This is a genomic window from Nocardia sp. Tas62D01 (genome assembly GCF_055232035.1).
The window spans coordinates 743539-858881 of sequence record NZ_JBUYUZ010000001.1 but is presented as its reverse complement, the minus strand read 5'-3'; the positions used below and the strand labels follow the sequence as shown (position 1 = coordinate 858881).

101 protein-coding genes and 4 pseudogenes (2 of these 105 only partly in view) are annotated in these 115343 nt (G+C 66.1%); 63 read left to right on the top strand and 42 right to left on the bottom strand.

All coding sequences use genetic code 11. From position 1 onward, the window contains the following. Together ACV7NQ_RS04240 and ACV7NQ_RS04235 are read left to right on the top strand one after the other, a co-directional pair. Positions 1-959 carry the 3' portion of a hypothetical protein gene (locus ACV7NQ_RS04240; protein ID WP_463358411.1) on the top strand. Its footprint begins 55 nt before the window's first position, so the window shows 959 of its 1014 coding nt (coding positions 56-1014); its start codon lies off the left edge, out of view; the stop codon is at positions 957-959. 46 nt (positions 960-1005) lie between these two features. Continuing rightward, positions 1006-1206 (top strand): DUF397 domain-containing protein, encoded by a 201-nt coding sequence (locus tag ACV7NQ_RS04235; protein ID WP_463358410.1) that lies wholly within the window; start codon positions 1006-1008, stop codon positions 1204-1206. A 227-nt stretch (positions 1207-1433) separates the two neighbouring features. Here the strand turns inward: ACV7NQ_RS04235 and ACV7NQ_RS04230 are convergent, their stop codons facing one another. Together ACV7NQ_RS04230 and ACV7NQ_RS04225 are read right to left on the bottom strand one after the other, a co-directional pair. Continuing rightward, a complete protein-coding gene (locus ACV7NQ_RS04230) occupies positions 1434-1802 on the bottom strand; it encodes a hypothetical protein (RefSeq protein WP_463358409.1) in 369 nt (122 codons plus the stop codon). A 5-nt stretch (positions 1803-1807) separates the two neighbouring features. Next, positions 1808-2155: a nuclear transport factor 2 family protein gene (locus tag ACV7NQ_RS04225; protein WP_463358408.1), complete on the bottom strand. Its 348-nt coding sequence runs from the start codon at positions 2153-2155 to the stop codon at positions 1808-1810. Between the two features lie 186 nt (positions 2156-2341). Between ACV7NQ_RS04225 and ACV7NQ_RS04220 the strand changes: the two genes are divergently transcribed. After that, positions 2342-3022 carry a winged helix-turn-helix transcriptional regulator gene (locus ACV7NQ_RS04220; RefSeq protein WP_463358407.1) on the top strand — a complete coding sequence of 227 codons (681 nt, stop codon included), beginning with the start codon at positions 2342-2344 and terminating at the stop codon, positions 3020-3022. Positions 3023-3366: 344 nt separating this feature from the next. On the opposite strand, the gene ACV7NQ_RS04215 is transcribed toward ACV7NQ_RS04220, so the two are convergent. Together ACV7NQ_RS04215 and ACV7NQ_RS04210 are read right to left on the bottom strand one after the other, a co-directional pair. After that, on the bottom strand, positions 3367-3483 hold the full coding sequence (locus ACV7NQ_RS04215; protein WP_463358406.1) for an acetolactate decarboxylase: 117 nt from the start codon (positions 3481-3483) through the stop codon (positions 3367-3369). 247 nt (positions 3484-3730) lie between these two features. Beyond that, positions 3731-4846 (bottom strand): hypothetical protein, encoded by a 1116-nt coding sequence (locus tag ACV7NQ_RS04210; RefSeq protein WP_463358405.1) that lies wholly within the window; start codon positions 4844-4846, stop codon positions 3731-3733. Positions 4847-5592: 746 nt separating this feature from the next. On the opposite strand from ACV7NQ_RS04210, the gene ACV7NQ_RS04205 reads away from it, so the two are divergent. Beyond that, a complete protein-coding gene (locus tag ACV7NQ_RS04205) occupies positions 5593-7602 on the top strand; it encodes a polyprenyl synthetase family protein (RefSeq protein ID WP_463358404.1) in 2010 nt (669 codons plus the stop codon). Positions 7603-7671: 69 nt separating this feature from the next. Here ACV7NQ_RS04205 and ACV7NQ_RS04200 read toward each other — a convergent pair whose 3' ends face one another. Beyond that, positions 7672-8535 (bottom strand): hypothetical protein, encoded by an 864-nt coding sequence (locus ACV7NQ_RS04200; RefSeq protein ID WP_463358403.1) that lies wholly within the window; start codon positions 8533-8535, stop codon positions 7672-7674. Then, positions 8532-9161, bottom strand: a complete 630-nt coding sequence (locus ACV7NQ_RS04195) for an ATP-binding cassette domain-containing protein (protein WP_463358402.1) — start codon at positions 9159-9161, stop codon at positions 8532-8534. Before ACV7NQ_RS04195 ends, ACV7NQ_RS04200 begins: the two co-directional genes overlap by 4 nt. A 135-nt stretch (positions 9162-9296) precedes the next feature. On the opposite strand from ACV7NQ_RS04195, the pseudogene ACV7NQ_RS04190 reads away from it, so the two are divergent. Then, positions 9297-9407, top strand: a pseudogene (locus ACV7NQ_RS04190) (DUF6444 domain-containing protein); the annotation flags it as partial. A 102-nt stretch (positions 9408-9509) separates the two neighbouring features. On the opposite strand, the gene ACV7NQ_RS04185 reads toward ACV7NQ_RS04190, so the two are convergent. Both ACV7NQ_RS04185 and ACV7NQ_RS04180 read right to left on the bottom strand, forming a co-directional pair. Further along, the gene (locus tag ACV7NQ_RS04185; RefSeq protein WP_463358401.1) at positions 9510-10016 is read right to left on the bottom strand and encodes a hypothetical protein; all 507 of its coding nucleotides are present in this window, start codon (positions 10014-10016) and stop codon (positions 9510-9512) included. 29 nt (positions 10017-10045) lie between these two features. Next, positions 10046-10372, bottom strand: coding sequence for a hypothetical protein (locus tag ACV7NQ_RS04180; RefSeq protein WP_463358400.1), 327 nt, complete (start codon positions 10370-10372; stop codon positions 10046-10048). 146 nt (positions 10373-10518) lie between these two features. On the opposite strand from ACV7NQ_RS04180, the gene sigI reads away from it, so the two are divergent. After that, the gene (gene sigI, locus ACV7NQ_RS04175) at positions 10519-11382 is read left to right on the top strand and encodes an RNA polymerase sigma factor SigI (protein ID WP_463358399.1); all 864 of its coding nucleotides are present in this window, start codon (positions 10519-10521) and stop codon (positions 11380-11382) included. A 96-nt stretch (positions 11383-11478) separates the two neighbouring features. Here sigI and ACV7NQ_RS04170 read toward each other — a convergent pair whose 3' ends face one another. Both ACV7NQ_RS04170 and ACV7NQ_RS04165 read right to left on the bottom strand, forming a co-directional pair. Further along, positions 11479-11955, bottom strand: a complete 477-nt coding sequence (locus ACV7NQ_RS04170; RefSeq protein ID WP_463358398.1) for a transposase — start codon at positions 11953-11955, stop codon at positions 11479-11481. A 26-nt stretch (positions 11956-11981) separates the two neighbouring features. Further along, on the bottom strand, positions 11982-13265 hold the full coding sequence (locus ACV7NQ_RS04165; RefSeq protein ID WP_463365532.1) for a cytochrome P450: 1284 nt from the start codon (positions 13263-13265) through the stop codon (positions 11982-11984). A gap of 128 nt (positions 13266-13393) precedes the next feature. Here ACV7NQ_RS04165 and ACV7NQ_RS04160 point away from each other — a divergent pair, with 128 nt between their 5' ends. From ACV7NQ_RS04160 to ACV7NQ_RS04150, 3 genes are all read left to right on the top strand, one after another. Further along, positions 13394-13834 (top strand): twin-arginine translocation signal domain-containing protein, encoded by a 441-nt coding sequence (locus ACV7NQ_RS04160; RefSeq protein ID WP_463358397.1) that lies wholly within the window; start codon positions 13394-13396, stop codon positions 13832-13834. A 632-nt stretch (positions 13835-14466) separates the two neighbouring features. Next, on the top strand, positions 14467-31611 hold the full coding sequence (locus ACV7NQ_RS04155; protein WP_463358396.1) for an amino acid adenylation domain-containing protein: 17145 nt from the start codon (positions 14467-14469) through the stop codon (positions 31609-31611). Next, positions 31608-32285: a DUF6875 domain-containing protein gene (locus ACV7NQ_RS04150; protein ID WP_463358395.1), complete on the top strand. Its 678-nt coding sequence runs from the start codon at positions 31608-31610 to the stop codon at positions 32283-32285. The genes ACV7NQ_RS04155 and ACV7NQ_RS04150 overlap by 4 nt, the downstream gene beginning before the upstream one ends. Before the next feature lie 487 nt (positions 32286-32772). Here ACV7NQ_RS04150 and ACV7NQ_RS04145 read toward each other — a convergent pair whose 3' ends face one another. Beyond that, on the bottom strand, positions 32773-34140 hold the full coding sequence (locus ACV7NQ_RS04145; RefSeq protein ID WP_463365531.1) for a flavin monoamine oxidase family protein: 1368 nt from the start codon (positions 34138-34140) through the stop codon (positions 32773-32775). 364 nt (positions 34141-34504) lie between these two features. Here ACV7NQ_RS04145 and ACV7NQ_RS04140 point away from each other — a divergent pair, with 364 nt between their 5' ends. The 3 genes from ACV7NQ_RS04140 (at position 34505) to ACV7NQ_RS04130 (ending at position 39569) form a co-directional block, all read left to right on the top strand. Beyond that, entirely contained in the window at positions 34505-37006 is a 2502-nt protein-coding gene (locus tag ACV7NQ_RS04140) for a GAF domain-containing sensor histidine kinase (protein WP_463358394.1), read from the top strand. Positions 37007-37242: 236 nt separating this feature from the next. Further along, entirely contained in the window at positions 37243-37893 is a 651-nt protein-coding gene (locus ACV7NQ_RS04135; RefSeq protein WP_463365530.1) for a formylglycine-generating enzyme family protein, read from the top strand. Between the two features lie 233 nt (positions 37894-38126). Beyond that, entirely contained in the window at positions 38127-39569 is a 1443-nt protein-coding gene (locus ACV7NQ_RS04130) for a hypothetical protein (protein WP_463358393.1), read from the top strand. A 106-nt stretch (positions 39570-39675) separates the two neighbouring features. Here ACV7NQ_RS04130 and ACV7NQ_RS04125 read toward each other — a convergent pair whose 3' ends face one another. Continuing rightward, positions 39676-39909: a hypothetical protein gene (locus tag ACV7NQ_RS04125; RefSeq protein WP_463358392.1), complete on the bottom strand. Its 234-nt coding sequence runs from the start codon at positions 39907-39909 to the stop codon at positions 39676-39678. 393 nt (positions 39910-40302) lie between these two features. Here ACV7NQ_RS04125 and ACV7NQ_RS04120 point away from each other — a divergent pair, with 393 nt between their 5' ends. The 7 genes from ACV7NQ_RS04120 to ACV7NQ_RS04090 all read left to right on the top strand — a co-directional run bounded on the left by ACV7NQ_RS04120 (position 40303) and on the right by ACV7NQ_RS04090 (position 47093). Then, positions 40303-41088, top strand: coding sequence for a COG4705 family protein (locus ACV7NQ_RS04120; RefSeq protein WP_463358391.1), 786 nt, complete (start codon positions 40303-40305; stop codon positions 41086-41088). A gap of 111 nt (positions 41089-41199) precedes the next feature. Continuing rightward, a complete protein-coding gene (locus ACV7NQ_RS04115) occupies positions 41200-41706 on the top strand; it encodes a hypothetical protein (protein WP_463358390.1) in 507 nt (168 codons plus the stop codon). An 813-nt stretch (positions 41707-42519) separates the two neighbouring features. Continuing rightward, positions 42520-43884: a glutamine synthetase family protein gene (locus ACV7NQ_RS04110; RefSeq protein ID WP_463358389.1), complete on the top strand. Its 1365-nt coding sequence runs from the start codon at positions 42520-42522 to the stop codon at positions 43882-43884. After that, entirely contained in the window at positions 43865-44620 is a 756-nt protein-coding gene (locus ACV7NQ_RS04105; protein WP_463358388.1) for a gamma-glutamyl-gamma-aminobutyrate hydrolase family protein, read from the top strand. The genes ACV7NQ_RS04110 and ACV7NQ_RS04105 overlap by 20 nt, the downstream gene beginning before the upstream one ends. A gap of 57 nt (positions 44621-44677) precedes the next feature. After that, a complete protein-coding gene (locus ACV7NQ_RS04100) occupies positions 44678-46039 on the top strand; it encodes an aldehyde dehydrogenase family protein (protein ID WP_463358387.1) in 1362 nt (453 codons plus the stop codon). A gap of 12 nt (positions 46040-46051) precedes the next feature. Next, positions 46052-46816 carry a 3-oxoacyl-ACP reductase gene (locus ACV7NQ_RS04095; RefSeq protein WP_463358386.1) on the top strand — a complete coding sequence of 255 codons (765 nt, stop codon included), beginning with the start codon at positions 46052-46054 and terminating at the stop codon, positions 46814-46816. A gap of 112 nt (positions 46817-46928) precedes the next feature. Then, complete coding sequence (locus ACV7NQ_RS04090; RefSeq protein WP_463358385.1) at positions 46929-47093, top strand: hypothetical protein; 165 nt, start codon at positions 46929-46931, stop codon at positions 47091-47093. Positions 47094-47117: 24 nt separating this feature from the next. Here ACV7NQ_RS04090 and ACV7NQ_RS04085 read toward each other — a convergent pair whose 3' ends face one another. Both ACV7NQ_RS04085 and ACV7NQ_RS04080 read right to left on the bottom strand, forming a co-directional pair. Then, positions 47118-47516, bottom strand: coding sequence for an ankyrin repeat domain-containing protein (locus ACV7NQ_RS04085; RefSeq protein WP_463358384.1), 399 nt, complete (start codon positions 47514-47516; stop codon positions 47118-47120). Between the two features lie 70 nt (positions 47517-47586). Further along, on the bottom strand, positions 47587-48306 hold the full coding sequence (locus tag ACV7NQ_RS04080) for an SDR family oxidoreductase (RefSeq protein ID WP_463358383.1): 720 nt from the start codon (positions 48304-48306) through the stop codon (positions 47587-47589). A gap of 90 nt (positions 48307-48396) precedes the next feature. Here ACV7NQ_RS04080 and ACV7NQ_RS04075 point away from each other — a divergent pair, with 90 nt between their 5' ends. Both ACV7NQ_RS04075 and ACV7NQ_RS04070 read left to right on the top strand, forming a co-directional pair. After that, complete coding sequence (locus ACV7NQ_RS04075) at positions 48397-48984, top strand: TetR/AcrR family transcriptional regulator (RefSeq protein ID WP_463358382.1); 588 nt, start codon at positions 48397-48399, stop codon at positions 48982-48984. A gap of 469 nt (positions 48985-49453) precedes the next feature. Beyond that, positions 49454-50728, top strand: a complete 1275-nt coding sequence (locus ACV7NQ_RS04070; RefSeq protein WP_463365529.1) for an MFS transporter — start codon at positions 49454-49456, stop codon at positions 50726-50728. 271 nt (positions 50729-50999) lie between these two features. Here ACV7NQ_RS04070 and ACV7NQ_RS04065 read toward each other — a convergent pair whose 3' ends face one another. Continuing rightward, positions 51000-51410: a hypothetical protein gene (locus tag ACV7NQ_RS04065; RefSeq protein ID WP_463358381.1), complete on the bottom strand. Its 411-nt coding sequence runs from the start codon at positions 51408-51410 to the stop codon at positions 51000-51002. A 273-nt stretch (positions 51411-51683) separates the two neighbouring features. Here ACV7NQ_RS04065 and ACV7NQ_RS04060 point away from each other — a divergent pair, with 273 nt between their 5' ends. Beyond that, positions 51684-52448, top strand: a complete 765-nt coding sequence (locus tag ACV7NQ_RS04060) for a dienelactone hydrolase family protein (protein WP_463358380.1) — start codon at positions 51684-51686, stop codon at positions 52446-52448. Between the two features lie 114 nt (positions 52449-52562). Here ACV7NQ_RS04060 and ACV7NQ_RS04055 read toward each other — a convergent pair. Continuing rightward, positions 52563-53705: pseudogene (locus ACV7NQ_RS04055) on the bottom strand (transcription termination factor Rho, short form); the annotation flags it as partial. A 407-nt stretch (positions 53706-54112) separates the two neighbouring features. Between ACV7NQ_RS04055 and ACV7NQ_RS04050 the strand changes: the two are divergent. After that, positions 54113-54970 (top strand): cyclopropane mycolic acid synthase family methyltransferase, encoded by an 858-nt coding sequence (locus tag ACV7NQ_RS04050; protein WP_463358379.1) that lies wholly within the window; start codon positions 54113-54115, stop codon positions 54968-54970. 87 nt (positions 54971-55057) lie between these two features. Here ACV7NQ_RS04050 and ACV7NQ_RS04045 read toward each other — a convergent pair whose 3' ends face one another. The 4 genes from ACV7NQ_RS04045 to ACV7NQ_RS04030 form a co-directional block, all read right to left on the bottom strand. Beyond that, positions 55058-55618, bottom strand: a complete 561-nt coding sequence (locus tag ACV7NQ_RS04045) for a PaaI family thioesterase (protein ID WP_463358378.1) — start codon at positions 55616-55618, stop codon at positions 55058-55060. A 218-nt stretch (positions 55619-55836) separates the two neighbouring features. Then, on the bottom strand, positions 55837-56529 hold the full coding sequence (locus ACV7NQ_RS04040; protein WP_463358377.1) for a hypothetical protein: 693 nt from the start codon (positions 56527-56529) through the stop codon (positions 55837-55839). A gap of 291 nt (positions 56530-56820) precedes the next feature. Further along, complete coding sequence (locus tag ACV7NQ_RS04035; protein ID WP_463358376.1) at positions 56821-57570, bottom strand: SDR family oxidoreductase; 750 nt, start codon at positions 57568-57570, stop codon at positions 56821-56823. A gap of 61 nt (positions 57571-57631) precedes the next feature. Continuing rightward, positions 57632-58003, bottom strand: coding sequence for a hypothetical protein (locus tag ACV7NQ_RS04030; RefSeq protein WP_463358375.1), 372 nt, complete (start codon positions 58001-58003; stop codon positions 57632-57634). 215 nt (positions 58004-58218) lie between these two features. Here ACV7NQ_RS04030 and ACV7NQ_RS04025 point away from each other — a divergent pair, with 215 nt between their 5' ends. The 6 genes from ACV7NQ_RS04025 to ACV7NQ_RS04000 all read left to right on the top strand — a co-directional run bounded on the left by ACV7NQ_RS04025 (position 58219) and on the right by ACV7NQ_RS04000 (position 63458). Continuing rightward, positions 58219-58794 carry a sigma-70 family RNA polymerase sigma factor gene (locus ACV7NQ_RS04025; protein WP_463358374.1) on the top strand — a complete coding sequence of 192 codons (576 nt, stop codon included), beginning with the start codon at positions 58219-58221 and terminating at the stop codon, positions 58792-58794. 129 nt (positions 58795-58923) lie between these two features. Then, positions 58924-59127, top strand: coding sequence for an SH3 domain-containing protein (locus tag ACV7NQ_RS04020; protein ID WP_463358373.1), 204 nt, complete (start codon positions 58924-58926; stop codon positions 59125-59127). 411 nt (positions 59128-59538) lie between these two features. Then, positions 59539-60441: a D-alanyl-D-alanine carboxypeptidase family protein gene (locus tag ACV7NQ_RS04015; RefSeq protein ID WP_463358372.1), complete on the top strand. Its 903-nt coding sequence runs from the start codon at positions 59539-59541 to the stop codon at positions 60439-60441. Positions 60442-60571: 130 nt separating this feature from the next. Then, entirely contained in the window at positions 60572-60931 is a 360-nt protein-coding gene (locus ACV7NQ_RS04010) for a tyrosine-type recombinase/integrase (RefSeq protein WP_463358371.1), read from the top strand. Positions 60932-60982: 51 nt separating this feature from the next. Continuing rightward, positions 60983-62272: an N-acetylmuramoyl-L-alanine amidase gene (locus ACV7NQ_RS04005; RefSeq protein ID WP_463358370.1), complete on the top strand. Its 1290-nt coding sequence runs from the start codon at positions 60983-60985 to the stop codon at positions 62270-62272. Positions 62273-62420: 148 nt separating this feature from the next. Next, positions 62421-63458 carry a CobW family GTP-binding protein gene (locus ACV7NQ_RS04000; protein ID WP_463358369.1) on the top strand — a complete coding sequence of 346 codons (1038 nt, stop codon included), beginning with the start codon at positions 62421-62423 and terminating at the stop codon, positions 63456-63458. Positions 63459-63785: 327 nt separating this feature from the next. Here the strand turns inward: ACV7NQ_RS04000 and ACV7NQ_RS03995 are convergent, their stop codons facing one another. The 3 genes from ACV7NQ_RS03995 to ACV7NQ_RS03985 are packed head-to-tail and all read right to left on the bottom strand — an operon-like array spanning position 63786 to position 66568. After that, positions 63786-64223, bottom strand: coding sequence for a molybdenum cofactor biosynthesis protein MoaE (locus tag ACV7NQ_RS03995; RefSeq protein WP_463358368.1), 438 nt, complete (start codon positions 64221-64223; stop codon positions 63786-63788). Continuing rightward, a complete protein-coding gene (moaCB, locus tag ACV7NQ_RS03990) occupies positions 64210-65319 on the bottom strand; it encodes a bifunctional molybdenum cofactor biosynthesis protein MoaC/MoaB (protein ID WP_463358367.1) in 1110 nt (369 codons plus the stop codon). The genes ACV7NQ_RS03995 and moaCB overlap by 14 nt, the downstream gene beginning before the upstream one ends. A 43-nt stretch (positions 65320-65362) precedes the next feature. Then, positions 65363-66568, bottom strand: coding sequence for a molybdopterin molybdotransferase MoeA (locus ACV7NQ_RS03985; protein WP_463358366.1), 1206 nt, complete (start codon positions 66566-66568; stop codon positions 65363-65365). Between the two features lie 143 nt (positions 66569-66711). Between ACV7NQ_RS03985 and moaA the strand changes: the two genes are divergently transcribed. Further along, on the top strand, positions 66712-67770 hold the full coding sequence (gene moaA / locus ACV7NQ_RS03980; RefSeq protein WP_463358365.1) for a GTP 3',8-cyclase MoaA: 1059 nt from the start codon (positions 66712-66714) through the stop codon (positions 67768-67770). Continuing rightward, positions 67763-68005, top strand: a complete 243-nt coding sequence (locus ACV7NQ_RS03975; protein WP_463358364.1) for a MoaD/ThiS family protein — start codon at positions 67763-67765, stop codon at positions 68003-68005. The genes moaA and ACV7NQ_RS03975 overlap by 8 nt, the downstream gene beginning before the upstream one ends. Before the next feature lie 34 nt (positions 68006-68039). Here ACV7NQ_RS03975 and nadE read toward each other — a convergent pair whose 3' ends face one another. Continuing rightward, positions 68040-68864, bottom strand: coding sequence for an ammonia-dependent NAD(+) synthetase (nadE, locus tag ACV7NQ_RS03970; protein WP_463358363.1), 825 nt, complete (start codon positions 68862-68864; stop codon positions 68040-68042). A 6-nt stretch (positions 68865-68870) separates the two neighbouring features. Beyond that, a complete protein-coding gene (locus ACV7NQ_RS03965; protein WP_463365528.1) occupies positions 68871-69482 on the bottom strand; it encodes a TetR/AcrR family transcriptional regulator in 612 nt (203 codons plus the stop codon). A gap of 144 nt (positions 69483-69626) precedes the next feature. Between ACV7NQ_RS03965 and ACV7NQ_RS03960 the strand changes: the two genes are divergently transcribed. The 7 genes and pseudogenes from ACV7NQ_RS03960 to ACV7NQ_RS03930 all read left to right on the top strand — a co-directional run bounded on the left by ACV7NQ_RS03960 (position 69627) and on the right by ACV7NQ_RS03930 (position 75484). Continuing rightward, positions 69627-70196 (top strand): NAD(P)H-dependent oxidoreductase, encoded by a 570-nt coding sequence (locus ACV7NQ_RS03960; protein ID WP_463358362.1) that lies wholly within the window; start codon positions 69627-69629, stop codon positions 70194-70196. A 434-nt stretch (positions 70197-70630) separates the two neighbouring features. Next, positions 70631-70864: a redoxin NrdH gene (locus ACV7NQ_RS03955; RefSeq protein ID WP_463358361.1), complete on the top strand. Its 234-nt coding sequence runs from the start codon at positions 70631-70633 to the stop codon at positions 70862-70864. Between the two features lie 52 nt (positions 70865-70916). After that, entirely contained in the window at positions 70917-71378 is a 462-nt protein-coding gene (gene nrdI, locus ACV7NQ_RS03950) for a class Ib ribonucleoside-diphosphate reductase assembly flavoprotein NrdI (protein WP_463358360.1), read from the top strand. A gap of 38 nt (positions 71379-71416) precedes the next feature. Beyond that, positions 71417-73522, top strand: coding sequence for a class 1b ribonucleoside-diphosphate reductase subunit alpha (gene nrdE, locus ACV7NQ_RS03945; protein WP_463365527.1), 2106 nt, complete (start codon positions 71417-71419; stop codon positions 73520-73522). 59 nt (positions 73523-73581) lie between these two features. Continuing rightward, positions 73582-74103, top strand: a pseudogene (locus ACV7NQ_RS03940) (transposase); the annotation flags it as partial. A gap of 68 nt (positions 74104-74171) precedes the next feature. Next, positions 74172-75122: a ketopantoate reductase family protein gene (locus ACV7NQ_RS03935; RefSeq protein ID WP_463358359.1), complete on the top strand. Its 951-nt coding sequence runs from the start codon at positions 74172-74174 to the stop codon at positions 75120-75122. Beyond that, entirely contained in the window at positions 75119-75484 is a 366-nt protein-coding gene (locus tag ACV7NQ_RS03930; protein WP_463358358.1) for an ArsR/SmtB family transcription factor, read from the top strand. Before ACV7NQ_RS03935 ends, ACV7NQ_RS03930 begins: the two co-directional genes overlap by 4 nt. A 408-nt stretch (positions 75485-75892) precedes the next feature. Here the strand turns inward: ACV7NQ_RS03930 and ACV7NQ_RS03925 are convergent, their stop codons facing one another. Beyond that, entirely contained in the window at positions 75893-76885 is a 993-nt protein-coding gene (locus ACV7NQ_RS03925; RefSeq protein WP_463358357.1) for an LLM class F420-dependent oxidoreductase, read from the bottom strand. A 283-nt stretch (positions 76886-77168) separates the two neighbouring features. Here ACV7NQ_RS03925 and ACV7NQ_RS03920 point away from each other — a divergent pair. Both ACV7NQ_RS03920 and ACV7NQ_RS03915 read left to right on the top strand, forming a co-directional pair. Next, a pseudogene (locus ACV7NQ_RS03920) lies at positions 77169-77453 on the top strand (CBS domain-containing protein); the annotation flags it as partial. Positions 77454-77655: 202 nt separating this feature from the next. Further along, complete coding sequence (locus tag ACV7NQ_RS03915) at positions 77656-78108, top strand: magnesium transporter (protein WP_463358356.1); 453 nt, start codon at positions 77656-77658, stop codon at positions 78106-78108. Between the two features lie 181 nt (positions 78109-78289). Here ACV7NQ_RS03915 and ACV7NQ_RS03910 read toward each other — a convergent pair whose 3' ends face one another. From ACV7NQ_RS03910 to nrdF, 3 genes are all read right to left on the bottom strand, one after another. Continuing rightward, positions 78290-79165 (bottom strand): LLM class F420-dependent oxidoreductase, encoded by an 876-nt coding sequence (locus tag ACV7NQ_RS03910; RefSeq protein ID WP_463358355.1) that lies wholly within the window; start codon positions 79163-79165, stop codon positions 78290-78292. 73 nt (positions 79166-79238) lie between these two features. Continuing rightward, the gene (locus ACV7NQ_RS03905; protein WP_463358354.1) at positions 79239-79619 is read right to left on the bottom strand and encodes a MerR family transcriptional regulator; all 381 of its coding nucleotides are present in this window, start codon (positions 79617-79619) and stop codon (positions 79239-79241) included. Positions 79620-79760: 141 nt separating this feature from the next. Beyond that, positions 79761-80723, bottom strand: coding sequence for a class 1b ribonucleoside-diphosphate reductase subunit beta (nrdF, locus tag ACV7NQ_RS03900; protein ID WP_463358353.1), 963 nt, complete (start codon positions 80721-80723; stop codon positions 79761-79763). Between the two features lie 396 nt (positions 80724-81119). Here nrdF and ACV7NQ_RS03895 point away from each other — a divergent pair, with 396 nt between their 5' ends. Next, positions 81120-81518 (top strand): DUF7144 family membrane protein, encoded by a 399-nt coding sequence (locus tag ACV7NQ_RS03895; RefSeq protein WP_463358352.1) that lies wholly within the window; start codon positions 81120-81122, stop codon positions 81516-81518. 147 nt (positions 81519-81665) lie between these two features. After that, entirely contained in the window at positions 81666-81788 is a 123-nt protein-coding gene (locus ACV7NQ_RS03890) for a hypothetical protein (protein ID WP_463358351.1), read from the top strand. Positions 81789-81807: 19 nt separating this feature from the next. Here ACV7NQ_RS03890 and ACV7NQ_RS03885 read toward each other — a convergent pair whose 3' ends face one another. Together ACV7NQ_RS03885 and ACV7NQ_RS03880 are read right to left on the bottom strand one after the other, a co-directional pair. After that, the gene (locus ACV7NQ_RS03885) at positions 81808-82854 is read right to left on the bottom strand and encodes an ABC transporter substrate-binding protein (protein ID WP_463365526.1); all 1047 of its coding nucleotides are present in this window, start codon (positions 82852-82854) and stop codon (positions 81808-81810) included. A gap of 151 nt (positions 82855-83005) precedes the next feature. Then, a complete protein-coding gene (locus ACV7NQ_RS03880) occupies positions 83006-83812 on the bottom strand; it encodes a VOC family protein (protein WP_463358350.1) in 807 nt (268 codons plus the stop codon). A 284-nt stretch (positions 83813-84096) separates the two neighbouring features. On the opposite strand from ACV7NQ_RS03880, the gene ctaD reads away from it, so the two are divergent. The 8 genes from ctaD to ACV7NQ_RS03840 all read left to right on the top strand — a co-directional run bounded on the left by ctaD (position 84097) and on the right by ACV7NQ_RS03840 (position 93236). Continuing rightward, positions 84097-85839: an aa3-type cytochrome oxidase subunit I gene (ctaD, locus tag ACV7NQ_RS03875; RefSeq protein WP_463358349.1), complete on the top strand. Its 1743-nt coding sequence runs from the start codon at positions 84097-84099 to the stop codon at positions 85837-85839. 138 nt (positions 85840-85977) lie between these two features. Then, the gene (serB, locus tag ACV7NQ_RS03870; RefSeq protein ID WP_463358348.1) at positions 85978-87201 is read left to right on the top strand and encodes a phosphoserine phosphatase SerB; all 1224 of its coding nucleotides are present in this window, start codon (positions 85978-85980) and stop codon (positions 87199-87201) included. Between the two features lie 23 nt (positions 87202-87224). Continuing rightward, entirely contained in the window at positions 87225-88055 is an 831-nt protein-coding gene (locus ACV7NQ_RS03865; protein WP_463358347.1) for a peptidyl-tRNA hydrolase, read from the top strand. 420 nt (positions 88056-88475) lie between these two features. Further along, positions 88476-89309, top strand: a complete 834-nt coding sequence (locus ACV7NQ_RS03860) for an ABC transporter ATP-binding protein (protein WP_463358346.1) — start codon at positions 88476-88478, stop codon at positions 89307-89309. Between the two features lie 78 nt (positions 89310-89387). Continuing rightward, positions 89388-90158, top strand: a complete 771-nt coding sequence (locus tag ACV7NQ_RS03855; RefSeq protein WP_463365525.1) for an NUDIX hydrolase — start codon at positions 89388-89390, stop codon at positions 90156-90158. A gap of 34 nt (positions 90159-90192) precedes the next feature. Continuing rightward, positions 90193-90969 carry an enoyl-CoA hydratase-related protein gene (locus ACV7NQ_RS03850; protein ID WP_463358345.1) on the top strand — a complete coding sequence of 259 codons (777 nt, stop codon included), beginning with the start codon at positions 90193-90195 and terminating at the stop codon, positions 90967-90969. A gap of 105 nt (positions 90970-91074) precedes the next feature. Then, the gene (locus tag ACV7NQ_RS03845; protein WP_463358344.1) at positions 91075-92052 is read left to right on the top strand and encodes a class I SAM-dependent methyltransferase; all 978 of its coding nucleotides are present in this window, start codon (positions 91075-91077) and stop codon (positions 92050-92052) included. Further along, positions 92052-93236, top strand: a complete 1185-nt coding sequence (locus ACV7NQ_RS03840) for a THUMP-like domain-containing protein (RefSeq protein WP_463358343.1) — start codon at positions 92052-92054, stop codon at positions 93234-93236. Before ACV7NQ_RS03845 ends, ACV7NQ_RS03840 begins: the two co-directional genes overlap by 1 nt. Before the next feature lie 37 nt (positions 93237-93273). On the opposite strand, the gene ACV7NQ_RS03835 is transcribed toward ACV7NQ_RS03840, so the two are convergent. Beyond that, the gene (locus ACV7NQ_RS03835) at positions 93274-94551 is read right to left on the bottom strand and encodes an outer membrane protein assembly factor BamB family protein (RefSeq protein ID WP_463358342.1); all 1278 of its coding nucleotides are present in this window, start codon (positions 94549-94551) and stop codon (positions 93274-93276) included. A gap of 293 nt (positions 94552-94844) precedes the next feature. Between ACV7NQ_RS03835 and ACV7NQ_RS03830 the strand changes: the two genes are divergently transcribed. Further along, complete coding sequence (locus tag ACV7NQ_RS03830) at positions 94845-95594, top strand: acyltransferase (RefSeq protein WP_463358341.1); 750 nt, start codon at positions 94845-94847, stop codon at positions 95592-95594. A gap of 42 nt (positions 95595-95636) precedes the next feature. Continuing rightward, positions 95637-96206, top strand: a complete 570-nt coding sequence (locus tag ACV7NQ_RS03825) for a DUF1697 domain-containing protein (RefSeq protein WP_463358340.1) — start codon at positions 95637-95639, stop codon at positions 96204-96206. Here the strand turns inward: ACV7NQ_RS03825 and ACV7NQ_RS03820 are convergent. From ACV7NQ_RS03820 to ACV7NQ_RS03810, 3 genes are read right to left on the bottom strand one after another with little or no spacing between them, the layout of a single operon-like run. Next, positions 96194-97456, bottom strand: a complete 1263-nt coding sequence (locus tag ACV7NQ_RS03820) for a glycosyltransferase family 4 protein (RefSeq protein ID WP_463358339.1) — start codon at positions 97454-97456, stop codon at positions 96194-96196. The genes ACV7NQ_RS03825 and ACV7NQ_RS03820 overlap by 13 nt on opposite strands. Then, positions 97453-99057 (bottom strand): 1,4-alpha-glucan branching protein domain-containing protein, encoded by a 1605-nt coding sequence (locus ACV7NQ_RS03815; protein WP_463358338.1) that lies wholly within the window; start codon positions 99055-99057, stop codon positions 97453-97455. Before ACV7NQ_RS03815 ends, ACV7NQ_RS03820 begins: the two co-directional genes overlap by 4 nt. Then, a complete protein-coding gene (locus ACV7NQ_RS03810; protein ID WP_463358337.1) occupies positions 99054-99866 on the bottom strand; it encodes a class I SAM-dependent methyltransferase in 813 nt (270 codons plus the stop codon). Before ACV7NQ_RS03810 ends, ACV7NQ_RS03815 begins: the two co-directional genes overlap by 4 nt. Positions 99867-100055: 189 nt before the next feature. Here ACV7NQ_RS03810 and ACV7NQ_RS03805 point away from each other — a divergent pair, with 189 nt between their 5' ends. From ACV7NQ_RS03805 to ACV7NQ_RS03795, 3 genes are all read left to right on the top strand, one after another. Further along, the gene (locus ACV7NQ_RS03805) at positions 100056-100841 is read left to right on the top strand and encodes an electron transfer flavoprotein subunit beta/FixA family protein (protein WP_463358336.1); all 786 of its coding nucleotides are present in this window, start codon (positions 100056-100058) and stop codon (positions 100839-100841) included. 32 nt (positions 100842-100873) lie between these two features. Continuing rightward, positions 100874-101830 carry an electron transfer flavoprotein subunit alpha/FixB family protein gene (locus tag ACV7NQ_RS03800; RefSeq protein WP_463358335.1) on the top strand — a complete coding sequence of 319 codons (957 nt, stop codon included), beginning with the start codon at positions 100874-100876 and terminating at the stop codon, positions 101828-101830. A gap of 551 nt (positions 101831-102381) precedes the next feature. Beyond that, positions 102382-103950, top strand: a complete 1569-nt coding sequence (locus ACV7NQ_RS03795; protein WP_463358334.1) for a plasmid pRiA4b ORF-3 family protein — start codon at positions 102382-102384, stop codon at positions 103948-103950. 66 nt (positions 103951-104016) lie between these two features. On the opposite strand, the gene ACV7NQ_RS03790 is transcribed toward ACV7NQ_RS03795, so the two are convergent. Further along, entirely contained in the window at positions 104017-104319 is a 303-nt protein-coding gene (locus ACV7NQ_RS03790) for a HipA N-terminal domain-containing protein (RefSeq protein ID WP_463358333.1), read from the bottom strand. 82 nt (positions 104320-104401) lie between these two features. Between ACV7NQ_RS03790 and ACV7NQ_RS03785 the strand changes: the two genes are divergently transcribed. Genes ACV7NQ_RS03785 through ACV7NQ_RS03775 form a run of 3 tightly spaced genes read left to right on the top strand, consistent with a single transcriptional unit; the run spans position 104402 to position 105341 of the window. Continuing rightward, positions 104402-104626: a ribbon-helix-helix protein, CopG family gene (locus tag ACV7NQ_RS03785; RefSeq protein ID WP_463358332.1), complete on the top strand. Its 225-nt coding sequence runs from the start codon at positions 104402-104404 to the stop codon at positions 104624-104626. Then, complete coding sequence (locus ACV7NQ_RS03780; protein WP_463358331.1) at positions 104623-105072, top strand: type II toxin-antitoxin system VapC family toxin; 450 nt, start codon at positions 104623-104625, stop codon at positions 105070-105072. The genes ACV7NQ_RS03785 and ACV7NQ_RS03780 overlap by 4 nt, the downstream gene beginning before the upstream one ends. Positions 105073-105074: 2 nt before the next feature. Then, a complete protein-coding gene (locus tag ACV7NQ_RS03775; RefSeq protein WP_463358330.1) occupies positions 105075-105341 on the top strand; it encodes an ABC transporter permease in 267 nt (88 codons plus the stop codon). A gap of 79 nt (positions 105342-105420) precedes the next feature. Here ACV7NQ_RS03775 and ACV7NQ_RS03770 read toward each other — a convergent pair whose 3' ends face one another. Then, positions 105421-106278: a LysR family transcriptional regulator gene (locus ACV7NQ_RS03770; RefSeq protein WP_463358329.1), complete on the bottom strand. Its 858-nt coding sequence runs from the start codon at positions 106276-106278 to the stop codon at positions 105421-105423. 111 nt (positions 106279-106389) lie between these two features. On the opposite strand from ACV7NQ_RS03770, the gene ACV7NQ_RS03765 reads away from it, so the two are divergent. From ACV7NQ_RS03765 to ACV7NQ_RS03755, 3 genes are all read left to right on the top strand, one after another. Further along, positions 106390-107661, top strand: coding sequence for an NAD(P)/FAD-dependent oxidoreductase (locus tag ACV7NQ_RS03765; RefSeq protein WP_463358328.1), 1272 nt, complete (start codon positions 106390-106392; stop codon positions 107659-107661). 187 nt (positions 107662-107848) lie between these two features. Next, on the top strand, positions 107849-108676 hold the full coding sequence (locus tag ACV7NQ_RS03760) for a GNAT family N-acetyltransferase (RefSeq protein WP_463365524.1): 828 nt from the start codon (positions 107849-107851) through the stop codon (positions 108674-108676). 5 nt (positions 108677-108681) lie between these two features. Next, positions 108682-109785 carry a lysophospholipid acyltransferase family protein gene (locus tag ACV7NQ_RS03755; RefSeq protein WP_463358327.1) on the top strand — a complete coding sequence of 368 codons (1104 nt, stop codon included), beginning with the start codon at positions 108682-108684 and terminating at the stop codon, positions 109783-109785. Positions 109786-109851: 66 nt separating this feature from the next. On the opposite strand, the gene ACV7NQ_RS03750 is transcribed toward ACV7NQ_RS03755, so the two are convergent. Further along, complete coding sequence (locus tag ACV7NQ_RS03750) at positions 109852-110694, bottom strand: pentapeptide repeat-containing protein (RefSeq protein ID WP_463358326.1); 843 nt, start codon at positions 110692-110694, stop codon at positions 109852-109854. 57 nt (positions 110695-110751) lie between these two features. Here ACV7NQ_RS03750 and ACV7NQ_RS03745 point away from each other — a divergent pair, with 57 nt between their 5' ends. Then, complete coding sequence (locus tag ACV7NQ_RS03745) at positions 110752-111087, top strand: hypothetical protein (RefSeq protein ID WP_463358325.1); 336 nt, start codon at positions 110752-110754, stop codon at positions 111085-111087. Next, complete coding sequence (locus ACV7NQ_RS03740; protein ID WP_463358324.1) at positions 111053-111553, top strand: hypothetical protein; 501 nt, start codon at positions 111053-111055, stop codon at positions 111551-111553. The genes ACV7NQ_RS03745 and ACV7NQ_RS03740 overlap by 35 nt, the downstream gene beginning before the upstream one ends. An 11-nt stretch (positions 111554-111564) precedes the next feature. On the opposite strand, the gene ACV7NQ_RS03735 is transcribed toward ACV7NQ_RS03740, so the two are convergent. From ACV7NQ_RS03735 to ACV7NQ_RS03720, 4 genes are all read right to left on the bottom strand, one after another. Next, complete coding sequence (locus ACV7NQ_RS03735; protein WP_463358323.1) at positions 111565-113352, bottom strand: hypothetical protein; 1788 nt, start codon at positions 113350-113352, stop codon at positions 111565-111567. Between the two features lie 282 nt (positions 113353-113634). Then, positions 113635-114063, bottom strand: coding sequence for a hypothetical protein (locus ACV7NQ_RS03730; RefSeq protein WP_463358322.1), 429 nt, complete (start codon positions 114061-114063; stop codon positions 113635-113637). 25 nt (positions 114064-114088) lie between these two features. Next, positions 114089-114874 (bottom strand): LLM class flavin-dependent oxidoreductase, encoded by a 786-nt coding sequence (locus ACV7NQ_RS03725; protein WP_463358321.1) that lies wholly within the window; start codon positions 114872-114874, stop codon positions 114089-114091. 26 nt (positions 114875-114900) lie between these two features. Beyond that, positions 114901-115343, bottom strand: partial view of an SDR family oxidoreductase gene (locus tag ACV7NQ_RS03720; protein WP_463358320.1) — the final stretch only. Its footprint extends 454 nt past the window's final position; only the last 443 of its 897 coding nucleotides appear in the window; its start codon lies off the right edge, out of view — the gene reads right to left on this strand; it ends in the stop codon at positions 114901-114903.

The window sequence follows — 115343 nt, the reverse complement described above, 5'->3', positions numbered from 1 at the left end:
CCGGCCTGCCCATGCTCCGCATGCCGGCCAAGCCGACACCGAAGCGGCGGCTGTCGGCCCGCGCGTCGGGCCAGCAGCGGTCTCCGGAGGCCGCTGCTCCTGAGTCACAGCCGTATGCCGCTGAGCCACAGCCGTATTCGGGCGAGCCGATGACGCCGTCGGATCGGTCCGGTGACTGGATGCAATGGCTCGACGCACCGCGCCCCGCCGCGGAGTTGCCGGATCCGGAGGTCGACCAGAGCGGGTATCCGGCTCACGACGAGGAAACCGAATCCGATCCGTACGGTGATTTCGACCTCCGGGCGCCCATGCTCGTCGACCGATCCGGAGGCAGTCCCGGCCCCAGGCTGCGGCACGCGCCGCGACGTCAGGACCAATCGCGCGGCAACCGACTGGTGGCAGTGCTGATCGTGCTCGGCATCGTGATCGCGATCGCCTCGGTGATCACGTTCGCCCTCAACAGTTCCGGTAAACGCAACGCGCCCCCGGTCGCCGCGACGGCTCCGGCGCCGGCTCCGGTCGCGCCGACCTCGACGACCCCCGCGCCCGGCGACCAGTCGTCGGCCGTCGCGACCCCGGGCTGCGAACAGCGGCGCACCTCGGATGTCGTGTCAGGTACCGACCCCGGCGGCACGACGGACGGACCGTCCGCGATCCTCGCCTTCGAACGCGCTTACTATGTGCAGCGTTCCGGCTTCGCGGCCCGCGCCGTGGTCGCCGACGATGCGACCGTCCCACCCGCTGACCAGATTCAGCGCGGCATCGACCAGGTGCCCGTCGGCACCCTCTACTGCGTGCTGATCACCCGCACCGCCACCGGTGTCGGCGACGGCCAATCGCACTGGGAAGTCCGGCTCACCCAGCAGTCGCCCGGACAGCAACTGCAAACATTCACCCAGATCATCACCACCCGGACCACCGCCATGCGAACCTTGGTCACCGCCATCGCCGCCGGCTGAACCAGCGGCCGGTTGACCGCGCCGACGTCGGGGGGATGGTGGGCCGATGAGCAGCGACGAGGTTCGTGCGGGCGAGAGCACCCACAGCGCCGGAAATTCGGAGTGCGTGGAAGTCGCATTCCTGGATGGCGATTACGTGGGGGTCCGCGATTCGAAGAACCCGACCTGCCCGGCGCTGGTCTTCACTCCTGGCGAGTGGGATGCCTTCGCCTCTGGGGTGGCCGATGGCGAGTTCGCGCGCCCATAGGGCTGTCCGTCCAGGAGCCCGGCGCGGTCGGTTTGAGCCGACTGTGCCGGGCTTCGGTGTGTTCTGCGGGTACGTGTTGCCGGAGTAGCCGCGCTACGTGGCGTCGCCTGGTCGTGGGATGGTGTCGGAGTTCCGCGCAATCCTCTGTGGGGACCCGGTTTGGAACGGGTTCTCGATGAGCGAGTCGGGCTTCGCCATGTGCTGGACCCGGCCGGACAGTGCCCGATTCATGTCGTGATTTCGGCGACAGTGAAGACCTGCCCGCCGGGGATGCTGAAGTAGAACGGGTGGCCGGGGTGGGTGATTTCCGGCAGTCCCGCTTGCCGGATGCGTGCGATGAGAGGGGTGGGTTCGTCGGTGCGGAGTTCGAGCCAGGCGCCTCGGTGGAGTTGGTCGGGGTGCAGGGCGTCGTCGGTGAATTCGACGCTGACCGATCCGCCGCCGGGGAAGCGGAACGCCATCACGGGCTGGGCGAGGCCGGGCAGTTCGAGTTCGCGGCTGTCGCAGCCGAGCACAGTTCGGAAGCATTCGGCCAGTGCAGTGCGCTGGTCGGGGTGGACGTAGATGTGGGCGTTGGTGCCGACGGAGAGGGCCATGGTGGTCACCTGGCGGCGGCGCTGAAGGTGAGCCGGTCGGCGGTGATCTTGCCGTCGCGGACGTCGAGGAGTTCGGCGCCGGTGACGACGCCGGCTGCGGTGGTGACGTCGTACATGATCAGCGCCCGGTCGGCATCGCCGAAGACGGCGTGGATGGTGGGGCCGTCGGTGACCTGGCCGGCGAACCGGGACAGACCTTGCAGGTAGGCTACGCGGCCCTCGGTGCGACCGGCGGGGCCGATGAACGTGACGTCCTCGGCGAGGTAGGTGGCTGCGGTGTCGAGGTCGTGGCGGGCCCAGGCGGTGGTGAATGTGGCGGCGACCTCGGCGGGGCTAGTCGGTGCTGTCGTCATGATTGCTATCTCTTTCCTACTTGTGTTGTGGTGCAACGGCTTTCATTCGTCACATCGGAAGGTGTGATGCTGTCACGGCCGGTGGGCGCGGCGTGGTAATGGGACCTTACAGCGACGTGATTCACAATATGATAGACAGAAAATACAAGTAACACGACTGTATTGACAAGTGGTAGATTGTGGTTCATGAGGAGTTACCGGCAGTACTGTTCGTTGGCCCGGTCACTCGATCTGATCGGGGACCGGTGGACCCTGCTGATCGTGCGCGAACTCGCGCTGCGCCCGTGCCGTTACACCGACCTGAAGACGGGATTGCCCGGGATCGGCACCGATCTGCTCGCCGCCCGGCTGCGAGAACTCGCCGACGCCGGGGTCGTCACCGCCGAGCAGGCGCCGCCGCCGGTCGCGACCACCCTATACACGCTCACCGACTGGGGCGCACAGCTGTGGCCGATCCTGGTCGCGATCGGCCGCTGGGGCGCCCCGCTGATGGCCACCGGGCAGGGCGACGACGCTTTCCAATCCCAGTGGGCGGCACTCGGCACCGTCGCCGTCTACACCGGCATCGACCTCACCGGCCTCGAACCCGTCACGATACTCATCGACACCGGCGGCACCCCCGCCCTCGTCACCGCCGACGCGACCGGAGTCACCGCCACCGTCGCCCAAATCCGGCTGGCCGCCGACGTCGTCCTGACCACGGCCCCCGACACCACCATCGCACTGCTGGCCGGCCGCCAACGGCCCGACGAACTCGACCCCGACACACAGGTCCAGGTGGCTGGCAGCGACGACGCGCTACGCCGATTCACCGCCCTCACTGACCGCGCCCGGCGACGCCGAGGCGAGCCCGCCCGCCGCGTATAATATTGGCGCCCAGCATAATCCGTACGATGCTGTGACTCGCGCGGTGCGGGCCCGACGAGGCGGCAGCCGTCGCGGGGTGACACGCGTGGAGGAGGCGGCGACTGACCGAGGGGGCTGTGCTGGGTCGAGCCACAGTTCGACAACGCAGCCGGTGCTGATAACGGCCGTTGGTGGCGGTGCCGTGTCATTGCGCAGCGGTGTTTTTTTGTCGGTGGAGGTGGGGCAGGTACAACTCCAACCAACCGTGGCGATCTGCTAGTGGCCACCCTCCGTTTGGCGGATCTGTTCGGCCGCGTCGGCTGTGGCTAATTCGGCGGCGAGGAAGTCGGGCGTGCGTGGCAGGCTCAGGTGCAGCCGGAGAGGATGCATATGCGCGCTTTGCCGCGAATCATCTGGAAGTCCAGAGCGTGACCGCCATGGCTGCGGTTGTCGTCAAGGAAGTGCAGGTGGTAGTCGGCCACTGAGATTCCGAGGAAACCTGTGTGCGCCAGGTCGCGGCCATGCTCGGGTTCCTGTTCGTCGGTCGGTAGCGACAGTCGACCTGGCGGCCGACGAGTGGACCATGCTCGACTCACTGACCGCCCCAACTGATGAGGCCAGCTGATTACCCACGCGACGGCACGCCTACCCCCGATACCCTGAACCGGCTGCGCGCGGCAGGCACGCCGTAGCTACGCGGCGGCCGCTACCCGAGAACCGAGGTGTCGATCATCGGCATGATTCGGCGCCTACGGCTGCGGTTGTCGCCGTCGCCGCAGCGGCCTGTTCGGCGTCGTCGACAGTGCATCGTCCCAATCCGCAGGTCGTTGCCACTCCGTACACGGTTCGCTCGGCCGCTTCCTCAAACAGTTTCAAGCTCTGGATGCTGTTGTCGGCACTGGTCCCCGACACGACCCCGGCAATGACCTGCCAATCCGAATCCAGTTGATGCAGCGGCTGATAGAAGGCTGGGTCCAGTGGTGCCGGGCTGGCGCCGTACGCGCAGGGTATGTGCACCGGCGGCAGCGGCACGCCACTCTTGCGCAGCAGTCGTGCAGTCGGATTGAGCAGCTGCACAGTCGGGGCGATGTTGCGTGGGGAGAGCAACTGCTTCCTCCGGTAGTTTCCGTAGCAGAGATGAAGCACGGTCTCTGCGCCGAGGCCGTGCACCCGCGCCAGGAAACCTGCCAGCTGGCGAGCCAGCAGCCGCCCAACGGGGGCCTCCGCCCTCAGCTGTGCCGCCTTGACCATCCCCAGCTGTGCGATCGGAGTCTCCACCTGCCACTTGAGGATGTCGCCGTGTTCGGCGACCAGAGCGGAGATCTCGTCGACCACGGCCTGGACGAACACGGGCAGGTGGCGCAATGAGGCGGCCACGACATCGACATTGCGCAGGGCCAGCCCGAGGGGAAGGCCGTCGGCAACCGCAGCGCCTGCAAACACATACAGCGCCATATCCAGCGGGTTGGGCTGGCTGATCTGTACTTTCGTGCCTGCCAGTTCGGGGTGCCGATCCTGTAATTTGCGGAACGTCGTGACTGCCTCGCGGATTCGGCCGATGCGATCCATCGACACGTCGCGAGGCTCGAGCTTGTGCCCGCGCCTGACCGCGTAGACAGGCATGTCGGTGTAGTCGGCGAAGCCGCCCTTCCTGACCATCTCGAACGCGTCGAGATGCTTCTCCCTGTCCCGTAGATACTGGACGATCCAGGTCGCGTCGATATCACACGGAACTCCCGTCAACGGGTGCCCCTTATTCCGCTCGACGAACCACTCCATCATGTCGCCATCGCTGGTCATCAGCTCGGGCGGCAGACTGCCGACAAAATGCATGTATCTGGTCATAGCCGATCCCAACGATCATCCACGCAAGAGCAAGCAACCGACGGTTCGCGACCAATGTCCCGAACCGGCGGCTGTTCGGTCACCGTAGCGCTATCACGCTCGAGGCGCGAAGCCCCGGCATTGGGAACAGGGCCGCGGTTAATACTGCAACGGGTGCGCCCAGAGATCAGGAGGTGATGGTGACGCGGTCATGGCTTGGTCGGAAGCTCGTCGTCGCCTGCCGGTGTGATCCCGATCCGGGTAGCTGTCAGGAGGCCCGGTAGCAGGCTGGCGGTCCGGTCTGGAAACGGGTCGGGTCGAAGCCCAGTGCCGAAAGCCCCAGTGGGGGAAGCGACTGAGCGGTCCGTAGCGGGAGCGAAGCGTGCCGCCTCGTTAGATATTGAGGGAGAGGCCGAGCCGGGCCGTTCACGGTGGAGGCCATGGAAGCGGTGAAGATCCTGGACGAGCAGCCGTGTTCACCTCATGCACCGACGCATCGTGCCGTCACCGGCGCGCGCCTGGCCGCCACCGAATGTGAACAGAGCCGAAAGTGTAAGTGAGACAAAGCCGCTATGGCTGATCGGCTTGTCCCCGGCAACGTCGATCGGGGAGGTACTCGCCCCCAACGGCACTCACCAACCGACATCACCCAAGTTACGGAGACATCAAAATTGGGCGATACCAACGTCTTCCGCGCCAGGGTGGTGTCAAATTTCACTGAACAACGGTGTTGTAGATGATCGATGTAACCAGTCAGGAGTGCCCGCGTGCCACGTGAAATCGATTCGGCTGTCTTCCCGCATCTGGATGCGGACCTGGACCGCGTCCGTGAGGTTCTCGGCCCCGTGCAGTTGCGGGGCAGGCCCGAACTGACCGCACTCACAGACGAAGGACCGGACACCTCTCGTCGCCTGGTGCGTCCCACCTTGACGTTGCTGTCGTACTACCTGCTCACCGATCCCGCGACCCCGGCCGACGACCGGGTGGTGCGCGCCGCCGCCGCTGTCGAGTTGCTGCATCTGGGCTCGCTCTACCACGACGACGTCGTCGATCATGCCTACGAGCGTCGAGGCCGTCCCAGTGCCAACGTGGTGTGGGGTTCACATATGGCGGTGCTGGGTGGGGACTCGGTGACGTTCTCGGGCATGCGCATGCTGGCCGAGCTCGGCGGGCGTGAAGTTCTCGCGGCGACGATCGCGGGTGAGCAGATGTGCGCGGGCATGGTGATCGAGGCCGCCGACCAGTATGTGGCCTCTCGTAGCGAGCAGTCCTACCTGGACACGGTCGACGGCAAAACGGCGGCGCTGCTGTCGCTGGCATGCCGGGTAGGCGCGATGCAGGCCGGCCGCTCCGAGGACGAGGAAGAGGCGTTGGCGCTGTTCGGCCGACACTTCGGGGTGGCCTACCAGCTCTATGACGACATCCTCGATCTGACCTCGACCGCCGAAGAAATGGGCAAGCCCGTCAACGCGGACCTGCCCGAGGGCATCTACACACTTCCCGTGATCCGCGCTGCTGCCCGCGACCAAGGCCTTGCCCGCCTGCTGAGCCAACGAATGACGCGGGACCAAGCCGCCCGCGCCCGCGAGCTCGTCATCGCCTCCGGCGCCGTGGACGAAGCACAAGCGAGGGCCGATGAATTCATCGACCAGGCCGCCGGCCAGCTCGCCGCCCTGCCCGTTGACCCGAACGCCCGCCACGCAATGACCGCCTACGCCCATTCCATACTCGACCGGCGAACTCCTGGTCCCGCGGTCCCCCGGCAGTCGACGCAGGCCCCCGGGGCTCACAGTGATGGGCTCCCGCCGGGGGTCGCGCAATGGTTGAGGAGTTGGATGGTGGACACCGGCCTTGCCGTCACCCCTGCCGAGGCCGACTACCACCGGTGGATAGGAGCGCTCTGGAGCCCGGTACAAACCTTGGTCCCAGCAGCGGACGCGGCCCGTGAACAGACCGCCTACGCCATGGCCGTGCTGGTCCTTATGTGGGACGACCTCTTCGAGGATCCGCAGCTGAAGGACCCGGAAGCCGTGACCGCGCTGAGGCGTGGCATGGTGGCAATGCTGCGCCAGGACCCGGAGAAACCGTGGCGGCCCGGCGCGATCCCGACGGCGTGGGCGAGTTTGTGGCCGCGCCTGCGCGAGGGCCGCACCCCCCGCTGGCAGGAGCGGTTCCTCGACGGCATCGAGGAGTGGTTCGAAGCGGCCGAACGCGAAGCGCACCATCGCATCAATGGCTACATCCCGTCCACGGCCGACTACCTGCCGCTGCGGAAGTCGGTCAGTGGGATCGAAACCGCCCTCGCCACTGTGGAGGTATACCAGGACCGGGAACTGCCCCCGAAGCTGCGCAACCACCCCGTGACCCGCCGTCTCGAGGAACTCGGCTTCTGGGTGACCTTCGTGGAGAACGACCTGGTGGGGTTGGATCAGGACGAGGCCGACCACGTCCCCTACAACCTGGTGCGGGCAATCCGTCACGAGACCGGCTGCACCCGCGGTGAAGCCGTCGAGCAGGTGCAGCGCCAAGTGGCCGAGCAGCGCGCCCAGCTCGAGGCGCTGATCCGCTACGTCCCCGCGCTCTTCCGCGTGCTTCCCGGCCTGTCGGGCCGGGGGAAGGACTACGCGGAGATATACGTGAACATGGCGAACGTGGGGCTCTGGGGGCGTGAGAGCGGTCGGTACGAGCAACCCTCCGCCTCTGCAGCGCCGGATTTGGAACGCTTGCGCCGTGAGGTCTACCTCCCGGCCGACGACCTGACTCCTACCGCGCCGTAAGCCCCCGCAGCCGGCGAAGCAGGGTGTGTCCCGCGCGATCCACCGTGGTGGTCGCGCGGGACGCCCCGGTCAGTGCTTCGCTGGCTGTGCGGACCTCGTCGGTCCGGGGATGCGAGGTCCGGGGATGCGGATCCACATCGTGGGTCGAAGAGACGAGCGGGTGCGCAGATGGAAAGCCACCAGCCCGAGGAGGGCGCTCGCGGTGAACCAGGCCAGTTGCACGGCGAAACCCGCGAATAGTGTGGTGTCGGAGAAACCGGCCGCGGTCGAAGCCTGCATTGCCCCGTAGGAGGGCAGCCAGCGCACGAAATCGCTGTCCGCCCCAGCGCTGGCGATGGGGTTCTGCACGGCCATGTCGATGGCGCTGATCATCGCGAGGGCGAACATGCCCTCCACGTCGCGGCGCAGCAGCGCGCCGAGGGCGACACCTAGCGCCCCGTAGGTCATCGCGGCGCAGAAAAGCGCCGCAGCGAGCAGGACAGGCTGCCGAGGCGACCAGTAGCAGCAGATGATCGCGGTGGCGTACGCGCTAACCGCCACCGAACTCACCACCAGGCAGGCAATCTTCGCCAGACCCAGCGCAACCCGGGGATACCCGGCCATCGACAGTCGCCGGTCGAATGCTCCGCTGTTGAAAGTCGCCGCGAACATCATGAAACCGACGATCAGTGAGACCGCCATCAGGGCGACGCTGATCTGGGCGAGCTCATTGCCGTTGGCGTGCAGAACCAGACCGGTGTCTCGAAGCCGGAACGGTAGCTGGATGTCGGTGACGGCCACGCGCACCAGAGTGATCAATATGGGGACGAAGACAGCCGCCAATAGCATGGCGAACCGGTTACGAGCATGCTCGATGAGGCCATAGCGCGTGGCGATCACGAACAGCCGCACACCACGGAGCGAGGCTCGCCGAGCGACCATGTCGTCGCTCATCCGGCCATCTCCTGTCTGCCTTGCAGGACGCCGTCTCTGCCTTGTAGGACACCATCGTGCAACCGCCACACCTGATCCAGCTTGTCGGTGTCGTGGGCCAGATGTGAGACGATCAGCACCGACCGGCCGGTGTCACGGAACTCTGCGACCAGATCCCAGAAACGCAGATACGTCTCCCAGTCGAAGCCCTGGTACGGCTCGTCGAGCAGCAGAACCTGCGGATCATGCATCACTGCCAGCGTCAGGTTGAGCTTCTGCCGCGTGCCGCCGCTCAGCGTCGCGACCCGCTCACCGGCATAGTCGGTGAAACGCAGGATCTCCATGGTCGCCTCGGCCCGCCGCAGGTCCGGGACCGCATAGGCCGCGGCGAAGAAGTCCAGGTGCTGGCGAACCGTGAACGCGTCGTTCAGGATCACCTGCTGCGGGCAGTAACCGAACCGCCCACTGTGCCGGACCATCCCCCGGTCTGGTCGCAGCCCTCCGGAGAGGACCTTCAACAGCGTCGACTTGCCCACGCCGTTCTCACCGACGATGCCCACCAGCGCCCCCGCAGGCAGGACGATGTCGATGCCACGCAGCACCGACCGCCTGCCGTAGGAGTGGTGGACGTCCTTCACTTCCATCATCGCCCCTTGCCTGCCGCCGACGTAGTGGCCCGGCAGCCGTTCGCATGCTACCAATCAACGACGAAAACCCGTGCCGGGATGGCCAATTCGCTGCACGCATGCCTTCGGCAGTGCGGCAAGCGCCTCGACCGTGGCTCGAAACCACCGTCGTCGGACTCGCCGTTCGTCAAACCCGGTCCGAAGTCGTTGCGCCGCAAGTCCGGCCGTAAGCCGGGCGGGCAGCCCGGCCACCCGGGCTCGACCCTGACACCAACCCGAAGGTTACCGCCGGTAACGATCTACTGCTGGAGTAACTAGGCGCGCCCGGCGTTGAACCGGTTGAGCCGCCAGACGCGTGGGTGGTTGGCCTCAAGACGTTTTGGTGAGCGATCCGATGCTCAGTAGGTAGGCGCTTCCTTGTGCGTCAATATCATTGACGATGGCGAATTCATGATGGCCGTCGCTGGCGACCGACCAGAAATTGACTGTCGAAGAGCCGCACTGCTGTGGGGCCGGGGCGAGTTCCGCGGTGTTGCCATCGGTCGTCAACGTCCACACACATCCGTCGTCCGTTCGAGCCTGCACCTCGCCTCGGCCGCCGGCGGTGAAGCTCACCGATCCTGTTTTCGGGACTCGCTGAGGGTTCAGGAGGTTGATCCCAGTTGCCGGATCGGCCGAGTCGAATGTCCACGTCCCGGTGAAATGTTCGAGTGTTTCCCGGGGCTTCTCGATCCCGGCTTTGGTGCGGCTTGCCTTGTCGAGCACGAACGGGTACTGGCCGCCGTTGAAATTGCTTGTCGCATGGACGATTTCCTGTTCCCGGTGGCCGCGGACGGTGACGTGCCAGGTGTCGACGTCATAGCCGGAGCCGATCACCTTGTTGAAGCAGTATTGGTCCTTGGAGGTCAGGTCGAGACCGTCGGGTCCCAGCGCGAAATGCCAGGTGCAGCCCTGATCGGTATGACCGACGACGCCGCCGGGCTCGCGTTCGAAAACGAGGTGCCGATCTGGGGGATCTTGTACTCCGAGCCCGGCAGTTGCATCACCGCTATGTTGGTTCCGCTGGTGAAATCGGGCTGGTCGTAGTTCCAGGTACCGAGATACTGATCGACATCCTGGTGGTCCGCGATGGCTGCCCCGGGGGACAGGACGAATACCGCACCGATCGCTGCTGCCGCACCGGCCAGTAGCCGAGCAAAGGTGCGTGGACGGTGTGTGTTCATGAGTGTCATTGCCTCTCCTGATCCCGAATCGGATCCTCGGACGGGAATCCGTACGTGCGACCAATAGGACGAGACGGCGATCGGGAAAGTTACAGCAGCCGCAGAGCGCCCGCGCGTAACTTATGGCGAGGTCATCTCGTCCTCGAGGTATGGAAATGACACCGCAGGACCGTGACACTGCATTCGGCCGGGCATGGCAAGCCAATCGGGCTTACTTGGTCGATATGGCGTTCCGGATGCTGGGCAATATCGGCGACGCGGAAGACGTTGTGCAGGAAGCCTTCACGCGGCTCGGCCACACCGATATCGGCCTGCTCGAGGATGTGCGCGGCGGGCTGACCGTCGTCACCAGCAGGATATGCCTGGATCTGCTGCGGTCCGCGCGCATGCGTCACGAATGGCCCGGCCACCCGATGCGTATGGAGGCACTCGACTTGCCGTACGGAGCCGATCCGGCCGATCGGATCACCCTCGACGAGGACGTGCAGCTGGCACTGCTGGTGGTGCTGCAGCAGTTGCGTCCGGCCGAGCGAGTCGCATTCATCCTGCACGATGTCTTCGCGATGCCGTTCGACACCATCGCCGAGACGCTCGGACAACCGATCGGCACCTGCCGTCAACTGGCGCGTCGAGCGCGACACAAACTCGCGGGCACCCGACCCGACGCCGCTGTACCCGTGCCCGAATACCACACGGTCACAGCGAAATTCATCGATGCCTGCACGAGCGGCGACATCACCACATTGGTCACGGTCCTGCACCCCGAAGTGTGGGGTGTCGCCGCATTCCTCAGCGGCCCAATCGGTCCCCAGATCACCCACGGCCGAACCGAGGTCAGCCAGAATCTACTGACCTACTACGCCAACCGAGCAGTCCTCGTTTCCCACCCGGTCCTCGACCACCCGGCCGTGCTTGCCTTCATCGACCACCGCTTCTTTGCGCTGCTCGTACTCACCATCGAAGACAACCTCGTACGCAAGCTCGAAGTAACAATCAACCCCACCACGACTCGTCGATGAACCGACACATCGGATCGCGCATCGGCCGATCTATCCGGGCACGCAACACGGCCAGCAATTAGTGGGCGGCGTCGCGGTCCTGGATGCAGGCCGCGGTCACCACGACCGCCAGCAGTAGCCCACCGGTGTCGGTGGCGATGTGGCGTTTGCGGCCTTTATCTTCTTGCCCGCGTTGTAACCGGCCGTGGCAGCGGCCGTGGGCTGCGGGTGACGTCCGGCACGCAGCCGGGCACGGTCTCGCAGAGTGTCGTGGATGCGTTGCCACACACCGGCTTTCGTCCACCGCTGGTAGATGTCGTAGACGGTTTCCGCCGATGGGAAGTCGTGCGGTAGCTGGGCCCAGGCGATCCCGCCGCGGACCAGGTAGAAGATTGTGGCGCACACCAGCCGCCGGGGCCACTTCTGCGGGCGGCCACCCCGCCTGCCGTGGTTGCCGGGAGGCGGCAGCAGCGGCTCGAGCAGCACCCACTCGGTGTCGGTCAGCGACGATGACGGGTAGAACGGGCACGCCGACGGCGCGGCGGGCGACTCGCCGTGAGCCGGGCACGACGAACACGGGCAGGTAAGCAACACTGAGATCGCATCCGAGAACTCGGTAGCTAGTCGGCAGATAGTTTGGCGGGCATGGAGCGGTAGGCGTGCAGGTTTTGCAGGGGATGTGGGATCGGCGGGCCGTCCAGGTGTAGGTCCGGGTACCGTTCGAAGAGGGCTCGTAGCGCGATGGTGCCTTCCATTTGGGCGAGTCTGGCTCCCAGGCAGGCGTGTATCCCGCTGCTGAACGAGAGATGATCAGCGGCGTTGGCCCTGGTCACATCGAATTGTTGGGGATCGGGGAAGACGGCGGGGTCGTAGTTGGCGCCTGCCAACGACAGCAGCACCAGGGAACCGGATTTGACCTGCTCATCGGCGATGTCGACGTGACAGCTCGCGATCCGGCCTGTCATCCGTACTGGACCGTCGTAGCGCAGGATTTCCTCGACGGCGCCCGGCCACAGCTCCGGCTGCGCGGTCAGCAGTTCCAGCTGGTCGCGATGGCTTGTCAGTAGGGCGATTCCGTTGCCGAGCATGTTCACCGTCGTCAAGAATCCGGCGTCCAGCAGCAGGGCTGCGTTGGCCATCTGTTCGCGGCGGGTGAGCTCGCCACCGGTCACCAGCATGCTGAGCACGTCGTCGTTCGGTTCGGCGGTGAGCCCGTCGAGGTGCTGGTCGAAGTACCGCTTGACCTCGGCCAGGTCTTCGATGGCGTGGCGGTATGTGGTCCAAGTCAGGCCTCGGTCCAGCAGCGGCGCACCGGTGTCTCCCCACTTCAGCAGGGTCGAATGCATGTCGGTCGGCAGCCCGAGGATCTCGGCGATGATCGCGACGGGCAGCTGCGCGCAGAAGTCGTCGATCAGATCCGGTCGCGGCTTCGATTTCAGGCGTTCGAGTAGGTCGTCGGTCACTTCGACGATTCGCTGCTCCAGTGTGGCGATCGCCTTCGGGCTGAATGCCTGCCCGACCAGGCGTCGGTATCTGGTGTGATCCGGCGGATCGGTCACCAGCATCGAGGGCGGTTCCCCGAGGTTGGGAAGTCCCAGATCCGTCTTGGCCAGCGCCCAGCGGATCGGCTTCGGCATGGCTGGATGGTTGGGTGTGACCACGCCGAAGCGACGGTCTCGCAGGATGAGTCGGCACAATTCGTGGTCTGCGGTCACGTGCACCCCCGACATCCGGGGCATCCGGCCCCGCCGCCGGATCTCCTCGATGTAGGGCGACGAGCCGAGCAAGCGATCCGGACCGACGGCGAGCTGCCCGAGAGGATCGCCCCGACGCGACGACCATTGGAGATAAGACCGTAGCTGGCCATGAGTGAGCAGCCACCGGATCCACGCGCGAGTCAACATTGTCACCCTCACTCCCGACCTCTTCCCTATGGTAGACAGTCGCTATGGAAGAGGGCCGGATGCTGGTGATCTGGGCCTAGTGGCCGCTGGAGGTGATGGAGCGACGTTCAGATCAGGTGAGGGGCACCATGGACAGGCGTGGTTTCGTTAAGGGCGCCGGCTTAGCCGCGACGATGCTGGGTCTTGCGGGTGGAAGCCCTGCCACGTCTGCGGCATGGGCCGACGACTACAGCCCGAGCCCGAAAACGTCGATGTACCGCAGGCTGGTGCCGGAGATCTTCGCGCCACTGCCGGATCCGGCCGATCATGTGCCTGCGATCGTTATCGGATCGGGGTTCGGGGCGTCGATCACCGCGCTGCGCCTGTCGCAGTCCGGGACCCACGTTGCGGTGCTCGAGCGCAGCCTCGAAGGCGGATTCGCCGGGAAACCCGGATTCGTAGGATCCGGCGGAGCTCTGAAGCATTCGAGTATGGACGTGGCCACGCTGAATCGACGCGGCCACGAGCCCGTGTGGTCGCAGCCGAATGAACAGGCCAAAGTTCTTCGGAACCGGGAGGGCGGTCAATGATCGGTGGGGTCCGGCAGTACGCCGTCGCGGCGGCCGCGACAGCGGCACTCGTCGTTTACCCAGCCGATGAACTTGGCTATCACGGCGGCTTATTGGACCAAGCGGACGCAGAGAACCTTCGACCAGAAATCGAAAGAGCCCTGTCCAGAACGCATCTGAGACGGTTGAGGAAGGGCCAAGCGGAATCCGCAACGCGCAACCGGTACTGACAGCAACAAAGAAAAGCGAGGTCAGCACCCCGAACGAGCCAACGCCGATACCCGCAGAAAACCTTATGTCCAACTGATACGTGGAGCTAAGGGGACTCGAATCCTCATGTTTCCGAAAAGTCGCTGCTCCACTGTTTGCCCCGCCGAATTGTACCAGCTCTGAACAGGCATTTCAGGTCACTTTAGTGGCTGGGTCGCTATTTGGTCGTTTGATGTGCCTCAACGATCTCTGCCGAGAACGCACCGCCTAATCACTTTCGTAAATTTGGAGATTGTTTCGCGGTCCGATCGTGGGCTTGGGGGTGTACGCAAACGGACCAGTCGGCTTACACTGAACGTGGTCGGGTCTGGAGGAAAGTGATGACCGTTCCGCGACCGCAGTTCCATCCCAACGGGGGATTAGCCGGGGATGTTGAGCCGGACGTGTCAGCGCAGCCAGTGCCGTTGTCTGCGGGGCAGCGGGGGCTGTGGCTGGCACAGCAATTGAGCCCGGACGTGCCGATATGTGAGGCGCAGTACGTCGAGTTGCATGGGGATCTGGATGTCGATCTGCTGCGCGAGAAGACGATTCAAGCAGGCCGCGAGTTCCAGTCGGGGTATCTGCGGCTGGTAGCGGTCGACGGTGAGCCGCATCAGTTGTTCGACCCATCGCTGGATTCGGCGGGGCCGGTGATCGATATGCGTGGTGAACCAGATCCCGTCGCGGCGGGCTTGCAGTGGATGCACCGGGAGTACACCGCGCCTTTGGATATCACCCGGGACCGGTTGGTTGCATCGGCGATTGTGCAGGTCGGGGATCAACATTTCCTGTTGTACAGCAGGATCCATCACGTCGCATTGGATGGCTACGCCGGGATGACGATAGTGAACCGGATCGCGGCACTGTACACGGCTGCGGTGCAGGGCCGTACAGCAGAGCCGAGCCGGGCGGCGGACCTGCGCACCCTTTACGAGGCCGACCGCAGCTACCGGGAGTCGAAGCGGTTCACCAACGACCAGGCATATTGGGTGGACAGACTCGCCGACGTCGAGGAAGAGTCCAGCCTGGCCCCCGGGTACGCGCCCCCGCGTGCGGACAGTGTGGTCGCAATCGCCGAACTGTCGACGGTGACGGTAGGCCGGATCGATCATTCCGCGAAAGTGTTGGACGCGTCCCCGGCCGCGGTGGTGATCGCCGCATTCGGATGCTATCTGGCCCGGATGACCGGCCGGGACGAGGTCCTGGTCAATATTCCGATGTCGGGTCGCACCACCGCCGTGCTGCGGCGGTCCGGGGGGGTGTTCGTCAACGTCGCTCCGCTTCCGATCGTGATCGGTACGGAGGACACGGTCGTGACGCTGGCGCGGCAGGTGCAGTCCGATCTGGTGGGCGCGTTGCGGCATCAGCGGTGCGACCTCACCGACATTCGCGCCGCCGCCGGATACAGAAGCGGGCAGCGGCGTTTCGCAGGCCCGATGGTGAATGTCATGTTCTTCTCCCAGGAGATCCGGTTCGGGTCGATGACCGGGGAGTTCCATATCCTCAGCTCCGGGCCGGTCGAGGATTTGCTGGTCGACCTGTATCAGACCGGAGACCCGCCGCGGACGATCCTCCACTTTATGGCCAATCCCAACCTCTACACCGACCCCGAACTGTCGACGCATTTCACCAGATTCGTGGAGTTCCTCGACGCGTTCGCCGCCGCCGCACCGGGCACTGATCTCGGGCAGATCCACCCCGACAGCGCCCGCGACGGCGCCCGGATCCGGCGCCGCCGAGAGAACCTGGCGTTCTGGCAGGCCACGCTCGCGGACCTTCCTGAGGAACTTCGTTTGCCGATTGACAGGCCGCGGCCGGTGGTGACGTCGAATCGGGGTGTCACTACTAATTACACGTTGAATGCCGAGTTGGTTCGGGCGTTGGAAAGGTTTGCGCGGCAGCATAGTTCGTCATTGTTCATGGTGATCCACGGGACGCTGGCAGTCTTGCTTGCCCGGTTGAGCGGTACCACCGATATTCCGATCGGCACACCGATCGCCGGGCGTGGTGCAGCCGCGCTCGACGACATGATCGGCATGTTCGTCAATACCCTGGTGTTGCGGACCGAAATCGATCTCGATGAGCCGTTCACCGATTTGCTCGGCCGGGTCAGGCAACTCGACCTGGACGCCTTCGGGCACGCTGACGTTCCGTTCGAGCAACTGGTGGAGCAACTCGCTCCGCAGCGGTCCCAAGCCCGGCACCCGCTGTTCCAGGTGATGCTGGCATTCCAGAACCTGGAACAGGTGAAGCTCGAACTGCCCGGCCTCAGCGTGTCGGTGGTCGACCTCCCCAACGAAGTGTCTCGCTTCGACCTGCAGTTCGTGCTGTCGGACAACCATGACAGCGGCGAGATGGCAGTAGCGGTCACCTACGCCACGGATCTGTTCGACGCCGCGACGATCGACTCTCTCGCACACCGGTGGATCCGGATACTCGAGTCGGTAGCCGCCGATCCGACGGTTCCGGTCGGGACGATCGAGGTACTCGAGCCCGCCGAACGAGCTGATCTGCTGACACGTTCCGGTGCACCCACCGTGGCGCCTACCACACTGGCCGACCTGCTGACCGCAGCGGCCGCGCGGGATCCCGACGCCACAGCGATCGTGTTCGACGGGCAGCAGCTGAGCTACCGGGAGCTGGACGAGCGTTCGAACCGATTGGCCCGACTACTCATCCAACGAGGTATCGGCCCGGAAGACGTTGTCGCGATAGGCATTCCACGCTCCCCCGAGTCCGTACTCGCAGTGTGGGCAGTCACCAAATCGGGAGCCGCGTTCCTGCCGATCGACCCTACCTACCCCACCGAACGCATCACCCACATGATGACCGATTCGAAAGCAGCCATCGGTCTGACCGTGCCATCGGTGCGCACACAATTACCCGATGACATCGACTGGCTGACACCCGACTACCTCGAGGCCCTCAGTGCCCAGCCGATCTCCGATCCCGAACGCACAACCGTGCTACGGCCGCAGCACCCGGCCTATCTGATCTATACCTCGGGCTCCACGGGTGTGCCGAAGGGCGTGACCGTGACGCATGCCGGGTTGGCCGCGCTCAGTTCCGAACAGCGGGAACGCTATGCGGTGACTGCGGCTTCGCGGGCCCTGCATTTCGCGTCGCCGAGCTTCGATGCCTCGGTCTGGGAGCTGCTGCTTGCGGCCGGTGCCGGCGCCACGATGGTGATCGTCGCGCCCGGCACCTACGGTGGCGCGGAGCTGGCTGAGCTGCTGCGCCGCGAGCGGGTGACCCACGCAGTGGTTACGCCGGCGGCGTTGACTTCGATGGATCCGGTCGGGCTCGACAATTTGCGAGTCGTCGTTGCCGCCGGTGATGCTTGCCTGCCGGAGCTGGTGCGGCGCTGGGTGGCCGACGGTCGTGAGTTCTTCAATGCTTATGGTCCGACCGAGGCCACGATCATGACGAACCAGAGCACTGCGTTGGTGGCGGGTGAGTTGGTGACGATCGGTGGCCCGATCCGTGGTGTCTCGGAGTGGGTGTTGGATCAGCGGCTGCAACCCGTGCCGGTTGGTGTGGCGGGTGAGTTGTATATCGCGGGCGCTCTGCTGGCCCGTGGATACCATTGCCGGCCAGGCACGACAGCCGAGCGTTTTGTAGCGTGCCCTTGGATGCCCGGCGAACGTATGTACCGCACCGGGGACGTGGTCCGGTGGACACCGGATGGAGTGATCCAGCATCTCGGCCGGTCGGACTTCCAGGTGAAGATTCGTGGTCTTCGCATCGAACTCGGCGAGATCGATGCGACGCTCGCTGCCCACGAGACCGTCGGTTTCGCCGCCACCATCGGCCACCGCAACGGTTCCGGGGCCGAGTCGCTGGTTTCGTATGTCGTTGCCGCACCTGGCCGTTCGATCGATACCATGACCTTGACCGAACACCTCACCGACCGGTTGCCGTCCTATATGGTCCCGTCCTCGATGATGGTGTTGGACCGTGTTCCGTTGACACCGGTGGGCAAACTGGACCGCAAGGCGCTACCGGATCCGGTATTCACCGACAACAAGCCGTTCCGGGCACCCGAGACACCGATCGAACACATGATCGCCAGATCGTTCGCCGATGTATTGGGTATCGACACGGTCGGTCTCGATGATTCGTTCTTCGCGCTCGGCGGTGACAGCTTGGTCGCGACCCGGGTTGCAGCGCGACTCGGCGCCGCGCTGGATACCGAGATTCCGGTGCAACTGTTGTTCGAGGCGTCCACGGTGGCAGCGCTCGCGACCCGCATAGAGCGGCATGCCGGTACGGGGCGACGACGCCCACCACTGATCGCCGGGCCGCGTCCCGATCTGGTGCCGTTGGCACCAGCCCAACAACGGATGTGGTTCTTCAACCAATACGACACCAGTTCCGGGGCATACAACATTCCGATCGCCATCCGGCTGCGTGGCGAGCTGAACATCGACGCCGTGCGATTGGCCATGGTCGACGTGCTGCGCAGACACGAGTCGTTGCGAACGCGGTACCCGGACCACGACGGAATGCTGATCCAGCTGATCGAATCCGCCGACGACGTAGACCACGACCTGACCCCGGTACCGGTTCCGTCGAGCCAGTTGATCACGACGGTAACCGAATTCGTCACCGAAGGGTTCGATGTGAGCACCCGGGCGCCGGTGCGTGCCCGATTGTTCCGCGCCGCCGACTGTGAGGAACCCGAATACGTGTTGGCCGTCGTGGTGCACCACATCGCCGCGGACGGCTTCTCTATGACACCGCTGGCCCGCGACGTGACGACTGCGTACGCCACACGGATCCGCGGAGAAGTCCCTTCGTGGACGCCGCTGCCTGTCCAGTACGCGGACTACGCACTGTGGCAACAAGCTGCCCTCGGCTCGCCCGACGATCCGGAATCGCTGTGCGCCCAGCAGATCCGATATTGGACCGAAACTCTGGACGGAGTTGCCGAGGAACTTCGTTTGCCGATTGACAGGCCGCGGCCGGTGGTGACGTCGAATCGGGGTGTCACTACTAATTACACGTTGAATGCCGAGTTGGTTCGGGCGTTGGAAAGGTTTGCGCGGCAGCATAGTTCGTCATTGTTCATGGTGATCCACGGGACGCTGGCAGTCTTGCTTGCCCGGTTGAGCGGTACCACCGATATTCCGATCGGCACACCGATCGCCGGGCGTGGTGCAGCCGCGCTCGACGACATGATCGGCATGTTCGTCAATACCCTGGTGTTGCGGACCGAAATCGATCTCGATGAGCCGTTCACCGATTTGCTCGGCCGGGTCAGGCAACTCGACCTGGACGCCTTCGGGCACGCTGACGTTCCGTTCGAGCAACTGGTGGAGCAACTCGCTCCGCAGCGGTCCCAAGCCCGGCACCCGCTGTTCCAGGTGATGCTGGCATTCCAGAACCTGGAACAGGTGAAGCTCGAACTGCCCGGCCTCAGCGTGTCGGTGGTCGACCTCCCCAACGAAGTGTCTCGCTTCGACCTGCAGTTCGTGCTGTCGGACAACCATGACAGCGGCGAGATGGCAGTAGCGGTCACCTACGCCACGGATCTGTTCGACGCCGCGACGATCGACTCTCTCGCACACCGGTGGATCCGGATACTCGAGTCGGTAGCCGCCGATCCGACGGTTCCGGTCGGGACGATCGAGGTACTCGAGCCCGCCGAACGAGCTGATCTGCTGACACGTTCCGGTGCACCCACCGTGGCGCCTACCACACTGGCCGACCTGCTGACCGCAGCGGCCGCGCGGGATCCCGACGCCACAGCGATCGTGTTCGACGGGCAGCAGCTGAGCTACCGGGAGCTGGACGAGCGTTCGAACCGATTGGCCCGACTACTCATCCAACGAGGTATCGGCCCGGAAGACGTTGTCGCGATAGGCATTCCACGCTCCCCCGAGTCCGTACTCGCAGTGTGGGCAGTCACCAAATCGGGAGCCGCGTTCCTGCCGATCGACCCTACCTACCCCACCGAACGCATCACCCACATGATGACCGATTCGAAAGCAGCCATCGGTCTGACCGTGCCATCGGTGCGCACACAATTACCCGATGACATCGACTGGCTGACACCCGACAACCTCGACGAGGCCGAGGACCGCCCCGTCACCGACAATGACCGGGTACGCCCGCTGCGCCTCGACGATATCGCCTACGTCATCTACACCTCCGGATCGACCGGGCTACCCAAAGGCGTCGCGGTCACCCACCGCGGACTCTACAACTGCGCAACCGAGCACCGGGATGCCATGAGCATCGAATCCGATTCTCGTACTTTGCATTTAGCTTCGCCAAGCTTCGATGTGTCGGTACTGGAATTGTTGTTGGCGCTGTGCGCGGGCGCGACTATGGTCATCGCACCCAGCGACGTCTACGGCGGCGACGAACTCGGTGAATTGCTCGACCGCGAGCATGTCAGCCACGTCCTCATCACACCTTCCGCGTTGTCCACCATCGACCACACCCGTTGGCCGCTACCGGATTTGAGACACCTGGTAGTCGGTGGCGAAGACTACGGCACCGAGCTGGTTGAGCGCTGGGGCGGCGACCGCAACATATTCAACGATTATGGTCCGACCGAGGCCACGATCATGACGAACCAGAGCACTGCGTTGGTGGCGGGTGAGTTGGTGACGATCGGTGGCCCGATCCGTGGTGTCTCGGAGTGGGTGTTGGATCAGCGGCTGCAACCCGTGCCGGTTGGTGTGGCGGGTGAGTTGTATATCGCGGGCGCTCTGCTGGCCCGTGGATACCATTGCCGGCCAGGCACGACAGCCGAGCGTTTTGTAGCGTGCCCTTGGATGCCCGGCGAACGTATGTACCGCACCGGGGACGTGGTCCGGTGGACACCGGATGGAGTGATCCAGCATCTCGGCCGGTCGGACTTCCAGGTGAAGATTCGTGGTCTTCGCATCGAACTCGGCGAGATCGATGCGACGCTCGCTGCCCACGAGACCGTCGGTTTCGCCGCCACCATCGGCCACCGCAACGGTTCCGGGGCCGAGTCGCTGGTTTCGTATGTCGTTGCCGCACCTGGCCGTTCGATCGATACCATGACCTTGACCGAACACCTCACCGACCGGTTGCCGTCCTATATGGTCCCGTCCTCGATGATGGTGTTGGACCGTGTTCCGTTGACACCGGTGGGCAAACTGGACCGCAAGGCGCTACCGGATCCGGTATTCACCGACAACAAGCCGTTCCGGGCACCCGAGACACCGATCGAACACATGATCGCCAGATCGTTCGCCGATGTATTGGGTATCGACACGGTCGGTCTCGATGATTCGTTCTTCGCGCTCGGCGGTGACAGCATCATGTCGATCCAGTTGGTGACTCGGGCCAGGGCTGCGGGTGTGGTGTTTTCCGCGCGCGAGGTGTTCGAGCGTAAAACGGTCGCCGGGCTGGCCCAGGTCGCGGTTCTCGGTGGTGGGCCGGACGCGGCTGCGTTGGAGGAGCTGGCCGGGGGCGGTGTCGGTGCGGTTCCGTTGACGCCGATCATGCGGTGGTTGCTCGAACGTGGCGAGTCGGGGTTCGGCCGCTTCTCGCAGGCAGTGGTGCTGGGTCTGCCGGCGGGGGTCGACCGGGAGAGGCTGGCGGGCACGGTGCAGGCGGTGCTCGATCGGCACGACATGTTGCGCGCGCGGCTGCGCCCGGGCGACGAGGGGGGCTGGACGTGGGAGGTGCTGCCGGTCGGAATGATTCGGGCCGACGAGGTCATCCATCGGGTGGCGATGGAGGGGAGGCCGGGAAGCGTCGAGTTCCGTGCGTCGGCGGCGGCAGAGTTGGATGCTGCCGCGGACCGGCTCGATCCGAGCGCTGGGATCGTGGTGCAGGTGGTGTGGTTCGATCCGGTGGGTACGGCGGAGCCGGGCCGGGTGCTGTTGCTAGTGCATCATTCGGTGATCGATGGGGTGTCCTGGCGGGTGCTGGTGCCGGACCTCGCGGTCGCGTGGTCTCGGATCGAGTCGGGCGAGCCACTCGATCTGGCCCCGCCCGGGACGTCGATGCGCAGGTGGGCACACGGGCTGGTCGATGCCGCGCATCGCCCGGAGCGGGTCGCCGAGCTCGAATTGTGGCAAGCGATGGCCGTCGGGGACGATCCGATGATCGGGTCCCGGCCCCTGGACCCCGCGATCGACGTGGCTGCCACCGCCCGCACCGTCGAGGTCGAAGTGTCCCCCGAGGTGACCGAGGCGCTGCTGACGACAGTTCCCGAGTTGTTCCACGGCAGTGTGGGCGACGGGCTGCTGGCCGCGCTGGCGGTGGCGGTGACGAAGTGGCGGGGCGAGCATGAGACGGAGGCCTCCGGCGGACCTCTCGCGGACGTGGTGATCGGTCTCGAAGGGCACGGTCGTGAGGAGAGCGCCGTCCCGGGCTCGGATCTGACCAGGACGGTCGGCTGGTTCTCCACAGGTTTTCCGGTGCGCCTGGATCTGTCGGGCATCGATCTCGACGACGCGTGCGCGGGTGGGCCTGCTGTGGGGGCAGCGGTCAAGTCCGTCAAGGAACAGCTTCTCGCTGTCCCGGACCACGGGATCGGCTACGGCTTGTTGCGGTATCTCAACGAGGACACCGGACCGATACTTCGAACTCTGCCGACGCCGCAGATCGGGTTCAACTACCTCGGCCGGGTCTCCACCGGGCTTCCCGAAGGAACATCGGACCTCGGATGGATGCCGGTAGGCGAGGGCGGCGACCTCCTGGGTGCCGAGCTCGCCGGTGCACGTAATCCGGATATGCCGGTGCCGGCGGTTCTCGACATCAATGCCCTCACCCTCGACGATGGGAACGGACCGCGATTGCGGGCTATCTGGTCGTATCCCGCCGGGGTACTCACCGCCGACGAGGTGCGCGAGGCGGCGGAGTCGTGGTGTCGGGTATTGACCGCGTTGACGACACATATCCACCGTTCCGGGGCCGGAGGACGTACGCCGTCGGATCTGGATCTGGTCAGGGTCGGGCAGTCCGAGATCGAGCGACTCGAGGACAGGTATCCGGCGTTGAGCGACGTCTGGCCATTGTCACCGTTGCAGGAGGGGTTGCTGTTCCATGCGCTGGTGTCCGAGGAGTCGGTGGACGCCTATCTGGTGCAGCTGGTCCTCGAGCTGCGTGGGCAGGTCGATCCGGAGCGGCTGCGCCGAGCCGCGCAGGTGCTGCTCGACCGGCATGCGAATCTGCGCACCGCATTCGTCTCCGACACCGACGCCGGACCGGTGCAGGTGGTCGATGAAGACGTCGAGGCTCCATGGTCGGAGGTCGACCTGTCCGGGTTGGATGACGGTGCACGCAATCGTGAGTGGGATCTACTGATGGCCGCGGACCGGGCGGCCCGGTTCGACCCGGCTCGCGCCCCGCTGCTGCGCTGGATGCTGGTTACCACGGGGCCGGAGCACTACCGGCTGGTGCTGACCAATCATCACCTGCTGCTCGATGGCTGGTCGACGCCACTGCTGCTGAAAGAGTTGCTGGTGCTCTATGCCACCGACAGCGACACCTCGATGCTGCCTCGTGTCCGTCCCTATCGGGACTTACTGGCGTGGATCGCCGGGCAGGACACGGATGCGTCGCTCGACACCTGGGCTCGCGTGTTCGACGGCGCCGACGAGCCGACCCTGGTGGCTCCGGCCGATCCCGGCCGCCGATACACCCAATCACGTGATGTGCTCGGCGAACTGACCGAGGAACAGACCACGGCGCTGACAAGCCTCGCGCGGGCCCGTGGAATCACCCTCAACACCGTGATCCAGATGGCATGGGCGATCGTGTTGGGCGAGTTGACGTCCCGAGTGGATGTCACGTTCGGTGCCACGGTCTCCGGACGGACCCCGCAGATCGCGGGCATCGAATCGATGATCGGGCTGTTCATCAACACGCTGCCGGTGCGCGTCCGTCTCGACACCACCGAGAGCCTGGGACAGCTGCTCGACCGGATCCAGGCGGAGCAGGCCGCGCTGCTCGATCACCACTGCGTGGGTCTGACCGACATCCAGCGGGTGGCCGGGCCGGGGGCCGTGTTCGACACGATGACGGTGTTCGAGTCCTATCCGGTCGATCGCGGTGGGCTGACCGCGGACACCGACATCGCCGGCATGCGGCTGCTCGACGTGTCCGGCACCGACGCCGTGCACTATCCGCTGGGAGTGGTTGCGCATGTCGACACGCGACTGCACCTCGAGATCAAGTACCTGCCCGACCTCTTCGACCACGACACGATGGAGGCGACCCTGCAGCGGGTCCTGCGCGTCATCGGCGTCGTTGCCACCGACCCGGATCTGCCGCTGGCCCGGCTGGATCTGCTCTCCCCGGCCGAATACCGGGAGTTGACGCCGGTGTCGGGTGATCCGGCTGTGCCGGGGCGAGTGTTGCCGGAGTTGTTGGCGGCGGCGGTAGAGAGGGATCCGGGGGCGGTCGCGGTGGTGTGCGGGGATCGCCGGTGGACCTACGGCGAGCTGGATGCGGAGTCGAATCGGTTGGCACGACTGTTGATCGGTCGGGGCGTAGGGCCGGAAGCGACCGTTGCGGTGGGGTTGCCGCGGTCGGTCGAGTCGGTGCTGGCGGTATGGGCGGTGGCCAAGTCGGGGGCAGCGTTCGTACCGATCGACCCCACTTACCCCGCCGACCGGATCACGTTCATGCTGACCGATTCCGGTGCGCGGGTCGGTATCACGGTATCGACGGTAGCGGCAGAGCTGCCCGGCACGATCGACTGGCTCGTACTCGACGCCCTCGAGCTACGAGCCGATCTCACCACCACCTCCGTGGCCGCCATCACGCCGGCTGAACGGAAAGTACCGCTGCACGTGGCCCACCCGGTGTACGTCATGTACACCTCCGGCTCCACCGGGCGCCCCAAGGGCGTGATCGTCACCCATACCGGACTGGCGAACTTCGCTGCCGAGCAACGTGACCGGTACGCGGTGACGCCGTCGGCGCGGATCCTGCACTTCGCGTCACCGAGCTTCGACGCGGCCATGCTCGAACAGTTGATGGCGATCGAGGCCACGGCGGCACTGGTGATCGCGCCGCCAACCGTATACGGCGGAGAAGAGCTGCGGCGCTTGCTGATCGATCAGTGGGTGTCGCACGCCTTCATCACCCCGTCGGCGCTGGCGTCGGTCGACCCGACCGGCCTGGATGGCCTGCGGGTGCTCGTCGCCGGCGGCGAAGCCTGCCCGCCGGGATTGGTCCTACGGTGGGCGCCGGGCCGAGCGTTCCACAACGGATATGGTCCGACCGAGACCACCATCATGACGAATATCAGCGCGGCGCTGGCCCCATCGACGGCGGTGACGATCGGCGGCCCGATCCGTGGGGTCGGGCAGGTCGTGCTCGATGCATGGTTGCGGCCGGTGCCGGTCGGGGTCGTGGGGGAGTTGTATCTCACGGGTCCGGGTCTGGCTCGCGGTTACCACAACCGGATGGATCTGACGGCGTCGCGGTTCGTCGCCGATCCGTACGCAGCCCCGGGACAGCGCATGTATCGGACCGGGGACCTGGTGCGCTGGCTGCGGCTGCCCGAAGGGGGCCTGACTCTCGACTATGTGGGCCGCGCGGATCTCCAGGTCAAGATTCGTGGTTTCCGTATCGAGCTCGGCGAGGTCGAATCGGGTCTGCTGGCCTGCACGGGTGTGGCTCACGCGGTGGCGACTGTGCACCGGGGCTCCGCTACCGGCGGCCGGTTGGTCGGGTACGTGGTGCCTGAGCCCGGCGCCGGCCTCGACCCGGCTGCGGTCCTCGCCGGCGCCGGGGAGCGGTTGGCCCCGCACATGGTGCCCGCGACCGTGGTGATGCTCGACGCGCTGCCGCTGACGGAGAACGGCAAACTCGACCGCACCGCGCTACCCGAGCCCGACTTCACCACCGGCCGAGCCGAGTTCCGGGCACCGGTCACCGATGTGGAGACAACGCTGGCAGGACTGTTCGCCGAGGTACTGGGTATCGACTCGGTGGGTCTCGATGATTCGTTCTTCGCCCTCGGCGGCGACAGCATCATGTCGATCCAGTTGGTGACCCGCGCCAGGGCGGTAGGTGTGGTGTTCTCCGTGCGCGAGGTGTTCGAGCGTAAAACGGTCGCCGGACTGGCCGCGATCGCCGTCCGCGACAGTGCCGCGGCGGTCTCTCTTCCGGCGGAACTGCCCGGCGGGGGTGTAGGGCCGATGCCGGTGACGCCGATCATGTGCTGGATGTTCGAGCGCGGCGGATTCGACCGTCTCTGCCAGTGGGTGATGCTCACTCTGCCGACCGGCATCGACACGACCGGAATCGCTGCGACCATGCAAGCGGTGATCGATCACCACGACATGCTGCGGGCCCAGCTGCACCCCGACCCCGCACACCCATCGGGCTGGGCATTGCAGGCGCAGCCCACCGGGGTATCCGCCGCCGGACTGATCCGGCACGTGCCGGTGGATTCGGCACCCGACAGCAGTGCCTTCGCCGCAATCGCCGACGCGGAGGCGAACGCGGCTGCCGAGCGCCTCGACCCCGCCGCGGGAATCATGCTGCAACTGGTCTGGTTCGACTGCGCCGGACAGCCGGGACGACTGCTCGTCGTCGCACACCACCTGGTCACCGACGGCGTGTCGTGGCGGATCCTCGTGCCCGACCTCGTCGCCGCATGGGCCCAGGTGAGCGCCGGGCAACAGCCGCAGCTCGCGCCTGTCGGTACCTCGATGCGACGCTGGGCGCACGGCCTGGACACCGCCGCCGGGAGCCTCGATGAACTCGACTGGTGGCAGTCCACGCTCAGCGCTGCCGATCCGCCGATCGGTGCCCGCCCTATCGACCCGGTCGTGGATGTGCAGGCTACCGTCGCCACTGTCAAGGTGACGTTACCTGCCGCGGTGACCCGCGCCGTACTCACGACCCTGCCCCAGGCCTTCCGCGGCAAGGTGGACGACGCCCTCATCGCCGGGCTCGCGCTGGCGCTGGCTCGATGGCACGGCCGCCACGGCAACGCCGTCACCGAGACGCTGCTCACCCTCGAAAGCCACGGCCGCCACGACACGGTGCTCCCCGGTGCCGACCTCACCCGAACCGTCGGATGGTTCACCACCACCTACCCGGTGCGGCTCGACCTGTCCGATATCGACATCGACGACGCGTTCGCCGCCGGGGCTGCCGCAGGGGCGGTCATCAAATCGGTCAAGGAACAACTCCGACAGGTCCCCGACCACGGGATCGGCTATGGACTGCTGCGCTACCTCAACGCCGATACTGCCCGCATTCTGGGTGCGTTGCCCGACCCGCAGGTGAGCTTCAACTATCTCGGCCGGTTCGACACCATTCCGGAAGCGTTGCGCGAGGGCGGGTGGATGCCCGCCGGCGGCAACACCGACGGCGGCGGCAGCGTGCAGAACCCCGACGCGTCCCTAGCAGCCCTGCTGGGCATCAACGCGGTCACCATGGACACACAGGACGGGCCGGCCCTCACCGCCGCCTGGGACTACCCGACCGGCCTGCTCACCTCCGCCGAGGTCACCGACCTCGCGGAACTGTGGCGCGACGCGGTGACCGCTCTCGTCGCCCACGCGTCCAAGCCCGGTGCCGGCGGGCTGACGCCCTCCGACGTCGGCCTTGTCGACCTCGACCAGGACGCGATCGACCGGCTCGAGACCCGGCATCCGGAACTGGACGATATCTGGCCGCTCACGCCGCTGCAGACGGGGCTGCTGTTCCATGCCCAGCTTGCCGAGGGCAGCCTCGATGCCTACATCGTGCAACTCTGTGTGGAGCTCGGCGGACATGTGGACGCGGACCGGTTACGCCGCGCCGCGCAGACGCTCGTCGGACGGCACCCGAACCTGCGGACTGCCTTCGTGCGCGACGGCGCCAGCGATCCGGTTCAGGTGGTGCACCGTCATGTCGAGGTGCCGTTCACCCAGATCGACTTGGCCGAGCGCGACGACACCGAGGCCGCGCTCGAACACCTCATGGACAGCGACCGCCACTTCGACATGACCGCGGCGCCGCTGCTACGACTGACGCTGATCGGCACCGCACCCCAGCGGTACCGGCTGCTGCTGAGCATGCATCACATCCTGATCGACGGCTGGTCCATGCCACTGCTTGTCCGGGAACTACTGACCCTCTACGCCAGCGACAGCGACCCCGCCGCACTGGCTCCAGTGCGTCCCTACCGCGACTACCTGATGTGGCTGAACGACCAGGATCAGGACGCGGCGGAAACCGCATGGGCGCGGACACTCGAGGGCATATCCGAGCCGACTCTGCTGGCGCCCGAAGTCCGCGGCCGCCAGCAGTCCGCTGCCGCGCGTGAGGTCCAGGTGCGGCTGAGCGAACACCGCACCGCGGGCCTGGTCACCGTGGCCCACCAGCAAGAGACCACCCTCAACACCGTCGTGCAGGCTGCTTGGGCGATCGTGCTCGCGGGCGCGACCGCCCGCGAGGACGTGGTCTTCGGCACCACCGTCTCCGGGCGGCCCCCACAGATCCCCGGCATCGAATCGATGATCGGACTGTTCATCAACACCGTGCCTGTGCGAGTCCGGCTCGACCACAGCGAGAACCTCGCCCAACTGTTACGGCGAATCCAAACCGAACAAGCCGCGCTGCTCGACCATCACCACCTCGGACTCGCCCGCATCCAACAGATGGCCGGTCCGGCCGCGATATTCGACACCGCGACCGTCTTCGAGTCCTACCCGATCGACTCGACCGGGCTGACCACAGACACCGACATCGCCGGAATGCATGTCCTCGACGTGCACGGACGCGACGCCGCGCACTATCCGCTCGGCGTGGTCATCGAGCACGACACCCAACTGCGCCTGACCTTCAAATACCTGCCCGACCTGTTCACACAACCCCAGATCGAGGCCATCGCCGACCGAGTGCTGCGCGTGCTCGACACCATCACCGAACACATCGACCTGCCCCTCACCCGGCTACAGCTGCTATCGCCGGTCGAGCGAGCCACGCTGGTACCCGTTCACGGTCGGCCCGGTGCGGTGATGTCGGTGTTGCCGCAGGTGTTGACGTCCGCGATGACGCCGGACACGGAAGCAGTGGTCTGCAACGGCGAAAGGCTGTCCTACCGCGAACTCGACGAAACCTCGAACCGGTGGGCACGGGTACTGATCGATGCAGGAATAGGACCGGAATCGTTCGTGGCCGTAGCGTTACCACGCTCCATCGACGCCGTCATCGCCGTATGGGCAGTAGCGAAAACCGGCGGCGCGTTCGTTCAGATCGACCCCACCCATCCCCACGACCGGATCACAAGCATTCTCACCGATTCCGGTGCCGCCGTCGGGCTGACCCTCGGGGCCCACCGAGACCAGCTACCGGACACCACCAGATGGCTCGCCCTCGACAACCCCTCCTTCGCCGCGGCGACAGCGTCGGCGTCCCCCACCGCGGTCACCGACCCCGAACGAACAACCACGCTACGACCACAGCACCCGGCGTACCTGATCTACACCTCCGGCTCCACCGGGACCCCCAAAGGAGTCGTAGTCACCCACACCGGGATCGCGAACCTGGCCACCGAAACACGGGAACGGTTCGGCCTCACCCCGACCTCCCGAATGCTGGCCGCCGCCTCCCCAAGCTTCGACGTCTCGATCCTCGAATGGCTCAGCGCCACCGCCGCCGGAGCCACACTGATCCTCGCCCCCGCACCAGTAGTCGCCGGCACCGAACTGGCCGGATTGATCAACACTGAACGCGTCACCCATGCCGCCCTCACCCCAACCGTGCTCGCATCGATGCACCCCGCCGAACTCGACGCCCTCGACACCCTGATCCTCGGCGGCGAGACCTGCCCACCAGACCTGGCAACACAATGGACGCCGGGCCACACGGTGATCAGCACCTACGGGGCTACCGAAACCACAATCATGAGCTGCGCCGACACTCCCCTGACCACAACCACGGACAGCCCGATGGCAATCGGCAGCCCGGTACGCGGATTCACCGCCGTCGTACTCGACCGCAGACTGCGCCCCGTCCCACCCGGGGTGGTCGGCGAACTGTACCTGTCCGGACCAGGCCTCGCCCGCGGCTACCACAAGCAACCCACAACCACCGCAGCCCGATTCGTCCCCGACCCCTACGGGCCGACCGGGACGCAGATGTATCGCACCGGCGACCTGGTCACCTGGACCACCAACCGGACACTGCAATACAAAGGCCGCAACGACCTGCAAATCGAGATCGCCGGCAACCGCATCGAACCCGGCGAAATAGAAACCGCGCTACGCAGCCGGCCCGACATCACCCACGCCGCCGTCACAGTCCACACCCAACCCAACGGCGCCAACCAACTCATCGGCTACGTCGTACCCACCCCCGACACCACGCCCGACACCACTGCACTGACCACCCACCTCGCAACCCGACTACCCACCCACATGATCCCCACCACCATCATCGCCCTCGACCGAATCCCTCTCACCGCCACCGGCAAACTCGACTACAGAGCACTACCCGCGCCCGGCCAGCGACACGTCCGGTTCCGGTCGCCGTCCACCCCACTCGAGGCCACTGTCTGCGATGCCTTCACCCAGACCCTCGACATCGAACGAGCCGGCATGGACGACGGCTTCTTCACCCTCGGCGGCAACTCGCTGGCCGCCGCCCAACTCGTGGCGCGGCTGGAGGAGTCGACCGGTGCCAACGTGCCGGTCCAATGGATCTTCACCGACCCGACACCACAATTACTGGCCCACCGCATCGACACCCGCCTCCACGGCATCGACGAACAAGACCCCGGCGACGCACTCTCCGTCCTGCTCCCCCTGCGCGCCGACGGCACCGGCCCGCCACTGTTCTGCGTCCACCCAGCCATCGGATTAGCCTGGGGTTTCAGCGGACTCGTGCAGCACCTCGACCCCGACCGTCCCGTCTACGGCCTGCAATCCCCGGCGTTCACCGAACCCACCGCGCGGTACGACACACTCGACCAACTCGCCGCCCGCTACGTGCAGGAAATCCGGTCCGTCCAGCCGCACGGCCCCTACCATTTGCTCGGCTACTCGCTCGGCGGCACCATCGCCCACGCGATCGCCGTTCAACTCCGCCGCGACGGCGACCCCGTCGCCACCCTGGCCATGATGGACACCCGGGTCGTCACCGCCCGCAGCATCCGCGCTCCCACACCCACCATCGGGGAGATGCTTGCCGAGTACGGCGGCCTCGCCGTTCCCCAGGCCCCCACCGACCTCACCGTTGAGGCCGCGACCGAGTTGCTGCACCGGCAAGGCGGACTCTTCACCGCCCTGACCCCTGAGCATCTCGTGATCCTGCACAGCGATTACACCCGGCTCATCGACCTCACCTGGAACCACCGGCCAGCACTCTTCGATGGTGACCTGATCTACTTCAACGCCGCCGACCATACGGACGACGACCCCTATCCGGCGCTCGCGTGGAACGACCACATCACCGGCCGTGTCACCGAACACCGCATTCCCGCCCGGCACGAACGGATGATCGACCCCGATGCGCTCCGTGCAATCGGACTCGGCCTCACCGAGCACTTCCGCTCCACCCTTACCACCTCGCCGGAGCCGCCCACCCCAGTAAGGACACGCCGATGATGAAGACTGACCGAATCGTCGGGACACGCTCCGGCGTCGAGCCAGCCAACCTATTCGCTCCCGACCCGGCAACTCGTACCGCCGAGCACCCTCGCGCTGCCGAACTACGCCAATGGACTCGCGAACACCTCTGCCACCCCCACCCCGACCTCGGCCGACCCGGCCCCGTCTGCCCCTACACCGGCCGCGCCATCGCACGCCAATACCTCTGGGCCGCATTTTTCGATGGTCGCTACATCGACACCCAGTGCATAACCGCAATTGTCGACGACCTATACGATCTGTTTCCTGCCCTGCAACCCCAGGACGAACCCGAATCTAAACTCAAAGCCGTCCTTGCGGTCTTCCCCGACCTCACCGAATACGCCGACATCGACACTGTTCAACATGCCCAGAAAACCCGGTTCGTCGACAAAGGCCTGATGCTCGGCCAATTCTATCCAGGTTGCACCGTCCCTGGACTGCACAACCCGGCATTCGCGGCACTCGACGCGCCCCTGCCCATCCTCGCCGTACGTCACATGGCCCCCACCGACTTCCCGTTCCTCAACACTCGCCACGAATGGATCGACACCTACCTCAAAATCTTCGCCCCCACCATCCCCGGGTTCATCGCCACCACCATGTCCGACAAACTCGTACAAACACCCGACGCCCCGGAAGGAATTCCGTGAGGTCGGGTCCGTCCAAGGCAACCGAGTTCGGCTGTCCGTCGACCAAACGCAGCTCGGGACCAGGAACATGTTCAATATTGAATTGATGCAAACCAGTTCCCGGAATGTCTGCGGAAATGATCCCACGGGAACCGCGGTCCATGAACGCGAATAGAAGTCCCTCCTCGTCGACTGGCTCTGTATATCTCGGTCAGCGTCGGCGCCAACTTATCGCTCACCTTCATGGCCAATCGCTCGGCCGCCCGCCCGAAAACGGCGGCGGCACTGTGGTCCTCGCGAGGGTTCGACGCAGTCGCGAGATACCCGCCCGTATGCGCGTCGACCAGTTGTTCGGCGGTGCGTGGTCCGCCCGGCTTGCGGCATCGTCCCTGGCATTGCAGGGCGGGTCTACCTGTCGGGCTGCAGCGGAAGCTCGATGACGATCGCCGTCCCTTCCCCGGGGCGGCCCCGCATGTACTCCCGAGCCCGATCCCGCGGATCAGCAGCCTCAGGCCACGGTCATGGTTTCGTGTTCCATCACTTCGCTCGCCGCCCGCTCACCCGAGCGAATGGCTCCATCGACCCAACCGCACATGACGGCAGAGCTCTCGGTTCCGGCCCAGTGGACGCGGCCGCAAGGTTCGCGCAGGGCATGGCCGAACTGTGTAAGCACACCGGTTGGTGCGTGACTGAGCATTCCGCCACCGGAGTAACGCTCGACACTCCAGTTCTGCTCGATGTAGTCGACGGGAGAGCCGGCCTTGTCGCCGAACCGTTTGACGAGTTCACCGATTATCGTTTTCCTCCGCTCGGCCTCATCGAGTTGTCCGATTTGCCGCGCGATGGGACCCTCGGTGATGACGCACATGACCCCGGGTCGCCCGGTGTCCGTGCAGGCATCGATGGTGACGGTTGCCGGCGAACCTGGTGCGGCCGACTGTCCCGACAGCCCGTCGTCACGCCAGAACGGCTCGTCATACACGGCGGCAATCTTGAAGATCGAGCCACTCGGCATCCGCTGATGCAGGAACGATCGATCGACCGGCAGCATGGGCTCGTACAGAATCTGGCCGGCGATCGCCAGGGGAACCGCCACGATCACCCGGCGTGCGCGCACGGTCAACTCGTCGGAGCGCACCGTCACTCCGTCGGTGTCCTGATCGATGCGCCGAACAGGCTGCGACAGGTGGATCGAGTCGCCGATCTGGGCCGCCATCGGACGGTAGATAGCACCCATGCCCCCGACTGGTCGAGCATCCTCCGCCGCGTCCTTGACTCCCAGGACAAAGCTCGGCCCACCCCCCGACGCCATCTGGTACAGCACAAAGAGTAACGACACCTCCGAGGCGGCCGAGGTGTAACAGCCGGCGATGGCGGTCTCGAGGAGATCATGGGCTGGCTTGGACGCGACGTTGGTATCCAGCCACTGCGCCAGGCTGATCTGATCCCACTTGTCGGCATTTTTCGCTTCCCACGGAGCTTCGAGGGGTATCGACTTGCACATATGTCCCAGCTCGAGAAACACCGCACCGAGGTTCATCGCCGCCCAGGGGCTCATCGTCCACGGGATCGTGCCTGTGTAACGGTGCTGCTTGCCATCGGCCATCATCATCATGGCCTCACCGTCGGTGTACTGCTTGTAACTCGGTACCCCGAACTCGTTCATCAATGCATAGATCCGGTCCTGCCCCGGCCCTATCCAGGCGCCGCCGCGATCGATCCAGGACCCGTCCTCGCGCACTTCGGTGAGTGTGCGGCCGCCGAGCCGGTCACGAGCTTCCAGCAGCGCCACCGATCGACCCGCCTGTTTCAGCCGCAGGGCGGCCGTCAATCCTGCGAATCCCCCACCGACTACACAATAGTCGACATCAGTCATGATAATCGCCCCTCGTGTTGAAGTTCTGCGCAAGGCCGTCGTGCGGCGCATTGCTGGCCGCACCCTCGACACAACGGGTGCAAAATCGAATTGAACTGATCTTACTTGCTCGTCGAATATCTATATAGCGAAGCCGATGACAAACCCCCATCGGACGATGCGGGCGGCCGTTCTCGCGGGCGCGATATGACGCTGGGATCGCTTCGACTATGGGGCGAGTGGTTGTTTGGGGCGACGATCAGGGCGAGCTCGTCCAGTTCTTCAGGGCGAGGCCGAATGCGCCTGAGCGCTGCGAACAGTTGATGCCCGTCCCAGGCGACTATGCTTGGCTTGCGTGTCTCGTTGAAGTCCGTCGAAAATCGATGTGAGTTTCCTGGTGATGCAGAAGCGGTTACGGCAACCTGGCTCGGCGTGGATGCCGGGCGGTGTTTTCGCGGGCCGCACCTCCGATACAGGATTGGGTCCGCAATCGATGCGGGCACGTTTACTGGGGCTGTTGATTCGCCCTGCGGCGCCGTCCCTAGTGCTGGGAATCGCGGTTGTGGCGTCCGTCGTTGTGGTCGAGACCGTTGTCGAGTGTTTGCTCAACGAGGTTACCGGCGCGACCGGCTTCGGGATGATCTACCTGCTCGGCGTCTTGGTGGTCTCGACGGTGTGGGGGTTCAGGTTGTCGGCGATGATGTCGGTAGCCAGCGCTATTGCCTTCGCCTACTTTCGTAACTGGCCAGCTATTCATTCTCAGTCGTTCGACCTCCAGATCGGGCTGGACACCGCCGTGTTCCTGGTTGTCGCGTTGTTGGCCAGTGCCGTTGCCGGGCTGGCGCGGGTGGGAGAGCGGTTCTTCAATCTGTCATCCGACCTGTTGTGCATCACGGGCCCGGAGTACGTGATCCGGGTCAATCCCGCCTTCGAGCACACACTGGGGTATTCGATCAAGGAGCTGCAGTCGCAACCGTATCTCGATCTGGTCGCTCCCGAGGATCGGGATCGCACGCGCAAGGTGCTGTGGGAACTTTCCGGCAGCGATGAGACGGTGCGTTTCGAGAATCGAGTCATCTGCAGCGACGGCTCGTGGCGTTGGATCGACTGGAACATCGTGCCGCGTCAGGGCCTGCTCTACGCAGTTGGTCGCGATGTGACCGAGCGCAGGCATGAGCAGGACGAGTTGCGCCAGGCGCAGCGCATGGTCGAGGCAAGCCGCGACAGGCTCGGTGTGCTCGCCGAGCTGCAGGCCGCGTTGCGGCGGGTGGCAACCCTGGTGGCACGTGGGGTGAGTACCTCGGAGGTGTTCGCAGCGGTGGCCGACGAACTGGCCCGATGTCTGGATGAGGTCAACGCGGGGCTGCTCCGCTATGAGGCCGACGGCACCGGGTACGTGGTCGCCGTACAGTACGAACCAGGAATAACGAGGATGCCCGTCACCGGCGAGCACATTCCGTTGGGGGGCGACGACGTCGGATCGATCGTGTTACGCACCGGCCGCGCCGCCAGGATCGATAACCACGAAAACGCCACCGGGCCGGAAGCCGAACGCATCCGTGCCGAGGGCATCGGCTCTATCGTGGGAGTCCCGATCGTCGTCGACGGCCGCGTATGGGGCGCGGCTATCCTCGGCTCGCGAGGCCCCGAGCCCATGCCGCCGGACACCGAGGCGCGCATCGGCGACTTCGCCGATCTCGTCGCGACCGCGATCGCAAACGCCGCGACCCGCGATGAGTTGCATACGAGAAGCGACCAGCTGCGGGTGCTAGCCGAGCAGCAGGCCGCCTTGCGACGAGTCGCGACGCTGGTAGCGCGCGGGGTCAGCCCGTCGGAGCTGTTCGCAGCCGTCGCCTACGAACTGACCCGGTGCCTGCATGTGGCACACGCGACGATATCCCGCTACGACGCCGGCAACACCGTCACCTTGCTCGCCATATGCGACGAGCGCATGCCGCGGAGGCTGCACGAGGGACACCGCTTCCCGTTGGAGGGCGACAACGTCGTGGCCAGGGTATTACGCACCGGCGACGCCGCCCGGATCGACAGCCACGACGACGCCGCGGGTACGGTCGCCGCACGCATCCGTAAGCTCGGCGTCCGTTCGTCGGTGGGGGCGCCGATCATCGTCGACGGGCGACTGTGGGGCGCGGCCGTCGTCGGCTCGTCGGCACCCGAGCCCCTGCCGCCGGACACCGAAGCGCGCATCTGCGACTTCGCCGACCTTCTCGCGACCGCAATCGCCAACGCCGCCACACGCGCCGAACTCATCGCCTCACGCGCCCGCATCGTCGCGGCCGCCGACGACGCCCGCCGCCGTCTGGAACGCGACCTGCACGACGGCGTCCAACAACGGCTGGTCTCGCTCGGGCTGCAAGCGCGGCTGGCAGAGGCGTCAGTGCCGCCCCAACTGGATAGCCTCAAAAGCCAGCTGTCCGGCGTCGTTTCGGGCTTGACGGGCGTCTCAGCAGATCTGCGAGAGACCTCACGCGGAATTCATCCCGCGATCCTGTCCAAGGGCGGGCTCGGTCCCGCGCTCAAGGCAGTGGCCCGCCGCTGCACCATCCCCGTCACCCTCGACCTGGCTCTTGACCGACGCATGCCTGACTCAGTCGAAGTCGGCGCCTATTACATCGTGGCCGAGGCGCTGACCAACACCGCCAAGCATGCCCGAGCCTCCCAGGTGACCGTGTGCGCACAATCCAAGGACGATAACCTCTATCTGTCGATTCGCGACGACGGAATCGGGGGCGCCGACTTGGGCAAAGGGTCGGGACTGATCGGGCTCAAAGACCGGATCGAGGCCCTCGGCGGCCGGATGCTGATGATGAGCCCAGCCGGAAGCGGGACGTCGCTGGACGTCACGATCCCGCTCGACAGCCAGTGAGCACGTGTTCGACCGGCGCGCCGCAGAATCCCGACGGGTTGTCGTCGACAGCTCGGGGTGCAGGGCGACGTAAGGCGTGCAGCCGAATCACGCTTCGGCGCGCGCGATTTCGAATCATCGGGGACCGCTCCGGTACGGACTCGGGGTAGCGCCGCGGGGGTCGATGGGTACCGATCAGGTAGGAAGGACCTGTGACGAGCCCTGAACCGACGCTGCGCCAAGCGATTACCGAGCGCATGATCGAGCTGTCGGCAGGGGAGATCGTGCTGCGGGACGAGGGCACCCAGACGAACTGGACGATCGAGATCGATGCTTTCGGACTGGCAGCGCACCCCGTCACCCGCGAGTTGTATCGCGCCGTGCACGGCGACCTGCCTACGAGTTCGGCGGGGCCACTGACACCGGTTACCGAGATCTCCTGGATGGACGCCGTTCGCTTCTGCAACCTGCTCTCGCAAGCGACTGGGCTCGACCCCTGCTACTCGATCGGCGACGACCGCGACGGGCAGGACGTGGTGTGTGACTGGAAGTCCGACGGCTATCGTCTGCCGTCCGAGGCGGAATGGGAGTACGCGTGCCGGGCCGGGACCTCCGGCATCCGCTACGGGGAGCTGGACGAGATCGCCTGGTACCGCGAGAACTCCGGCGGGGCGGTGCACGATGTCGCGACGAAGGCGCCGAACGCGTGGGGCTTCTACGACATGATCGGCAACGTGTGGGAATGGTGCTGGGATGTCTATGATCCCAGGGTCTACGGCCCGTACCGAGTGTTCCGTGGCGGCGGTTGGCAGGACCAGCCCCGGGGGTGCCGAGCGTCGGTCCGCCGCAAGAGTCACCCGACTTTGCGCATCGATGACCTCGGGTTCCGACTCGCCCGATCGTTGTGAGGAATTATCGAGCACCGCGACGATCTGAAGCGGTCGCCGGTCGGCGCTCACCGCCGCGTTCGGGATGTGATTGTTATCCGGTGAACCGTGTGTCGCTCGCGGCACGCCGTGTTGACCGGGCTCACGGCAAATCTAGAGTTTCGCTCCCGCCGGTGTATCGACTATGAATGCTATGTGCTGTTCCCACGCGTGATCGCCTGCCCGCCATCGAATCCCCTCCGCCAGGAGTCGAATTGACCATCGAGCATCCCATGGAGGACGAGGTCACGCAGCTGGCACGACGGGTCGAGAAGGCCCGCGGACGGCTTGCGTACCAGTTCGATCCTGCACTGACCGAAGCGCTGTCCGAGGACGAGCTGCAGGCCGAACGCGAACTCGCCGAAAGGATTCGCGGGCAGGAGCGTGATCAGCGCTGGAAGCACGTTCAGGCCGCAGCGTCCGCATCCGACCGCGCACGGCACACCACCGAGGCGATCGAGAAGGCCGACATCAGAGATCTATTGGTAGCCCGCAAGGCAATTGCGGCACAGCGGCGTGAATCCAGCCCGCATGCCAAGCTGGCATCACTGTATCGGCACCGGTCGTGGTCGCTGCGCGCGCTGGCCGGCGTCGTTGCGGCCGGCATGCTGTGGTCCGCGGTCAATGTCCAGCACAACATCGCCCCCGGCGGGCCGGGCGACCCGCTGTATTGGTTCAGCTACCTGATCGAGTCGATGATCAGCGTGTGTCTGATCATCATCATGGTCGGCACGAACAAGGTGGCCGAGTGGGGCATCCTCGACAGCCGCCGCCAGGTCGTGAGCGCTGAAATCGCCCTGCTGTCATTGACGATCAGCCTCAATACCTACCCGTACGTCCGCGATGGCCACTGGTACGACGCCGCCGTGCACGCCGTCGCGCCGGTGATGATCGGCGTCGCGCTGCTCATCCACGACGCCGCGAGCGCGCGCTACGGGCACGCCATCTTGCAGGCCACCGAACAAGTTCGCGAGCTGCCCGATCCGGCCGATTTGATCCGACGCAGTTTCCCGACGGTCGCCAGCTTTCGTACGATCGGTCGCCCGGAGATGGTGAAACCGGGCGCGCCCCCCGCGGCGCTGGAGCAGGGGCGTGGTGCCGAAGCGCATCCGATCGAGACCGGCGCCGAAGCGGACGTGACACCGGACGACGACGTAATCCCGCCTGTCGACTACGAAGCGATACCCACCTCGGCCTTGAAGGTCGAAGATACCGATGCCGTGTTTCGTCGCGACGATCGCTTCTCGACGCCGGTAGCCGCAGTGAAGGTCGAGAAGCGGCGCGCGCCGGCCAATTCCAGCAAAAAGAACGGCACACCAACCAAAGCGGAAAGCAAGCTCGTCACATCGGTGAGCACCCCGGATCTGTCCGCGCCGGTCAAGGCAGGCGCCCGACAAACCGCAGCGGCGAAGACCGAAAAGGCCGTAGCACCAGTCGATGTCGACACTGTCGCCGTACCGACGCCCGCGATCGGTCGATCGACCGCCGCCGACACCGAACCCACCAGCGCATCGACCGACGCCAAGGCGGGCAAGGAAACCGACAGTACTCCCGAGATCTACGACACGGGCCAGTTCCGCGTCGCCGAAATCCTCGAGCAGGAACTCGCCGAACTCCAGGCCGAAAGGCGGCGGGCTCGCACGAGCAGGCAGCGGTGATCGGCTACTCGGGTTCGCTCACCGTCGAGCTCCGTCTGCTTCGATGGCTGTCCCGTTGAAGCATCACCGGCGTACTCGGGATCGTCGGCGCCACTCCGGCGCCCGCTCATCGACCCGAGTTGAACATGTCGGCAGCGGTCTGTTCGGCGGCGACCACGTCGGATTCGAGCCGGAAATCGCGTTCCAGACTCGTCAGCAGCACCGCGGTACGCTGCCCTCCGCTGATCGGCTCGACTTCCGCGTAGGGCACCGGGCTGTGCCGGATGGCCTTCACCTGAATTCTTTCGTTGTGGCCGGCTTCGCCGACGCGTATCAACCGCATTCCCTTGGCGATCACCATTGTTTCGGTCCCTTCTCCTCAGAGCCCGGCTTCCCGCCTGGCGAGTTACCAAACCGGCGCCGGCCAACGGGTGGGACGGCAGCCCGGCTCCGAGGTGAAAAGCGCAGGTAGCGCGCATACCTACGCACTGACGGAGATAGGGGAGCTCGCCCCTCGCACGACGGGCGCGATCGAACTGGTGATCGGGACGGGCAGACCGCAGGTCACCGGTAGTTTCAGTTTCTGGTTCGGCGACCACAGGAAAAAGCGGTGACCGCGAGGTAGGAAGTCCGTTTGTCGGTCCACACGCCGGTAATGTGATCATCACCGCATGAGAGCTCAGGAAGTGTCCTGACGCAACGCAGTCAGTGGTTCTCAGCTGGCTTTCAGCGGGCGGCAGACATAGTTGCCGCTATGCGCTCATTGCCCGCCAAAGTTCCCGAGATCACCGTGTTGTTCTGGGTGATCAAGATCCTGACCACCGGGATGGGGGAGACGTTCTCGGACTTTCTCGTGAAGAACTTCGTTCCGGAGATCGCGGTGGGGCTTTCCGCACTCGCGCTGGTCGTCAGCATGGTCGCCCAGTTCCGCAGCAGCCGGTATGTGGTCTGGATCTACTGGTCGGCGGTGGTGATGGTGAGCATCTTCGGGACCATGGTCGCCGACATCGTGGACTTCATCGTCGGCATTCCCTTGCTGGTGTCGACGGCGGTGTTCGCGGTGATTCTCGCGGGGATCTTCGGTCTCTGGTACGCCACCGAGAAGACTCTGTCGGTGCACAGCATCACCACCAGGCGACGGGAAGGTTTCTACTGGGCGGCGGTGATGGCGACCTTCGCGCTCGGCACGGTCGCTGGTGACCTCACCGCCGTATCGCTACACCTGGGCTACCTTGCGTCGGCCGTGCTGTTCGTGGTGGCGATCGCCGTGCCCGCGGTCGCGCACCGATGGGCCGGATTGGGGGCGGTCACCGCGTTCTGGGCCGCCTATGTCGTCACCCGGCCGCTCGGCGCGTCGACCACCGACTGGCTGGCCTCGTCGCGGGCCGACGGACTCGGCCTCGGCACCGGCTGGGTGAGCCTGGGTACGACCGTCGCCATCGTCGCTCTCATCGCGGTCCTCGCGGTGCGCACCAGAGGTGCCACCGACGATGCGGCCGCGCCGTCCGCGGCGCCGGATCGTAGTGCGGTGGGGAGCTGACGGAGGCTTTGAACACAGCGGTAACCCCGCTGTAACCGACAACCGGGCGCGATTGACGCCCGTGTGTGAACATTGGGCGAAATACCTTATCTCCGAAAGGAAATCGCCCACGTGGGTCCGTTCTGCAGAGCCGTGCTACTCGACGCTGACCACAAGCTGATCGGCTATCTGGAACCCTGCCCGAAACCCAAGGAACGCACCTGGATCGGCGACGACTTCGTCCAAGGGGTGGAGCGACTGCTCACCGTGCCGACCCGCGTGGTGTGGGCGGGGCGGTACCCGAACTCGGCGGTAACTGACGAAACCCTTTACAATGCAGCGGAATCCGTCGCACAGCTGCACGCCCCACAGCGTGGGTTCATCGGTCAGTACATCCTCAATCACGACCGGCGCGCCTATGTCGACAAGGCCACCGTGCTGGAGAACGGCCACCGCTACCGTATCCACCCGCTGCCGGTGCTCACCGCCGTGGACACCAGGTGCGGCGGTGAGTTCGGCGAGGGACGAACCGACGGTGATGCCACGCTCGTCGGATCGTGGGCGGGCGACCGTATCTCGTTGAGCGGCAAGGTGCCAGCGGGGTTCGAGCTATTGAAGTTCGATCTCGTGCAGAACTAGCCGCAAGGCCGTGTAGTTAAGCGGTTGTGGTGATCGTCAAGGGCCTGCCGGTGTGAGGATCTCGATGCTTACGGTGGCCTTATAGCTGGTCCGGTCGATGTTCGGTCCGCGGGCCTGGTACTTGGAGATGGCGCGTTTGACGATGCGGGGACACCCGTAGCCGTCGGGCGGGCATGAGGTGGGCCAAGACGTGCCGGCCGATCGTGCCGACCAGATCGATGACGGTACCGGCGATCACGTTCGCGGCCTGGATCACCTGGTCGCGGGCGGTCTGATGGGCTGCCGAGCACGCAGTACTGGCTCGGAGCGTCGATGCGGATGACCTGACCGGCCGTATTGAGCGGGACCACCGGGCGATCCGAAAGTCCAGGGTCGGTCCGTCCGGCGCGGCGAGCGCATCTCCGCCCGCGAGATCGAGGAGTGACTGTGATGTGCCCGGGTTGGCGGTCGGTATCCGGCTCGCCCCTGGGCGAGCGATCATTTCGGCGTGGTGGTGGATCTCGATATCGGGCTGATCAACTGACCGCGCGACCGCGGTGACCTTGCATTCGCCGTGGCACCGGCGTGCGGCAAGCTGGGTGGGTGCGGGTGTTGCTGCTCGGTCCGTCGTCCGTCCGACCCACCGACCCCAGTGTCACCGCGTCCTGGCCGCTCGCCATCGGTCCGAAGGTCCCGAATTCCCAGGCCGATCGGCCCGGTGCCGGCGCGCTCGCATCGAGCCAAGTGGACACTGCCGCTGGTTTGGTGTGTCCTATCACAAATGGTCTCTTTTTGCTCTAGCGTGGGCACGGTTGAGGTCGAGAGGGGTCGTGGATGCGTACGGGGATGCTGGGGCTGGAGCAGTTGCGGGAACAGGTCGAGTCCGGGGTGATCGACACGGTGCTGGTCGCGATGACCGATATGCAGGGGCGATTGCAGGGAAAGCGTTGTGCGGCACGGTATTTCGTCGAAGAGGTGATCGGGCACGCGACCGAGGCATGCGACTACCTGCTCGCGGTGGACGTCGAGATGAACACCGTCGACGGGTATGCGATGTCGTCATGGGAGACCGGTTACGGCGATGTCGTGTTGCGCCCGGATATGGATACCTTGCGGCTGGTGCCGTGGTGGCCGGGAACTGCGTTGGTGATCTGCGATGTGGAGCGCGTGCAGCCGAAAGGCGCGCCCGTGGTGGCTTCGCCGCGGCAGGTGCTGCGGGCACAGCTGGATCAGCTGGCCGAGCACGGACTGCGGGCCTACGTGGGGACCGAGCTCGAGTTCCTGGTGTTCGACGACAGCTATGAATCCGCCTGGAATGCCGGATATCGGGGTCTCACGCCCGCCAATCAGTACAACGTCGACTATTCGATGCTCGGCACCGCGCGGATCGAGCCGTTGCTGCGGCGCATCCGCAATGAGATGGACGCCGCCGGTATGTATGTCGAATCGGCGAAGGGCGAGTGCAATCCCGGCCAGCACGAGATCGCCTTCCGCTACGACGAGGCGCTGGTGACCTGTGACAACCACAGCATATACAAGACCGGCGCCAAGGAGATCGCGGCACAGGAGGGGCGCAGCCTCTCGTTCATGGCGAAATACAATGAGCGCGAGGGCAACTCGTGCCACATTCATATCAGCCTGCGCGGCGAGTCGGGCGAGCCGGTGTTCGCCGGTGACGATCCGGATGGAACATCGTCGCTGATGCGGCATTTCGTCGCGGGGCAACTGGATTGCCTGCGCGAGTTCACTTACTTCTTTGCACCGAATATCAACTCCTACAAGCGATTTGTGCCGGGCAGTTTCGCGCCGACCGCGCTCGCGTGGGGACGCGACAACCGAACCTGTGCGCTGCGGCTGGTCGGTGACGGGCCGTCGCTGCGCATGGAGAACCGGGTTCCCGGCGGGGACGTGAATCCCTATCTCGCGGTGGCCGCGTCGATTGCGGCGGGTCTGCACGGCATCGAACGCAGGCTCCCGCTGGAACCGGAATTCCACGGCAACGCCTATCGGTCCCAGCGCCCGCGGGTGCCACGCACGTTGCGCGAGGCGGCGCAGTTGTTCGGCGACAGCAAGGTCGCCCGCAAAGCATTCGGTGATGACGTGGTAGACCATTATCGGAATGCGGCACAGGTCGAATTGGACGCCTTCGACGCCGCGGTCACCGATTGGGAGCGAGTCCGTGGTTTCGAACGACTATGAGGATTTCTCCGGGGCCGACGAGCCCCACCCGATAATCGGGGTGTCGACCTATAGCGAGCAGGCCCGCTACGGCCCGTGGGATGTCGAAAGCGCGATATTGCCGCGCAGTTACGTCGACATGGTGGCACGCGCGGGCGGGATTCCGGTGCTGTTGCCGCCCGCCGGGGTGGCGCGCCCGGAAATCGTGGCCCCGCTGGACGGGCTGGTGCTGACCGGTGGCGCCGACATCGACCCGGCCCGCTACGGCGCGGCCCGGGATCCGCGCACCCGCGAAACCCGTCCGGAACGCGACGAATTCGAGTTCGGGCTGTTCGCGTTGGCGCGGGCCGCCGGACTGCCGATCCTGGCGGTCTGCCGCGGACTGCAGTTGGTGAACATCGCACTCGGCGGCACACTGATCCAGCACCTGCCCGACGTCCTCGGCCATGACGACCACGCGCGTACGCCGGGCGTTTTTGGCATCACCCAGATGTCGACCGTCGCGGGCAGCCAAGTAGCCGCGATCGCCGGAGCGGAGCTGAAGGCGCATTGCCACCACCATCAGGCCATCGACGTGCTGGCCGCCGACCTGGTCGCGTCCGCGCACGCCACGGACGGCACGATAGAGGCAACCGAGACATCGACGGGCCCGTTCCTGGTCGGGGTGCAGTGGCATCCGGAGGCCAACGCGGCCGATCGCCGCTTGATGCGCGCACTGGTCGTCGCGGCGGTGGACCGGCGGGAGCGAACCTCGTGACGGCCGAACGGACGTCGTCCCAGCGGGGACAGCAGAACACCGAAGGGAGTTGATTCGATGACGACCGCCCAGGTGGTCAATCCCGCGACCGAGCAGGTCGTGGCAGCCGTCGAATTGTTCGGCGCGGCCGAAACCGACGCGGCGATCGAGCGCGCGCACCGGGCGGCCGCGCAGTGGCGCGAGGTCGCGCCCGGCGACCGGGCCCGGTTGCTGCGCCGATTCGCCGAGGCCGTCGACGCGGACCTGGAGCAGTTGGCGCGGTTGGAGGTCGCCAACGCCGGGCACACCATTGGTAATGCGCGCTGGGAGGCGGGCAATGTCCGCGATGTGCTGCATTACTCCGCCGGAGTGCCGGAACGCTTGCTGGGCAGCCAGATTCCGGTGGCCGGCGGCGTGGATATCACCTTCCACGAACCGCTCGGCGTGGTCGGGGTGATCGTGCCGTGGAACTTCCCGATGCCGATCGCGGCGTGGGGTTTCGGGCCCGCGCTCGCGGCCGGGAACACGGTAGTGCTCAAGCCCGCCGAACTGACCCCGCTGACGGCGATCCGACTCGGTGAACTCGCGCTCGAAGCGGGGTTACCGGAGGGCGTTTTCCAGGTGCTGCCAGGTGAGGGGTCGGTGGTCGGACAACGGTTCGTCGACCATCCCGCGGTGCGCAAGGTGGTGTTCACCGGCTCCACCGAGGTGGGCAAACAGATCATGGCGGGCTGCGCGCGGCAGGTGAAGCGGGTGACCCTCGAATTGGGCGGCAAGAGCGCGAATATCGTGTTCGCCGACGCCGATCTGGAGCGGGCCGCCGCGACCGCACCCTACGGTGTCTTCGACAATGCCGGTCAGGACTGTTGTGCCCGCTCCCGGATCTTGGTGCAGCGCAACATTTTCGACCGATTTCTCGAGCTGTTGGAGCCTGCCGTGCGCGGCGTGCGCGTCGGCGACCCGTCCGAGGAGGCCACCGAGATGGGCCCGCTGATCTCGGCCGCGCATCGTGAGCGCGTCGCCGCGTTCGTCGAGCCGTCGACCAAGGTCGCGTTCATCGGGGATCGGCCCGATGGACCCGGATTCTGGTATCCGCCAACGGTGGTGCTGCCGGACACGCCTACTGATCGGGTGCTCACCGAAGAGGTGTTCGGCCCGGTGGTCGCGGTGCTGCCGTTCGAGGACGAGGCCGATGCCCTGCGCATCGCCAACGACACCGAATACGGTCTGTCCGGTTCGATCTGGACCAACGACGTCGGCCGCGCGCTGCGGGTGTCGCGCGGCGTCGAGGCCGGGAACCTGTCGGTGAATTCGCATTCGTCGGTGCGCTACTGGACCCCGTTCGGCGGTTTCAAACAATCCGGCCTCGGTCGCGAACTCGGCCCCGACGCCGCGCTCGCATTCACCGAAACCAAGAACGTCTTCATCGCAACCACATGAGAAGGAGATACGTTGCAGCGCTTACAGGATCGGGTCGCCGTTGTCACCGGCGGTGGTAGTGGTATCGGCCTCGCGACCGTGCGCCGCTTCGCCGCGGAGGGCGCCAAGGTCGTGGTCGCCGATATCGACGCCGCCTCGGGGGAGGCCGCGGCCGCGGCGGTCGGCGGGCTGTATGTGAAGGTCGACGTGACCGACGAGGCCCAGGTCGAGGCGTTGTTCCAGACCGCGGTCGATACCTACGGCGGACTGGACATCGCCTTCAACAACGCGGGAATCTCACCGCCGGAGGATGATTCGATCCTCACCACCGGCATCGACGCGTGGCGGCGGGTGCAGGAGGTGAACCTGACCTCGGTGTATCTGTGCAGCAAGTACGCGATCGGGCACATGCTGGAGCGCGGCAAGGGGTCGGTGATCAACACCGCCTCGTTTGTCGCGGTCATGGGCGCGGCGACCTCGCAGATCTCCTACACCGCCTCCAAGGGCGGCGTCCTCGCGATGAGTCGGGAACTCGGTGTTCAGTTCGCCCGCAACGGAATTCGGGTCAACGCGCTGTGCCCGGGCCCGGTCAACACCCCGCTGCTGCAGGAGTTGTTCGCCACGGACCCCGAGCGCGCCGCCCGCCGCCTGGTCCACATTCCCACCGGCCGATTCGCCGAACCGGAGGAAATCGCCGCCGCCGTAGCGTTTCTCGCCAGCGACGACGCCTCGTTCATCACCGCCTCGCAGTTCCTGGTGGACGGCGGCATCTCCGGCGCGTACGTGACTCCGCTGTAGTAAGCGAGGGTAGCCCTGCCCGCAGGGCTACCCTCGACCTGGAAGTACTGTTCGATCTTTGTTCGTGACGGCATAATTCGCTATTTGCCGCCGATGGGAGGAGGCTCGGGGAATGAGTCAGGAAGAAGGGCAAGCGCCCGGACTGTTCAGTCACGACGCGGTCCAGGCGGAAGCCGCTCCCGTCGCTGAGGTCGACGGCGCGGATTTCCGCCCGGTCTTCAGCCGCTCCGACGGATCGGGGCCGGGTGCGTATCTGCCCATGGATGACGTGAAGTAACGCTCGTTGCGCTGTTCGGCGCGCTCAGGACGCGCCGAACAGCTCCAACAGTTCGGTCTTGCCGAACATGGCCGCGGCGTCCCTGGCGGAAGGCGTGCCCGCATCCGCATTCGCGCCCGCCGCGACCAAGGCCCGCACGATCTCGATTTCACCCTTGAATACCGCGCCGGCCAACGGGGTTTGCCCCTTGTCGTTGGCCCGATCCGGCTCGGCCCCGCGCGCGAGTAAGGCCGCGACGGCGTCCTGATGGCCGTGATACGCGGCCAGCATGAGTAGCGTGTCGCCCCGGTCGTTGGTGAGATTCACCGGAACACCAGCATCCACATACCCGGCCAGCGCCGCGGCGTCGCCCTGTCTGGCCAGGTCGAACACCTTGGTGGCCAGCTCGATCACTTGTTCGGCATCGGTATCTTCAGCACTCATCAGTCCATTACTACCCGCCCGGCCCGCGAGTGGCACGCCGAGGTGAGTTCTTCTCGGCGTTCGCGGGTGTTTACTGCGGCGAACCGAGGCGGGCGCCGCCGTCGACGCGGATCACGATTCCGGTGGTGAAGGTGTTGCCGACGAGGAATTCGATCGCGTCGGCGACATCGTCCGCGGTGCCGACCCGCCCGACCGGAGTGGTGGCCGCCAGGGAGTCGAAGACCTCCACGCGGGCGCCGTCGGGCAGGAAGTTCCACCAGTCGGTGTCGATCACGCCCGGCGAGACCGCGTTCACCCGCACCGGCGCCAGTTCTACCGCCAGCACCGGGACCATCGCCTCCACGCCCGCGTTGATGGCGGCCAGCGCTGCGGTGGTCGGCATCGCCCCGCCCGCTGACGCGGCGGACACCAGGGTGATCGATCCGCCCGCGTTCAGGTGCGGCAGCGCGGCCTGCATGGTCGCGGTGTGCGCGATCAGCTTTCCGGTGTAGTGCGCCTGCAACTGATCCCGGTCGATCTCCCGGAACGGCGTGGTGCCCGACGGGCCGGTCACCGTCACCACCACATGGTCGATCGGGCCGATCTCGTCGAAGAGGCGGGCCAGGCTGGCCTCGTCGCGTGCGTCCACGGTCTGTCCGGTGGCGCCGGTTCCCAGCTCCGCGAGCGCGGCGTCGAGCCGGTCCTTGTTGCGCCCGGCCACGATCACCGCCATGCCGTCCTTCAAGAGTCGGCGTGCAGTCGCCAGTCCGATGCCCGAAGTTCCGCCCACGATGACGACTCTGTTGCTCACAACATCCTCCTGATATTCGAACCACGGTGATATTCGAATCACCGTGCCTCGTTAATATATTCGAGGCACAGTGTCTTGTAAAGTGGTGACATGACCGGAACTCGAGGACGCCCCCGCAGCGAGGACTCGAGGCGCGCGATCCTGCACGCCGCGCTCGAGCTCTGCGAGCGCGACGGCTATCAGGACCTGACCATCAAGGCGATCGCCGACGTGGCCGGTGTCGGTAGGCAGACCGTCTACCGATGGTGGCCGGACAAGGCATCGGTCCTGCTCGAGGCGCTGGTCGAATTGGCCCAGGACTACAAGGACCTCCAGGTGCCGCGTGCGTCGGTGCATGTGTTGACCGACGTCGAACGGCTGCTAGCGACCACCTACGAACTTGCGAAGGACGTGACCGGTCAGGCGCTGGTCGGTCTGATGGCCGACGCGCAACGCGACCCGGTCCTGTCGAATCGCTTGCAGGAGACCGTGATCGGCCCGCGACGAGCCGCCCTCCGGGCACTGCTGCAGCGCGGTGTGGATTCGGGGGAACTGGTCGCCACGGTGCCGCTGGATCTCGTCATCGATTTCGCCTTCGGCGCAATGTGGTATCGGCTGTTGAGCCATCATGCGCCGGTCGGCGCCGCACTGGCCCGCGAGGTCACCGCAGGCCTTGCCGCCATGTTCACCCAACGCTGAAAAGGTCGTGGTGGCGAAGGCCGGATCACACTGAAGAGTGAGGCGGTGGCGGGGGCGCGCGGGAGACCACGTCCGATTCGGCGATTGGTTCGGTTGGCTGACCGTCGCGCTGTTCGTCCTTGCCTGCGCCGGATCGGTGTGGCGGCCGAAAACCTCGGCAGCGGGCGCTAGCGGCGCTAGATCTACCCTCCCGACGAACGGTATTCGGCCGCTCCGAGGCTAAATGTGACGACGATCACAATTGGGGTAGACGGTGCAGGTAGCGGCGTACCCGTGGGTCGGGCGTGGCGTGGGGCGGTTGTTTGCCCCGTTTGCAACGTGGGTAACGGTTGATTTCGTGCCCCTGTCTTCGGGAATCCGAAAGGGGCGGAACGGATCGAGGTCCGAAAGCCGGGCTGGAGAGGAGACGCGCGTGTCGAATCACAACTCGGGGGACGTGCCTTTACGGCGCTCGGTCGCCGCCTCTGCGATGGGTAATGCGACGGAGTGGTTCGACTATGGCGTCTATGCCGCGACGGCCACCTACCTCACCGACGCGTTCTTCCCCGGCAACCTCGGCACGCTCGGCACCATGCTCGGCTTCGCCATCTCCTTCGTGCTGCGCCCACTCGGCGGCATGGTCTGGGGCCCACTCGGTGACCGACTCGGCCGAAAAGTGGTGCTGGCAACCACAATTCTGCTGATGGCGGCCGCGACCGGCGCAATCGGCGTGCTGCCGACGCACGCGCAGGTCGGCTGGCTGGCTCCGGTGCTGCTCATCCTGCTGCGCGTCGTGCAGGGCTTCTCCACCGGTGGCGAATATGGCGGCGCGGCAACATATCTCGCCGAAACTTGCACCGACAAGAAGCGTGGATTCTTCGGCAGCTTCCTGGAATTCGGCACCCTCGGCGGATTCGTCGGCGGTTCGACGGTCGTGCTGGCCTGCCAGCTGGTGTTCGGCTCGGACGCGATGCACGAATGGGGTTGGCGGATTCCGTTCCTGCTCGCGGTGCCGCTCGGCCTCATCGGCTGGTATCTGCGCTCGCACCTCGACGAATCCCCGGTCTTCACCGAGGTCGCCGACCAGCCGCACCACCGGAAGGGCGGGTTGCTCGAGGTGGTGACCACCTATCGGCGCGAAACGCTGACGCTGGCGGGGCTCGTCGTCGCCCTCAACGTGGTGAACTACACGCTGCTCACCTACCAGCCGACCTACCTGCAGAAGACCGTCGGTATGGGGGAGTCGACCACCACCGCCATGATGTTGATCGGCCAGCTGGTGATGATGGTCGTGCTGCCGTTCTTCGGCAGGCTGTCCGACACCGTCGGTCGCCGTCCGATGTGGTTGTTCTCGCTGGTCGGCCTTGCGGTGTTCGCGCTCCCGATGTATTGGCTGATGGGTCAGGGAACCGGTTGGGCCATCACGGGATTCATCGTTCTCGGCCTGCTGTATGTGCCGCAGCTGTCGACCATCAGCTCGACCTTCCCGGCGATCTTCCCCACCCACGTCCGCTACGCGGGATTCGCGTTGGGCTACAACGTTTCTACGGCGATCTTCGGCGGCACGGCCCCCCTGGTCAACGAGGCCGCGATCGAGGCAACCGGCTGGTCACTGTTCCCTGCGGTATACATGATCGGCGCCACTTTGATCGGCCTGGTCGCCTGGTCGTTCCTGCGTGAAACCGCCGGAACTTCGTTGCGCGGCACCGAAGTTCCCGACGCGGACAGCGAACCCATCCCCGTTATCACCGCTCCGGCCCCATGAGCCACGCGGCACCGGGGCGGTCCCGGTGCTCGACGCTGCCCACAATCTGAGAGCCGCCCAGCCTGTCGCGGGTGTGTAATCAGCCGCTACCGACGAGCGGGACATGGTGGTGGTGGTCTCTCGGCCGTTGCCTCTGCCGTGTCCCGCTCGGCCAGCCTTGCCGCTGTATCGCGCTGCCGAACAGGCGGGCCTGGATTCGCCTGCTCGACCTGCTGCGCCGATCGTTCGCCTGTCACGGTTTCCCGTTGGTGGTGGTAAGCCCATCGGGTCGTCACTTCGGATGCACGGTGTCCGCTTCGTCCTCGGGCCAGTCGATGTCGTCTTCGGTGGGCCAATCGGGTTCGATGATCAGGCGGCCGGTCCGCAAGATGTCCGCGTACTGCTCGGCGACGAGACTCGTCGGGTAGCTGGGCCAGTAGGAGACCGCGCCGGTGGCTTTGTCGATCACGCAGACCGAGCCGCCGATGGCGGGCGGTAGCGGAGGCTTATGCGGATCGGTACCCGGGGGTGGCGGGAAGATCGCGACAACCGTGAAGCAGGAGTCGAATTCGGTGAGCAGCTTCGTGATGCCCCACTCGGCGTCATCCGCCGCGGACAGATAGGTGTCGGCGATACGCTGGGCCTCCGCGAGGTTCACCGGAGTCGCGGCTTTGGTGGGGTAGGCGTGGATGTCCATGTCCATCAGACGCTACTGGTTGACGGCTGGTTCCGTTGGTTATCGGATGCGGAACAATATGCGGCCCAGTCGAACTGGATTGAACTGGGCTCCCACCTGCTCTTTCGGGTGCGTCGCGGCAATCACCGCTGGTCGCCCGGGATTTCGACTTCGACACCTGCTCCACTCGGCTCGCGCCTGGACCAAGACCCGTGCGTGACCGGCTGAGTGGTCGCCACCCCGATCGCGGCCGCTGGATACCGAACTGGCAGGCTAGCGATCGAGAATCTGGAGGCACCCTTGACATTCGAGATCGTTTCGCAACAGGTCGATATCGAGGTCGACGGCTCGACGCCGATGACCGTCTATCTGGCTCGCCCGGTCGGGTCCGAGAGCTACCCAGCGGTGCTCGTCGGCGCCGAACTGTGGGGATTGACCGAGGACGTGCGTGCCATCGTCGATCAGGTTGCGGCGCTCGGCTACGTCGCGATCGTGGCGAACCTTTATCACCGGTCCGGACCGGACACGGCGGCCGGTTTGGTGGAGAGTGCGGCCAATCGGGAGCAGGCCTTCGAGCTGCTCGGTCAGCTGACAAGCGATGATGTCGAGGCCGATCTGCGGGCCGCGCTCGGCTATGTACGCGAACATGTCGGAGCCGGTGCGAAGACCGGCGTGCTCGGGTTCAGCCTCGGCGGCCATATCGCTTATTTCGCTGCCGGCAGGCTCGACCTGGCCGCGGCCGCGATCTTCTACCCGGGCTGGTTGCCCAGCGCAGGCACCGCGCTGAGTCGGCCGGAGCCGCTGTTGGACGCGACCGGGGACATCGCCGAGCGGGACGTGCGGATGCTGATGTTCCTAGCGGAACTCGATCACGTGATCGATGCCGAGCAGCGCGAGCGGATCGGTACGGCGCTCACCGCGGCCGGGGTGCGGCATGAGTTGGTCGTGTACCCGGGTGCCAAGCATGCGTTCTTCTTCCCAGGTCGGGAGCCCTACGACAAGGCCGCCGCGGAGGATTCGTGGCGGCGAACGGTGGACCTGTTCGCCGCGGAACTCGGCTCATAACGCAAGTGCCCGGTCGGGCCTGCCTCCCCCTCCGAAGGCAGGCCCGACCGGGCTGAGACAAACAATGCCTTGGGGGGCTTGACATGCTCTTAAAAGAGCCTTAATGGCAGGCCGTCAGCGGCGAGGGACGTTGAGCTGGGCGAGGAATTCGGCGTTGGTCGGGGCCTTGCGCAGGCCTTCCAAAAGCAGATCGATGGCCTGCTGGCCGTCTACAGCGGTGAGGGTCCGGCGCAGCAGGTGGGTGGCCGCCAATTCGTCTGGGGCGAGCAGCAATTCGTCCTTGCGGGTGCTGGACTGGGCGATGTCGATGGCGGGGAAGACGCGTCGACTCGCGGTGGCACGGTCGAGCTTCAACTCGGCGTTGCCGGTGCCCTTGTATTCCTCGAAGATCACGGTGTCGGCCAGCGATCCGGTTTCCACCAGTGCGGTGGCGATGATGGTCAGCGAGCCGCCGTTTTCGATATTGCGCGCCGCGCCGAGGAATCGCTTCGGCGGGGCGAGGGCGGCGGCGTCGACGCCACCGGAGAGCACGCGGCCGGATGACGGGGCGGCGTTGTTGTAGGCGCGGGCCAGTCTGGTCAACGAGTCCAACAGGACCACGACGTCGCGGCCCATTTCGACCAGGCGCTTGGCCCGTTCGATGGCGAGTTCGGCCAGCGCGATGTGGTCGCGGGGCGAGTGGTCGAACGTGGCTGCGGCGACCTCGGCGGGCACGGACCTGGCCAGGTCGGTGACCTCCTCGGGACGCTCGCCGACCAGCACCAGCATCAGCTCGCATTCCGGATGGTTCTTCGCGATGCCGTGCGCGATCGCTTGCAGCACAGAGGTTTTGCCCGCCTTCGGCGGTGCGACGACGAGTGCGCGCTGGCCCTTGCCGATGGGCACGACCAGGTCGGTGACCCGTGTGGTCATGGCGTGTGGTTCGGTTTCCAGCCGCAGTCGCTGGTTGGGATAGATCGGGACGAGATCGGCGAAGTCCGGGCGGTTTTTGGCGCGCTTGGGGTCTTGCCCGTTGACGCTTTCGATCCGGACCATCGGGTGGAGCTTGTCGCCGCGGGTGGCGGGTTGAGCGGTGCCGATGATGAAATCGCCACGGCGCAAGCCGTATTCGCGGATCAGTCGCGGCGGAACGTGGGCGTCGTGCGGGCCGGGGAGATAACCGTCGACGCGCAGAGTGGCGGCGCGGTTGTCGGCGATGTCCAGGATGCCGGTGGCGGATCGTCCGGAGTCCTGTCGATCGGCCGCAGCGGCGCTGTCGGGTTGTTGGGTGGGAAAAGTGTTGTCGTTCATGGTGTTTCCTTTGAATGTTCAGTGTGGATACGGCGAACCGCCGTGACAGACAGCGGCAAACAGCGCGCTGCGGAGGTAGAACCCTTGTTTTCCTGCGGTGGCTTTGTTTTCCTGCGGGAAATGGTTTCGGGGCGGCCGACTCGGCCGGGCCGGAAAGGGAATCTCAGAATCTCTCGTGGGAGGTACTCCTACATCCACAAGGGAGACAAGGGCCAAGGTACATGCTCGAACGGTTGTGCGCAACGGGATCGGTCACAGCGCAGTCTCGAGCGGCCCGACTCGGGCACAGTTTCATATCGGTCGGCGGCACCGGTAAACGAATCTCCCGGCGTGTCGCGTTTTAGCTCACAACCGGCTATGGCAGGAGATGCGCGATGACCGACCTCGAACCGTTCTACCAGCAAGTCCAAGCGCACTACGACGTGTCCGACGAGTTCTACCGGCTGTTTCTCGACCCCTCGATGACCTATAGCTGCGCCTACTTCCAGCGCGACGATATGACGCTGGAGCAGGCCCAGCTCGCCAAGATCGACCTTGCGCTCGGCAAGCTCGGTCTGGAGCCCGGCATGACGCTGCTCGACGTCGGATGTGGTTGGGGCGCAACGATGTTTCGTGCAGCGCAGCACTATGGCGTGAAGGTCGTCGGGCTCACGCTGAGCCGAAATCAGTACGAGCACGTCCGGTCGGAGATCGATCGGCAGCGGATCGCGGGTGTGGAGATTCGGCTGCAGGGTTGGGAGGAGTTCGACGGCGGCGCCGACCGGATCGTCAGCATCGGCGCGTTCGAACACTTCCGGCGCGAGCGGTACGAGGCATTCTTCGAACGCTGCTATTGCATGCTGCCGCACGACGGGCGGATGCTGCTGCACACCATCATCGGGTACACCCTCGCTGATCTTCGCCGCATGAATATCCCGGTGACCAGGGAGAACGCGCTGTTCCACATCTTTATCAAGCGGCACATCTTCCCGGGCGGGCAGTTGCCGCAACCGGCCGAGGTCACCCGGCTGGCCGGACAGGCGGGCTTGGGCACCGAACGGATCGATCAGTTGCGCCTGCACTACGCGCGCACCCTCGACCTGTGGGCCCAGGCGCTAGAGGCCAGGCACGACGACGCGGTGCGGATCGCGTCGGAGGAGGTCTACGAGCGGTACCTGAAGTACCTCACCGGGTGTGCGGTGCACTTCCGCGGTGGGCACATCGACGTCATGCAGTTCACGCTGGTGAAGTAGGCGGGCGTCGAATCACCGACGCCCGCCGAACAACCTCACAGTACCGCTTGGGTCTGCGTCACCTTGGCGACGAGTTTGGCTGCGGCGTCATGGATTTCGATCTCCACCACGATGAACGACCCGTCCGGCGTGCAGCGGTCGCGCAGTGGCGACCGCATGTCCCGATCGCACGGCCCGCAGGAAGTTCGTCTTCGACTCGACCGTCGTCGTGCCCTGCTTGCCCTCGGGCAGATTGAGAAACGCGCAGACCGCCGCGGTCGCGTCGGCGAGCGACATCAGCACACCGCCGTGCAGCACCCCGCCCAGCGTGCACAGCGACTCGTCCCACGCAATCCGACTGCGCACCAACGTCGGTCCGTGCTCGAGCACCTCGACCCCGAGCCGTTCGGTGAACGGCATGGACTGGTGGAAAAGCTTGGTACCCGTCTCATCGATCATGGATCTCAGCCTGCCCGATGGGTTCGGCGTGCGTCGATTACCCGCGGTCGCGGCGCCAAGTCCGGGCAGGGTCATCATCAGCCCGGCCATGCCATCCGACACCGTGAAGTCGGCCCCGATGGCGGTCAGCAGGCCGATCGGCAGGATCTCCGTCGTGACGATGGAGAAGATGCCGAGCATGACCGCGACGACTGCGAGCCAGCGGATCAACGGTGTTCGGGAAGCGAGGGGTGGGGGAGGAATCGAGGACGGTAGACACGTGATCAAGTTCAGCGATCCCAGAGCTGGAGTACCGGCGGGATTACGACATCACCGTAATTCCTGCAGTACGGCGTGCAAGACGCGCAGAAGCGGGGCAGGTCGCACAGATGCCCGGCCGGTGACGGGGAAGCTGGTCGTCACCTGCCGGGCATCGGAGGTATTCGGTGCTACGGGGCGTAGACCGAGTTGTAGAACTGGATCGCGCTGGCGATGCCGACCGGAACGCCGAACACGATCATGCCCGCGGCCGCGCCGAGGGCTATGCCGACACCGGCGCCCGCGAGGCACAGGCCGATCGGGCCCACGAAGAAGGTCGGAACAACAAGCGGCGCACCGATGATGGCGCCCGCGACACAGCCCAGCCCGGCGCCGACGATGGTGCCGAGCAGGGTGCCGACGGCGGTGGCCAGACCGAACTGGGTCGCGGCGGTGCTCAGCGCGGTGTTGAAGTCGACACCGCCGATGTCCTTGGCGCTCACCGGCTGCAGCATGGACGCCGGCCGCGCGTCGGCCGGGTTGGTGCTAGGTGTGAAAGTTGCGGTTTTGCCGTCGATTTGGGCGGCGATCGGCCATTCCATGCCGTCTTTCAGATATGTAAGCGGCATTCCAGCAACCAGGCGTCCCCCGCCATCCAGCACCTGGAATTGCGTGCCCTTCGTTGTGAGCGATCCGAAGTCGGTCTTGAGTACGACGGAGTTGTCGACCACATTGGCGGTGTAGTGTATGCCCGGCAGAATGTCGGTCTGAACGCCTGTCCCGGCGGCCGGGGCGGGGGTCGGATCGGCGTAGGCGGTACCACTCGTGATTCCGACAGCCGCGATAACCAGTACCGATGCGGCAGCGAGCTTCTTCATCTTCATGTACTTCTAACGCTTTCCTCAGCAGGAGCACCTTCGGCCCTGGGGGCTCGGGCCGGCGCGGCTCATAAATACGAGCCTTTTGAAATGTTACGTCCTGGTTTGTTTCAGATAGGTAACGGAATCCGTAGGAGAAGCGTCAATTTGAAGTGAAACATGTTAAGGAAACATCAATTCGGACATTTAGCTAATTCTAAGCATCCGTTAATGTGGCACAGCACACCGCGGCCCCGGAAGTATCGTCTCCCTGGGTCACCGCCGCGATTGCTCAACCCAATGCGGGCAGCGCCGGTCTCAACTCATTCGAGTGATGATGGCGCCAGGCAGGTGCGGCAACATGAGATCGATCAGCCGCCACGGCCACGCCGGTACGCAGGCGCGGGTCCGTTCCCGCTCGATCGCACCCACCATCGCGGCAACGCCCTTGTCCAGCGGCGCCACCATCCGCGCGTCGCCCGCCTTCGCCGACATCTCGGTGGCAATGAACCCGGGCAGCAAGGTCGTGACGCTGATCGGTGACTTCGTCAATTCCACCGCCAGCGCCTCACCCAGTGTCGCCAGCCCGGCCTTGCTCGCCGAGTACGCGGCCTTCTTGCCCGGCAGCCCGCGCACCGCGCTCATCGACGACACCAGCACCAAATGCCCGGCGTTCTGCGCGCGAAAAATTTCGAGCGCCGCCTCGGCCTGCGCCAGTGCGCTGACGAAATTCGTTGTCGCGGTAGCGAGATTCGCATCGGCCCGCCCGCTGCCGATCACCGCGCCCTTGCCGATACCGGCATTGACGATGACTCGATCGAGGCCGCCGAGCTCGTCGCGGAGCTCGCCGAAGACCCGCAGCACCGCCGCATGGTTGTCGACATCCAACGCTCGGACGGCGACTGTGATCCCCGGATGCGCCGCGACGAGTTCTTCGCGCAGTGCCGTGAGCGCGTCCAGCCGCCGCGCGCACAACGCCAGATCGCGCCCCTTGGCCGCGAAGTCGCGCGCCATCGCCGCGCCGAGCCCGGCGCTGGCGCCGGTGATCAGAATCTTGCTCCTCGTCATGGGTGCGAACCTTATTCGCCCGAGCGTCGCCGTGGCGCCGACGGCGGTCGGCGCGGGTGACTCAGCCGCCGAACGAGCCGGTGCGCGGCGGCGGGGGCAGCATGTGCCACGGGCCGCAGTTCACGGTCTTGAAGGCGACGTCGGTTGCTTTGATCTCGGCGCGCACCGGTGTGAGCCGGGTGAAGTCGTTGTTGATGATGTAGTGCTGGTCGGTGTTGTCGTCCTCGACCTTGCGCAGACGTCGCCAGTCGCAGCCATTGGCCTGATCGGGGGTGCCGGGGGCCTCCCAGATGCCGGGCAGAATATCGACGCCCACCAGGTAGAGACCGTCTCCCGGCATGGTGGTGCCGGGTTCGGCGGCCGCGGTTCCGGCGCCAAGCAGGGTCACCGCGGACGCGATGGCCCCCGCGATCATGAGCGTGCCTGCACGCATGGCGATTTCTCCTCGAATCGTGCTCCCGCCGCCCGTGGGCAGCTGACCTGCGGAGATCCCCGAATCTCCGGGGCCAAGATCTACCAGAGTCGGCTACGGATTTCCGGCGATTCGGAGATTTCTGTCACATAGACAACGGATGACACATTGTCGGCATTTGGATTCAGTGGGCTGACCGTGATGTCAATTGACACGGTCGCGACGATATCTGTTGTATGAGAGGTATTCGGCCGATCTCCGGCATAGCCGGACCGCAGCCTGCGTGTGGTGCCCACTGTGCGCGGCTGTGTACGAACGACGGCATCGCCGCCGTGCTGGCCGCCGACCGTGCGCTGCTGCACTGGCGTGCGATGCGCGGGCTGGGCGATTCGGGACTGGCCGACCAGGCGGTGCAGGAGACGCTGCTGCGGGCCTGGCGTTCGTGTGCGCTGTTCGACGAACGCAAGGGCACCATCCGCACCTGGCTGCTGACGATCCAGCGCAACGTCACGATCGATATCGCGCGGGCCCGTGCCGCCCGGCCCGGTGATATCGGATGGGACGAGGTCGCCGAACTCAGCGACGTCCGTTATGCGAAACCGGACTTCGCCGACGGCCTGATCGACGGGCTGTTGGTGGCGGACCTGCTGTCTCGGCTGTCCGTTTCGCAGCGCCAGGCGGTGGTGGAGGTGATCCTGCGCGACCGGGCGTATCAGGATGTCGCCGACGATATCGGCGTTCCGGTGGGCACGGTGAAGACCCGGGTGCACTACGCTCTGCGCTCGCTGCGCCGGTTGCCGATCGGTGCCTGAGCGGCCGCGGCACGCGTTCGTCGTGGTGCTCGGTGGCCCGGCCCTGGCCGCCTGATCAGGCATGATCGCCCGCCGCGATGGTAACATTTCGATAACGTAGACGGTGTGGCAGTCGGTGCCCATTGACCAGTGGACAGCCATCGCGTCCTGGCCCTCGAAGCCGACCTGTTCATCGACTCCGCGACTCGGGTTCTCCTGTCGCGCCATCGCTGGAAGATCGAATTCGTCACCAGCAACGATCAGCGGTCCCTGCCCACCAGCGACCCGAACTGGTGGCAGCGCTATCGGGCCAAGCTGGAGGGCGCCGCGAAGCAGGCCGCCGGACTCGGCTGACCGATGAGTCCTCGTATTCGGTGCTGTGACAGAGGACGGGGAGACATCGGCACGACCAACGCACGATAATGCCGCTGGCGTGCTGATCGGACCGGCCACGAGCGGCCGACGCAGCGCACGCTATTGCCGATTACGGGGCATCGCGACCCACGATGTTGGGTCTTGTCGAACTCGGGCGCAGGCACCTGACGGCAAGAGACGGGTGAGATCCTCGTTGCCGGCCAATGGCGAGGTAGCGCCGATCTTGTCTGCAGAGCGGCACGGCCATGCCGCTAAGCGAGCGGTCGCACGCGAGAAGCGTCGGGCTCAGAGCATCCTGGATTAGCTGATTGCATGCTGGTCGCCGGAGCGGCGCGGTAATTCGGTCGGTGAATCCCACTGGTTGGCGGGGTTGCACGGCAGAATGTGGCCATGCGGACATTTGCCCGATTGTTGCAGACTGCCGTCGCCGGGGCGCTGGTCGTGGTAGCCGGTCATGGCGTCGCGGCCAGCGACACCCATATTCAGTTGCCCTGGCTGACTCCTGAGCCGGGCGCAGTGCAGGCGTCGGGAGCCGCGCTGGCAGACGGAATCACTGGCACGGTGCTGTGGTCGCGACAGCCGAACACCCCGGTCCCGATAGCCAGCATCGCGAAGGTGATGACGGCGCTGGTCGTGATCAACGCCGGCGACCTCGACCGGACCATTACCGTGCCGCAAGAAATCATCGCCTACGGCACCAAGTACGACGGAAGCAACGCAGGCCTGGTCCCCGGCGAGGTGCTCACCGCGCGACAGCTCCTATACGCGATGATGCTGCCGTCCGGCTGCGACGCCGCCTATACCCTTGCCGAGGCCTACGGGCCCGGCCAAGACGGCTTCATCGCCAAAATGAACGACACCGCGCATCAAATGGGCCTGGCGGGAACACATTTCACCGATCCCAGCGGGCTGCCCGCCCCCACCGACCACTCCACCTACTCCACACCGGCGGACCTGGTGGCCCTCGGTCTGCGTGCGATGAGCCTGCCAGTGTTCCGCGACATCGCCAGGTCGCAGAGCTATCACCTGCCCGCCGGCCCGGGCAACCGCGCTCACCTCTGGCAGACCACGAACTTGCTGCTGCACGACTATCCCGGCACTATCGGCATCAAAACCGGATCCACCGACGCTGCGGGAACCTGCCTGCTGTTCGAGACGGTCAGGGCAGGAATACCGCTGATCGGTGTGGTCCTGCACAGCTCACCCGACAGCGCGGTCGCCGCAAAGGACGACGCCGAGCGCATGTTGAACTGGGCCTACGACCCGATCCTGAGCGTGCTGCCGATCGGTTAGCGCCGAATCGGCAGGCTGCGGATCCCGGTGCGCACCAGGACGATCCGCGGCCACAAGACGACCGTGTCCGCCACCAGTCACCTGCCCTGAAGACGCCTACTAGCAAGCGGACGGTTTCCTCTACCGTCGGATGCGCACAAGGCCCTCTCGACGTACCTGGAAGGCAAGAACCCCGCGACCGACGACGTTCTGTTCCGCAGTCGCACCGGGCTGTGCTGCTCGGCAAACAGGATGGGGCAGTGGTTCCGCTCGGTGGCCCGCATCGTTCACCTGGCACGACTTGCGGCACTGGTACGCGTCCGCGTTGATCTACCAGGGCACCGATGCGAAGTCCGTGCAGAAACGCCTAGGTCACGCCACCGCCTGTATCACGTGGGAGGTGTACGTGCATCTTTTCGAGGGCCATGAGTCTAGAACTCGCGAGGCGGTAGACGCTATGCTCTCCCGTAACAACAGCACCAGCAGTAACACCAGGAGCGCTACCGCCTAGGTCGATTGGCTGGAAGCGCTCACGGGACCATCACGGGACTAGGGAGCTGCTTTGTCTATCTACCAGGCATTTTGCGTGAAGCCAAGCATCATCAGGGCCGGTTTGTGCTCCGCCGTCACGGCCGCGGCAATGGTGACAGTTTCCGGGCTGGCCCCGGCCACCGCGTTCGCCGATCCGGCGACGCCGGAGATGGCCACGAAGCTCGCAGGCAAGACGGTATTCCTCGACCCCGGCCATCAAGGGCCGAACCATTCGGAAAACCTGGCGCGCCAGGTGAACAACGGACGCGGCGGCACCAAGGACTGCCAGACCACCGGCATGACCTCGGTGAACGGCGTGCCCGAGCACACCATCAACTGGAACGTGGCCCAGAACGTCAAGACAGCGCTGGAGAGCCTCGGCGCGAAAGTGGTGCTCAGCCGTCAGGACGACTCCGGCTGGGGCGGCTGCGTCGATGAGCGGGCCCAGGCCGCGAACAGGTCCGGCGCCGACGTCGCGGTGAGCATCCACGCCGACAGCGCTCCGGCCCAGTTCCGTGGCTTCCACGTGATCGTGCCGCAACTGCCGATTCCCGATACCAAGGTCGATCAGGTCCAGTCCGGTCCGGGCCTGACGGCCTCGGAGTCGGTGCGTGACGCCTATCTGAAGGATGGCTTCCCGTCGGCCACCTACGCGGACGTGCAGGACGGTTTGCAGACCCGCGCGGACATCGCGGGCCCGGCGCTGACCGCCGTGCCCGATGTGTTCGTCGAGATGGGCAATGGCGCCAATGTGGAAGACGCCGCATTGCTGGAGAGTGCGGACGGACAGCTCGAGCACGCCATCACCATCACCACCGGTCTGGTCGGCTTCCTGCTCGGTGCGCCGTCGCCGGTGGGACATACCGGTCCCGCCGCCGATCGTCCCGCCGCGGTCCCGGCGGAGACCTCACCACCAGTCCAGGCGAGGCCGCAGACGCAGACCGCGCCGTCGGCTCCGGCACAGGCGCAGACCACGCTCGCCCCGAACGCTCCGAACGCTCAGGCCGCTCCGCAGTCGCAGAGTTCACCGCAGTCGCAGAGTTCGCCCGCGTGGCCCAATTCGCCGCAGTCGCAGACCGCACCACAGTCGCAGACCACAACACCGCAGGCTCTGCCTTACGCGCAGTCTCCGGCCTCACCGCAGTCTCCGAGCCAGTCCACACCCGACACCAATGGCGCACTGAGCGGCCTGGTCGGCACGGTGATGCAGATGCTGATGCCGCTGGCGAAGTCGCTCGGCATGGACAACACGATGATCACCTCGGAAATGATCAACCTGGCCTACACCCTGGCCAGCATGTTCCTCGGTTCGTTCAAGTAGCGATTCCCACCCGGGAGTGCCGACGACGACGTCGCGCCTGACGTCGTCACCGTCATCGGCACGCGCGAATCTTACGAGCGCCGTTCGCGGCCCGCAAGCCATCAGGGGCCGCGAACACGCATAGCCGCAGGCGCTGCACAATGTCACCGTGGATCGGATTCCTGTTTTGATCGTTGCCGGGTTTCTGGGGTCCGGGAAGACGACATTGCTCAACCACCTGCTGCGCAACAACCGAGGGACGCGGATCGGTGTGGTGGTCAACGACTTCGGGGCCATCAATATCGATTCGATGCTGGTGGCCGGACAGGTCGACGCGATGGTGTCGCTGGGCAACGGATGTGTCTGTTGCGCGGTGGACGTTAGCGAGCTGGACGAGCTGTTCACCCGGCTGGCCGAGCCGCGCGCCAGGATCGACGTGATCGTGGTGGAGGCCAGCGGCCTTGCCGAACCGCGCAATCTCATTCGGATGGTGGTGGGCAGCGACAACCCGCGCATCCGCTACGGCGGATTGGTCGAGGTGGTCGACGCCGAACAGTTCCCGGCCAGTCGCGAGCGGCATCCAGAACTGGCCACCCATCTGCGGCTGGCGGATCTGGTGGTGGTCAACAAGGCCGATCGGGTGCCGGCGCCTGACCTGGCGCGGTTGCGGCAGGAGATCGCGGAGCTGATCGGGCAGGTGCCGGTGTACGCGACCACGCACGGTCGCATCGATCCTGGTCTGCTTTTCGACGAGCCGCTGCGCGAAACGCCGTGCGTCGCCGAGCAATTGAGCTTCGACGAGCTGCTCCACGACCACGACCATGAGCACCACGACCACGCCGATCACCGGCACCTGCACGACGACTACACGAGCGTCAGCTTCACCAGTGAACGTGAATTGGACCCGCGCCGCCTGATCGGTTTCCTGGAAGACCCGCCGGCCGGCCTGTTCCGCGCGAAGGGTTTCGCCGCGTTCGGCGTCGCCGAGGAACGCCGGAAGTTCCTGCTGCACATGGTCGGCCACCACATCGTGTTCGAACCGGACACCTGGCGTCGCGGCGAACCGCACACCAGCCAACTGGTGCTCATCGGTGCCGGTCTGCCCACCGACACGGCGCTGCGACGGCTGCACGAGACGGTGCACACCGACACCGAACCGCTGAATCCGCAGGCCATGCTCGGCGTCTGGCGCTACACACCGCACTGAGTCCGAAGTTGACGCGTTCGGCTCGATCCTGGCGCGTTCGGCACTTCCGCTGCGAGACTTCTTGTTCGTTCTCGATGATCAGATCGAAGCGATGGTTGGTGGTGACCGCACTGACGGACGGTCCGCAGGTCGCGAGGCCGGAGCCGAGTGTCGGCGCAGTCGAGAACAGATAGTGAGCTGGGAAATCACAAACCTGTGCAGCAATATCTGGTCGGTGCCCATCGCGTCCTCCCGCCGCGCATCGGACGAATACTGTGCGCCAGCACGCTATCGCGAGGCTGTTGATTCGTCTTGGAATTGCATGACGATGCGGTAAACCGGGGCGGTTCAGCCGCAGGCGTTCACCCATTCGGAAAGGCCGTCGGCGAATAGTTGGCGTTTCCAGATCGGGACCTCGTGCTTGATCCGGTCCACCAATTCCGCACACGTACCGAAGGCTTCGGCGCGATGCGGGGCGGCGACCGCGACAACGATCGCGAGATCGCCGACGGTCAGCGGGCCGATGCGATGCACGGCGGCGACGGGTAGTCCGGAGGCCGCGGCCGCCTCGGCACAGCACTTGCGCAGAAACCGTTCGGCTTCGGGATGCGCGGAATATTCCAGCGCGGAAACGGCCTGTCCGCCATCGTGATTGCGCACCGTGCCGGTGAACACCACCACCGCGCCGTGTTCGGGTCCGGTCACCGCGGCCTCGACCTCGGCCGGATTCAGCGGCTGGTCGCTGATGCTTGCCAGGCGCACGCCCGCATATTCACTGGTTGTCATGGTTGCCGCCTCCGGCTACTTGCGCGAGCAGATGATCCAGTAGCGGTTCGAGCACCGCCACACCGTCTTTCACCCCGCCGGGGGAGCCGGGCAGGTTCACGATCACCGATCGACCCGCCAGTCCGGCAACGCCGCGGCTGAGCGCGGCGAGTGGGAACTTCGCCGTGCCGCGCTGCCGAATCGCCTCGGCGACACCGGGTAGTTCGCGATCGAGGACGGCCAGCGTCGCCTCCGGGGTCGCATCGGTGGGGGAGGCGCCGGTGCCGCCGGTGGTGATCACCAGCGACGGCGCGAGGCGCAATGCGTCCGCGAGGCCGACGGCGATCTCGGCGTCGGCGTACACAAGTGGCCCACGCACCGAAAAGCCAAGTCCGGCAAGCCATTGCGTGAGGACTGGTCCGGTGGTGTCGATCCGGGTGCCCGCCGCAACGCCGGTCGACGCGACCACCACGACCGCGGATCGTGTTTCCTCATCCGACAGGGCTTCGTCCGAAAGAGCCTCGTCCGAAACAGCGCTGTGCACTTCGGGTTCGGGTGCCGTGCCGGACATCTGCTGGACGTCGCTTTCGGCCAACGGAATCGAACTGACCTCATCCGGGAGGGACTCCGCGGCTTGATCATCCGTGTCGGGACGCACCCAATGCCCGTGTTTCCCACCTTCTTTGGTGAGCAGGCGCACGCCGTTCAGAGTCGCCGCCGGATCGACGGCCTTCACCATGTCGTGCAGGGTGAGTCCGGCGACGGCGACCGCGGTGAGCGCTTCCATCTCGACGCCGGTGGGGCCCTTGGTCTTCGCGGTGGCCTCGATCATGATGGTGCTCTCGGTGAAGCCGAACTCGACCTTCACCGAGGACAGTGCCAGCTGATGGCAGAGCGGAATGAGTTCCGAGGTCTTCTTCGCGCCCGCGATGCCCGCGATCCTGGCCGTGGACAGCACGTCGGCCTTCGGCATGCCGTCGGCCTGAACCAGCGCCACCACCTCGGCTGTGGTCTGCAGCTCACCGGCCGCCAGTGCGATCCGGGTGGTATCGGCCTTCGCGCTCACATCGACCATGCGGGCCCGACCCTCGCGGTCGACATGGGACAACTCACTCATGCTGTCCACACTTGCACAGTCCCCCGCGGTAGGCGAGCAGCGCTCATAACAACCGGACTTGCACGGTTGCTCCGGCGGGAATCGCGGTGCTCTCCGCCGGGATATCGATGAGGGCATCCGCCCACGCCATCCCCGCGACCAGGTGCGATCCAGGCCCGGAGACCGCTTCCACGCCCGCGTCGGTCACCCGGCCGCGCAGGAACTGACGCCGTCCGGCCGGTGATTTCACCGGCTCCAGCAGCGGCACCTGCCGAATGTCGACCTCCGACAGCCCGGCGAGGTGGCGCAGGATCGGCCGGGCGAACACCTCGAACGACACCATGGTGCTGACCGGGTTGCCGGGAAAGCTGAGGACCGGGACGCCGTCGACGACGGTCAGGCCTTGCGGGCCGCCCGGTTGCACCGCGACCGAACCGAACTGCCCGCCGAGCGGCTGCAGCACGTCCTTGACCACCTCGAAATCGCCCTTGGACACGCCACCGGAGGTGAACACGATATCGGCGGATTCGGTTGCGGCGGAAAGCAGTCGGCGAAACACCGCGGGATCGTCGGTACTGTGCTCGACGCCGGTGACCAGGACGCCGTTCGCGGTGAGGGCGGCGGCGAGGGCGATGCCGTTCGAGTTGTAGATCTGCCCGGGTTGCAGCGTCGAGCCCGCGGGGACGAGTTCATCGCCGGTGGTGAGGACGGCGGCGCGAACCTGCCGCAACACCGGGACAGCGGGGAGACCGACCGCCGCGAGCGCCGCGATGTGCCGGGGCGCGAGCATCGTGCCCGCGGGTACGAGCAGCTCCCCGGTGCGCACGTCGGTACCCGGTTCGCGCACGAATTCGCCTGCGCTGCGGCCACGTTCGATGGTCACCGCCGGGCCGTCGGCGTGCACGTCCTCCACCGGCACCACACAGTCGGCGCCGGGCGGGATCGGCGCGCCCGTCATCACCTTCATCGCGGTGCCCGCGGGCAGCGGCGTCGCGCCCGGATTGCCCGCCGCGACCACACCGGCCAGCGGCAGCGTCACCGGCGCCACCACGACGGATTCGGCGAGTACCGCGTATCCGTCCATGGCGGAGTTGCGAAAGACCGGCAGGTCGACCGGTGAGCGGACATCCTCGGCCAACTGCCTGCCCAGCGCGGCGGGCACCGCGACGGATTCGGTCGGGCGCGCCGCCAACGGTCGCAGTAGCTGTTCGATTGCGTCCCGATAGTCGTCGACGGACCGGGCCGGAGAGGTGGTGGGCCGAGAGGTCATGTGGTCAGCCTAATCGCAGCGACTAAGTGGCTCGTTCGGACGAAGCTACGGGCCGCCGCTGCCGATGGCCGTGTGTTGTTGTCTGTGCCGACGATCGGTCATCCGGTGGCAAACCAGTCATACAAACCGGTCATAATGGAGAGGTGACGTTGGTGCAGATGGGGATTCCCGCCGTGCGGTCCGGACGGCCCTCGCTCGTCGGACGCCCCGATACGCCGTTCCTGGTGGACCGATTCGGGCGCACGGCGCGCGATCTGCGGGTGTCGATAACCGAGAAATGCTCGCTGCGCTGCACGTATTGCATGCCCGAGGAGGGCCTGCCCGCGATTCCGCACGAGGAGTTGCTGACCGTCGAGGAGATCGTGCGACTGGTCGTGCTCGCCGTGCAGGAACTCGGGGTGCGGGAGGTCCGGTTTACCGGTGGCGAACCGTTGATGCGTCGCGACCTCGAACGGATCATCGCGGGCTGCCACGAACGCGTGCCCGAAACCCCACTGGCCATGACGACCAATGGCGTCGGTCTGGCGCATCGGGCGCGTGGCCTGGCAGCGGCCGGGCTGAGTCGGGTGAACGTCTCACTGGACACCGTCGATCGGCTCGGCTTCGCCCGCCTGACCCGCCGCGACCGGCTCGACTCGGTCTTCGCGGGCATTCGCGCCGCACGCGACGCCGGTTTGGCGCCGATGAAGGTGAACGCCGTCCTGATGCGCGAAACCCTGCCCGGCGCACCCGATTTGCTGCGTTGGTGTCTCGACGAGGACTGCGAGCTGCGCTTCATCGAGGAGATGCCGCTCGACGCCGACCATGAATGGGCGCGCGCGAATATGGTCACCGCCGCCGAACTGCTCGACGTGCTCGGCACGCGTTTCGAGCTCACCGAGGCGGGCCGGTCCGACCCGTCGGCGCCCGCCGAAACCTGGTTGGTCGACGGTGGCCCCGCGACAGTCGGCATCATCGCCACCGTCACCCGCAAGTTCTGCGACACCTGCGATCGCACCCGCCTCACCGCTGACGGCATGCTGCGCTCATGCTTGTTCAGCGATCAGGAATTCGATCTGCGTCAGGTGCTGCGCTCGGGTGCCGACGACGACGAGATCGCCACCATCTGGCGCGGCGCCATGTGGAACAAATGGGCAGGCCACGGGATCGACGCCGAGGGCTTCATCCCCCCGGAACGCACGATGGGAGCAATCGGTGGTTGAGATCCGCTACTTCGCCGCCATCGCCGACGCGGTCGGCAAGGACCGCGAATCCCTCGACCTCCCGGCCGACGCCACGATCGGTGATCTGCGCACCACGCTGGCGGAGTCCTACGGGCCCGATCTGGACAAGATGCTGGCCGTCTGTGCCTATTTGGTCGGCGACGAACTCACCCGCGACCCCTCGGTCGCGCTGACCGTTCGCGTCGACGTGCTGCCGCCCTTCGCTGGCGGCTGAGGTGACGAACCACTCCAACCGCAAGTAGCGGCGGTCAGCGCCACCAGGTGTCGAGCGGGGTGACCGGCACGGTGCGCTTGTGGCGGGTGTTGTGGAAGATCGTCTCCAGCTTCGTGGCGACCTCGACGGTGACGTCCTTGCCTTCGAGATAGTCGTCGATCTCGCTGTAGCGCAGGCCGAGTGCTTCCTCGTCGGGCAGTGCGGGGCGGTCGTCCTCGAGGTCGGCGGTGGGCACCTTGGACCAGATGCTGGACGGGGCGCCCAGTTCCTGCAGCAGGGCCGCGCCCTGGCGCTTGGTGAGACCGGTGAGCGGGGTGAGATCGACGCCGCCGTCACCGTATTTGGTGAAGAAGCCGGTGACCGCCTCGGCGGCGTGGTCGGTGCCGACAACGAGCAGGTTCTCCTGACCGGCGATGGCGTACTGGATCACCATGCGTTCGCGCGCCTTGATGTTCCCGCGCACGAAGTCGCGCAGATCGGCCACACCGAGGCTGCGCGCCGTCTCGGCGGCAACCGCGTTGGCGCCGGGACGGACATTGACCGCCACCGAGCGGTCGGGCTGGATGAACTTCATCGCGGCCCTGGCGTCGACCTCGTCGGCCTGCACGCCATAAGGCAGGCGCACCGCGACGAAGGTGGCGTCGGTGTCTGCGGCGCGCAGTTCCTCGGCGGCCAGTTGGCACAGTCGTCCGGCCAGCGCGCTGTCCTGCCCACCGCTGACCCCGAGCACAAAACCTGTTGCGGGCGTGGCACGCAGGTAGTCCTTGAGGAAGTCGATACGGCGGCGCACTTCGAGCTTCGGTTCGATGCTGGGTTGAACGCCTAATTCGGTGATGATCTGTGCACGCAAGGACCGCATGGCAACTCACTGTACTGGCGATGGCGGCGCTACTACACGTCGAACGAAGGAGTCCCAGTTGTCGCCGATCTGTTCGCGGGTGAAGCCGAGTGCGTTCATCTGGTACATCACCAACCCGGCGCCGAGGATGCTCAGCAGCCCGTCGGCGACAAGCGGAATGTCGCCGGTGACGCCCGCCTGCTGCAGCAGCATCGACACGTGGGCCTTGTGCAACATGTAGGGTGGTCCGGAGTAGCGGTCCCCAGTCTCCGCGGCGCGATACAGTTCCCCCTCCACCTCGATATCGAGCAACCGTGCGCGTCCGAAGGCGACGAGCCGCTGCACCGGTGGTGCGCCGGGACCCAGCGGCGGGGGCCCGAACATGAACCCATGCTGATACTTCTGCTCCGAATGGTCGAGCAGCGCCATCATGAGCCCGACCCGGTTGCCGAACCGGCGAAACACCGTGCCTTTCCCGACGCCGGCCCGCTTGGCGAGCGCGTCCATGGTCAGGCTGTCGACCCCTTGCTCGCGTACCAGCCGCTGCGCGGCGTCGAGCAGGAGTTGGCGGTTGCGCGCGGCATCGGCGCGTTCGGTCGGTTCGACGGTCCCGGGTAGGGGCACGCCGATGCCGAGCATTGGACGCGCGGGCGTCGATCCGCTTGGCGGGCGCGTGTCGTAGCTCACAGGACTCTCACCGTCTCGTGGGAATGTAATCGGACTGCAGTCCGGTTAGTGTGTCATGAAAGTTCGGGACAAACATTCAGTACACCAGGAGTCGTTATGAGCCAGACCCGCATCCTCGCTCTCGTCGGTAGCCTTCGCGCCGCGTCCATCAATCGGCAGCTCGCAGAGGCCGCGGTGCAGACCGCGCCCGAGGGTGTCGATATCGCCATCTACGAAGGCCTCGGCGATATTCCGTTCTACAACGAAGACCTCGATGTCCCCGGTTCGGTGCCAGCCGCCGCCCAGGCGCTGCGCGCCGCGGTCGCCGCGTCGGACGGCCTGCTGCTGGTGACGCCGGAATACAACGGCACGCTGTCGGCCGTGCTCAAAAACGCCATCGACTGGGCCTCCCGCCCGTACGGCATCGGGGCGCTGAAGGATCGTCCGGCCGCCGTGGTGAGCGGTTCGGTCAGCCCGAACGCGGCGCAGTGGGCGCACGGCGACACGGTCAAGGCGGTGGGTGTCGCGGGCGCGAAGGTCGTCGAGTCCGCGCATCTGCACTTCGGCACCTTCGGTCAGCGGTTCGGCGAGGCGCACCCGCGTGAGGATGCCGAGGCCCTGACCCAGCTGGCCGCCACGGTCGCCGAGCTCGTCCGTGCGGCGCGCGGCGAACTGGTGTCCGCCTGAGCTGAATGTCCCTGACGAGGTCTTCGGAGAGGGCCACCTCCACTCGGAGGTGGCCCTCTTCGTTGTTTGACCCGGAAAGTTTGCTGAAAGGAAGCTGCGGTATGAAATTGTGATCTGCGCCACTGTCGCGTCGGGTTGCGAATCGAGTGTCCAGGTACTTACCGCCTTCGAATTTCATCAATGTGGTTCGCAACATGTCGTGCTGTATGAATCTGTCGGCCACTAGGTGTAGTGTCTTCGGTACTGGAAGACGGCACGAGGCCGACGCGATCAGCATCGGTGCGAACCGGCTGAGCAGGGCTTTCGAGATCGGATCCAGGAGTTTGCGCAGCGTACGTCGGATCATGCATCGCTAGCGACTGCTTGCAGGTCGCTCGAAACAATCTGCATACGGATCACAGGCTGTGGATCAGGCATAGGAGAGAGGGACACCAATGACCATCACCGTGTACACCAAGCCCGCTTGCGTCCAGTGCAACGCGACCTACAAGGCCCTCGACAGGGTCGGGGTCGACTACGAGGTCATCGACATCTCCGAGGACGACGAGGCTCGTGACTATGTCATGGCCCTCGGCTACCTGCAGGCGCCGGTCGTCGTTGCCGGTGAGGATCACTGGTCCGGCTTCCGCCCGGACCGCATCAAGTCGCTCGCCACCGTCGCGGCCTGATCGCCGCCAATCGTTTTCCGTTCATCCGAATGATGGAAGAAGGGAGCCGGCCATGTCCGAAGGGGCAGCGCTCGTCTACTTCTCCAGCGCCTCGGAGAACACACATCGTTTCGTCGAGAAGCTGGGCCTCCCGGCGACTCGCATACCACTGCACACCGCCGATTCGCTGCGCGTAGACGAACCCTACGTGCTGATCGTCCCCACCTACGGGGGCGGTCGGCACGTGTTGGGGGGGAATAGATCCGACAAGGATTTCGTGCCTCGGCAAGTCGCCAAGTTCCTCAACGATCCGCACAACCGCGCGCTGCTGCGCGGTGTCGTCGCGGCGGGCAACACGAACTTCGGCGATACGTACTGCTATGCGGGAGAAGTGATCTCGCGCAAGTGCGGGGTGCCGTACCTGTATCGCTTCGAACTCATGGGAACCGCTGAGGACGTCGAGCGCGTCCGAGAAGGATTGGGATTGTTTTGGCAACAACAACGACAGCACCGACCGGCAAAAATGCCCGCTTAGAGCAGCCTCCGGTCCGCGGTGCGGAGGCCGGCGAGGTCATGGACTACCACGCCCTCAACGCGATGCTGAACTTGTACGGCCCGAACGGCGAGATCCAGTTCTACGCCGATCGCACCGCCGCGAGGCAATACTTCCTGCAGCACGTCAACCAGAACACTGTCTTCTTCCACAACCTGGACGAGAAGCTGGACTACCTGGTCGACGAAAACTATTACGAGGCAGAGGTTCTGGAGCAGTACAGCCGCGGGTTCATCAAGCAGCTGTTTAAGCAGGCGTACGCCAAGAAGTTCCGGTTCCCCACCTTCCTCGGCGCGTTCAAGTACTACACCTCGTACACGTTGAAGACCTTCGACGGCAAGCGCTACCTGGAGCGGTTCGAGGATCGCGTCGTCATGGTGGCGCTCACCCTCGCCGCCGGTGACGAGACGTTGGCGAGCAAGCTGGTCGACGAGATCATCGACGGCCGTTTCCAGCCCGCCACCCCGACCTTCCTCAACTCGGGCAAGAAGCAGCGCGGCGAGCCGGTGTCATGCTTCCTGCTGCGCATCGAGGACAATATGGAGTCCATCGGGCGCTCGATCAACTCCGCGCTGCAGCTGTCCAAGCGCGGCGGCGGTGTCGCATTGCTGCTGAGCAACATTCGCGAGCACGGCGCGCCGATCAAGAAGATCGAGAACCAGAGCTCAGGCGTCATCCCGATCATGAAGCTGCTGGAGGACTCGTTCTCCTACGCCAACCAGCTCGGTGCCAGGCAGGGCGCCGGCGCGGTGTACCTGCACGCCCACCACCCGGACATCTACCGGTTCCTGGACACCAAGCGGGAAAACGCGGACGAGAAGATCCGCATCAAGACGCTCTCGCTGGGTGTGGTGATCCCGGACATCACCTTCGAGCTGGCGAAGAAGAACGAGGACATGTACCTGTTCTCGCCGTATGACGTGGAACGCATCTACGGCAAGCCTTTCGCCGATATCGATGTCACCGAGAAGTACTACGAGATGGTCGACGACAAGCGCATCCGCAAGTCGAAGATCAAGGCGCGCGAGTTCTTCCAGACCATCGCCGAGCTGCAGTTCGAATCCGGTTACCCGTACATCATGTTCGAGGACACGGTGAACCGGGCCAACCCGATCGCAGGCAAGATCACCCACTCGAACCTGTGCTCGGAGATCCTGCAGGTCTCCACGCCGTCGCTGTTCAACGACGATCTGTCCTACGCCGAGGTGGGCAAGGACATTTCGTGCAACCTCGGTTCGCTGAACATCGCCAAGACGATGGATTCACCCGACTTCGCGCAGACCATCGAGACCTCGATCCGAGCGCTGACCGCAGTGTCGGATCAGACGCACATCTACTCGGTGCCGTCGATCGAGCAGGGCAACAACTCCTCGCACGCCATCGGCCTCGGGCAGATGAACCTGCACGGATACCTCGCGCGTGAGCGGGTGCACTACGGCTCCGACGAGGGCATCGACTTCACCAACATCTACTTCTATACCGTTGTGTACCACGCGATTCGGGCTTCGAACCTGATCGCGAAGGAGCGCGGCAGCTACTTCGGCGGGTTCCCTGAATCGAAGTACGCGTCGGGGGAGTACTTCGACAAGTACACCGAGCAGGTGTGGGAGCCGAAGACCGAACGGGTGGCGCAGCTTTTCGCCGACGCCGGAGTACACATCCCGACCCAGGACGACTGGCGTGAGCTGAAGTCCTCGGTCATGGAGCACGGCATCTACAACCAGAACCTGCAGGCGGTGCCGCCGACCGGCTCGATCTCCTACATCAACCACTCCACCAGCTCCATCCACCCGGTGGCGTCGAAGATCGAGATCCGCAAGGAAGGCAAGATCGGCCGCGTCTACTACCCGGCGCCCTACCTCGACAACGACAACCTCGAGTACTACGACGACGCCTACGAAATCGGCTACGAGAAGATCATCGACACCTACGCCGCCGCCACCCAACACGTGGACCAGGGCTTGTCGTTGACCCTCTTCTTCAAAGACACCGCCACCACCCGCGACCTCAACCGCGCCCAAATCTACGCCTGGCGCAAGGGCATCAAGACCCTCTATTACATCCGCCTGCGCCAAATGGCATTGGAGGGAACCGAAGTCGAAGGCTGCGTGTCCTGCATGCTGTAGCTGAAGCATCTCGGCGGTAATGTGCCGTGCGAGGTGGAGGCAGCGCAAGTCAGGGTGACGGGCTGTCGGTGCGTGATGTCGAGGCCACCCTCGCCGACGCGCTCGGCGATCAGGCCGCGATCTCGAAATCGACTGTCTCGCAAGTGTGTCAGGCGATCAAGACCGAGTACGACATGTGGGCGCGGCGTCGCCTGGACGGCGTCGTGCTGGACTATCTGTTCCTGGATGCCTCCTTCTTCCGGATGCATCCCGGCTCGCCGGCCGAACCGGTCCTGGCCGCTTGGGGCGTCACCACCGCCGGCGAGCCCGGGTTCGTCGGACTGGCCTCCGGGTCCGGCGAATCCACCGCGCAAAGGTTATCGGCCGCTTCCCCGGCGAGACCAGCTGCCTTGGTCTGGTGTGGGACCGTGCTGGACCGCGCCTCCCGCGGCTGGCGCGGCCTGACCACGACCCCTGCGGGCCTTCGCCAACTCCAAGACGTGCGGCGCTCCCGGCTCGAATCACCTCGCCAGCTCTGGCCCCGACCCGCCACACCGCTCCACCCGGCCGATTGTCCCGAGACTGTTGTCGCCACGGCGTAACAATCCCTCGAGCGGAACAGGAGCGCCAAAATTTTACATATCTAAGTATTTGGATCTATCATGCCTCCATGAATCACCTCATCATCGGAGCCGGCTCGGTCGGGCAGGCTCTCGGGTTCTACCTGTCCAGGGGCGGCGCCTGCGTCGGCGTTCTCGTGCGGCCACGTCAGGCCGAACAAGCGCGTGTGGGCTACCGTCTGCAACGGCTTCGGCGTCTGCGCGCCCCCCTGCGCCAGCGCTTCGGCCCCGACGAGGTCTTCGACGACGTCACGCAGATACGACCCGGAGGATGGGACGTTGTGTGGCTTTGCGTGCCGTCCACCGCGCTCCGCGGCGACTGGATCGAGCAGTTGCGCGCCTGGACCGGTTCGGCGATGGTGGCATCCATCACGCAGGACGCCCGTGACCGTGCGGTCCTGGAGGATCACTGGCCCGCCGAGCAGATCGTCTTGGTGACCCCCTCGATATTTGCGTTCTCGCCGCCATCGCAGGACGGATCGGCCGCACCGCAGACGACCAGCTACTGGATACCACCGGGTTCGGCGTGGGCGGCAAGCGGCACCCACGATCGCGCCCGCGCCATCGCCGACGCGCTCAATGCCGGCGGGCTGAAGACCAATCTCGCCAAAACCAGTGGTGGCGGCGAGATGATCGCCGCGCTCACCATGCCTTACATCGCCCAGATCGAGTCCGACGGATGGTCCCTGCATACGGCCCGCCGAAACTTCCGGGGGGCAAGCGCGGCGGCCACCGAGGCGGTCACCGTTGTCGCCGCCGCCCATGGGGCCAAGGCCCCCGCGCCGCCGGCACGCTCGGTGCTGGGCATGCGCGTCATCATGCGCGCATTCATGATGCTCGCCCCATTCGACGTCGAGCGGTATCTGCGCATCCACTTCACCAAGACGGGGCAGCAGACACGCCTGATGCTCGACGATCTCATCACCGAAGGCGCCGTGCGCGACCTGCCCACCACACACCTGCGGGCGCTGCGGGCAAGCCTGCCCGCGCTGCCGGCATGAGCGACACGTGCGCCGAAATCGGCGTGTTGTTCCGGCGCAGCCAGGCGCTGCTGAGCGCGCTCGGTGAGGAGACCCGCCAGACAATCGTGGCGATGCTGCTTGACGCGCCCGCTCCGATGAGCGTCAACCAGATCGGCGCGCATGTTCGGCTGTCACAGCCCGCGGTCTCGCACCATCTGAAGATCCTCAAGCATGCCGGTCTGCTCGACGTGCGGCGCAGCGGCAAGCAGCGACTGTACTCGATCGCCGGCACCGGTGCCGAAGCCCTCCAACCGCTCGCGGACCTCATCGCCCACGTCGCCTCGATCCGCACGAGCCAGACCACGCCGGCAAACCCACAGCCGGTCCCACCACAGACCTGATTCGAACAAGAGTCATCACGACCCGTGTAACTTCACCACAAAGCCGGAACGGGCAGATCGTGCGGGAAGTCCGCCCGCGGCGGGTGACCCCGACGCGAGCAGAATGGTTCCGTGCATCACTCGCGGGCCGTGTCGCGAACTCGAGCATTGCAGGGACCCGTGGGACAGGTGCCCCCACTGGGTACTCCTTCGTGCATGAGGCACCCGATCATGAGCCATAGCTTGGCGGCGCAGGTCCCCAACGCATCGGAATTGCGAACAGATCTCAAGTCGCTGTCGGAAGCGCCACAGGTCGTTCGAGGGACGGGACGAGCGAGGACGCGACCTCGGCCGGGAGCGATGATCCGTCCAGTTATGACAAACCGTCGCGAGGGGCGACGTCCACACGGAGGTCGCCCCTTCCGCGTTTCAGAGCAGGGCCGGGACCACCTCGCGTTCGAAGAGTTCGATGCTGGAGGTGTCGTAGGCGGCTTCGGGGAAGTTGAGGATGGCGTAGCCGAGGCCGAGATCGCGAACCTTGCCGAGGTTTTCGATGATCTGCTCGGGGGTGCCGACGGCGGCGGTGCCGCGGTACACGTCGTCGACGTGGGTCTTGGCCTGGTCGGCGCCGATGAAGGGGGTCAGGCGCGCGGTCAGGGTCGAGAGGCGCTCTTCGACTTCGGCTTCGGTCGCACCGATGGCGACGTTGAAGTTCGAGGTGCGCACGATCGCGTCGAAGTCGGTGCCGACGTCGGCGCAGTGCGCGCGCAGCACCTCGGACTTGTGGGTGAAGTCGTCCGGATTACCGCTGAAGTTGGTGTATTGCGCGTATTTCGCCGCGATGCGCAGCGTCTTCTTCTCTCCGCCTCCCGCTATCCAAAGCGGAATCCCGCCCTCCTGCACCGGGAGTGGACGCACGATGGCGCCGTCGACCTGGTAGTGCTTGCCGTTGAGGCTGGCCGTGCCGGTGGTCCACGCCTGCCGGAAGATCTGCACGCCCTCGTCGAGGCGGCCGAGCCGTTCGCCGGCCGACGGGAAGCCGTAGCCGTAGGCGCGCCACTCGTGCTCGTACCAGCCGCCGCCGATACCCATCTCCACCCGGCCGCCCGAGATCAGGTCGACGGTGGCCGCGACCTTCGCCAGATAGGCCGGGTTGCGGTAGCTGATCGCGGTACACATCTGGCCCAAGCGGATGCGCGAGGTGGTCGCCGCGAAGGCCGACATCAGCGTCCATGCCTCGTGCGTCGCCTCCTCGGTGGGGGCGGGGACGGTGTGGAAATGGTCGTAGACCCACAGCGACTCCCACGCGTCGCCCGCGTCGGCGCGCTGGGCGAGATCACGCATCACCTCCCACTGCGCCGCGGGGTCGATGCCGACCAGATCGAGCCGCCAACCCTGCGGAATGAAGATGCCGAAGCGCACAGATATCTCCTTCGTATGTAAAACGAACCAGCCACAACAAACCTACTGGTCTTCTCCGATCGGTGCATGTAGCGAAAGCGCAAGGCCGGCCCGGTGGACGTCCCCCGGCGATGGACTTCGACGGCTGGGTCACACGACGACGCACCGGAAGGGAACTCGCTGGACGTGACAGGCGCTGCGTGCCATGTTGAAACCCGTATGAATAGTGATAGACAACCTCGACTCGGCGTCGATTTCGGCCGAGTCATCCAGGGGGCGGCCCTGGCGGCCGGTGTCGGAGTACATGACGCCCGAGGTGGTGGCGCTGCCGCGCGACCTGACCGTCGCCGAGGCGCTGGGCATGGTGCGGGCGAAGGGCGGCAACGCCGAGACGGTGTACACGTTGCCCGTCGTCGACGCGGGCAGGCGCCTGACCGGGATCGTCGAATTGCGCGAGCTGGTGCTCAGCAAGCCGGAGACGATGGTATCGGACCTGGTGGTCACCGAGCCCGCCTTCGCGCGCGCCACCGATTCCGCGGAGAAGGCCGCCCGGTTGATGCGCGAGACCAACGACATCAACTTGCCGGTGGTGGACAGCGAGGACCGGCTGGTCGGGCTGCTCACCATCGACGACGCGGTCGAGGTGATCGAGGCCGCCGACAGCGAGGACGTCGCACGTCAAGCGGGTTCCGCGCCGTGGGAGGGCCACTACATGGCCGCCGGGGTGTTCCAGCTGGCCCGCTATCGGGCGATGTGGCTGCTGCTGTTGCTGTTTTGCGGCGACCCTCACGGTGAGCGTGACCGACTTCTTCGAGGGCACTCTGGAGCAGGCCGCGCACCTCGCGCTATTCATCCCGCTGCTGATCGGGGCGGGCGGCAACGCGGGCGCGCAGGCCGCCACCGCGTGTGTGCGTGCGCTGGCTGTCGGCGAGGTCAGAGTGGCGGACCTGTTCAAGGTGATCTGGCGGGAATGCCTGGTCGGGCTGGTGCTCGGATCGCTGCTGGCCGCCGCAGGTCTGGTGATCGGCGCGATGTTCGTCGGTCCGCGCATCGCCCTGGTCGTCGGCATCACGCTGGTCCTGATCTGTGGCTGGGCCGCCACCATCGGCGGCACCATGCCGCTGCTGGCGAAGAAGCTGCGGATCGATCCCGCGGTCGTCTCCGCGCCGATGGTCACCACCCTGGTGGACGCCACCGGCCTGATCATCTACTTCACCACAGCCAAGCTCATCCTCCAGATCTGAGGGCGCGCGGCATTGTCGGTACATGCAGGAATCCCCCTCGGTAGCTAGAACTCGGTTATGGCGGGGTGTTCACCGCTCGACCGGTCGGCGGATGCAAGGCCGAAGCCCCGGCGGCTACGCTGCCGGGGCCTCGGTTGTGACGGGGGTTCCGTGATGAGGATGCGCCGCAAACGATTACGGCTCAGCCGCGGTCGTTCGAATTGCCGATACCGGTATGAAGGCCGAATCGCTCAGCGAATTGGGACATTTGGTCGAGCGCCCGGTCGGGATCGGCGCCGACGACGATTCGTGTCACACCTTGCGCGGCCAGACCCTCGACACGTTCGGGGGGCATGTCGATCGATCCCCAGCGCGTGCACTCCAGCGCTGACGGGTCACGACCCGCCTCGACGGCTGCCGCCCTCGCGATATCCATCTGCTTTGCACGCTCGTCGGGGCCCATGACGCCGCCGGGGAAGTAGCCGTCGCCGCGTAGGCCGGCCCGGCGCGCGGCGGCGCGGCTGGATCCGCCGACATGGATCGGCAAATCAGTCACGCCATAGGGTTTCGGGAAGCTGACCAGATTATCGAAGGCGAAGAACTCGCCCTTGTAGCTGACACCGTCTGCACCACCAGACCACAGCAAGCGCATTGCGTCGATCGCTTCGTCGGCACGACGTCCTCGGGTTCTGTAGTCCACTCCCATCGCCTCGGCCTCACCCGGCAAAGTGCCGAGCCCGACGGTCAATAGGCGCATCCGTCCGCGCGACAACACATCGATGGTCGCGAGACGTTTGGCAAGGATGACCGGGTGGCGATACGGCAGCAGCAGTACACCGGTACCCAGCAGGATCCGCTGTGTGGCCGCGGCGACGAAGGTCAAGCAGTCGAGCGGGTCCGGATACGGCAACTCGGAGGGGATTTCGTGGTCCCCCACCTTCGCACCGGGATACACCGCGATGTGCTCCGGCACATATATGGCCTCGAAACCACAATCCTCGGCATGCCTGGCAAAGGTGATGATCCGGTCGGGATCGGCACCGTAATAAGGCGTGCTGTAACTGATCGCAAACTTCATGGGCGCTCCTCGCGTGAAGCGGGCCTCGGTGGCCGGCCGCCGGTCTATGCGAGACCAATTGGTGGGCAGGTGATTATGTGAATTCGCAGGCGGGCGGACGTCGCGTGGTCATCGCGTCGGTGAGCTGGTCGTGGAGTTGATCCCGTACGGCGCTCAAACGCGCGAGAGCGTCATCCACTTCGCTGAGCTTGCGCCGCAGCACGGCGACCGAGTCCGGGCACACGTCGCCGGAATCGTTTCCATTCCGCAGGCAGGTGACGAAGGGACGGATATCGGCGAGATCGAACCCGGTCTCGAGCAGTGCCCGAATCTTACGAACGACCTGTAGTTCTGCCTCGTCGTAGACCCGGTATCCATTCGTGGAGCGCCGCGCCTGTACCAGCCCGTGCTGCTCGTAGTACCGCAATGTGCGGGTGCTCGTTCCGACCAGCTCCGCCAGTTCACCGATCAGCATCCGACCTCCTCCGAGCGACCGTCACCGCAACGCTAAACGTTGTCGCCGGTGTCAAGGCAAGCGTTGCGCGTGGGTACCACAGTCGGCACAACGCAAAACGGCGGCGGATAAATCCGCCGCCGCCGCACTTGTCGGTGTAGCTCAGAAGTCCCAGTCTTCGTCTTCGGTGTTGACGGCCTTGCCGATCACGTAGCTGGAGCCGGAGCCGGAGAAGAAGTCGTGGTTTTCGTCGGCGTTGGGGGAAAGGGCCGACAGGATGGCGGGGTTCACGTCGGTCTCGTCCTTGGCGAACAGGCCTTCGTAGCCGAGGTTCATCAGCGCCTTGTTGCCGTTGTAGCGCAGGAACTTCTTGACGTCCTCGGTGAGGCCGACCTCGTCGTAGAGGTCCTGGGTGTATTCGACCTCGTTGTCGTAGAGCTCGAACAGCAGCTCGAAGGTGTAGTTTTTCAGCTCCTCGCGCTCGGCCGGGGAGACCAGTTCCAGGCCCTTCTGGTACTTGTAGCCGATGTAGTAGCCGTGCACGGCCTCGTCCCGGATGATCAGGCGGATCATGTCGGCGGTGTTGGTGAGCTTGGCTCGCGACGACCAGTGCATCGGCAGGTAGAAGCCGGAGTAGAACAGGAAGCTCTCCAGCAGGGTGGACGCCACCTTGCGCTTGAGCGGATCTTCGCCGTTGTAGTACCCCAGCACGATCTCGGCCTTGCGCTGCAGGTTTCGGTTCTCCTCCGACCAGCGGAACGCGTCATCGATCTCGCGGGTGGAGCACAGCGTGGAGAAGATCGAGCTGTAGCTCTTGGCGTGCACCGACTCCATGAACGCGATGTTGGTGTACACCGCCTCTTCGTGCGGGGTCAGCGCGTCCGGGATGAGGCTCACCGCGCCGACGGTGCCCTGGATGGTGTCCAGCAGCGTCAGGCCGGTGAAGACCCGCATGGTCAATTGCTTCTCGTCGGCGGTGAGGGTGTTCCACGAGGGAATGTCGTTGGACACCGGCACCTTCTCGGGCAGCCAGAAGTTGCCGGTCAATCGGTCCCAGACCTCGGCATCCTTCTCGTCGGGCACCCGATTCCAGTTGATCGCCGACACCCGATCGATCAGTTTCATCCTGCCTCCACACCCTTCCCGAGCACGCTGCCGTCACGGAATTGCTACGCACTGAACACTACTCCTAGTGGGTGACAAGTCCATGCAGCACAACACCTTGTGTCGCAGCGGGGGCTGTCGCTATGGCGCAGATACGCCGATGACCACCGCGTGCGGGACCTATTCTCCGTCACGCGTCACGGGGCCGGCGCAGCGGTCCCGATGCACTCCACTCGGTCGCCGATGGTTTGCCCGCTGGCGGCCTCCGATCCGGGTTCGGGACCGCTGTCGAGGTCCCGGGTCGGCGCGACGGTTTGCGCTCAGCGCGACCCGCCGCCGCGCTCCCTCGATTCGGGCACCCAACGGGTTACCTTGTGGCCGTTCAGTACCACGCGTTTCGGAAGGAGTGTGTGAGTTATGACCAGTCCCGGCTCGATCCCGACACGTCCGGCGCTCAATGATATGACGATCTTCGCGGGTGTCCTTATCCTGCTCACCGGCCTGTTGCACCTGCTGACGGCCATCGCCGCCATCGCGGGACGCGATATCTTCGTGGTGACCGAGGAGCAGGTGTTCCTGGTCAACGTTTCCACCTTGGGATGGTTACACCTGGTGATCGCGGTGCTCATGGTGATCGCGGGCATCGGCGTCGTCACCGGCAGGAGCTGGGGTTACCTGGCAGGCATCGTGATGGCGTCGATCAGCATTCTGGACAACTTCCTGTTCGCATCGATCTACCCGTTCTGGGCGCTGGTGATCATCGCCATCGACGTCCTGGTGATCTGGGCACTGGCCCGCCAGCTCGGCTCCGAATAATCCCGAGCACCAATATATTTCACAACATCGGCCCCTGAGCCCGTCGAGTACGGGTTCGGGGGCCGAGTTGTTTCTACCTGGGGCGGGCTGACCTTGGCTGTCCATCGGGGAGTGAGGCAATCGTGGCCACCGAGGGGGATTGCAAATATGACGGAGCCGATGCCGCATTATGTGCCCGGTAACGAATCGACGCCCACAGATCCTGTCGATGCGTTGCTGCGCGCTCTGCTCGTTCATGCGACGCGGCGGGTGTTCGGCGACCGGGTCTGAACCGGACCGCGGCGCTGTCTCAGTCGGTGACGTAGCCGTTGAGGGTGGTGCGGATGTCGGTGAGCAGGGCGCGGGCGGCGGTCAGGCCGTCGCCGTGCCAGATGCTGTCCTCGACGGCGAACACGCGGTGGTCGGTGGCGGCGCCGAGTTCCTTCCACTGGTCGCTGCGCAGCGTGGTTTCGCCCTGCTTCTTTCCTGCTTCGCCCGCGAAGATCACGTAGATCAGGTCGCCCTCGGCCTTGCCGAGATCGCCCGAGCCGATGTCATAGGACGGGCCGCGCTGGACGGCGGGGCGTTGCACGCCGGCGTCGGCGAGTACCGCGCCCGCGAAGCTGTTGCTGCCCTGGACCTGCTTTTGATCGGCGGTAAACCGGACGACCGAGGCCTGAGTTTGGTTGGCGGCGACCGTGTTACCGGCGTCGCGGGCCTCGGTGCGGTAGTTCTCCAGTGCGGTGGCGGCGGCATTGCCGCGTCCGAGACCCGCTGCGAGCCCGGCGAATTCGGCCTGCCAGCCGCTGGTGGTGCCGACCAGGACGGTGGGCGCGATCGCGCGCAGCGCGTCGAAACTCGCTGTGCCCGCAGGCAGGTCACCGATGATCACGTCGGGGTGCAGTTCGGTGATCTTGGCGAGGTCGGGTTGGGTGGCCGAGCCGATGGCGGGGATCTTGTTGACGCCGTAGCCGAGGTAGGCCGGGTGCGGCGCCGGTCCTTCGTCGGTGGTCGCGCCGACGACACGCTCCCAGAGACCGAGCGCGCAGGCCGCGTCCAGCGCCGAGGTGGTCAGCACGACGATGCGCTGCGGGTCGGCGGGCACCTCGGAGACGCCTGCCGCGTGGGTGACGGTATGAGTGCCGCTCGCCGAATCGGGTGTGCTGGGCAGTGGGCAGGCTGTCGTGGTGTCGCGTTCGAGCCCGACCACACCCGCGCCCGCGATATTCGTCGTGGTGCGCACGATCGAGCTCGCGTTGTCGGTCTGGCTGCTGCAGCCCGCGACGAGAACGGCGGCGCACAGCGCGGCAACCGCCGCGCCGATACGGCCCAGCCTGCCGTATCGGGTGGAGTCCATGTGGTTTCGGGTGCGAACAAGGGCGCTCACCGGCATGCGGGTGAGGGTACATGCGTCGCCGAGCGCTCGGTGCGAGGCCATCACGACACACTGCCGCGCGGAAACCCCTCGGAGTGAATTCCGCGCGGCAGTGCTCGGGCTGCGGCGTGACTCAGGCGTTGTCACCGCCGATACTGAACCGCGCGCCTGTCGGATCGGCCACCGCCGCCATGCGTCCATACGGCGAGTCCATCGCGGGGACCAGTACCGTGCCGCCGAGTTCGACGACCTTCGCGGCCGTCGCGTCGACGTCCTCGGCGCCGAAGTACACGGTCCAGCCCGCCGGTGTCCCCTCGGGCAGGTGCACCGTCGCGTCCATGACGCCGCCGAGCATCGGGCTGGTCGAATGGATGGTCGTGTAGCGGAATTCTGGTGTGTCCGAGATGGTGAACGGGTCCTGCCAGCCGAATACGTCGCGGTAGAAGTCGAGCGAGGCCTCGTACTCGCGGGTGTGCAGCTCGAACCACGAGGGGGCGCCCGCGTGTTCGCTCCACTTGCCGCCGGTGACGAGGCCGAGGGTCTCGAAGCCGCCGAAGGTGCCGCTCTGCCAGATGCCGATGCCCGCGCCGCCGACATCGCCGAGGACCGCCATCGTGCCGAGGTCGCCCACGTCCATGGGCGGTATGACGACGACGCCGCCGTGCGCCACCGCCGCGTCGGCGGTCGCCTTGGCGTCGTCGGAGGCGAGGTAGACCGTCCACTGGTCGGGGCCCTCGACACCGCCCTCCACCTTGCCCATTCCGCCCGCGACGGCCTTGCCGTCCTTGCGGAAGGTGATGTAGCCGCCGAACTCGTCGTCGGCCCGCTCGGCTGTCCACCCGAAAAGCTCGCCGTAGAAGGCGATGGCGCCGTCGGGGTCGGCGGTATACAGGTCGACCCAACATGGGTCGCCCGGCTTGGTTGTGGCGTCGTCTGTCATGAGTGATCTCCTGGCGTGGGGTGGAACACCTGTCACCGATTCAGACGTCCGCCGCACGGAAAATTCATCGGTCGCGCCGGGGTGCCCGCCGGACCTTATTACCAGGGCAGGGCAGTGTCGGCGAACCAACGAAATACGACAGAGAGTAGGACCCGTGCGGACTGCTATGGCAGCACGGTTTACGATTCCAAGAGCGCAAGCGAACCGTCGTGTGTCTCAGCACCGAGATCGATGCATGAAGCGGAGCCTGCGGAGCGACCTAAAGGCACCTTTCAGGAGGATCAGTGACTGCCGTAGAGCCAAAGCCAGTCCCTCAGTTGGAAGCGACTCGGCCGTATCCGGCGCGCACCGGGCCGAAGGGCTCGTTCCTCTACAAGGCGGTCACGACCACAGACCCCAAGGTCCTCGGTGTCATGTACCTGGTGACCGCGATGAGCTTCTTCCTCATCGGCGGTCTGATGGCGCTGCTGATGCGCGGCGAGCTGGCCAGGCCGGGCCTACAGTTCCTGTCGCCGGAACAATTCAACCAGCTGTTCACCATGCATGGCACGATCATGCTGCTGTTCTACGCGACCGCGATCGTGTTCGGCTTCGCCAATGTCGTGCTGCCGCTGCAGATCGGCGCACCCGACGTCGCCTTCCCGCGTTTGAACGCGTTCAGCTACTGGCTGTACCTGTTCGGCGGCACCATGGCGACCGCGGGCTTCATCACCCCGGGCGGTGCCGCGGACTTCGGCTGGACGGCATACGTGCCGCTGACCGACATCCTGCACTCGCCGGGTGTCGGCGCCGACCTGTGGATCCTCGGCCTGGCCGTCTCCGGTCTGGGCACCATCCTCGGTGGCGTCAACATGCTGACCACTGTCGTCTGCCTGCGCGCCCCCGGTATGACCATGTTCCGGATGCCGATCTTCACCTGGAACATCGCCGTCACCAGCGTCCTTGTGCTGCTTGCCTTCCCGCTGCTGACCGCCGCGCTGTTCGGCCTGGCCTACGACCGGCACCTCGGCGGGCACATCTACGATCCGGCCACCGGCGGCATTCTGCTCTACCAGCACCTGTTCTGGTTCTTCGGGCATCCCGAGGTGTACATCATCGCGCTGCCGTTCTTCGGCATCGTGTCCGAGATCTTCCCGGTGTTCTCACGTAAGCCGATCTTCGGTTACACCACGCTGGTCTACGCGACGCTGGGTATCGCCGCGCTGTCCATCGCGGTGTGGGCGCACCACATGTACGCGACCGGCGCCGTGTTGCTGCCGTACTTCTCGTTCATGACGTTCCTGATCGCGGTACCGACCGGGGTGAAGTTCTTCAACTGGATCGGCACCATGTGGCGCGGTCAGCTGACCTTCGAAACACCGATGCTGTGGTCGATCGGCTTCCTGGTGACCTTCCTCTTCGGTGGTCTGTCCGGTGTCATCCTCGCCAGCCCGCCGCTGGACTTCCACGTCACCGACTCGTACTTCGTCGTCGCGCACTTCCACTACGTGCTCTTCGGCACCATCGTGTTCGCCACCTTCGCGGGTATCTACTTCTGGTTCCCCAAGATCACCGGCCGGATGATGGACGAACGCCTGGGCAAGTGGCACTTCTGGACCACGTTCGTCGGGTTCCACACCACCTTCCTGGTGCAGCACTGGCTGGGTGCCGAGGGCATGCCGCGCCGCTACGCCGACTACCTGCCCAGCGACGGCTTCACCACGCTGAACACCATCTCCACCATCGGCGCGTTCATCCTCGGCGCCTCGATGCTGCCGTTCGTCTGGAACGTCTTCAAAAGCTTCCGATACGGCGAGGTCGTCACCGTGGACGACCCGTGGGGATACGGCAACTCCCTGGAATGGGCCACCAGCTGCCCACCGCCGCGGCACAACTTCTACGAGCTGCCGCGGATCAGGTCGGAGCGTCCCGCGTTCGAACTGCACTACCCGCACATGGTGGATCGGATGCGGGCCGAGGCGCACGTCGGCTGGGGCGCGGGCAAGCACGCCACCGAGGTGCACGAAGGCGCCCTGGCAAAGAAGTAGCCTTTCACTGCGACGAGTGTGCACCTGCTGGTGACCAGCGGGTGCACACTCGTTTGTGGAGCAACGCGACAATGCAGTCAGCGCAGCGACAACGAGGTCCAGCACAGCGACGGCAAACATCGAACTGGAGCGCATCAGTTGGCCGACACCACAGTCCTCGTCACCGTCACCGGACCCGACCGCCCCGGTGTCACGTCTGTGCTGCTCGCGACGATGTCGCGGCACCAGGTGAGCCTGCTCGATGTGGAACAGGTGGTCATTCGCGGCCGGCTGACCCTCGGAGTGCTGGTCGCCTGCCCGCATGATCCCGAGGCGCTGCAGGACGAGCTCGAAGAGGCGATGACCACCGTCGGTATGCACGTCGACGTGGAGGTCGACGTCGTGATCGGCAGGCAGCCGATGTCGACGCACGCGGTGGTGATCCTGGGTAGCCCGGTGACCGCGCACGCGTTCAGCTCGGTGTCGCGGCAGCTCGCCTCGATCGGCGCCAATATCGACACCATCCGCGGCATCGCCGACTATCCGGTGACCGGTATGGAACTGCTGGTTACTGCGCCCGATACCGGCACCGACACCGACTCGCGCCTGCGCACCGCGCTGGCGGAGGTCGCAGTGGCCGAACAGGTCGACGTCGCGGTCGAGCGGGCCGGGCTGGCGCGACGGGCCAAGCGGCTCATCGTGTTCGACGTCGACTCCACCCTGATCCAGGGCGAGGTGATCGAGATGCTCGCCGCGCACGCCGGAGTCGAGGAAGAGGTCCGCAAGGTCACCGAGGCCGCGATGTGTGGCGAGATCGACTTCGCCGAATCGCTGCGGCAGCGGGTGGCGACACTCGAGGGTCTGGACGAATCGGTGATCGAAGAGGTCGCCGACCGGATCGAGCTGACGCCGGGCGCGCGTACCACCATCCGCACGCTGCGCCGGATCGGGTTCCGCTGTGGCGTGGTGTCGGGCGGGTTCCGTCAGGTGATCGAACCGCTCGCGCACGAACTGGAACTCGACTTCGTGCAGGCCAACACCCTCGAAATAAAGGACGGCAAGCTGACCGGCCGAGTGGTCGGCGAGATCGTCGACCGAGCCTTCAAGGCGACGGCGTTGCGCAAGTTCGCCGCGGAGGCCGGGGTGCCGATGGAGCAGACGGTAGCCGTCGGCGACGGCGCCAACGACATCGACATGCTCAATGCGGCCGGGCTCGGCGTTGCCTTCAACGCCAAGCCCGCGCTGCGCGAGGTCGCCGACGCGGCGCTGTCGCACCCCTACCTGGACGCGGTGCTGTTCATCCTCGGCGTCACCCGCGACGAGGTGGAGGCCGCCGACGCCCGCGACGGCGGGGTGCGTCGGGTGCCGCTCGTCGGCAGGTGAGCGTTGACGATCGAGGTGGAGTGATGACAGGTACCCCGGAATGCGGTGCCGGAGTCCGGGACGGCAGTGAAACAGATACGGGTGTCGCAGGATTCCGCGTCCGGCACGCGGAACTGGCCCGTGGCTACGGTGGATTGGGTGATCCCGAGGATCCCGCCATGGTGCAGGCGATGCAGATGGTGCTGCACATCCCGAAGGTCGACCCGCCACGCCGCAGCGCGCTGTTGGCGGCCGCGGCGGCGGCCACGGTGGCGCTCTGCCTGGACGGGCGGGTCGGGCCCGGCGGCGAATGGGAGGAGCGGTTCCTGGCGTGGAAGCGGTCACGGATCCGCAAGGTTGCTCGCCGGGCGCGCGGCGCGCAGTGGCTGGCCGCGAACGAGGTGGACGGGCTGACTGTCGAGGTGGACGGCGCGCAGGCGCGCGCCTTTGTTCCCGGGCCGGTAGGTGCGATCGATCCGCGGATCAAGCGCCTTCAGATCGGCGGCACCGATCTCGAACACGATGATCCCGGCCCGATCGACCCCGATCTGCCTGTGCTGTGGGTGAATTCGAAGCTCGGCATGACACTGGGCAAGGCCGCCGCGCAGGTCGGACATGCCAGCATGCTGCTGGCGGGCGCGCTGCCGGAGGAGCATGTCTATCGGTGGTCGCGGTGTGAGTTCCGTTGCGCGGTACGGGAAGCGGATGCGGACCGGTGGAAGTCGCTGGTCGATGAGATGACGCGCGGTGCCGCGGTCGCGGTGCGCGACGCGGGTTTCACCGAGGTCGCGCCGGGCTCGATGACCGTCATCGCGGTGCCGGACCGCACTGAACCGTCTCCGGGCCCGGAAGGTATGTATGGGCGACTGTGTTGACGTCGATCCGACCCCGGACGACAGTGGGATTGGTCGGCATCCCGGCGAACGCCGGTACTCGGTTCGCCCGCCGCATGGGGCGCAACCGATTTCGGCGCGCCGCCGATCGACAGTTCGGCATAGGAGGTTCACGCGCCGCCGAAATGGGTAAATGAGACGGAACAGGACCGCCCGCACGCAACTCGCCGGAGGACCAGATGACAACGTTGTTGGTGATTCTCGCCGTATGGATCGTCTGCTCGATTCCGTTGGCCCTGGTCGTCGCGCGGCTGTTCCGATCATCGGACACCGCGCCGAACGATCGATCGACGGCCGTCCGGCCGCAGGATGAACTCTCCGCGGTGCGCCGCCGTCGCAAGATCGCCAGATCGGCGAATCCGGGATGGGCCGGTCGTACGAGCGCGGCGCATTTGGGCCAAGATGGAGCCCGTGCCGCAACCGGATCCCGATCTGCTCATTGATTTCACCGACGTGACCATCCGACGTTCGGGTCACACCCTCGTCGGTCCGGTCACCTGGCAGGTCGAGCTCGACGAACGCTGGGTCGTACTCGGACCCAACGGCGCGGGCAAGACCTCGCTGCTACGAATGGCCGCCGCCGAGGTGCATCCGACCTCGGGCATCGCCCACATACTGGGTGAGGTGATCGGCAAAACCAATGTCAGCGAACTGCGTCCGCGCATCGGCCTGTCCTCCGCGGCGGTCGCCAGCCGGATTCCGCGCGACGAGAAGGTCAACGACCTGGTGGTGTCCGCGGGCTACGCCGTACTCGGCCGTTGGCGCGAGCGCTACGACGACGTCGATATCGACCGCGCCATCGATATGCTGGAAAGCCTCGGCGCCGAACATCTTTCCGATCGCACCTACGGCACCCTCTCCGAGGGTGAACGCAAGCGCGTCCTCATCGCCCGCGCGTTGATGACCGACCCGGAACTGCTGTTGCTCGACGAGCCCGCCGCGGGTCTAGATCTGGGTGGTCGCGAAGAATTGGTGGAGCGCCTCGGCGATCTCGCCGCCGACCCGGACGCACCCGCCATGGTGCTGGTCACCCACCACGTCGAGGAGATTCCGCCCGGCTTCACCCACGGCTTGCTGCTCAACGAGGGCGCGGTGGTCGCGCAGGGTCTGCTGCCGGATGTGCTGACCTCCGACAACCTGAGTGCGGCATTCAGCCAATCCATCGCACTGGACCGCGTCGACGGCCGCTACTTCGCCCGTCGGTCTCGTCGATTGGGCAGGCACCGCTCGCGTTAGGGTGCAAGGGTGAGTGAGATAAACGCGCTGGCTGACTCTCAGCCGCAGGAGGTGTCGCCCAAGGACGCGTCGACGGTCATGGTGGTGCGCGACGGCGCCGCCGGTCCCGAGGTGTTCCTGCAGCGCCGGGCGGGCGCCATGGCGTTTGCCGCCGGGATGACGGTCTTCCCAGGCGGTGGGGTAGACCCCTCGGACGGCATGGCCGACATCGAGTGGGCCGGACCCGAACCCGCGTGGTGGGCCGAGAAATTCGGGACCACCGAGGCGCGGGCCAAGGCGCTGGTGGCTGGCGCGGTGCGGGAGACGTTCGAGGAATGCGGCGTGCTGCTTGCCGGTCCGACCGGCGACAGCGTGGTGTCCGACACCGCCGGATACCACGAGGCCAGGGGCAGGCTGGAGCGGCGCGACGTCTCGCTGGCGGCCTTCCTCGCCGAGGAGAAGCTGGTGCTGCGCGCGGATCTGCTTCGGCCGTGGGCGAATTGGATTACCCCGGTGATCGAGGCGCGCCGCTACGACACCCGGTTCTTCGTCGCCATGCTGCCCGAGGGTCAGCTGGCCGATGGCGCGACCTCCGAGGCCGACGAGGTGCAGTGGCGCACGCCCGCCGAGGCGCTGGATCGCTGGCGCGCGGGCGCCGACGTCCTGCTGCCGCCGACCTGGGCACAGCTGGTAGCGCTGAGCGAATTCGCCTCCACCACGGACATTCTCGCCGCCGAGGTGGTCATCGACCCGATCATGCCGGTGCTCACGGCCATCGATGGACGCCAGGTGCTGAACTTCCCGGACAACCATCGCTACTTCGCCGATGTCCCGGATCAGCGTCGACCCAAGGGATCCGTGCGCGAGTGAGGAAACCGGCGTCTACCCGGTAGCGTGGCGTCCCATGGCCGAATTCGTGACCTTGGATCTGCCCGAGGGTGATGCCGCGCGTGGCGTGGCCGTCCTCCGGATCGCCCGCCCGCCGATGAATCAGCTCAATGTCCAGCTGGTGCGGGAAGTGGCTGCGGCGACCGAAGCGGTCGCCGAGCATGCGAGCGTCGCGGCGCTCGTCGTCTACGGCGACGAACGGGTGTTCTCGGCGGGCGACGATCTCGCCGAGCTGTCCGCGCTCGATGCGGACCAGGCGCGGGCCATGGCGGGCGATCTGCAGGCGGCGCTGGGCTGTCTGGCCAAGGTGCCGCAGCCGACGGTCGCCGCGATCAGCGGCTACTGCCTGGGTGGCGGGCTGGAACTAGCGCTCGGCGCGGACCGCCGCATCATCGGCGACAACGTGAAGCTCGGCCTGCCGCAGATCCGGGCCGGGCTCATCCCGCTCGCGGGCATTCGCAGGCTGTCGCTGTTGATCGGCCCCGGACCGGCGAAGGACCTCGTCTACACCGGCCGCTTCGTCGAGCCGGACGAGGCGCTCGGGCTCGGACTGGTCGACGAGGTGGTCGCACCCGATGATGTGTACACCGCCGCGATACGATGGGCTGGTCAATTCACTGACGGCCCGGCGCGCGCGCTCGCGGCCGCCAAGGCGGTCTTCGAAGCGGGTCCGCACGGCCTCGATCGTGCACGGACCGAATGGTCTGATCTGTTCACCACAGAAGATCGCCTGATAGGAACAGGTTCTTATCTGGCCAACGGTCCAGGGTCGGCCGAATTCGTGGGCCGATAGCGGGCGCTATCTGGGATATCGGGCGCAACCGGACGCAGTCGGTCAGGAGCCTTGCGCCGGGCCGAGCGCAGGCGAGGCAGCCGTATTTCTGTAGGCTAGCCCACCATGACCGCACGTCCAGACGACCCCGCGCCGAACCCGCATGCTACCGAGGCCGAGGTCGAAGCCGCGCTCGAGGATACGAAGCTCGCCCAGGTCCTCTACCACGACTGGGAAGCCGAGACCTACGACGACAAATGGTCCATTTCCTATGACGAGCGCTGTATCGAATATGCCCGCGGACGCTTCGACTCCGCCGTCGGCCCGGCCCCGCTGCCGTACGAGCGCGCACTGGAACTCGGCTGTGGCACCGGCTTCTTCCTGCTGAATCTGATGCAGGGCGGCGTCGCGAAGACAGGCTCGGTCACCGACCTCTCACCCGGCATGGTGAAGGTCGCGCTGCGCAACGCACAGAACCTCGGGCTCGACGTGGACGGCCGTGTCGCCGACGCCGAGACCATCCCGTACGACGACGATACCTTCGACCTGGTCTGTGGGCACGCGGTGCTGCACCACATCCCCGACGTGGAGCTGGCGCTGAAGGAATGCCTGCGGGTGCTCAAGCCGGGCGGGCGTTTCGTCTTCGCGGGCGAGCCGACCACCGCGGGTAACTTCTATGCGCGCTGGCTCGGCCGGATCACCTGGAAGGCCACCACCACGGTGACCAAGCTGCCCGCGCTGGCAGGCTGGCGGCGGCCGCAGACAGAGCTGGACGAGTCGTCCCGTGCCGCCGCGCTGGAAGCGGTCGTCGATCTGCACACCTTCGATCCGCGCGAGCTGGAGGCCATGGCCACCTCGGCGGGCGCCGCCGACGTGCGGGCCACCACAGAGGAATTCGCGGCCGCGCTGTGGGGCTGGCCGGTGCGCACCTTCGAGGCCGCAGTGCCCGAGGAGAAGCTCACGATGGGCTACCGGATGGCGATGTACAAGGCGTGGCTGCGGCTGAGCTGGGTGGACGAGAACGTCATGCGCCGCGTGGTGCCGCGTCAGTTCTTCTACAACGCCATGATCACCGGCGTGAAGCCGGGCGCCTCCGCCAAGTAGTGGCATACAGCTTCGGTCGAGAAGATGTCGCCTTCCTCGGGAGCGCGGCGGGTCGCGCCGCGCTGGCCGAGGTGGACCGGCTGGAGCTGACCCCGGCGACGCACCTGCGCGATCTGGAGCGGGTGCGTCGCGAGCACGGTGACCGGGCGGCGGCACTGGTCGAGACGGTGCGCCTGCGGCGTCGGGCGAGCGCCAAGCTCACCGATGCCGGGCAGTGGCTGTTCACCGACGACGCGTTGCAGCAGGCCACCCCCACCATGGTTGCGCGGCATCGTGCCGCCCGCTTGGCCGGTCGGGCGGTGCACGACGTGACCTGTTCGGTCGGCGCCGAACTCGCCGAGCTGGCTCGGGTGTGCCCGTCGGTGATCGGCAGTGATCTGGATGACCTGCGACTGTCGATGGCCGCGCACAATGTGGCCGGAGCGCGAAATGTCCTGCTGGCCAAGGCGGATGCGCTGGTCTCATGCAGTGTCGGCACGGTCGTGATCGCCGATCCCGCACGACGGGCGGATGGCCGCCGCACTTATGATCCGGCGAAATTGCAACCGCCGCTGCCCGATTTGCTGGCCGCCTATCCCGGCCGTGACCTCGCCGTAAAGTGCGCTCCCGGACTGGATTTCGACCGGCTCGACTGGTCCGGCGAGATCGAGGTGGTGTCGCTGGACAGCGCCGTGCGCGAGGCATGTCTGTGGTCCGCGGGACTGGCCGGAGATGTCACCCGGCGCGCGACGGTCCTGAGCACCACCGGCGAATCCTGGGTCCTCACCGACGCTGATCCCGACGAGATCCCCGAGCAGGATCCGGGGGAGTGGATCATCGACCCGGATGGCGCGGTCGTGCGGGCCGGGCTGGTGCGCCATTACGCCGCGAAACACGGTCTGTGGCAACTGGACCCCCGCATCGCCTATCTGACCGGCAACCAGCTGCCCGACGGGGTGCGTGGCTTCCGGATCCTCGATCGGCTCGAATACCGAGAGAAGACGCTGCGCGCGGCACTGCGCAAGAACGATTGCGGGTCGCTGGAGATCCTGGTGCGTGGCGTCGACGTCGACCCCGACCAACTGCGCCGTCGCCTGAAACAGACTGGCTCGCAGCCCTATTCGTTGGTCATCACGCGGATCGGCCGTACCGCGGCGGCATTCCTGTGCACCGCACACGGCGCTCGCCGGGTGCGGTGCACCTAGATGATGGGGCCCCGGCTGCGTTGCTACTGCGGAACTTCTACTGCTCCGGCTTGAATACGAACAGTTCGCCGATGCGGGTGGCGAGCACGATCTCGCCCTTGGCGCCGATGGAGGTACCGGTGGTGGTGCCCTTGGCGTCGGGGAGGACATCGGAGTCGACGGTCGCGCCGGTCTTGGTGTCGAAGGTGATGAGGTTCAGGCCGTCACCGATGGCGGCGGCGGTGTAGCCGGTGCCGCCCGCGGTCTGCACCGGGGCGCCGCGCAGCACGAGATCCTTGCGCTCCCAGACGGATTCGGCGGTGGTGCCGGTATCGCGCAGCGCGAGCAGGTAGCCGTCGTCGCCGGAGGGGATGATCAGGCCGTCGCCGGAGACCGAGATCCCGCCGCGCGGCGCCCATTCCAGCGCGTGCACCCATTTCGTATGCCCATCGCTGGTGTCGAGGGCGATGAGCCTGCGGCTGTTGTCGCCCACGTAGACGGTGTTGCCGTCGGCGGACAGGCTCGGGCTGGTGGCGCTGCCCCCGGTCAGGATGTCCGCGCGCCACTGCTGCTCGATCTTGTTGTCCCGGTAGCGCAGGGCGACGAGGGCGGCGGTCGGCGAACCCGGCTTCCAAACCGTGACGAAGAAACGGCCGCTCGCCTCGTCCATGGCGGAGATGTTCGCGACCGGGCACTGCGGTCCGCCGGTGGTGCAGTCGTCGAGGCCCTCGCCGGAGGCCGGGCGGGTGAGGTCCGGGTAATTGAGGAAGTCGGGCTCACCGAGCAGTTGCATGGTCGGGACCACGCGCGCACCGGTCTGGCGCGACAGCACGTCCACCTGACCGGATTGGGTGACCGTCAGCAGATTCCCGTCGCCGGTGAACTGCACCGAAACCGGAACCCCGGCAACCGGAGTGCGCCAGCGCGGCTGCCCGAGATAGTTGAACGAGTTCACCCCGCCGTCGTCGCCGACGTACACGTTGGTGCCGCCGTCGACCACCGACGGCGCCGAGATGGCGCTCGGGCCGAGCGGATTGCAGAAGCGCTTACGGCCGCTGAGCATCTGGAAGGAGAAGATGGCGCACCCCGACGAGGTCCGGCTGGTGAGGAATAGTTGCCCCTCGGCGGCGACCGTCACCGCCTTCTCGATCGGGCCGCCGATCGGGCGCGACCAGCTCAGCGCCAGCTTCCGCGACCCGGTGACCGGGCTCGTTCCGTCGTTGCGGCCATCGTGGTACGCGGCGGGCCAGCCCGTACCCGGACCGACGGTGATGTCGTCGACATCGGTGCCACACCCCGCCAGCGTCAGCGCGCCGACCGCGGCCAGTGCCAGCACTGTCCGTCGCCGGACGGGTCGCCACCTGGATGTAGCCAGTACGCCGCCGCTTCGCACCTGCTGCTCTCCTCCGTCTTTGGCCGCTCGCACGAGACTAAAAGCGTGTCGAACCTCGGCTCGCTCAGCACCCGAGCCGAGTGTCCGCGTGCGGGTTCGGAGTCACTGTACGGGAGGGCCGTCGACAGGTGTGCGGGTCCCGGGACTCACCGCGTCTTCCGATCGCGCAGGCAGATAGGCTGTATACGTCGCGGCCGGGGCGGGCGCGACCCGAAGGACCACGAAGGAGACCGTTCGTGACGAGCATGTGGGGCGCACCGTTGCGCTCGCGGTGGCGTGGATCGCGTCGCCGGGATCCGCATCAGGCGCGATTTCTGACCCCGGCGTCGCTGCGCTGGGTGCTTGCCAACCGGGCGTACACGCCTTGGTACCTGGTGCGCTACTACCGGCTGTTCAAGTTCCGGATGGCGAACCCGCACATCGTGTTGCGCGGCATGGTGTTCCTCGGCCGCGGGGTGGAAATCCATGCGACACCGGAGCTGGCCCGGATGGAGATCGGCCGCTGGGTGCACATCGGCGACGGCAATGCCATCCGCTGCCACGAGGGCTCGCTGCGCATCGGCGACAAGGTGGTCTTCGGCAAGGACAACGTCGTCAACACTTACCTCGATATCGAGATCGGCGAGTCGACCCTGGTCGCGGACTGGTGCTACATCTGCGACTTCGACCACCGTATGGACGACATCAACATGCCGATCAAGGATCAGGGCATCGTGAAGGGCCCGGTCCGTATCGGCCCCGACACCTGGATCGCCGCCAAGGTGACCGTGCTGCGCGAGACTCGCGTCGGCCGTGGCTGCGTGCTCGGCGCGCACGCGGTGGTCAAGGGCGAGATCCCGGACTACAGCATCGCCGTCGGCGCCCCCGCCAAGGTCGTCAAGAACCGCAAGGCCACCTGGGAGGCCGGCGCCGAGGAGCGCGCGAAATACATTGCGGCCCTGGAAGACATCGAGCGCAAGAAGAACGGCGCGACACAGTCGGCATAGCCGTGGCGCGAATTGTCGGTCGCACTGGGTACGGTCTGCGACATGAACAGGTACGCGGCGCTGTTGCGCGGGATCATGCCGAGTAACCCGAACATGCGCAACGAGAAGTTGCGCGGGGTCTTCGGGGGGCTCGGGTTCGAATCGGTCGCCTCCATTCTGTCCAGCGGCAATATCGTCTTCCGCAGCATCGAGAGTGATATCCCCGAGCTCGAGTCGCGCATCCAGGAGGCGCTCAACCGCGAGCTCGGGATCGCAGGCGGCACGATCATCCGCAGTTACGAAGAGCTGAAGGCACTGCTCGATACGGACCCGTTCCCCGGCCTGACGCATGGACGCGGCACCTATCTCACGGTGACCTTTCTGAAGAAGACACCGCAGGAGGCGATTGTCCCGCCGCCAGGGGAGTCGGATCCGGCCGTGCGCTTCGTCTGCTATGACAAGCCTGCTCGCGCGGCGCTGGCGGTCATCGACAACAGTGTGTCGGGCACCCCGAACTTCATGGGCTGGATGGAAAAGGCATACAGCAAGGACATCACCACCCGGACGTGGCTGACCGTCCAGAAGATCGTGAAGAAGTTGGAGGCTCAACCGTCGCCTGTTCAGACCGGCTGATTCGGATCCCGTTCGGGGAGTGGGCGTTCCACGATGGTCGGGCGGCTCATCGCGTTGCGCACGCGGCGCTTCGCGGAGTGGTAGACGCCGATCGTTTCGGCGGCCACGACATCCCACGCGAAGTCCGCGGTGAGGCGTTCCCGCGCAGCATAGGCGCGATCCTGGGCGGCGGCGGGATCGTCGAGAACGGCGCGCACCGCATCGACCAAGCCGTCGACGTCGGCGGGTTCGAAGGACGCGCCGGTGACGCCGTCGACGACCAGTTCACCGAGACCGCCCGCGCTGGAGGTGACAAGCGGTATGCCCGCCGCGGCCGCTTCGAGGGCAACGATGCCGAATGGTTCGTAGCGGCTGGGCAGCACGATCGCGTCGGCGCCGTGCAGCCAGCCGAGTAGTTCCTCATGGCCGAGCTGTCCGGCGAAGGTGACCGCGCGGGCGACCCGGTGCACGCGGGCCCGCTCGCGCAACCACTCGAACTGGGTGCCGATACCGGCGACGGTCAGCGTGGTGCCGGGGTGGGCGCGCCGAATCCGGGGCAGCGCCGCGATCGCGTCCTGCACGCCCTTCTCGTACTCCAGCCGACCCACGTACAGCAGCCGAGGCGGGCCGGTGCGTGGGGCGCGCGGACGGAACGTCCAGGCGCCCACATCGATGCCGTTGCGGATCACCCGCAGCGGAATCCGCTCGGGCCCGTACAGCCGTTCCACCTCGTCCTGCATCGAAGCCGAGCAGGTGATGAGCGCGTCCGATTCGTTGGCAAGCCACCACTCGACCGAGTGCACCTGCTTGTTGATCCGGCCGGACACCCAGCCGCTGTGCCTGCCCGCCTCGGTCGCGTGCAGCGTCGATACCAGCGGCACGTCGTAGTACTCGGCCAGCGCGATCGCCGGGTGCGCGACCAGCCAGTCGTGCGCGTGCACGACGTCGGGCACCCAGCCGTCACCGATGCCGGGCTTGCCGAGTGCGATACCGGCCCGCACCATCGCGTGCCCCATGGCCAGGGTCCAGGCCAGCATGTCTTCGCCGAAGTCGAAACACGGCGGGTCCTCCGCGACCGCGACCACCAGCACGCCCTCGGCGATGAAGGAATGGGTGGGGTGGGTCGAGGAGTCGGTGCCGGTGGGACGGCGGGCCAGCACGACGACCTCATGGCCTGCGGTTGCCAGCTCGATCGCCAGGTGATGCACATGCCTGCCCAACCCGCCGACCACAACCGGCGGGTACTCCCACGACACCATCAAAATCTTCATGCATGTCCTTCTGAGGAGCCTTGGTCCGCGTGCTGTGCTGCGTCGCCAGAGTGCTGTGCTGCGTCGCCGGAGTGATGATCGGACCCTGTGTCGGCAAGCCGTCGTGCGTCCAAACCGGGGAAGAGTCCGTCAGCCGCACCCCATCCTGCCGCCAACTGCCGTGCTTTGGCGACTTGGCCCGCACCGACCGCCGCCGCGATCTCCCGTACCGCGTGCGCATGCCGGTACGCGCGGTCGCGCGCGTAACCCTCCGCCGAGTCCTTGCTGACCATGAACGCCCAGTCGCTGGACACCGTGAGGATGGCCTCGCGCAGCAGCTGATCTGCGACCTGATCGCGCACCGCGACCGCGCCGTTGGCGGCCCGCATCTTGTCGACGGTGTCGAGGGTGAGACGCACGATGTCGTCGTTCAGTTCCACTAGGTCACGGACCTGGTCACCGGCCCAGACCCGCCAGTCCTTGCCGGAGCCCCATGACGAATCGGCCAGCGGCACCGGTTGACCGACGAACCCGCGCTCGCGAGCATCGGCCAGCGTGCCGACCTGCACGCCCGCCTCGGGCAGCGCGCGCAACACCTGCTCGAGCCACTGCGGGCCCTCGTGCCACCAGTGGCCGAACAGTTCGGTGTCGAAAGCCGCGACGACCAGGGCCGGACGGCCGATGCGCTCGGATTCGGCGATCAGCCGGTCGCGCACGGTCTGCACAAAGTCATCGACATCGCGGGCGACGGCCGCGGCTGCCGGCTCCGGGTCGTAGGGCGCTTTGTCGGGACCGGCCACCGTCTTGCCGGTGACGCGAGAGGGCTTGAGACCCGTGGCGTGGTCATAATGATGAAAGTCACGGTAGGCGCTGTGGCCCGGGTAGCCGGACTTGGGCGACCAAACCCGGTAGCTCACTTGCAGATCGCGTCCGAAGGCCACCACGTCCGATTCGCGAACGGGCCGTCCGAGGGAGGTGTCCCCACGCAGGGCGGGACCGTCGACCATGAAATGCGTCATACCCGCGGCGGCGTATCCAGTCTCCATGCCGGGCGTGTAACCGCACTCCGGCGCCCAGATTCCGGCTGGGGTGTGGCCCCAGCGCTGGCGCGCGTCGGCCAGGCCCTCACTGAGCTGGAAGGCCCGCAGTCGGGGGTCGAGCAGTGGCTGGAACGGGTGGGCCAGCGGGCCGCCGAGCAGTTCGATCGCGTCCGCGTCGATGAGCGAGCGCCAGACCGGGGCGGCGCCGTGCCGCCAGCGCTGCTCGAAATCCGCGAGCGCCGCGGTGGCCAGCCGGTGTTCGTGCCTGCCGAGCCCGATATTGCCCGCCATCGCGGCCTCGTCGGCGCGCAGCTGCCAGTTGCCCAGCCAGTGGTGCATCCCGGCCAGGCAGTGTGGGTCGTCGAGCTGGGCCGCGAGCACTGGTGTGATGCCGAGGCTCAGTAGATGCGAACGTCCTTCGGCGGCAAGGGTTCTCAGGACCTGGGCGACGGGAAGATAAGAGGCGGCCCAGGATTGGTACAGCCATTCCTCGCCGACCGGCCAGCGGCCGTGGTGGGCCAGCCAGGGTAGGTGGGAATGTAGGACCAGGGTGAACTGGCCAGGAACCTCCGATTTACTCAAGGCTTCACCGCGACGGCGACCAGGTCGAGGCTCGCATCGATGTCGTCTGTGATCAGCGCGAAGTCGTCGATGGTCACGGCGGCGACGTCGGCGGTCAGCTCGGCGGGCCACGGCGCACCGGCCAGGGCGCGTTCGATCTGGGCGTCGATGAACGAGCCACCGTGCCTGGCGTCCAACGCCTTCAGGCTCGGGCCATGGTGCACGCCGGTCATCAGCGTGACGTCGAATCCGGCGTCCACCAGCAGTTCGGTGAGTTCGGCTGCATTCAGTTCCCTGGTGTGGAACGGGTTGAGCGGGGTATCGCGACCGGGCGAGAAGGTGATCCGGTTGGGCGTGCTGATCAGCAGCTCACCGCCGGGTCGCAGCACCCGCAGGCATTCCCTGATGAACTGGCTCTGGTCCCAAAGATGTTCGATGACTTGGAAATTCACCACGACGTCGACCGAGGCGTGGTCGAGCGGCAGCGCGGCGAGGTTGCCGAGGATCATCTCCACGCGCGGGTAGCGGGCGCGTACGTGCGCGACCGCGCCGGTGTCGTAGTCCAGGCCGATGACCTTGGCGGCCACATCGGCGATCATGTTCGCGCCGTAGCCCTCCCCGGACCCGGCCTCCAGTACGGTCTTTCCCGCGCAGCGCGCGAGCAGACGCGCGTAGACGATCTCGTGCCTGCGGAACCAGTAATTCTCCTCGGCGATGCCGGGTACCGTGCGCTCACCGGTCAGCGGCAGCGGCTCGAGGGCGCCGGGGTTCGACTCGGGAGTAATGCCAGGTGGGGTGCCCACTGCGGCAGGGATCACAGCCTCGCTCATTCGTCCGACGTTACTGGTAAGACCGGCGCACGATATCGCCCGGACCGGGGTTGTGAGAGAGAAGCGGGTAAGTTACCAATGGGTAACTTAACGTAGGGTAGTGTCACGCCCTGAGCTACTCAATGGACGTACGGCCCGCTCGTGCGACCACCACACCGTGCCCCCAGAACAGGAGGTCGACGAAGACCAATGCCGAACATCGTCGTACTCATCAAGCAGGTTCCCGACACCTGGTCCGAGCGCAAGCTGACCGATGGCGATTTCACGCTCGACCGCGAGGCCGCCGACGCCGTCCTCGACGAGATCAACGAGCGCGCCATCGAAGAAGCGCTGCTTATCAAGGAGGCCCAGGGTGGCGAGGTCACCGTGCTGGCCGCCGGTCCGGACCGTGCTACCGAGGCTATCCGCAAGGCGCTGTCCATGGGCGCCGACAAGGCCATCCACGTCAACGATCCGGCCATCCACGGCTCCGACGCCGTGCAGACCGCCTACGTGCTCGCCGCCGCGCTCGGCCAGGTCGAGGGTGTCGAGCTGGTCATCGCCGGTAACGAGGCCACCGACGGTCGCGCCGGAGCCGTGCCCGCGATCATCGCGGAGTACATCGGCATCCCGCAGTTGACACACCTGCGCAAGTTGGTCGTCGACGGCGACAAGATCACCGGCGAGCGCGAGACCGACGAGGGCGTCTTCAAGCTGGAGGCCACCCTCCCGGCCATCGTCAGCGTCACCGAGAAGATCAACGAGCCGCGCTTCCCGTCCTTCAAAGGCATCATGGCCGCGAAGAAGAAGGAAGTGCAGACCCTCACGCTGGCCGACCTCGGTGTCGACCCGGCGACCGTCGGTGTCGGGAACGCGGGCACCGCCGTTACCGCGGCCACTCCGAAGCCGCCACGCACGGCGGGCGAGAAGATCGCGGACGAGGGCGACGGCGGCACCAAGATCGCCCAGTACCTCGTTGGTCAGAAGATCATCTGATCCCGCCCGAGACTGCTTAGGAGAGAACACAAATGGCAGAAGTACTTGTGCTCGTCGAGCACGCCGACGGTGCGATCAAGAAGGTCAGCACCGAACTGCTCACCGCCGCTCGCACCCTGGGTGAGCCGGCCGCCGTCGTGCTCAGCCCGGTTGGCACCGGCGAGAAGCTGGCCGACGCGCTCGCCGCGGCCGGCGCCGAGAAGATCTACATCGCCGAGTCCGACGATGTCGAGAAATTCCTGGTGACCCCGAAGGTCGACGTGCTGGCCGCGCTGTCGGAGTCGGCCTCGCCTGCCGCCGTCATCGTCGCCGCCACCGCGGAGGGCAAGGAGGTGTCGGGTCGCCTGGCTGCCCGCATCGGCTCCGGCCTGCTGGTCGACGTCATCGACGTCAAGGCCGACGGCTCCGCCGTGCACTCCATCTTCGGTGGCGCGTTCACCGTCGAGGCCAAGGCCACCGGCGACGTGCCGGTGATCTCGGTGCGCCCGGGCGCCATCGAGGCGTCCGCGCAGGCCGGCGCAGGTGAAAAGGTGACTGTCGAGGTCCCGGCGCAGGAAGAGGGGGTCGTGCGCATCGTCTCCCGCGCGCCGATCGTCGGCGGCGACCGTCCGGAGCTCACCGAGGCGAACATCGTCGTCTCCGGTGGCCGCGGCGTCGGTTCCGCCGACAACTTCTCTGTCGTCGAGGCGCTGGCCGACTCGCTGGGCGCCGCCGTCGGCGCCTCGCGTGCCGCCGTCGACTCGGGCTACTACCCGGGCCAGTTCCAGGTCGGCCAGACCGGTAAGACGGTCTCGCCGCAGCTGTACATCGCCCTCGGCATCTCCGGCGCGATCCAGCACCGCGCGGGCATGCAGACCTCGAAGACCATCGTCGCGGTCAACAAGGACGAAGAGGCCCCGATCTTCGAGATCGCGGACTACGGCATCGTCGGCGACCTGTTCAAGGTCGCCCCGCAGCTGACCGAAGCGGTCAAGGCACACAAGGGGTAATTCCCTGCGCTGACCACATCCGAGCAACCCCGGCTGAACTCAGCCGGGGTTGCTCGCGTTTCTACGCGGCGTACCGGCGGAGGGCCGTCTGAAAAGTCTTGTCCGCGTTGCACGCTCGTTGGTGTGTCGGTGTCCGCTGCCCGGTGCGAACGAGAACCTGCGAATATGGGTTCCTACGACTCGGATGCTGGTGCTCGCCGCGGTGCGGTGCGGTTGCTGGCTAGCGCAGCGGCCGACGAACCCTGAACGCTGCGGTCGTGGACGAATCGGCATCGCGGTCGCTGTCGGGTATCGAGGGCGATGGGTGTCACCTGTCGAGCTGGTGCCAGCTGCCTCTCGGCTACCTCTAAATAACCTGTACCACACACATCATTCGAAAATCCGCGATGTTACGGATTCTCGACAAGCCCTGACTTCACGGCCTTGGGTGAAAGCCCCCGGCGTCGGGTGCACCTACATTCGAGCGCACAGCCATTAGCCCGACAGCTCCTGCGTATCCGTCAGTGGGGGCTCTGGCCCATCGGTGCGCGGGTCTGTGAGAGAGTGTCCGGGTGAGCAGGCGGCGTTCATCCAATCAGCCCACGCTGGGCCTGAAACTTGTTCCCCAAGAGTGGGAATCGGGGCTACTACATGATGATGGCCGTGCCGCCGCCGGATTCGATCCCGGCGCGGCGGCAACCGCTGTAATCGCGGACTTCGTGAGTATCAGCGATCCGCTGGACGCGGAAGTTGTTGGATCGATGTTCCTGGCGAGCGCCGAGTTGCTCGGCGACTTCGAAGACGCGATGGTCGAACACTTCCTGCCCGCTTTCGAAGCTGTCGCAGACTCGGCCGCCGCGGGGATGTTGGCGGTGTTCGGTGTGCTCGGTGGGCCGCGGATCGGCCGTGTGGCGATGGATGGCCTGCAGCGTCTGCGCGCACGCGGTGTCACCACCCCGGCCTGGGTGGAAGAATTGTCCGCGCCGGTGACCGCTCGCGAGTGCGTCCTGTTGAGCGATCCCGATGGCGATGCGGTTTTGCTGGCGGCCCGGTTCGAGCGAGCCGCCTCGGCGCACGCCGTTGTCCTCGCGCTCGTTCCGGAACATTGCGGCGAAGCCCGCGACGTCCTGCTGCTGGCAGCCGACGAGCTGTCCGAGGTCCTCAGCAACATGCGCCACTTCGCCCGCAGCGAGGGGACGTCGCTGACCTACACGACCATCGATCCCGCCGAATTCCGGTGGCACGCCGAGGCCGCGATGGATGTGCGCGACGATCACGACGTGGACGGGACCGGGCTCGAGGATCTCGCCGCCGAATTGGACGTCGACGAGGACAGGCCGGGATACCGCATCCTCGCGCCGCTGCTGCGGGCCCGGCTGCGTAGCCTGCCGGTGTCGACCAAGCCCAAGCCGCCGCACGGCAACGAGCTGAACCCGGCCGATCTGATGGCCGCGATCCGACAGCTGACCGCCGCCTCCGAGCCGTTCAACGGCCGGTCCGGCGCGGGCTGGAGAGCACGGGGATCGAAACCCCCGAAGCTGCCGCCCAAGCGAAAGACAAAGGACGGCGCCGCGCCGATCCTGCGGCTACGGGTCGATCTGCGCGGCGCCAAGCCGCCGATCTGGCGCCGCCTCGAGGTTCCCGGCGATATCCCGCTGGCCACACTCCACCACGTTCTACAGGTGGCCTTCGACTGGAACGACAGCCACCTGTACACCTTCGAGACCGACTACGGCGCCTTCGGCCAACCCGACCCCGCACTCGGGCAACGCTCCGACAAATCCGTCACCCTCGAGCAGATCGCCGCTTCGCCCGGCTCGAAACTCACCTACACCTATGATTTCGGCGACGACTGGGAACACTCCATCGTCATCGAGAAATCACTGCCGCCAGAACCGTCCGCCGACTACCCGCGTTGCACCGGCGGACGTCGGGCCGCTCCGCCCGAGGACTGCGGAGGTATCTGGGGTTACCAGGAGCTTCTCGACGTACTCGCCGACCCCGATCACGACGAGCACGAAGACCAGCTCGAATGGCTGGGCCTCGACTTGGCCGCGGACTTCGACCCAGCGGACTTCGACGCGCGCGCGATCACCGAATCACTTGCCTACCTTAGGCGGAAGCCGGGCAAGGGCCGCTGAACCGCATCGCCGGAGTCATCACCCGCCCTTCGACCTCGGTGCGGTCACGTTAGTGCGCTCTCTGCGCTATTCGGCGCGGGCGAAGGTGAATAGTGTTGCGTAACTGAAGTGGTCGTCCTCGCTGGTCCGAGCGGCTGTGGTGATCGCGGTCAGCCGCAGGCCTTCGGGTAGAAGGCCTGCGAAGAAGGCGGGAACCGATCCTCCGGTCGACCGAAATATCCCCCGCTGTTTCGGCAACGTGAAAGCAACGGGTGGCAGGACCGGATTGACGCGATAGGACTCGTCGTAGGCGAAGACAACGTCGTCACGCTCACGACGCAATTGGATATGCGATTCTGGGCTCGGACGGGCCCGCAAACGATGCGACAAGCCCTGGTGTCCTCCCTCTATTGTTGCGACCCAGGGTGAGCGACTTTCACCGTCTGGTATCACAAGTGGTATCATTTTCTCCATGGCGTGGACGATGCGGCTCCCCGATGACGAAGAGGCGGCGTTGAATGCGCAAGCCGACGCGGAAGGGCGATCCAAGAACGAGATCACCCGAGACGCCGTCCGGGCCTATCTGATGCGGCATCGTCGATGGGAGACTCCGCTGCTTACCGACGAGGAGACCTTCGATCTCGGCGGGCCGATTGGTAAGGACGATATTCGCAGTGCGATGAACCGGCACGCATGATCGTCATCGCGGACACCTCGGGGATTCTCGCGCTCTTCAACCGCTCGGATCCCGAACATTTCGCTGTACGACGCGCGGCCGACGAAGCGAGCGCATTGGTGGTCAGCCCGCTCGCCTTGACCGAAGTGCATCATGTCGCGAGTGTGCGGGCCGGTCGTAAGGTCGCGGACGGCATCCTCGCGTTGCTCGCCGATCGCATCACGTCCACGCGAGTCGTCGTCGCGAATGTGGATGCGGAGCAGTTGCGGACAGCCGTTCGGGTCCGCGCGAGCTATGACGGTTTGAACTTGGATATCGTTGACGCAGTGTGTGTCACGTTGGCGGACGAGTTCGACACTGATGCGATCCTGACCCTCGACCGGCGGGATTTCAGGGTGTTGCGGCCGCTGAGCAGGTACCGCGCGTTTCGGGTCTTGCCCGACGATTCGAGCCCGCCCGCCAAGTGATCTTGCGACTGTTGATCGCGGTGATGGCGGCGGGGACGGTTCCGCTGATGCTGCTGTCGGGCATCCTGTTGCCGATGAGCCTCGGCCCGACCTGGTTGCAGAACATCGCGAAGGTAAACCCGTTCTCGCATACCGTCGATGCGGCGTGGGCGCTGCTGCGCGGCGACTTCGGGGCGTCGGAGGTCTATCTCGGCACCGGGCTCACGCTGCTCGTCGCGGTGCTGTTGATGGTGATCGGCGCACGCAGCTTCGCCCGCGAGAATGCTTGACTGGCAAGACATTCGATCTATCCCACCTATCCCACCGAATAGGTTGTTGTGCAATCGATTCGGTGGGATTCGACGTTGCTCAGTGGCGATGCAGTCCGGACAGCAGGGTGGTGAGGATCGGGGAACGGCGTGTGTCGCTGCGCAATACGGCGGACACGGGGATGCGTAGTCGATGCTCGGCCGGCCGCAGCACCACCAGGCCCTCGGTCGGGCTGTCGGCGTAGAGCACCGTCCACGCCTCGGGGCGGTTGATCAGCTGCATGGTGGCGGTGTGGTCGGGCGGAATCGGCGGGCCGTAGGTGGGGCCCGCGGCGAGGTCGGCGAACGCCGCACGAATGACGTTGTGCAGCAACACCTGTTCCTGCTCCGGCGGGAGCAGCAGCGGGTAGGGACTGAGATCCGCCAGCGTCACCTCCTCGTGCGTCGCCAAGGGATGGGCGGGCGAGGTTGCGATGACCAGATCCTCGACCCAGAGCTTTTCGACGGCAAGGCCGGGCTCCTCGACGCTGCCGCGGATGAGCGCGAGGTCGCAGTCGCCGTCGGCCACCGCGGTGATCCGTTGTCGGAACGGCTTGATCACGAACTCGATTTCGGCGTCGGGGTGCGTGGCGCGGGCACCGGCGATGGCGGACAGGGATCGGGTGGCGAAGGACATGTTGGCGGCCAGCCGGATGCGGTGCCCGGAGGTGCGCACGGTGGCGCGGATCGCCGACTCGAGGCTGAGCATCTGTTTAGCCAGGGGAAGTAGCCGCATAGTCGCGTCGGTGGGCACGACGGCTCGGGTCGAGCGTTCGAACAGCAGCACGCCAAGGTCGCGCTCCAGCCGGGCGATCTGATGGCTGATCGCCGATTGGGAGATGTAACAGCGAGCGGCCGCCCTGCTGAAACTCAGTTCCTCGCAGACGGCTACGAAGTAGGTGAGCTGGCGAAGCTCCACGTCATCTCCAATTCATGAGCGATCAAGATAAGAGTCATATGCATTATGCGCCTGAACACGTGAAATATCTGCGCTTCGAATGACGGTTAGTAATGAGAGAAGGAGGCTGTCATGGAACACGCAGATGTAGTTATCGTTGGATCGGGATTCGGGGGGCTTGCCGCCGCTAAACAATTGGCCAAATCGGGTATCAACTATGTGCTCATCTCGAGCACGCCGGAACATCTGTTCCAGCCACTGCTCTATCAGGTCGCGACGGGTGTGCTGGCCTCCGACGAGATCGCGCCGCCGATCGCTTCGGTGCTTCGGCGACACCGGGAAGCCGACGTCCGCCTCGGCAAGGTGGTCGGCATCGAGCCTGCCACTGCGGTGCTCACCTACGAGCACGAGGGGGTGCGTCAGCAGATCCGCTACGGGTCGCTGATCGCCGCCACCGGCGCCTCGCAGTCGTACTTCGGCCGCGACGACTTCGCCGACCTGACTTTCTCGCTCAAGACCATCGATGACGCGAAACTGCTTCGCGCGCAGATCGAACGCGTCTTCGTCGAGGCCGCGGGCGCGTATGAGGAGACCAGGGAACGGCTGCTGAGCTTCGTGGTGGTCGGCGCGGGCGCGACGGGTGTCGAGGTCGCGGGCCAGCTGAAGGAGCTCGCGAAAAGGCATTACCACCAAGAGGTTTCGGTGACGCTGGTGGAGGGCGCCGGCGAGGTGCTGCCGCCCTTCGGCGGCGGACTGTCGGAGTACGCGAAGAAGTCGTTGACCAAGAGCGGCGTCGAGGTGATGCTCGGCACTTTCGTTACCGATATCGAGCTGGGCAAAGTGACGGTCAAGGACCAGGAGGGCGTCGAGCGTCGGATCGCGGCGGAGACCGTGGTCTGGTCGGCGGGTGTGCAGGCCGACGGGTTCGCGACGATCCTGGCCGAGGCCACCGGCGTCGAGACCGACCGGGCCGGAAGGCTTTTGATCAATCCGGACCTGACCGTGGGCGGCCACGCCGATATCTACGCCATCGGCGATATGACCTCGCTGAACGGCTATCCGGGACAGTCGCCGGTCGCCATGCAGGAGGGCAGGCACGCCGCCGACCTCATTCGCCGCAAGAAGCTGCCCGGCACTCCGTTCAAGTACTGGGACAAGGGCAGCATGGCGGTGATCAGCCGGTTCAGCGCCGTGGTGAAGCTGAACGACAACATCACCTTCCGCGGCGTGATCGCCTGGTTCATGTGGTTGGCGGTGCACCTGCTGTACCTGGTCGGCTTCCGTAACCGGTTCGCGGCCGTGGCTTCATGGCTGGTCGCGTTTATCGGCACGGGCCGGCCCGGCTTCGACGAGGTGGCCCACGCGCCGGAACCGGTGAAGATTCCGGAACGCACCGCGGCCTGACTGGGCCCGGCGGAGCCGAATCCAGGCCGTCGAGCAGGCAAAAGGCGCGATATGGGTGCGAGGGCGGTAACGGAAACCGACGGTCCGGTGAACGCGCGGTGTGATGATCGTCTCGTTCACCGAACCGGCATCGACGCGACACTTCGAGGTTGCTCCGATGCAGTTTCGGGCTGGCTTCATCACGGATATGACTATTTCGTCCGTGTTGACAGCCCCGGCTCGACCGACGGACTCCGGGGTGGAACGGTCTCGGTATTCGCTGGTTGTCTCGTCCGATTCCGAGCACCGCACGGCGGCGCAGCGGCTGCGCTACGGCGTCTTCGCCAGTGAGCCGGGCTTCCACATCCCCGACAACGGCACCGGCCTGGATGCCGACCGGTTCGACGACCACTGCGATCACCTGCTTGTCCGTGACGATGTGACCGAGCAGTTCGTCGGCTGCTACCGAATGCTGCCGCCGGACAAGGTGATGGCGGCGGGCGGGTACTACACGGCGACCGAATTCGATCTCACCCGGCTCGATCCAGCCGGCAACCGGATCGTGGAAATGGGTCGCGCCTGCGTGGTGCCCGATCACCGCAACGGCTCGGTGCTCACCCTCATGTGGGCTGGCATCCTGCACTATATCCAGCTCACCGGATACAAGTGGGTGATGGGCTGCGTGTCGGTGCCGATGCAGGACTCGCCCGCCGATCCCGTCGGGGTGAACGTGCGCGGCGTCCGGGACATGGTGCTCGGCAGGCACGGCTCCGATCCCGAGCGGCGGGTGCACCCACACCGCCCGGTGGTGGTCGACGGGCTGACGCTGGACGAGATGACGCCGCCGTCGCGCCCCAAGCTGCCGCCGCTGCTGCGCGGTTACCTGCGCCTGGGCGCGGAGATCTGCGGCGAACCGGCCCACGATCCCGATTTCGCGGTCGCCGACTTCGTCGCGCTGCTCGGTCTGGACACCATCAACACCCGCTACCTGAACCGACTACAAGATGCCGCGAACGCACTCGACGGGGGACGGTGAGGTCAGTGGTGTTCGACGCGCCGCCAGCACAGGCCGTACACGCGTGGATGCCGTCGAGCCCGTGCGGGCCCGGCTGCATCGAGCAGATCGATGAGGTCGGGACCGGACGGGTCGTTGCCCGCCTGCTCGGCGTGGCCGGGCTGCTGGTCAGCTTTCCGGTGGTGAACGTCGCCACGCCGCGTGGCAGGCGCGAATACCTGCAGCGGCGCTACGCGCGAATGCTATTGGGCTGTCTCGGAATGCAATTGCGCGTCGTGGACAACCGGGTGACATCCCCTGACACGTCGTCCGACGCGCGTTTCGCCGATCCCGGCGAAGGGGTGCTGATCGTCGCCGGTCATATCGGCTGGACCGATGTGGTGGTGCTGGCCGCGGTGCAGCCGCTCGGATTCGTGGCGCGCGCGGACATGGTGGACTGGCCGCTGCTCGGCGGCCTGGCAAAGCTGATGCGGGTCATCCCCATCGAACGCGAACGCCTGCGCGAGCTGCCGGGCGTGGTGGCTCAGCTCGGTGCGCGGCTGGCCGCCGGTGATCGAGTCGCGGTGTTCCCCGAGGGCACCACCTGGTGTGGCCGCGCCTACGGCACCATGCGGCCCGCGCTGTTCCAGGCCGCGGTGGATACCGGCACGTCGGTGCAGCCGGTGCGACTGCGCTACGCGGATCGGCACGGCGCGCAATGCTCGGTGCCCGGATTCGTCGGCGCCGACACCTTCGCCAGCTCCGCGCGGCGGGTACTGCGTTCCCGGGGCATGGTGGCCGAGGTGGTTCTGGAGCCGCTGGAGTATCCAGGCCTCGATCGGCGCGACCTGGCGCGCCGCTGCGAGCTCGCGGTGCGCGGCACCGAGCAGTCGAGGCACGGTTCGCTCAATACGCAGGAGTGGATCGAGGCGGGCGCCACGCGCGTGCAGGATCCGGAGATTGCGATGGAGCTGCCGGAGGTGGTGCGGCGCCCGACGCGGCGCCTGCGCCCGTTTCGGCGTAGCTCGCCGCGCCGGGTCGACCCGGCCGCTCCCGCAGCCGGTGCGCCCGAAACGGTAGGAGCGGCACCGAACACGCCGACGAGCACGTCGGTCTCACCGGGCGGGCCGTCGCTACGTCGAGCCCGCTGATCGGCCGGGAATAACCAAGCATGGACGGATTCGCTGGTCATTGCGCGCAAGCCGCACGAGACGTGATCAGCCCAGTCTGGTGTAGGCATCGGTGTGGGCTTGTGCGAGCTGGTCGGTGGTGAGACCGATGGCGCTGCGCAAGTCCGCGCCGCGCAGGTCGGCTTCGGTGAGCGCGGCACTGGTGAGATCCGCTGTCGTCAGGGTCGCGCCGGTGAGGACTGCGCCGACCAATCGCGCGCCGGTCAACCTGGATCCGGTGAGATCCGCGGCGGTCAGGTCGGCTCTGGCCAGGTCGGTGCCGGTGAGGTCGGCGCCGGTGAGTATTGCGCTGCGGAGGTCGGCGTCGCCGAGTTCGGCGTGGGTGAGTTGCGCGTTGGTGAGGTTCGCGCCTCGCAGGTCCGCGCGGGGGATCCGAATTCTGGCCAGGTTCAACGCAGGCTCGTCGGGGGAGTGTTTGCGTCGGCAGATGACGGCCACGACTGCGGCGATATCGGCCGACGGCTGATCGGCGGGGTCTGGCTGGGACGCCGTGCCCGCTCGCTGGCGGAGGAAGTCGGCGCAGGTTTCCAGGACGCGGACGCGATCGATGGGAGTGAAGTGCATGATGCGCTCCAATTCCCGGATCCCGCCCGCGCGGACGATCGGGTCGGCGGTACCGAGGTGCGCTATCGCGGCGCTGAAACTGTCGGTGTACTGCTTGTCTTTGTCGAGGTAGTGCTTTTTGATGCCGTAGACCGCGACGGCGGCGGTCACCCCGATCCCGATCAGTTGGATGAGTTGACCGCGGAAGCTCTCGGCGTTCTTTGCGTCGCCGGTGAGCCAGAGCGGGCCCTGGTAGGTGAGCCAGGCGAGTGCGAAGAGCGTCACGATGACAGCGGCGACGACGAGTCGGCGTTTCGATGGCGTCATGCGGTCATTTCAACAGGAGTTCGCACGGAATGTGTTGGACGGGAGATGATGACCGCCATGGGGATGCTGTTCGTGCCGTACTCCGCTTGGGGACATGTGGCGCCGATGCTGTCGGTGGTCGCCGAGTTGACCGCGCGGGGGATGCCGGTGCGGGTGCTCGCGGGGTCAGCGTACGGGACCGCGATCGAGGCCGTTAGGGCGCAGATCGTTCTGCCCGCGCGCGAGCACGACGTGCGGGTCCCGGCCGGATGTGGTCCTGCTGCGTGGGTTGAGCGGGGCCGACTGTGGCATCGGCGCCGAATCGCCTGGGCGACAACGGCGTCGGCGCTCAGGGCCGAGCTGTGCCGCGATCCGCCCGATGTCTGCGTCGTCGATCCGCATAAGTTCGCTTGAATGGCAGGCGATCGTCCTCGGGGACCAAGGGCGGCCCGAGGAGGGATTGGTTCTGCTGCAGCAGGCATGGGCGGCGGTTCCCCTGTTGGCGGACCCCGCCCAGCAACAGCGTTCCTATGTTCTGCTGCGCATGCACCGCGGTCGTTTCCTGCTCGCGCTCGGCCGCGACGCCGAGGCCGAGCCAGACGTCGTGGCTGCCCTGGCCTACTTCGATTCTCGGCCGACTGATGTGCAGAATGCCGCGCGATGCCGTGCGCTGCTCGGCGATATCGCCGCACAGCGCGGAGCCGGGAACGAGGCCCGGACATGGTGGGCGGAAGCGGTCGCGGAATTCACCCGTTACGGCCTGCGGGCCGAGGCCGCGAAGACGCACGACAAGCTCGCCGACCTTGCCGAACGCGATGGTGATGGCGATGAGGCACAGATGCATCGCGAGCAGGCGCGGCGCCTGCGTCCCGAGGGGTAGGCGGTTGCTGTCTAGCTGAGCACGATGACCAGTTCGTAGTGAACGTCGCCGAGCACCATGGTCGCGGAGGGCGCCAGGGTTGTCGCGGTGTGGGCCGCGTCGATCCATGCGCACACCGCCGATGGCAGGGCGTCGATCGGGGCGCCGGGTGCGGTGAGTGTGATGAGTTCGCCCGTGCGGGTCAGCGCGAGGCATGACGATGCGTGGGCGATGGCGGCGACCATGCAGAAAGGGTTGTGGCGCAGGACTTCCCGTAGCCATCCGGTGGGGTCGCCCGCGGCGTCGGCGGGTTTCCCGACGAGCACGTCGGCGCGTTCGCGCAGGGACCGCATGGGGTAGTCGATCGAGCAGGACAGGTGCCCGGAGAAGTCCGAGGGATCGCGTTCGAGGGTGCTGCGGCGGGCCTCGGCGGGACGGCGGGTCAGTCGGATCAGGCGTCGGCTGCTGTCGATGGTCGCGGCGACCTGGTCGGCCACCGAGGTGGGTGGGACCGGACCTGCCGGGGTCGGCAAAATAGGCGACGGTACTTCGGACGGTGGGGGCGTGAGGTCGAGCACCTGGAAGAACAGCGTCCGCAAGCTGGCGAGTGCCCGGCCTGGTTCCGTGGTGACCAGCGCGGCTACTTCGGCGAAGTGTCGGTCGGTGTGGGCGGCGATGGCCGCGTCGAGGTGATGACGGTACGGACCGTGTGCGGGCAGGCGGGCCGCGGTATTGCCGAGCGCGGAGATCGAGGTACCCGCCGGTACGTCGGGGAATGCAGCCAGCAGGGTGGGACGTCCGATCGCTGCGCCATATCCGGTGACCGAGCCGTTGTCCCCGACGACGATGTCGGCAGCGATCAAACCGCTGCGCCAATCGTCGATTTCGGACAGGACGATGAGTCCGGCACGCAGGCAGTCGGCGAACCACACGCCGAGCTGTCCCGGGCCGTGCCGGTGGGAGATGTTCGGATGCAGCGCGGTCGCGACCGCGTACGAGTCGCGAGGCAATTCCGCCAGCAGCGCGCGGAGCAGATCGAATCGCATGCCCAGCGCCGAACTCCGCGACCAGGTGGAGGAGACGTAGACCAGGGTGCGATCACCGATGCGCAGCGCGTCCCGATATCGCGCGCGGAACGGCAGGCTCGCTTCGATCCGGTCGAAGCATGGGTCGCCCGCTACGACGGCCGACGGTACAGCCGCCGGCGTTGCATGAGCGAGCTGGACGAGTTGATCGGTATGGGACAGCACCAAAGCCCGAGCAAACGGTTTGCCTTCGCGCAGAACCCATTCCGGAGACAAACCGAATACGTTCCTGGTTCCTGGTTCCTGGTTCCTGGTTCCTGGTTCCTGGTTCCTGGTTCCTGGTTCCTGGTTCCTGGTTCCTGGTTCCTGGTTCCTGGTTCCTGGTTCCTGGTTCCTGGTTCCTGGTTCCTGGTTCCTGGTTCCTGGTTCCTGGTTCCTGGTTCCTGGTGAGTATTTAGTATATCCGATTCCGTGCGACAGAATCACAAGTGGGGCAACGATTTCCGTGACATCGTCGTGGTGACTCGCGGATATCGCCAGGTCGAAGGGAATGTTCTTGGCTTCTTGCCAGGCGAGGGCAATGATTCCGGTTTCGGTGATCCGCGCGGCAAGTTCGTGGCGAAATGGGTCGGATTCGGTTGCGGTGAAGAAGAGTTGAATGCGTAGGTCGTTGTCGAAGGCCGGAATGATATCGAGCAATCTGCTGAACGTGGTGATGTTGTGGGCGATCAGCAGCACGGCGTGCGTCGCGGGGAGAGTCGTCCACTGTCGAGCCTCGGCATTCAACGGCGCCACGGGATGTCTTTCGATTGCCACATGTCGCCTGTTCTCCTGTACCGCCGATCCGGCTTTACGGTAGCCGATCGTCGCGCGACGGCATCTACGGAACGGCCCGTCTCGGTGGCATCCGTTGTGAGTGAACTGAAGGATCTCCGGTAACGGCGGCGAGGGTGTTGATGTGCTGTTCATACCCACTGTTCGTCCTCCGCGTTTCGCGGCCGGTCGCCGTGTCCAGGCGCGTCGATGGCAGCGGTATCGGCGACCGGCCGGTGCGCCGGTCGCCGATACCCCGTCACGTCAGGCCGGTGACGTGCCGGCCCGGCCGAGATGCCGGAGGAAGAACCGGGCCCCGGTGTCGACTTGGACTCCGGGCATCCGGTTATGCCTGCCCGGGTAGGCGTGCAACGCCTTTTCCTTCGAGGCGCAGGCGTCGAACAACGCCAGGCCGGGTTGGCGGTCGATTTCCTCGTCGTCCCACGCGAGCACGAACTCGACCGGGATGGTGATCTGTCTGGCCGCCTCGGTCAGGGCCTCGTACACGAAGACCGGACCGAAGGCCGCGGCGGTGATCCGGGGTTCGATCGCCCTCAACAGCAGCCCGATCGCGACGCCCAACGTCATGCCCCCGTAGCCGATCGGCGCTTCGCTGCCGATCTCGGGCAGTGCCTGGAGGGCGTCCAGGGTTGCTTGAGTGTGCCGACGTACTCTGCCGCGTTGGTGTCGCACGTCGGCGAGGGTCGAGGCGGGTCCGCTAGATGGCGAAGCCGGGAAGGTTGGTCAGCGCGGGCGCGAGCCGCTCGAGCAGGTCCACGCCGATGGCGAAGTCCCTGTCGGGCTGCGCCATGAGCACAACGTGATCCGCGCCGGCCGACAAGTGTTCCCGGACCTGGGCGACGGCGTGCGCCGGGTTCCCGGCGGCGTCCGCCGGCACGCGCAGCCCGGCGACCAGCAGCTTCTGGGGGCCGAGCACCTTTCTGGCGCGGGCGATGAACTCGGGTGACTGCATGACGGGGATGGCTCCGTCGGCGATCTCTGCGGCCAGTTCGAGCATCTTCGGACCGTTGGCGGCGAGGATCCGCGCGAATGCCGCCGCCGGGGCGGGTGGCTGAGTGGGCCGGTCCATTCGCTGCCGGTAGTCGCGCATTGTCGCGAGGGGCCGGCCGAACTCGCGACCGGCCGCAGCTGCCTGTTCGGGGTAGCCAACTCCGACGCCCAGCACGAAACGGCCTGGATACGCCTGCGCCAGCTGCGCCGCCGCAGCGTGCATTGTCTCGGGCTGCCGCGCCCAGATGTTGGCGATGCCGGTGCCGAATGTCATCCGCTCGGTCGCGGCCAGCAGCACGGCCACCTGCACCAGGGCATCCTTGCCGCCGAGCACCTCGTTGGTCCACGTCGCCCGGTAACCGGTGCGTTCTAGACCCTGCACCGCCGCGCGCTGGATGTCGACGGGCACGGCGTTGCCGAAGGTGACCGGAAGCATGGCGCCGACCGGCCCCAATGCCTGACGAGCCTGATCGACTCTCGTGTCAGCGTTCATCGTTGCCCTCCGTTGTCCGTGGCCTGTCACCTTGCCGAGTACGCGCCTGCGTCGAGGTCTTCGATGAGGGTCGGTCCAGTGGGTGCCCAGCCGAGGAGTTCCCGCGTCGCGGTGCTGGTCGCTGAGAGGTCCATGGCGAAGAAGGTACCGATCCAGCCGAAGTGGTCCTGGACGTCGTCGGAGGCTATAGCGGTGACTGGGAGGTCGAATGCGCGGCCGATCGCCTCCGCGATCTCGCGGGTGGGGACGCCTTCTTCTGCGACGGCGTGCAGGCGGGCGCCTGCGGGTGCCTTCTCGAGGCCGAGGGTGACCAGGCGGCCGGCGTCGCCTCGGTGCACGGCGGCCCAACGGTTGGTCCCGTTACCGGGGTAGCCGGAGACGCCCTTCTGGCGGGCGACCGCGGCGATGGACGCGATGAACCCGTGGTCGCCGGTGCCGTGGACGGTCGGCGCAAAGCGCAGGCTCACGG

Coding starts and splice junctions, on each gene's coding strand:
- ACV7NQ_RS04235 (WP_463358410.1), top strand. CDS start 1,006: ATGAGCAGCGACGAGGTTCGTGCGGGCGAGAGCACCCACAGCGCCGGA.
- ACV7NQ_RS04230 (WP_463358409.1), bottom strand. CDS start 1,802: ATGGCCCTCTCCGTCGGCACCAACGCCCACATCTACGTCCACCCCGAC.
- ACV7NQ_RS04225 (WP_463358408.1), bottom strand. CDS start 2,155: ATGACGACAGCACCGACTAGCCCCGCCGAGGTCGCCGCCACATTCACC.
- ACV7NQ_RS04220 (WP_463358407.1), top strand. CDS start 2,342: ATGAGGAGTTACCGGCAGTACTGTTCGTTGGCCCGGTCACTCGATCTG.
- ACV7NQ_RS04210 (WP_463358405.1), bottom strand. CDS start 4,846: ATGACCAGATACATGCATTTTGTCGGCAGTCTGCCGCCCGAGCTGATG.
- ACV7NQ_RS04200 (WP_463358403.1), bottom strand. CDS start 8,535: ATGAGCGACGACATGGTCGCTCGGCGAGCCTCGCTCCGTGGTGTGCGG.
- ACV7NQ_RS04195 (WP_463358402.1), bottom strand. CDS start 9,161: ATGATGGAAGTGAAGGACGTCCACCACTCCTACGGCAGGCGGTCGGTG.
- ACV7NQ_RS04180 (WP_463358400.1), bottom strand. CDS start 10,372: ATGACACTCATGAACACACACCGTCCACGCACCTTTGCTCGGCTACTG.
- sigI (WP_463358399.1), top strand. CDS start 10,519: ATGACACCGCAGGACCGTGACACTGCATTCGGCCGGGCATGGCAAGCC.
- ACV7NQ_RS04165 (WP_463365532.1), bottom strand. CDS start 13,265: ATGTTGACTCGCGCGTGGATCCGGTGGCTGCTCACTCATGGCCAGCTA.
- ACV7NQ_RS04160 (WP_463358397.1), top strand. CDS start 13,394: ATGGACAGGCGTGGTTTCGTTAAGGGCGCCGGCTTAGCCGCGACGATG.
- ACV7NQ_RS04150 (WP_463358395.1), top strand. CDS start 31,608: ATGATGAAGACTGACCGAATCGTCGGGACACGCTCCGGCGTCGAGCCA.
- ACV7NQ_RS04145 (WP_463365531.1), bottom strand. CDS start 34,140: ATGACTGATGTCGACTATTGTGTAGTCGGTGGGGGATTCGCAGGATTG.
- ACV7NQ_RS04135 (WP_463365530.1), top strand. CDS start 37,243: ATGATCGAGCTGTCGGCAGGGGAGATCGTGCTGCGGGACGAGGGCACC.
- ACV7NQ_RS04125 (WP_463358392.1), bottom strand. CDS start 39,909: ATGGTGATCGCCAAGGGAATGCGGTTGATACGCGTCGGCGAAGCCGGC.
- ACV7NQ_RS04120 (WP_463358391.1), top strand. CDS start 40,303: ATGCGCTCATTGCCCGCCAAAGTTCCCGAGATCACCGTGTTGTTCTGG.
- ACV7NQ_RS04110 (WP_463358389.1), top strand. CDS start 42,520: ATGCGTACGGGGATGCTGGGGCTGGAGCAGTTGCGGGAACAGGTCGAG.
- ACV7NQ_RS04100 (WP_463358387.1), top strand. CDS start 44,678: ATGACGACCGCCCAGGTGGTCAATCCCGCGACCGAGCAGGTCGTGGCA.
- ACV7NQ_RS04090 (WP_463358385.1), top strand. CDS start 46,929: ATGAGTCAGGAAGAAGGGCAAGCGCCCGGACTGTTCAGTCACGACGCG.
- ACV7NQ_RS04085 (WP_463358384.1), bottom strand. CDS start 47,516: ATGAGTGCTGAAGATACCGATGCCGAACAAGTGATCGAGCTGGCCACC.
- ACV7NQ_RS04075 (WP_463358382.1), top strand. CDS start 48,397: ATGACCGGAACTCGAGGACGCCCCCGCAGCGAGGACTCGAGGCGCGCG.
- ACV7NQ_RS04070 (WP_463365529.1), top strand. CDS start 49,454: ATGGGTAATGCGACGGAGTGGTTCGACTATGGCGTCTATGCCGCGACG.
- ACV7NQ_RS04065 (WP_463358381.1), bottom strand. CDS start 51,410: ATGGACATGGACATCCACGCCTACCCCACCAAAGCCGCGACTCCGGTG.
- ACV7NQ_RS04050 (WP_463358379.1), top strand. CDS start 54,113: ATGACCGACCTCGAACCGTTCTACCAGCAAGTCCAAGCGCACTACGAC.
- ACV7NQ_RS04040 (WP_463358377.1), bottom strand. CDS start 56,529: ATGAAGATGAAGAAGCTCGCTGCCGCATCGGTACTGGTTATCGCGGCT.
- ACV7NQ_RS04035 (WP_463358376.1), bottom strand. CDS start 57,570: ATGACGAGGAGCAAGATTCTGATCACCGGCGCCAGCGCCGGGCTCGGC.
- ACV7NQ_RS04030 (WP_463358375.1), bottom strand. CDS start 58,003: ATGCGTGCAGGCACGCTCATGATCGCGGGGGCCATCGCGTCCGCGGTG.
- ACV7NQ_RS04025 (WP_463358374.1), top strand. CDS start 58,219: ATGAGAGGTATTCGGCCGATCTCCGGCATAGCCGGACCGCAGCCTGCG.
- ACV7NQ_RS04015 (WP_463358372.1), top strand. CDS start 59,539: ATGCGGACATTTGCCCGATTGTTGCAGACTGCCGTCGCCGGGGCGCTG.
- ACV7NQ_RS04010 (WP_463358371.1), top strand. CDS start 60,572: ATGCGCACAAGGCCCTCTCGACGTACCTGGAAGGCAAGAACCCCGCGA.
- ACV7NQ_RS03995 (WP_463358368.1), bottom strand. CDS start 64,223: ATGACAACCAGTGAATATGCGGGCGTGCGCCTGGCAAGCATCAGCGAC.
- moaCB (WP_463358367.1), bottom strand. CDS start 65,319: ATGAGTGAGTTGTCCCATGTCGACCGCGAGGGTCGGGCCCGCATGGTC.
- ACV7NQ_RS03985 (WP_463358366.1), bottom strand. CDS start 66,568: ATGACCTCTCGGCCCACCACCTCTCCGGCCCGGTCCGTCGACGACTAT.
- nadE (WP_463358363.1), bottom strand. CDS start 68,864: ATGCGGTCCTTGCGTGCACAGATCATCACCGAATTAGGCGTTCAACCC.
- ACV7NQ_RS03965 (WP_463365528.1), bottom strand. CDS start 69,482: ATGCTCGGCATCGGCGTGCCCCTACCCGGGACCGTCGAACCGACCGAA.
- ACV7NQ_RS03960 (WP_463358362.1), top strand. CDS start 69,627: ATGAGCCAGACCCGCATCCTCGCTCTCGTCGGTAGCCTTCGCGCCGCG.
- ACV7NQ_RS03955 (WP_463358361.1), top strand. CDS start 70,631: ATGACCATCACCGTGTACACCAAGCCCGCTTGCGTCCAGTGCAACGCG.
- nrdI (WP_463358360.1), top strand. CDS start 70,917: ATGTCCGAAGGGGCAGCGCTCGTCTACTTCTCCAGCGCCTCGGAGAAC.
- nrdE (WP_463365527.1), top strand. CDS start 71,417: ATGGACTACCACGCCCTCAACGCGATGCTGAACTTGTACGGCCCGAAC.
- ACV7NQ_RS03935 (WP_463358359.1), top strand. CDS start 74,172: ATGAATCACCTCATCATCGGAGCCGGCTCGGTCGGGCAGGCTCTCGGG.
- ACV7NQ_RS03930 (WP_463358358.1), top strand. CDS start 75,119: ATGAGCGACACGTGCGCCGAAATCGGCGTGTTGTTCCGGCGCAGCCAG.
- ACV7NQ_RS03910 (WP_463358355.1), bottom strand. CDS start 79,165: ATGAAGTTTGCGATCAGTTACAGCACGCCTTATTACGGTGCCGATCCC.
- ACV7NQ_RS03905 (WP_463358354.1), bottom strand. CDS start 79,619: ATGCTGATCGGTGAACTGGCGGAGCTGGTCGGAACGAGCACCCGCACA.
- nrdF (WP_463358353.1), bottom strand. CDS start 80,723: ATGAAACTGATCGATCGGGTGTCGGCGATCAACTGGAATCGGGTGCCC.
- ACV7NQ_RS03895 (WP_463358352.1), top strand. CDS start 81,120: ATGACCAGTCCCGGCTCGATCCCGACACGTCCGGCGCTCAATGATATG.
- ACV7NQ_RS03890 (WP_463358351.1), top strand. CDS start 81,666: ATGACGGAGCCGATGCCGCATTATGTGCCCGGTAACGAATCGACGCCC.
- ACV7NQ_RS03885 (WP_463365526.1), bottom strand. CDS start 82,854: ATGGACTCCACCCGATACGGCAGGCTGGGCCGTATCGGCGCGGCGGTT.
- ACV7NQ_RS03880 (WP_463358350.1), bottom strand. CDS start 83,812: ATGACAGACGACGCCACAACCAAGCCGGGCGACCCATGTTGGGTCGAC.
- ACV7NQ_RS03865 (WP_463358347.1), top strand. CDS start 87,225: ATGACAGGTACCCCGGAATGCGGTGCCGGAGTCCGGGACGGCAGTGAA.
- ACV7NQ_RS03860 (WP_463358346.1), top strand. CDS start 88,476: ATGGAGCCCGTGCCGCAACCGGATCCCGATCTGCTCATTGATTTCACC.
- ACV7NQ_RS03855 (WP_463365525.1), top strand. CDS start 89,388: ATGGTGGTGCGCGACGGCGCCGCCGGTCCCGAGGTGTTCCTGCAGCGC.
- ACV7NQ_RS03850 (WP_463358345.1), top strand. CDS start 90,193: ATGGCCGAATTCGTGACCTTGGATCTGCCCGAGGGTGATGCCGCGCGT.
- ACV7NQ_RS03845 (WP_463358344.1), top strand. CDS start 91,075: ATGACCGCACGTCCAGACGACCCCGCGCCGAACCCGCATGCTACCGAG.
- ACV7NQ_RS03825 (WP_463358340.1), top strand. CDS start 95,637: ATGAACAGGTACGCGGCGCTGTTGCGCGGGATCATGCCGAGTAACCCG.
- ACV7NQ_RS03820 (WP_463358339.1), bottom strand. CDS start 97,456: ATGAAGATTTTGATGGTGTCGTGGGAGTACCCGCCGGTTGTGGTCGGC.
- ACV7NQ_RS03810 (WP_463358337.1), bottom strand. CDS start 99,866: ATGAGCGAGGCTGTGATCCCTGCCGCAGTGGGCACCCCACCTGGCATT.
- ACV7NQ_RS03805 (WP_463358336.1), top strand. CDS start 100,056: ATGCCGAACATCGTCGTACTCATCAAGCAGGTTCCCGACACCTGGTCC.
- ACV7NQ_RS03800 (WP_463358335.1), top strand. CDS start 100,874: ATGGCAGAAGTACTTGTGCTCGTCGAGCACGCCGACGGTGCGATCAAG.
- ACV7NQ_RS03785 (WP_463358332.1), top strand. CDS start 104,402: ATGGCGTGGACGATGCGGCTCCCCGATGACGAAGAGGCGGCGTTGAAT.
- ACV7NQ_RS03780 (WP_463358331.1), top strand. CDS start 104,623: ATGATCGTCATCGCGGACACCTCGGGGATTCTCGCGCTCTTCAACCGC.
- ACV7NQ_RS03765 (WP_463358328.1), top strand. CDS start 106,390: ATGGAACACGCAGATGTAGTTATCGTTGGATCGGGATTCGGGGGGCTT.
- ACV7NQ_RS03760 (WP_463365524.1), top strand. CDS start 107,849: ATGACTATTTCGTCCGTGTTGACAGCCCCGGCTCGACCGACGGACTCC.
- ACV7NQ_RS03750 (WP_463358326.1), bottom strand. CDS start 110,694: ATGACGCCATCGAAACGCCGACTCGTCGTCGCCGCTGTCATCGTGACG.
- ACV7NQ_RS03745 (WP_463358325.1), top strand. CDS start 110,752: ATGGGGATGCTGTTCGTGCCGTACTCCGCTTGGGGACATGTGGCGCCG.
- ACV7NQ_RS03740 (WP_463358324.1), top strand. CDS start 111,053: ATGTCTGCGTCGTCGATCCGCATAAGTTCGCTTGAATGGCAGGCGATC.
- ACV7NQ_RS03725 (WP_463358321.1), bottom strand. CDS start 114,874: ATGAACGCTGACACGAGAGTCGATCAGGCTCGTCAGGCATTGGGGCCG.